Origin of the sequence: Lachnoclostridium sp. An138 (genome assembly GCF_002160765.1) — a bacterium.
Classification (GTDB): Bacteria; Bacillota; Clostridia; order Lachnospirales; family Lachnospiraceae; genus Laedolimicola; species Laedolimicola faecalis.
Genome location: NZ_NFLF01000010.1, coordinates 1 through 113,923, shown reverse-complemented (window position 1 = coordinate 113,923; position 113,923 = coordinate 1). Strand labels below are relative to the sequence as shown.

At 50.0% G+C, this 113,923-nt stretch carries 123 protein-coding genes, 2 pseudogenes and 1 other annotated feature (1 of these 126 cut by a window edge); of the genes and pseudogenes, 111 read left to right on the top strand and 14 right to left on the bottom strand.

The window, feature by feature from the left end; translation table 11 throughout:
* From B5E82_RS10215 to B5E82_RS10195, 5 genes are all read left to right on the top strand, one after another.
* Positions 1–94 carry the end of a PTS transporter subunit IIC gene (locus B5E82_RS10215; protein ID WP_087307443.1) on the top strand. 1,259 nt of this gene lie to the left of the window's left edge, so only the last 94 of its 1,353 coding nucleotides appear in the window; its start codon lies beyond the left edge, outside the window; it ends in the stop codon at positions 92–94.
* A 66-nt stretch (positions 95–160) separates the two neighbouring features.
* Positions 161–460, top strand: coding sequence for a PTS sugar transporter subunit IIB (locus tag B5E82_RS10210; protein WP_087307442.1), 300 nt, complete (start codon positions 161–163; stop codon positions 458–460).
* Positions 461–475: 15 nt separating this feature from the next.
* A complete protein-coding gene (locus B5E82_RS10205) occupies positions 476–946 on the top strand; it encodes a hypothetical protein (protein WP_087307441.1) in 471 nt (156 codons plus the stop codon).
* 94 nt (positions 947–1,040) lie between these two features.
* Positions 1,041–2,069, top strand: coding sequence for a uroporphyrinogen decarboxylase family protein (locus tag B5E82_RS10200; RefSeq protein ID WP_162610758.1), 1,029 nt, complete (start codon positions 1,041–1,043; stop codon positions 2,067–2,069).
* A gap of 10 nt (positions 2,070–2,079) precedes the next feature.
* A complete protein-coding gene (locus B5E82_RS10195; RefSeq protein ID WP_087307439.1) occupies positions 2,080–3,153 on the top strand; it encodes a dihydropteroate synthase in 1,074 nt (357 codons plus the stop codon).
* Positions 3,154–3,264: 111 nt separating this feature from the next.
* On the opposite strand, the gene B5E82_RS10190 is transcribed toward B5E82_RS10195, so the two are convergent.
* Positions 3,265–4,233 (bottom strand): type II CAAX endopeptidase family protein, encoded by a 969-nt coding sequence (locus B5E82_RS10190; protein ID WP_087307438.1) that lies wholly within the window; start codon positions 4,231–4,233, stop codon positions 3,265–3,267.
* A gap of 181 nt (positions 4,234–4,414) precedes the next feature.
* Between B5E82_RS10190 and B5E82_RS10185 the strand changes: the two genes are divergently transcribed.
* The 13 genes from B5E82_RS10185 to B5E82_RS10125 all read left to right on the top strand — a co-directional run bounded on the left by B5E82_RS10185 (position 4,415) and on the right by B5E82_RS10125 (position 14,141).
* On the top strand, positions 4,415–4,777 hold the full coding sequence (locus tag B5E82_RS10185) for an ArsR/SmtB family transcription factor (RefSeq protein WP_087307437.1): 363 nt from the start codon (positions 4,415–4,417) through the stop codon (positions 4,775–4,777).
* Positions 4,770–5,582, top strand: a complete 813-nt coding sequence (locus tag B5E82_RS10180; RefSeq protein ID WP_087307436.1) for an N-acyl homoserine lactonase family protein — start codon at positions 4,770–4,772, stop codon at positions 5,580–5,582. The genes B5E82_RS10185 and B5E82_RS10180 overlap by 8 nt, the downstream gene beginning before the upstream one ends.
* Before the next feature lie 34 nt (positions 5,583–5,616).
* Complete coding sequence (locus tag B5E82_RS10175; RefSeq protein ID WP_087307435.1) at positions 5,617–6,282, top strand: nitroreductase family protein; 666 nt, start codon at positions 5,617–5,619, stop codon at positions 6,280–6,282.
* A gap of 251 nt (positions 6,283–6,533) precedes the next feature.
* Positions 6,534–7,163 (top strand): imidazole glycerol phosphate synthase subunit HisH, encoded by a 630-nt coding sequence (gene hisH / locus B5E82_RS10170; protein WP_087307434.1) that lies wholly within the window; start codon positions 6,534–6,536, stop codon positions 7,161–7,163.
* 127 nt (positions 7,164–7,290) lie between these two features.
* The gene (gene hisF, locus B5E82_RS10165; RefSeq protein ID WP_087307433.1) at positions 7,291–8,088 is read left to right on the top strand and encodes an imidazole glycerol phosphate synthase subunit HisF; all 798 of its coding nucleotides are present in this window, start codon (positions 7,291–7,293) and stop codon (positions 8,086–8,088) included.
* Positions 8,085–8,987 carry a DUF998 domain-containing protein gene (locus B5E82_RS10160; RefSeq protein ID WP_087307432.1) on the top strand — a complete coding sequence of 301 codons (903 nt, stop codon included), beginning with the start codon at positions 8,085–8,087 and terminating at the stop codon, positions 8,985–8,987. Before hisF ends, B5E82_RS10160 begins: the two co-directional genes overlap by 4 nt.
* On the top strand, positions 8,968–9,642 hold the full coding sequence (locus B5E82_RS10155; protein ID WP_087307431.1) for a uracil-DNA glycosylase: 675 nt from the start codon (positions 8,968–8,970) through the stop codon (positions 9,640–9,642). Before B5E82_RS10160 ends, B5E82_RS10155 begins: the two co-directional genes overlap by 20 nt.
* The gene (locus B5E82_RS10150) at positions 9,635–11,326 is read left to right on the top strand and encodes a glycosyltransferase family 39 protein (protein ID WP_087307430.1); all 1,692 of its coding nucleotides are present in this window, start codon (positions 9,635–9,637) and stop codon (positions 11,324–11,326) included. Before B5E82_RS10155 ends, B5E82_RS10150 begins: the two co-directional genes overlap by 8 nt.
* A gap of 18 nt (positions 11,327–11,344) precedes the next feature.
* On the top strand, positions 11,345–12,286 hold the full coding sequence (locus B5E82_RS10145) for a 2-hydroxyacid dehydrogenase (RefSeq protein WP_087307429.1): 942 nt from the start codon (positions 11,345–11,347) through the stop codon (positions 12,284–12,286).
* 262 nt (positions 12,287–12,548) lie between these two features.
* Entirely contained in the window at positions 12,549–12,767 is a 219-nt protein-coding gene (locus tag B5E82_RS10140; RefSeq protein WP_087307428.1) for a helix-turn-helix transcriptional regulator, read from the top strand.
* Entirely contained in the window at positions 12,751–13,182 is a 432-nt protein-coding gene (locus B5E82_RS10135; protein ID WP_087307427.1) for a hypothetical protein, read from the top strand. The genes B5E82_RS10140 and B5E82_RS10135 overlap by 17 nt, the downstream gene beginning before the upstream one ends.
* 98 nt (positions 13,183–13,280) lie before the next feature.
* Positions 13,281–13,709 (top strand): hypothetical protein, encoded by a 429-nt coding sequence (locus tag B5E82_RS10130; RefSeq protein ID WP_087307426.1) that lies wholly within the window; start codon positions 13,281–13,283, stop codon positions 13,707–13,709.
* 15 nt (positions 13,710–13,724) lie between these two features.
* Positions 13,725–14,141 carry a WapI family immunity protein gene (locus B5E82_RS10125; protein WP_087307425.1) on the top strand — a complete coding sequence of 139 codons (417 nt, stop codon included), beginning with the start codon at positions 13,725–13,727 and terminating at the stop codon, positions 14,139–14,141.
* Positions 14,142–14,280: 139 nt separating this feature from the next.
* Here the strand turns inward: B5E82_RS10125 and B5E82_RS10120 are convergent, their stop codons facing one another.
* On the bottom strand, positions 14,281–18,672 hold the full coding sequence (locus B5E82_RS10120) for a 2-hydroxyacyl-CoA dehydratase (RefSeq protein ID WP_087307424.1): 4,392 nt from the start codon (positions 18,670–18,672) through the stop codon (positions 14,281–14,283).
* Positions 18,673–18,918: 246 nt separating this feature from the next.
* On the opposite strand from B5E82_RS10120, the gene B5E82_RS10115 reads away from it, so the two are divergent.
* The 9 genes and pseudogenes from B5E82_RS10115 to B5E82_RS10075 form a co-directional block, all read left to right on the top strand.
* Complete coding sequence (locus tag B5E82_RS10115; protein ID WP_087307423.1) at positions 18,919–19,116, top strand: LysM peptidoglycan-binding domain-containing protein; 198 nt, start codon at positions 18,919–18,921, stop codon at positions 19,114–19,116.
* A gap of 114 nt (positions 19,117–19,230) precedes the next feature.
* Entirely contained in the window at positions 19,231–20,112 is an 882-nt protein-coding gene (locus B5E82_RS10110) for a rhomboid family intramembrane serine protease (RefSeq protein ID WP_087307422.1), read from the top strand.
* A 432-nt stretch (positions 20,113–20,544) separates the two neighbouring features.
* Complete coding sequence (locus B5E82_RS10105; protein WP_087307421.1) at positions 20,545–21,333, top strand: formate/nitrite transporter family protein; 789 nt, start codon at positions 20,545–20,547, stop codon at positions 21,331–21,333.
* Between the two features lie 126 nt (positions 21,334–21,459).
* Positions 21,460–22,506 carry an aldose epimerase family protein gene (locus tag B5E82_RS10100; protein ID WP_087307459.1) on the top strand — a complete coding sequence of 349 codons (1,047 nt, stop codon included), beginning with the start codon at positions 21,460–21,462 and terminating at the stop codon, positions 22,504–22,506.
* A 300-nt stretch (positions 22,507–22,806) separates the two neighbouring features.
* Positions 22,807–23,247 (top strand): MarR family winged helix-turn-helix transcriptional regulator, encoded by a 441-nt coding sequence (locus B5E82_RS10095; RefSeq protein WP_087307420.1) that lies wholly within the window; start codon positions 22,807–22,809, stop codon positions 23,245–23,247.
* Positions 23,244–24,095 carry a DegV family protein gene (locus tag B5E82_RS10090; RefSeq protein WP_087307419.1) on the top strand — a complete coding sequence of 284 codons (852 nt, stop codon included), beginning with the start codon at positions 23,244–23,246 and terminating at the stop codon, positions 24,093–24,095. The genes B5E82_RS10095 and B5E82_RS10090 overlap by 4 nt, the downstream gene beginning before the upstream one ends.
* Positions 24,096–24,213: 118 nt before the next feature.
* Positions 24,214–24,411, top strand: coding sequence for a spore coat associated protein CotJA (locus B5E82_RS10085; RefSeq protein WP_242966301.1), 198 nt, complete (start codon positions 24,214–24,216; stop codon positions 24,409–24,411).
* Positions 24,408–24,893, top strand: coding sequence for a spore coat protein CotJB (locus B5E82_RS18490; protein WP_242966300.1), 486 nt, complete (start codon positions 24,408–24,410; stop codon positions 24,891–24,893). The genes B5E82_RS10085 and B5E82_RS18490 overlap by 4 nt, the downstream gene beginning before the upstream one ends.
* A 20-nt stretch (positions 24,894–24,913) precedes the next feature.
* Positions 24,914–25,108 (top strand): annotated as a pseudogene (locus B5E82_RS10075) (manganese catalase family protein); the annotation flags it as partial.
* 33 nt (positions 25,109–25,141) lie between these two features.
* Here the strand turns inward: B5E82_RS10075 and B5E82_RS10070 are convergent.
* The 4 genes from B5E82_RS10070 to B5E82_RS18485 form a co-directional block, all read right to left on the bottom strand.
* The gene (locus B5E82_RS10070; RefSeq protein ID WP_162610757.1) at positions 25,142–26,746 is read right to left on the bottom strand and encodes a recombinase family protein; all 1,605 of its coding nucleotides are present in this window, start codon (positions 26,744–26,746) and stop codon (positions 25,142–25,144) included.
* A gap of 453 nt (positions 26,747–27,199) precedes the next feature.
* Positions 27,200–28,789, bottom strand: a complete 1,590-nt coding sequence (locus B5E82_RS10065; protein WP_162610756.1) for an SIR2 family protein — start codon at positions 28,787–28,789, stop codon at positions 27,200–27,202.
* Between the two features lie 99 nt (positions 28,790–28,888).
* The gene (locus B5E82_RS10060) at positions 28,889–29,362 is read right to left on the bottom strand and encodes an ImmA/IrrE family metallo-endopeptidase (RefSeq protein ID WP_087307415.1); all 474 of its coding nucleotides are present in this window, start codon (positions 29,360–29,362) and stop codon (positions 28,889–28,891) included.
* Between the two features lie 18 nt (positions 29,363–29,380).
* Positions 29,381–29,881: a helix-turn-helix domain-containing protein gene (locus B5E82_RS18485; RefSeq protein ID WP_242966299.1), complete on the bottom strand. Its 501-nt coding sequence runs from the start codon at positions 29,879–29,881 to the stop codon at positions 29,381–29,383.
* Positions 29,882–30,017: 136 nt separating this feature from the next.
* On the opposite strand from B5E82_RS18485, the gene B5E82_RS10045 reads away from it, so the two are divergent.
* From B5E82_RS10045 to B5E82_RS09840, 43 genes are all read left to right on the top strand, one after another.
* Positions 30,018–30,218, top strand: coding sequence for a DUF739 domain-containing protein (locus B5E82_RS10045; RefSeq protein ID WP_087307414.1), 201 nt, complete (start codon positions 30,018–30,020; stop codon positions 30,216–30,218).
* Positions 30,219–30,258: 40 nt separating this feature from the next.
* A complete protein-coding gene (locus B5E82_RS10040) occupies positions 30,259–31,017 on the top strand; it encodes a phage antirepressor KilAC domain-containing protein (RefSeq protein WP_087307413.1) in 759 nt (252 codons plus the stop codon).
* Between the two features lie 40 nt (positions 31,018–31,057).
* A complete protein-coding gene (locus tag B5E82_RS10035) occupies positions 31,058–31,324 on the top strand; it encodes a hypothetical protein (protein ID WP_087307412.1) in 267 nt (88 codons plus the stop codon).
* Between the two features lie 158 nt (positions 31,325–31,482).
* Positions 31,483–31,677, top strand: a complete 195-nt coding sequence (locus B5E82_RS10025; protein ID WP_087307411.1) for a hypothetical protein — start codon at positions 31,483–31,485, stop codon at positions 31,675–31,677.
* A gap of 126 nt (positions 31,678–31,803) precedes the next feature.
* Positions 31,804–32,031, top strand: coding sequence for a hypothetical protein (locus B5E82_RS10020; RefSeq protein ID WP_087307410.1), 228 nt, complete (start codon positions 31,804–31,806; stop codon positions 32,029–32,031).
* Entirely contained in the window at positions 32,018–32,572 is a 555-nt protein-coding gene (locus B5E82_RS10015) for a sigma-70 family RNA polymerase sigma factor (protein WP_162610755.1), read from the top strand. Before B5E82_RS10020 ends, B5E82_RS10015 begins: the two co-directional genes overlap by 14 nt.
* Positions 32,563–33,051, top strand: coding sequence for a helix-turn-helix domain-containing protein (locus B5E82_RS10010; protein WP_087307408.1), 489 nt, complete (start codon positions 32,563–32,565; stop codon positions 33,049–33,051). Before B5E82_RS10015 ends, B5E82_RS10010 begins: the two co-directional genes overlap by 10 nt.
* The gene (locus tag B5E82_RS18975) at positions 33,044–33,181 is read left to right on the top strand and encodes a DUF6906 family protein (RefSeq protein ID WP_442911305.1); all 138 of its coding nucleotides are present in this window, start codon (positions 33,044–33,046) and stop codon (positions 33,179–33,181) included. The genes B5E82_RS10010 and B5E82_RS18975 overlap by 8 nt, the downstream gene beginning before the upstream one ends.
* A gap of 25 nt (positions 33,182–33,206) precedes the next feature.
* The gene (locus tag B5E82_RS10005; protein ID WP_087307407.1) at positions 33,207–33,536 is read left to right on the top strand and encodes a hypothetical protein; all 330 of its coding nucleotides are present in this window, start codon (positions 33,207–33,209) and stop codon (positions 33,534–33,536) included.
* Complete coding sequence (locus B5E82_RS10000; RefSeq protein ID WP_242966298.1) at positions 33,526–34,836, top strand: AAA family ATPase; 1,311 nt, start codon at positions 33,526–33,528, stop codon at positions 34,834–34,836. The genes B5E82_RS10005 and B5E82_RS10000 overlap by 11 nt, the downstream gene beginning before the upstream one ends.
* Positions 34,836–35,993, top strand: coding sequence for an ATP-binding protein (locus tag B5E82_RS09995; protein WP_087307406.1), 1,158 nt, complete (start codon positions 34,836–34,838; stop codon positions 35,991–35,993). Before B5E82_RS10000 ends, B5E82_RS09995 begins: the two co-directional genes overlap by 1 nt.
* Before the next feature lie 14 nt (positions 35,994–36,007).
* A complete protein-coding gene (locus tag B5E82_RS09990; RefSeq protein WP_087307405.1) occupies positions 36,008–36,460 on the top strand; it encodes a DUF669 domain-containing protein in 453 nt (150 codons plus the stop codon).
* Positions 36,460–38,037 carry a DEAD/DEAH box helicase gene (locus tag B5E82_RS09985; RefSeq protein WP_087307404.1) on the top strand — a complete coding sequence of 526 codons (1,578 nt, stop codon included), beginning with the start codon at positions 36,460–36,462 and terminating at the stop codon, positions 38,035–38,037. Before B5E82_RS09990 ends, B5E82_RS09985 begins: the two co-directional genes overlap by 1 nt.
* A gap of 4 nt (positions 38,038–38,041) precedes the next feature.
* Entirely contained in the window at positions 38,042–40,252 is a 2,211-nt protein-coding gene (locus B5E82_RS09980) for an AAA family ATPase (RefSeq protein WP_087307403.1), read from the top strand.
* Positions 40,253–40,593: 341 nt separating this feature from the next.
* Positions 40,594–40,767 (top strand): hypothetical protein, encoded by a 174-nt coding sequence (locus tag B5E82_RS18120; RefSeq protein WP_162610754.1) that lies wholly within the window; start codon positions 40,594–40,596, stop codon positions 40,765–40,767.
* Positions 40,757–41,149 carry a RusA family crossover junction endodeoxyribonuclease gene (locus B5E82_RS09970; RefSeq protein WP_087307401.1) on the top strand — a complete coding sequence of 131 codons (393 nt, stop codon included), beginning with the start codon at positions 40,757–40,759 and terminating at the stop codon, positions 41,147–41,149. Before B5E82_RS18120 ends, B5E82_RS09970 begins: the two co-directional genes overlap by 11 nt.
* A 1-nt stretch (position 41,150) precedes the next feature.
* Positions 41,151–41,399, top strand: a complete 249-nt coding sequence (locus B5E82_RS09965; RefSeq protein WP_087307400.1) for a hypothetical protein — start codon at positions 41,151–41,153, stop codon at positions 41,397–41,399.
* Positions 41,377–41,613, top strand: a complete 237-nt coding sequence (locus tag B5E82_RS17895) for a hypothetical protein (RefSeq protein WP_140393121.1) — start codon at positions 41,377–41,379, stop codon at positions 41,611–41,613. Before B5E82_RS09965 ends, B5E82_RS17895 begins: the two co-directional genes overlap by 23 nt.
* Positions 41,606–41,941 (top strand): hypothetical protein, encoded by a 336-nt coding sequence (locus B5E82_RS17890; protein ID WP_140393120.1) that lies wholly within the window; start codon positions 41,606–41,608, stop codon positions 41,939–41,941. Before B5E82_RS17895 ends, B5E82_RS17890 begins: the two co-directional genes overlap by 8 nt.
* Before the next feature lie 28 nt (positions 41,942–41,969).
* A complete protein-coding gene (locus tag B5E82_RS09955) occupies positions 41,970–42,407 on the top strand; it encodes a sigma factor-like helix-turn-helix DNA-binding protein (protein ID WP_087307398.1) in 438 nt (145 codons plus the stop codon).
* 251 nt (positions 42,408–42,658) lie between these two features.
* Positions 42,659–43,585: a hypothetical protein gene (locus B5E82_RS09950; RefSeq protein WP_087307397.1), complete on the top strand. Its 927-nt coding sequence runs from the start codon at positions 42,659–42,661 to the stop codon at positions 43,583–43,585.
* 17 nt (positions 43,586–43,602) lie between these two features.
* Positions 43,603–43,833 carry a hypothetical protein gene (locus B5E82_RS09945; protein WP_140393119.1) on the top strand — a complete coding sequence of 77 codons (231 nt, stop codon included), beginning with the start codon at positions 43,603–43,605 and terminating at the stop codon, positions 43,831–43,833.
* A 58-nt stretch (positions 43,834–43,891) separates the two neighbouring features.
* Positions 43,892–44,392: a terminase small subunit gene (locus tag B5E82_RS09940; RefSeq protein WP_087307395.1), complete on the top strand. Its 501-nt coding sequence runs from the start codon at positions 43,892–43,894 to the stop codon at positions 44,390–44,392.
* Entirely contained in the window at positions 44,392–45,759 is a 1,368-nt protein-coding gene (locus B5E82_RS09935; protein ID WP_087307394.1) for a terminase, read from the top strand. Before B5E82_RS09940 ends, B5E82_RS09935 begins: the two co-directional genes overlap by 1 nt.
* Positions 45,760–45,844: 85 nt before the next feature.
* Positions 45,845–47,434, top strand: a complete 1,590-nt coding sequence (locus tag B5E82_RS09930) for a capsid protein (RefSeq protein WP_087307393.1) — start codon at positions 45,845–45,847, stop codon at positions 47,432–47,434.
* A complete protein-coding gene (locus B5E82_RS09925; protein WP_242966297.1) occupies positions 47,391–47,585 on the top strand; it encodes a hypothetical protein in 195 nt (64 codons plus the stop codon). Before B5E82_RS09930 ends, B5E82_RS09925 begins: the two co-directional genes overlap by 44 nt.
* Positions 47,569–49,194, top strand: coding sequence for a phage minor capsid protein (locus B5E82_RS09920; protein ID WP_087307391.1), 1,626 nt, complete (start codon positions 47,569–47,571; stop codon positions 49,192–49,194). The genes B5E82_RS09925 and B5E82_RS09920 overlap by 17 nt, the downstream gene beginning before the upstream one ends.
* Positions 49,187–49,366 (top strand): hypothetical protein, encoded by a 180-nt coding sequence (locus tag B5E82_RS09915; RefSeq protein WP_087307390.1) that lies wholly within the window; start codon positions 49,187–49,189, stop codon positions 49,364–49,366. The genes B5E82_RS09920 and B5E82_RS09915 overlap by 8 nt, the downstream gene beginning before the upstream one ends.
* A gap of 148 nt (positions 49,367–49,514) precedes the next feature.
* Positions 49,515–50,162 carry a hypothetical protein gene (locus B5E82_RS09910; protein WP_087307389.1) on the top strand — a complete coding sequence of 216 codons (648 nt, stop codon included), beginning with the start codon at positions 49,515–49,517 and terminating at the stop codon, positions 50,160–50,162.
* 15 nt (positions 50,163–50,177) lie between these two features.
* Positions 50,178–51,134, top strand: a complete 957-nt coding sequence (locus B5E82_RS09905; protein ID WP_087307388.1) for a major capsid protein — start codon at positions 50,178–50,180, stop codon at positions 51,132–51,134.
* A gap of 13 nt (positions 51,135–51,147) precedes the next feature.
* A complete protein-coding gene (locus B5E82_RS09900) occupies positions 51,148–51,552 on the top strand; it encodes a hypothetical protein (RefSeq protein ID WP_087307387.1) in 405 nt (134 codons plus the stop codon).
* Between the two features lie 12 nt (positions 51,553–51,564).
* The gene (locus B5E82_RS09895; protein ID WP_087307386.1) at positions 51,565–51,951 is read left to right on the top strand and encodes a hypothetical protein; all 387 of its coding nucleotides are present in this window, start codon (positions 51,565–51,567) and stop codon (positions 51,949–51,951) included.
* Between the two features lie 4 nt (positions 51,952–51,955).
* A complete protein-coding gene (locus B5E82_RS09890; protein WP_087307385.1) occupies positions 51,956–52,294 on the top strand; it encodes a hypothetical protein in 339 nt (112 codons plus the stop codon).
* Complete coding sequence (locus B5E82_RS09885; RefSeq protein ID WP_087307384.1) at positions 52,294–52,677, top strand: hypothetical protein; 384 nt, start codon at positions 52,294–52,296, stop codon at positions 52,675–52,677. The genes B5E82_RS09890 and B5E82_RS09885 overlap by 1 nt, the downstream gene beginning before the upstream one ends.
* Positions 52,677–53,081: a minor capsid protein gene (locus tag B5E82_RS09880; protein WP_087307383.1), complete on the top strand. Its 405-nt coding sequence runs from the start codon at positions 52,677–52,679 to the stop codon at positions 53,079–53,081. Before B5E82_RS09885 ends, B5E82_RS09880 begins: the two co-directional genes overlap by 1 nt.
* Positions 53,082–53,091: 10 nt before the next feature.
* Positions 53,092–53,580 carry a phage tail tube protein gene (locus B5E82_RS09875; RefSeq protein WP_087307382.1) on the top strand — a complete coding sequence of 163 codons (489 nt, stop codon included), beginning with the start codon at positions 53,092–53,094 and terminating at the stop codon, positions 53,578–53,580.
* Positions 53,581–53,600: 20 nt separating this feature from the next.
* Entirely contained in the window at positions 53,601–53,894 is a 294-nt protein-coding gene (locus B5E82_RS09870; protein WP_087307381.1) for a hypothetical protein, read from the top strand.
* A complete protein-coding gene (locus B5E82_RS09865; protein WP_087307380.1) occupies positions 53,875–54,231 on the top strand; it encodes a Gp15 family bacteriophage protein in 357 nt (118 codons plus the stop codon). Before B5E82_RS09870 ends, B5E82_RS09865 begins: the two co-directional genes overlap by 20 nt.
* A gap of 197 nt (positions 54,232–54,428) precedes the next feature.
* On the top strand, positions 54,429–57,401 hold the full coding sequence (locus B5E82_RS09860; RefSeq protein WP_087307379.1) for a phage tail protein: 2,973 nt from the start codon (positions 54,429–54,431) through the stop codon (positions 57,399–57,401).
* 14 nt (positions 57,402–57,415) lie between these two features.
* A complete protein-coding gene (locus B5E82_RS09855; RefSeq protein ID WP_087307378.1) occupies positions 57,416–57,787 on the top strand; it encodes a hypothetical protein in 372 nt (123 codons plus the stop codon).
* 3 nt (positions 57,788–57,790) lie between these two features.
* Positions 57,791–60,052, top strand: coding sequence for a hypothetical protein (locus B5E82_RS09850; RefSeq protein WP_087307377.1), 2,262 nt, complete (start codon positions 57,791–57,793; stop codon positions 60,050–60,052).
* On the top strand, positions 60,015–60,413 hold the full coding sequence (locus B5E82_RS09845; RefSeq protein ID WP_087307376.1) for a hypothetical protein: 399 nt from the start codon (positions 60,015–60,017) through the stop codon (positions 60,411–60,413). Before B5E82_RS09850 ends, B5E82_RS09845 begins: the two co-directional genes overlap by 38 nt.
* A complete protein-coding gene (locus tag B5E82_RS09840) occupies positions 60,413–61,108 on the top strand; it encodes a phage baseplate protein (RefSeq protein ID WP_087307375.1) in 696 nt (231 codons plus the stop codon). The genes B5E82_RS09845 and B5E82_RS09840 overlap by 1 nt, the downstream gene beginning before the upstream one ends.
* Here B5E82_RS09840 and B5E82_RS09835 read toward each other — a convergent pair.
* Both B5E82_RS09835 and B5E82_RS09830 read right to left on the bottom strand, forming a co-directional pair.
* Positions 61,105–61,542 (bottom strand): phage baseplate protein, encoded by a 438-nt coding sequence (locus tag B5E82_RS09835; protein ID WP_442911304.1) that lies wholly within the window; start codon positions 61,540–61,542, stop codon positions 61,105–61,107. The two genes, B5E82_RS09840 and B5E82_RS09835, sit on opposite strands and share 4 nt — an antisense overlap.
* A 41-nt stretch (positions 61,543–61,583) precedes the next feature.
* Positions 61,584–62,582, bottom strand: coding sequence for a tyrosine-type recombinase/integrase (locus tag B5E82_RS09830; protein ID WP_162610753.1), 999 nt, complete (start codon positions 62,580–62,582; stop codon positions 61,584–61,586).
* Between the two features lie 25 nt (positions 62,583–62,607).
* Between B5E82_RS09830 and B5E82_RS09825 the strand changes: the two genes are divergently transcribed.
* Positions 62,608–63,042 carry a phage baseplate protein gene (locus B5E82_RS09825; protein ID WP_442911307.1) on the top strand — a complete coding sequence of 145 codons (435 nt, stop codon included), beginning with the start codon at positions 62,608–62,610 and terminating at the stop codon, positions 63,040–63,042.
* Here B5E82_RS09825 and B5E82_RS18970 read toward each other — a convergent pair.
* Positions 63,039–63,389: a phage baseplate protein gene (locus B5E82_RS18970; RefSeq protein ID WP_442911306.1), complete on the bottom strand. Its 351-nt coding sequence runs from the start codon at positions 63,387–63,389 to the stop codon at positions 63,039–63,041. The genes B5E82_RS09825 and B5E82_RS18970 overlap by 4 nt on opposite strands.
* Before the next feature lie 118 nt (positions 63,390–63,507).
* Here B5E82_RS18970 and B5E82_RS09820 point away from each other — a divergent pair, with 118 nt between their 5' ends.
* From B5E82_RS09820 to B5E82_RS09785, 8 genes and pseudogenes are all read left to right on the top strand, one after another.
* A complete protein-coding gene (locus B5E82_RS09820) occupies positions 63,508–64,245 on the top strand; it encodes a DUF4376 domain-containing protein (RefSeq protein WP_087307371.1) in 738 nt (245 codons plus the stop codon).
* On the top strand, positions 64,229–64,663 hold the full coding sequence (locus B5E82_RS09815; protein ID WP_087307370.1) for a putative ABC transporter permease: 435 nt from the start codon (positions 64,229–64,231) through the stop codon (positions 64,661–64,663). The genes B5E82_RS09820 and B5E82_RS09815 overlap by 17 nt, the downstream gene beginning before the upstream one ends.
* A gap of 7 nt (positions 64,664–64,670) precedes the next feature.
* Positions 64,671–64,916: a hypothetical protein gene (locus B5E82_RS09810; RefSeq protein ID WP_087307369.1), complete on the top strand. Its 246-nt coding sequence runs from the start codon at positions 64,671–64,673 to the stop codon at positions 64,914–64,916.
* On the top strand, positions 64,913–65,128 hold the full coding sequence (locus tag B5E82_RS09805; protein WP_087307368.1) for a holin: 216 nt from the start codon (positions 64,913–64,915) through the stop codon (positions 65,126–65,128). The genes B5E82_RS09810 and B5E82_RS09805 overlap by 4 nt, the downstream gene beginning before the upstream one ends.
* A 59-nt stretch (positions 65,129–65,187) precedes the next feature.
* The gene (locus B5E82_RS09800; RefSeq protein WP_087307367.1) at positions 65,188–65,682 is read left to right on the top strand and encodes a DUF2829 domain-containing protein; all 495 of its coding nucleotides are present in this window, start codon (positions 65,188–65,190) and stop codon (positions 65,680–65,682) included.
* A 21-nt stretch (positions 65,683–65,703) separates the two neighbouring features.
* Positions 65,704–66,417 (top strand): N-acetylmuramoyl-L-alanine amidase, encoded by a 714-nt coding sequence (locus B5E82_RS09795; RefSeq protein ID WP_087307366.1) that lies wholly within the window; start codon positions 65,704–65,706, stop codon positions 66,415–66,417.
* A gap of 121 nt (positions 66,418–66,538) precedes the next feature.
* Positions 66,539–67,390 carry a hypothetical protein gene (locus tag B5E82_RS09790; RefSeq protein ID WP_087307365.1) on the top strand — a complete coding sequence of 284 codons (852 nt, stop codon included), beginning with the start codon at positions 66,539–66,541 and terminating at the stop codon, positions 67,388–67,390.
* Between the two features lie 6 nt (positions 67,391–67,396).
* Positions 67,397–67,840 (top strand): annotated as a pseudogene (locus B5E82_RS09785) (manganese catalase family protein); the annotation flags it as partial.
* A 34-nt stretch (positions 67,841–67,874) separates the two neighbouring features.
* On the opposite strand, the gene B5E82_RS09780 reads toward B5E82_RS09785, so the two are convergent.
* Positions 67,875–68,714, bottom strand: a complete 840-nt coding sequence (locus tag B5E82_RS09780) for a LysR family transcriptional regulator (RefSeq protein WP_087307363.1) — start codon at positions 68,712–68,714, stop codon at positions 67,875–67,877.
* 269 nt (positions 68,715–68,983) lie between these two features.
* Between B5E82_RS09780 and B5E82_RS09775 the strand changes: the two genes are divergently transcribed.
* The 7 genes from B5E82_RS09775 to B5E82_RS09745 all read left to right on the top strand — a co-directional run bounded on the left by B5E82_RS09775 (position 68,984) and on the right by B5E82_RS09745 (position 81,752).
* On the top strand, positions 68,984–70,252 hold the full coding sequence (locus B5E82_RS09775; protein WP_087307362.1) for a diaminopimelate decarboxylase: 1,269 nt from the start codon (positions 68,984–68,986) through the stop codon (positions 70,250–70,252).
* A 126-nt stretch (positions 70,253–70,378) separates the two neighbouring features.
* Complete coding sequence (gene pyk / locus B5E82_RS09770; protein ID WP_087307361.1) at positions 70,379–72,127, top strand: pyruvate kinase; 1,749 nt, start codon at positions 70,379–70,381, stop codon at positions 72,125–72,127.
* A gap of 37 nt (positions 72,128–72,164) precedes the next feature.
* A complete protein-coding gene (gene mutS / locus B5E82_RS09765; protein ID WP_087307360.1) occupies positions 72,165–74,777 on the top strand; it encodes a DNA mismatch repair protein MutS in 2,613 nt (870 codons plus the stop codon).
* Positions 74,778–74,781: 4 nt separating this feature from the next.
* On the top strand, positions 74,782–76,893 hold the full coding sequence (gene mutL, locus B5E82_RS09760; protein WP_087307359.1) for a DNA mismatch repair endonuclease MutL: 2,112 nt from the start codon (positions 74,782–74,784) through the stop codon (positions 76,891–76,893).
* Positions 76,894–76,904: 11 nt separating this feature from the next.
* The gene (locus tag B5E82_RS09755) at positions 76,905–78,317 is read left to right on the top strand and encodes a glycosyltransferase (protein WP_087307358.1); all 1,413 of its coding nucleotides are present in this window, start codon (positions 76,905–76,907) and stop codon (positions 78,315–78,317) included.
* Positions 78,317–78,511 carry a DUF6472 family protein gene (locus B5E82_RS09750; protein WP_087307357.1) on the top strand — a complete coding sequence of 65 codons (195 nt, stop codon included), beginning with the start codon at positions 78,317–78,319 and terminating at the stop codon, positions 78,509–78,511. Before B5E82_RS09755 ends, B5E82_RS09750 begins: the two co-directional genes overlap by 1 nt.
* Before the next feature lie 601 nt (positions 78,512–79,112).
* Entirely contained in the window at positions 79,113–81,752 is a 2,640-nt protein-coding gene (locus tag B5E82_RS09745; RefSeq protein ID WP_087307356.1) for a cation-translocating P-type ATPase, read from the top strand.
* Positions 81,753–81,923: 171 nt separating this feature from the next.
* Here the strand turns inward: B5E82_RS09745 and B5E82_RS09740 are convergent, their stop codons facing one another.
* Positions 81,924–82,418 (bottom strand): HD domain-containing protein, encoded by a 495-nt coding sequence (locus B5E82_RS09740; RefSeq protein WP_242966296.1) that lies wholly within the window; start codon positions 82,416–82,418, stop codon positions 81,924–81,926.
* Positions 82,419–82,476: 58 nt separating this feature from the next.
* Entirely contained in the window at positions 82,477–83,463 is a 987-nt protein-coding gene (locus B5E82_RS09735) for a Gfo/Idh/MocA family protein (protein WP_087307355.1), read from the bottom strand.
* 353 nt (positions 83,464–83,816) lie between these two features.
* On the opposite strand from B5E82_RS09735, the gene purC reads away from it, so the two are divergent.
* From purC to glmS, 19 genes are all read left to right on the top strand, one after another.
* Positions 83,817–84,521: a phosphoribosylaminoimidazolesuccinocarboxamide synthase gene (gene purC, locus B5E82_RS09730; RefSeq protein WP_087307454.1), complete on the top strand. Its 705-nt coding sequence runs from the start codon at positions 83,817–83,819 to the stop codon at positions 84,519–84,521.
* A gap of 139 nt (positions 84,522–84,660) precedes the next feature.
* Entirely contained in the window at positions 84,661–86,097 is a 1,437-nt protein-coding gene (purF, locus tag B5E82_RS09725; protein ID WP_087307354.1) for an amidophosphoribosyltransferase, read from the top strand.
* A 102-nt stretch (positions 86,098–86,199) separates the two neighbouring features.
* A complete protein-coding gene (purB, locus tag B5E82_RS09720) occupies positions 86,200–87,633 on the top strand; it encodes an adenylosuccinate lyase (RefSeq protein WP_087307353.1) in 1,434 nt (477 codons plus the stop codon).
* 232 nt (positions 87,634–87,865) lie between these two features.
* A complete protein-coding gene (rimP, locus tag B5E82_RS09715; RefSeq protein ID WP_087307352.1) occupies positions 87,866–88,333 on the top strand; it encodes a ribosome maturation factor RimP in 468 nt (155 codons plus the stop codon).
* Positions 88,334–88,407: 74 nt separating this feature from the next.
* Entirely contained in the window at positions 88,408–89,670 is a 1,263-nt protein-coding gene (nusA, locus tag B5E82_RS09710; RefSeq protein ID WP_087307351.1) for a transcription termination factor NusA, read from the top strand.
* A 90-nt stretch (positions 89,671–89,760) separates the two neighbouring features.
* Complete coding sequence (gene rnpM, locus B5E82_RS09705) at positions 89,761–90,015, top strand: RNase P modulator RnpM (protein ID WP_191416040.1); 255 nt, start codon at positions 89,761–89,763, stop codon at positions 90,013–90,015.
* Positions 90,002–90,343 (top strand): L7Ae/L30e/S12e/Gadd45 family ribosomal protein, encoded by a 342-nt coding sequence (locus B5E82_RS09700; RefSeq protein WP_087307349.1) that lies wholly within the window; start codon positions 90,002–90,004, stop codon positions 90,341–90,343. Before rnpM ends, B5E82_RS09700 begins: the two co-directional genes overlap by 14 nt.
* Positions 90,324–93,326: a translation initiation factor IF-2 gene (gene infB / locus B5E82_RS09695; RefSeq protein WP_087307348.1), complete on the top strand. Its 3,003-nt coding sequence runs from the start codon at positions 90,324–90,326 to the stop codon at positions 93,324–93,326. Before B5E82_RS09700 ends, infB begins: the two co-directional genes overlap by 20 nt.
* A 3-nt stretch (positions 93,327–93,329) precedes the next feature.
* Complete coding sequence (gene rbfA / locus B5E82_RS09690) at positions 93,330–93,725, top strand: 30S ribosome-binding factor RbfA (protein ID WP_087307347.1); 396 nt, start codon at positions 93,330–93,332, stop codon at positions 93,723–93,725.
* Positions 93,706–94,671, top strand: a complete 966-nt coding sequence (locus B5E82_RS09685) for a DHH family phosphoesterase (protein WP_087307346.1) — start codon at positions 93,706–93,708, stop codon at positions 94,669–94,671. Before rbfA ends, B5E82_RS09685 begins: the two co-directional genes overlap by 20 nt.
* 18 nt (positions 94,672–94,689) lie before the next feature.
* Positions 94,690–95,613, top strand: coding sequence for a tRNA pseudouridine(55) synthase TruB (truB, locus tag B5E82_RS09680; RefSeq protein ID WP_087307345.1), 924 nt, complete (start codon positions 94,690–94,692; stop codon positions 95,611–95,613).
* A gap of 27 nt (positions 95,614–95,640) precedes the next feature.
* Entirely contained in the window at positions 95,641–96,579 is a 939-nt protein-coding gene (locus B5E82_RS09675) for a bifunctional riboflavin kinase/FAD synthetase (RefSeq protein WP_242966295.1), read from the top strand.
* 24 nt (positions 96,580–96,603) lie between these two features.
* On the top strand, positions 96,604–97,101 hold the full coding sequence (locus B5E82_RS09670; RefSeq protein WP_087307344.1) for a restriction endonuclease: 498 nt from the start codon (positions 96,604–96,606) through the stop codon (positions 97,099–97,101).
* A 368-nt stretch (positions 97,102–97,469) separates the two neighbouring features.
* Positions 97,470–98,450, top strand: a complete 981-nt coding sequence (locus tag B5E82_RS09665) for a C40 family peptidase (protein WP_242966294.1) — start codon at positions 97,470–97,472, stop codon at positions 98,448–98,450.
* Positions 98,451–98,767: 317 nt separating this feature from the next.
* Positions 98,768–99,823 carry an FtsH protease activity modulator HflK gene (gene hflK / locus B5E82_RS09660; RefSeq protein ID WP_087307342.1) on the top strand — a complete coding sequence of 352 codons (1,056 nt, stop codon included), beginning with the start codon at positions 98,768–98,770 and terminating at the stop codon, positions 99,821–99,823.
* Positions 99,813–100,781, top strand: a complete 969-nt coding sequence (hflC, locus tag B5E82_RS09655) for a protease modulator HflC (protein WP_087307341.1) — start codon at positions 99,813–99,815, stop codon at positions 100,779–100,781. The genes hflK and hflC overlap by 11 nt, the downstream gene beginning before the upstream one ends.
* Positions 100,782–100,949: 168 nt before the next feature.
* On the top strand, positions 100,950–101,216 hold the full coding sequence (rpsO, locus tag B5E82_RS09650; RefSeq protein WP_087307340.1) for a 30S ribosomal protein S15: 267 nt from the start codon (positions 100,950–100,952) through the stop codon (positions 101,214–101,216).
* Between the two features lie 202 nt (positions 101,217–101,418).
* Positions 101,419–103,512, top strand: coding sequence for a polyribonucleotide nucleotidyltransferase (locus B5E82_RS09645; protein WP_087307339.1), 2,094 nt, complete (start codon positions 101,419–101,421; stop codon positions 103,510–103,512).
* A 361-nt stretch (positions 103,513–103,873) separates the two neighbouring features.
* The gene (gene glmS, locus B5E82_RS09640) at positions 103,874–105,712 is read left to right on the top strand and encodes a glutamine--fructose-6-phosphate transaminase (isomerizing) (RefSeq protein ID WP_087307338.1); all 1,839 of its coding nucleotides are present in this window, start codon (positions 103,874–103,876) and stop codon (positions 105,710–105,712) included.
* A 36-nt stretch (positions 105,713–105,748) separates the two neighbouring features.
* Here the strand turns inward: glmS and B5E82_RS09635 are convergent, their stop codons facing one another.
* Positions 105,749–106,687, bottom strand: a complete 939-nt coding sequence (locus tag B5E82_RS09635) for a LysR family transcriptional regulator (RefSeq protein WP_087307337.1) — start codon at positions 106,685–106,687, stop codon at positions 105,749–105,751.
* 221 nt (positions 106,688–106,908) lie between these two features.
* Between B5E82_RS09635 and leuC the strand changes: the two genes are divergently transcribed.
* Together leuC and leuD are read left to right on the top strand one after the other, a co-directional pair.
* Positions 106,909–108,177, top strand: coding sequence for a 3-isopropylmalate dehydratase large subunit (leuC, locus tag B5E82_RS09630; protein ID WP_087307452.1), 1,269 nt, complete (start codon positions 106,909–106,911; stop codon positions 108,175–108,177).
* Between the two features lie 12 nt (positions 108,178–108,189).
* The gene (gene leuD, locus B5E82_RS09625) at positions 108,190–108,675 is read left to right on the top strand and encodes a 3-isopropylmalate dehydratase small subunit (RefSeq protein ID WP_087307336.1); all 486 of its coding nucleotides are present in this window, start codon (positions 108,190–108,192) and stop codon (positions 108,673–108,675) included.
* A gap of 150 nt (positions 108,676–108,825) precedes the next feature.
* On the opposite strand, the gene B5E82_RS18965 is transcribed toward leuD, so the two are convergent.
* The gene (locus B5E82_RS18965) at positions 108,826–109,335 is read right to left on the bottom strand and encodes a DUF6512 family protein (RefSeq protein ID WP_087307335.1); all 510 of its coding nucleotides are present in this window, start codon (positions 109,333–109,335) and stop codon (positions 108,826–108,828) included.
* Between the two features lie 312 nt (positions 109,336–109,647).
* Between B5E82_RS18965 and B5E82_RS09615 the strand changes: the two genes are divergently transcribed.
* The 4 genes from B5E82_RS09615 to B5E82_RS17880 all read left to right on the top strand — a co-directional run bounded on the left by B5E82_RS09615 (position 109,648) and on the right by B5E82_RS17880 (position 113,665).
* Positions 109,648–110,370 (top strand): cell wall hydrolase, encoded by a 723-nt coding sequence (locus B5E82_RS09615; RefSeq protein ID WP_242966293.1) that lies wholly within the window; start codon positions 109,648–109,650, stop codon positions 110,368–110,370.
* 41 nt (positions 110,371–110,411) lie between these two features.
* Positions 110,412–110,692, top strand: a binding site (T-box leader).
* Positions 110,693–110,938: 246 nt separating this feature from the next.
* Positions 110,939–112,597 carry a 2-isopropylmalate synthase gene (locus B5E82_RS09610; protein ID WP_191416230.1) on the top strand — a complete coding sequence of 553 codons (1,659 nt, stop codon included), beginning with the start codon at positions 110,939–110,941 and terminating at the stop codon, positions 112,595–112,597.
* Between the two features lie 22 nt (positions 112,598–112,619).
* Positions 112,620–113,408, top strand: coding sequence for a nitrilase-related carbon-nitrogen hydrolase (locus B5E82_RS09605; protein WP_087307334.1), 789 nt, complete (start codon positions 112,620–112,622; stop codon positions 113,406–113,408).
* A gap of 14 nt (positions 113,409–113,422) precedes the next feature.
* Positions 113,423–113,665 (top strand): hypothetical protein, encoded by a 243-nt coding sequence (locus B5E82_RS17880; RefSeq protein ID WP_140393117.1) that lies wholly within the window; start codon positions 113,423–113,425, stop codon positions 113,663–113,665.
* The last annotated feature ends 258 nt before the right edge of the window (positions 113,666–113,923 follow it).

Sequence of the window (113,923 nt, the reverse complement as noted above, 5' to 3'; positions counted from 1 at the left end):
GCAGGGCGTCAGTGATTATGCGACGATCTGGGTGGCGATTTCAGCGGTTCTCAAAGGAATCGGTTCTCTGCTGGGAATTCCGGTATCCGGTTGATCGCAGCCTGCGAAGCTGTAGAAGATATTTTGAAATTGATGCAATATAGAAAGGAGAACAAAAACTATGTTAAATATCGTATGTGTATGCCACAATGGAATGGGAACCAGCATGCTGCTGAAAATCAATGTAAATAATATCTGTATGGAGAATGGAATCAGTGCGACCGTAGAGGCGTGCGCCCACGGAGAAGCCGCCGGCTACCTGATGAGCGCAGACGTTGTTCTGACCAGTCCTGAGATTGTAGAGATGCTTCCGCCGACAGACGCCAAGATTATCCAGACTACAAGTATGCTGGATAAGGCTGTGGTTACGGAACTGCTTGTAAACTGTGTAAAAGAGAACTTCCCGGATGAGATTTCATAACAGGACGTTTTTAAGATGACAATACTGAATTATCTGATCAGCATCGCGGCGCTGGCCGTGCTGGTCTATGAGACCTATACGGTAATCCGGCGGAACCGCCGGATTACCGTAAAAGGAAAAGACGATTTTTTTACTTTTTGTTTGGTACTGCTTTTTGCGGCTTTGATTTTCCGTCCGAATCCGACAGCGGATTTCCTGGTCAGTCTGCGCAATACGCTGATTTTGATGGCGGTCTTCTTTACCCTTGCCATACGGCGCGGGATTTGCGAAGGAGGCGTGGCGAAACTGGGGTTTGTAGTTCCCTGGAAAGAAATCCGGCAGGTACAGGTAGCGGAATACCAGACGTCCAAGGTTGTGGCGGTGTTTACGACGGAGAAGAGACGTTACAAGCTGTTTTTTCCTCAGCATAAACTGAAAAATCTGGTTTATGAGCTGCAGAAGCATGTTCCGGAGGTTCTTGTAGAAGAATCCCTGAAGCTGAACTGAAAACCGGTAAACGCAGGCAGTCCGGGATAGTTCCCGGACAGGCAGGTTATCTCCGATGCTGAAAGCAGGACAGGAGAGAGAGGAAACAGAACATATGACCAGTTATGAAATTATGAAGGCAAATATCCATTTTCAGAATCCGGATCGGATCGGACTGCGGTTTGACAGGATTGCCGGAAAGGGAGACGTGTGCCGTATTTTTGTACTTCCCCCGAAGGATAAACGGGATAACAGCAAGACATACAGTGTATCTAAGAAAGTGCGCCCCAAAGACAAGGAATACGACGAATGGGGATGCCTCTGGAGAAGCGACGGACAGGAAGCCAATATGGGCGAGCCCTGCAACATCGTTCTGGAGGATCTGGAAGAGGATCTGGAAAGCTACGAGTTCCCCGATCCGAAAGCGGAGGGACGGTTTGACGGACTGGAAGAAGCGCTGAAAGCGGCTGAGGAGAAAAATCTTTACGTACAGCTCAACAGCCCCCAGTGTATTTTTGAGCGTATGCATTTTCTGCATGGCTTTGAAAATACCCTCTGCGATATTCTGATGCTGCCGGAAGAGACGGCAGAGTTCGCCAGAAAACTGGCGGATTACCAGATCGGAATCATTGAGGAGGCATATCGGCTGGGAAAAGGACGTATCCACTGCTATGATACGACCGATGACTGGGGAACCCAGCAGGCGCTGATGATCCCGCCCAATTCATTCCGGGAGATTTTCAAGCCGCAGTATAAGCGTGTGTTTGACAAAGCCCATGAGTGCGGCATGGATATCCGTTTCCATACGGACGGAAAAATCAATGACATTCTGGAAGATCTGATAGAGCTTGGCGCGGATATCATCAATATCCATCAGCCGAACCTGGTAGGAATTGATGAGATATCCAAAATCGGCCAGGGAAGGATCTGTTTTGAAGCTTCTGTAGACATCCAGGATACGCTTCCTACAGGAGACAGAGAGAAAATTGAGAGAGAAGCAAAAGAACTGATAGAGAAATGGGGAACTCCGAAGGGTGGATTTATCGGCGTAGAGTACGGTTACCTTGACGCTATCGGCATTACGAAAGAGACGATGCTTTTTGAGCTGGAATGCTTTGAAAAGTACGGAACCTATAAGAAATAAAAGGTGTGGCATGATTGTTGTTGGTGAGAAGATCAATGGAAGCATTCCGGCTGCCGCAAGAGCGATTGCACGGCGGGATGCGGACTGGATTCGTGATATGGCGCGCAGGCAGGCGGAAGCAGGAGCTGATTTCATCGATGTATGCGCTTCTGTGGAATTTGAAGAGCTGGAGACGCTTCGCTGGATGATTGATCAGGTCCAGAGCGTTACCGATACGCCCATTTCCATAGACAGTCCAAGCACGGAGACGCTGGCGCGGGCATATCAGTTCTGCAGACGGCCCGGACTCTTTAATTCTGTGTCCATGGAAAAGACGAAAGAGGTTGACCGGATATTTGGAATTATGAGAGAAAATCCGGGCTGGGAAGTGATTGCCATGCTCAGTGACGATGACGGGATTCCCCAATGCGCTGCTGACAGACTGAAGGTCCTTGACAGGATTATGAGAAAAGCAGAAGCATACGGAATCGATCCGTCCAGAATCCATATTGATCCGATCGTCGAAGCGGAGGCTTATATCGATCCGGAGCAGGAAGACGGCCCGGGAATCGCCATGGTCGCAAAGGTGGCTGACGAGATCCGGAGCAGGTATCCCGCGCTTCACATTACTTCTGCCATCAGCAATATCTCGCATGGTCTGCCGGCGCGGAAATATATGAATTACAGTTTCGCGGTATTGATGCTTGCCCACGGTCTGGACTGCGGCATTCTGGACCCGCTGGACCGCGGCCTCCTGGCTGTGGCTGACGCGGCGGAAAAGCTGCTGGCGTTTCCGGAGAACAGGCAGCAGGACCTGGCGGCTGCTGTACAGAAAAGCGGGGCAGAAAGCTGCGGCTTTCCGCTTTCGGAGAGAGGCGTTTCTGAACAGGAAGGACGGAAATACGCAGAAATGGCGGCGGTCGCCCTTGCGATGAAAAGGCTGGGAGCCGGCGTGGACGCCATGAATCTGAATGATGTGGACAGAGATGTTTTGGGTGCCGCTTATGCGGCGGCCGCATTGCTGGGCCTGGAAGAAGAAGGCAGCTGTGTCGAGTATGTGGATGCGTATAAGTCCGGCCTTTTTGGAACAAAGAAGAAAAAATAACAGAATTCAACAGATAAGAAAGGGCGGCCCCTGCGGTCTGGAGAAGCATCTCCGGATCACGGGGGCCGCCCTGGTTTTTGGAATACTTTTTTATCCGGTTTATCCTGTTTTTCAGGACATTCCTATCTGCAAGAATGATTCCGTATTCATTAATCTGCTGGCGCTGAAAAGAAGCAGCGCAAAGCCTGAGATCAGCATGATGCCGCTGAGCAGAAGAATGACAATGACTGTAGTGATAGTCTGCCCCTGAGATCTTCTGGGAAGAGAACCGGAGGCTCTGCGAATCAGATAACTTCCTGTATAAAGCAGAACCGGAGCCAGCGCTCCGAGCATCAGGTAGGAGCCAAGAGCGGGCAGAAGCCAGGAAGGCCCGGTCATCAGCGCGGCAGACTGTTCTGCGGTCTCTGCCGGGGCGCCAAGCGTGGACAGGAACGACAGAAAATTATTGGTAAAATGAAACAGGGCCGGCAATAGAAGATTGTGAGTCTTCTGCATGACATAGGATAACCCGATGCCCAGCAGGGCCGTAGGGAGAAAACGGTAAGGGTCCATGTGGAACAGACCGAAAATCAGTCCCATGCAGAGAATGATAACCCAGTCCCTGCGGATTGACTGAAAACTGTACTGGATAAAACCTCTGTGCATGGCTTCCTCACAGACGGCAGGCATCACAGCAACGATAAAGAAGCGCAAGGGCGCCGGAACTGTGGAAAAGACAGAATTTATGCTGCTGCTGACCTGCAGATATCCTTCCGGGAAAAAGCACATGAGAATCAGAGTCACCAGCATAACCGACAGAAAGCAGCCGGCCCAGAGCAGCAGGGTTCCCATCACCTGGCCGAATTTCGGAAGCCGGATGGGAAAGACGCTGCGGAAGCTCTGTCCGGTGATGCGGACAGCAAGAAGGGTGCAGGCCAGAAGCCCCAGCTCCGTCAGCGCCAGCCCCAGCATGCCGAAATAGTACTGCAGGGGCGCAAAGACAAAGAGAAACAGCAGCATAATGATGACAAAGGCTGCGATCCCGTGGAGCGGGGTCAGCCGGCGGACGGAAGGTTTCCGGATACGTTCTGTAAATTTCATAAAATCACAACTCCTCTACCCTGTTGACAAGGCGTGTATGCCCTTATCAACAGGGTATATTTTCTTTAGTTTAACACGGCGGTCAGAGAAAGGCAATCGTCTCGATTTTCTTTCCCATTGCCCAAAGGAAGAAAAACTATGGTATAATCGTTTAAGCAAATGAACCAAAGGAGGTGAATCCATGTCGGAGCATCACCAGGAGATTAACCTTCTGGCGGAGGAATTTGAAAGCTGCCGGCAGATTCTGCTTGCATTGGGGGATGAGAACCGTCAGCATCTGATTCTGGAAATGATGCGGATGGGGGAGTGCGGAGGCGTCCGCATTGGAGCGATTACAGAAAAGACGAATCTTTCCCGTCCTGCCGTATCCCATCACATTCAGATATTAAAGGCGGCTGGCCTTTTGAAAATGCGCAGGGAAGGCACAAAAAATTATTACTATTTTGACGCCGATGCGGAAGCCATGGATAGGCTGATAGCGATGCTTACGCACGCAAAAGAAATCATGGAGCAGCTGCCTGACAGGAGTGGAAACGATGATTAAGGTGCACATTTTTCATACAGGATCAGTGAGGGTTGATCAGGCAATTCCGTACAAGGAGAAAAATCCGCTGGCAGTGACCGGTCTGTTCCGCGGGGAAGAAAAGAAAGTGATTCTGCCTGTATCTTGTTATCTGATCGAACATCCCAAAGGGAAAATCCTGATTGACACAGGCTGGGACAGCAAATATGTATATGAGAAGCCGCACCGGTTCGGGGGCCTTTTAAATGGCATCAGCACGCCTGTCATAAAAGAAGGTGAAAGTGTCGATGATAAGCTTTCGGAGCACAATCTCCGGGCGCAGGATCTGGATTATATTTTTTTCAGCCATATGGATTTTGACCATACAAGCGGACTTTGTCTTGTGAGAGAAGCAAAGCGGATCATGGCTGCCAGAGAAGAATTAGAAGATTCCAGAAAATACTTTTTCCGCTATGTGAAAACGAACTGGAATTTTGCAAATGTGGAGCCGTTCGAGTATGAAAATACAGGAATCGGACCGGTGGGCAGAAGCTATGATGTGTTTGGCGACGGAAGCGTGGTGCTGGTCAATACGCCCGGGCATACGCACGGGATGTTCAGCGCGGTGGTAAGCGGCGGAGGAAAGTATGTGGTTCTGGCAGGTGACAGCGTGTATACACAGCGCTCTATCAGGGAAAAACTGATTCCTGGTTTTACGGTAAACGCAAAACTGGCGGAGAAATCCCTGGAATGGGTTTGCCAGTGCGCGGCAGACGAGAACTGTCTGCTGGCCGCCGCAAACCACGATCCGGAAGTGGAAGAACAGACCATAGAGCTTACGGACTGACACTGAAATCAAGAATAAATGGAGGAAGAAAAACATGGATTTAATGGAAGCAATGAAAGCGCGCCACAGCGTGCGCCAGTATATGGATAAGCCGCTGGAGAAGAAAGCTGTCGAAGAGCTGCAGGCAGAGATAGACGCCTGCAACCAGGAAAGCAGACTGCATATTCAACTGGTGAGAAATGAGCCGAAGGCCTTCGATGGCTTTATGGCTCACTATGGAAAATTCAGCGGCGTCACCAATTATATCGCAATGATTGGGAAAAAGGGGCCGGACCTTGAAGAAAAGTGCGGCTATTACGGGGAAAGGCTTGTGCTGAAGGCTCAGCAGATGGGACTGAATACCTGCTGGGCAGCCATGACCTACAGTAAGATAAAGACAGCTTTCCGGATAGACGACGGCGAGAAGCTCTGTATCGTGATTTCCATTGGTTATGGAAAAAATCAGGGAAGCGCCCACAAGGTAAAAACGGCTGATGAGGTAGTAAAAGGAGACGGAGCGCAGCCGGAATGGTTCCGGGCCGGGGTGGAAGCGGCGCTGTTTGCTCCCACAGCAATGAATCAGCAGAAATTTACGTTTGCCTTAAGCGGAAACCGGGTGTCAGTGAAGGCAGGAATAGGATTCTATACAAAAATCGATCTGGGAATTGTAAAATATCACTTTGAGGCGGGAGCCGGAACAGAACATTTTGTGTGGGCCTGAAATCTGAAAGCAGAGAACCGGCACATCAGCGGAAGTAAAAGATAAAGAAAACAAGAAAGCGTTGATTCCTTTTGCGGCTCAGCGCTTTTTTGCTCTTTCCGGCAGCGGGCCCGGGCAGGAGCTTTGGCCATAAAGTGTTGAAGAAAAACGAAAAATATAGTAAACTTAACTCATGTCATCCGACGCTGACCCGAATCCCACGCACAAGTCCCGCGGACGGGTCCTGATTTGACAGACGAGGAGTGAAGCTTATGATTGCGATTATCGATTATGACGCCGGAAACCTGAAAAGTGTGGAAAAGGCGCTGCTGTATCTGGGACAGGATGTGCTTGTGACCCGGGACAGGGAAAAGATTTTGAGCGCCGATAAAGTAATTCTGCCGGGTGTGGGAAATTTCGGGGATGCCATGGAAAAGCTGAAAGGCTACGGGCTGGAGGAAGTCATCCGGGAAACGGCGCGGCAGGGAAAGCCCTTTCTGGGAATCTGCCTGGGGCTTCAGCTGCTCTTTGAGCGAAGCGCTGAGGCGCCCGGTGTGGAAGGACTTGGAATTCTGAAGGGAGAAATCCTGCGGATTCCGGACAGGGAAGATTTAAAGGTTCCGCATATCGGCTGGAACTCCCTGAAACTTCAGAATCAGGGGCGGCTTTTTGCAGGACTGGAAGAGGAACCGTATGTCTATTTTGTACACTCCTATTATCTGAAGGCGGCCGATCCGCAGATTGTGAAGGCAGTGACGGAATACGGAGTCCGGATCGACGCCTCGGTGGAGAGCGGCAATGTGTTTGCCTGCCAGTTCCATCCGGAAAAAAGCAGCCGCACAGGTCTTAAGATTCTGAAGAATTTTGCGGAACTGTCCAGCACAGGCCGAATCACTTGCTGATGAGGCCGTAAGAAAGTGAATCAGGTGTGAGCAAACCTCATCAGCGAAGCTGATTTTCATGGTTTGCGAATCGTAACTGTGAAGGAAGTGAACAGTTACGAATTTTGCGGAACTGGAGGACTGGTAAATGTTTACAAAACGGATTATTCCATGCCTGGACGTGCACGCGGGCCGTGTGGTCAAGGGCGTGAATTTTGTGAATTTAAGAGACGCCGGAGATCCGGTGGAGATTGCGGCGGCCTATGACGCAGCCGGAGCGGATGAGCTGGTATTTCTGGATATTACGGCGAGCTCGGACGCCCGGGCCACTGTGGTGGATATGGTGCGCAAGGTGGCGGAAAAGGTATTTATCCCTTTTACGGTAGGCGGGGGAATCCGGAGCGTAGAGGATTTCAGGGCGCTCCTGCGGGAAGGGGCCGACAAGATTTCCGTCAATTCTGCGGCGATTATGCGGCCGGAACTGATCAGCGAGGCGGCCGATAAGTTCGGAAGCCAGTGTGTGGTAGTGGCCATCGACGCCAGGCGGAGAGAGGACGGAAGCGGCTGGAACATATTCAAAAACGGCGGCCGCGTAGATATGGGAATCGACGCGGTAGAGTGGGCTATGAAGGCAGACAGGCTTGGCGCAGGGGAGATTCTTCTGACCAGCATGGACTGTGACGGCACAAAAGAGGGATATGATCTGGAGCTGACGCGTACCATTGCGGAAAATGTGTCGATTCCGGTGATCGCTTCCGGCGGCGCCGGTACAAAGGAACATTTCTATGAAGCGCTGACAGAAGGAAAAGCGGACGCGGCGCTGGCTGCTTCGCTGTTCCATTATAAAGAGCTGGAGATTCAGGAAGTAAAGGAATACTTAAGAGAACGCGGTGTTCCGGTGCGGCTGCAGACTCTGGCTCCCAAAGAAGGAAGGGACGGAAAATGAAGACCACAGATGTACGCAGGAAACCTTCAAAATACAGAAATCTGGACGCGGCAGGCTGCATCAGGCGTTTTCAGAGAGTCAGATTTCTCCTGACAGGAATTGCGGTTGCGCTGATTATTCTGACAGCAGCCGTGTTTATCACGCATACGGAGGAACTGTCTCTGGGGCTTTATTTCATTGTGATTCTGTTGATTCTTCTGGTGTTTTTTGCGGCCCTCGCCCTGCATGTGGCAGGGATCTATCAAATTCTGTATACGGACTGTGATCCGGTTAAATTTCTGGAGGTGCTGGGAAGACAGAGCAGAAAGCTGAAAAGGCCGTCGCAGAAAAGCAGCCATCATCTGCTCTGCGCGGCAGCCCTGTCATATCTGGAAGACTGGGACGCAGTGTACCGGGAGCTGGTACAGTTTCAGGCGCCGGCTGTCCGGAACAGAAGTCTTTTGTACTCTCATCTGAATCTGCTGGGCGATTACTGTCTGGTAAAAGACCAGAAGGATGATTTTGAAGCCTGCAGGCGGCAGCTGCTTGCTCTGGAGGAGCAGGGAAAGCCCAGGGAGAAAAAACTGGCGGACCAGCTTCTTCTTGTATGGGACAGAAGGATTGCCTGCGTGACACAGGACAGGAAGAGAGAACGTGAGATTCTGAATCAGCTTTTGCTGGGACAGAAGAGATACCTGAGCCAGGAGGTGGCCTGGACGTTCCGTCTGGCCCAGCTGGATCTGCTGGACGGAAATGTGGAGCAGGCGGGGCAGCGTCTCCGGTTTGTAATGGAGTATGGAAATACCATGGCTGCCCGGACCTGGGCAGAAGAGCTGTGGAACCGGCAGGACTGGTCCCTGGAACAGAAAAATAATCAGGAAGAGACAGGAGAGAAAGAAAATGGGAATGATACAGAATGACTGGCTGGAGCCGCTGAAGCCGGAATTTGGAAAGCCTTATTACGCAGAGCTTTTCAGATTTGTGCAGAATGAGTACGCTACCAGAAAGATATTTCCGCCTGCGGATGATATTTTCAATGCCTTTCATCTGACGCCTCTGCATGAGGTGAAGGTGGTGATTCTGGGCCAGGACCCTTATCACAACGACGGCCAGGCCCATGGCTTGTGCTTTTCTGTGAAGCCGGATGTGGAGATTCCGCCGTCTCTGGTGAACATCTATCAGGAGCTCCACGATGACCTGGGCTGCTATATTCCGAACAACGGCTATCTGGTCAAATGGGCAAAGCAGGGTGTGCTGATGCTGAACACCGTGCTGACGGTCCGGGCCCATCAGGCCAATTCCCACCGGGGTATGGGATGGGAGCAGTTTACGGACGCGGCTATCCGCGTTCTGAATGAGCAGGACCGCCCGATTGTATTCATCCTGTGGGGAAGCCCCGCGCAGAAGAAGGCGCAGATGCTGAATAACCCGAAGCATCTGATTCTGAAGGCACCGCATCCGAGCCCCCTCTCGGCGTACCGGGGCTTTTTCGGAAGCCGGCCTTTCAGCAAGACCAATGAGTTTCTTGTAAAAAACGGCCTGGAGCCGATAGACTGGCAGATTGAAAATGTGTAGTCAGATCAAGGCGGCAAGAGGATGGTATAAGCAGCAGGAAAAAGGCACGCGGGTTATGCTGACTATCCTGACTGCGGCTGTGACTTTTTATCTGGTCTTCCTGCTCTGGCTTCTGCCGGAGATGATGGAGACGGTTCCCATGGATACAAAATACTGGACAGTCAAGATTCTGGCGGCGCTTCTTATGACGGTGCCGGTTTATCTTGGGCTGCAGTGGTGCGTATACCGTCTTTCCGGCGCGGAGCTGAAAGAGAGCGGCGCCGGGACGGACAGTATTCCGGACGAAAATGCGGGAGAGAACAGAGACGCTGCGGAGAAAAAAGAAAAAATGCGGCGCAGATTCTGGTTCTTTTTGGGCTTCAGTCTGGTATTTGCCTGGCTGATGGTTTATTTCTACGCGTATTTTCCGGGGTCTTTTGACTGGGACAACCTGGATCAGTGGTGGCAGATCCAGAACAGCCAGTACGATACCTGGCACCCGGTGTTTCATACGCTGATCATTGCCCTGTTTACAAAGGTTGTAAATCATTACGGCTTTGCGGTGTTTATGCAGCTGCTGCTGTACAGCCTGCTCTGCGGATATCTGCTTTACACCATGGCAAAATGGCGTTTTCCGGTGTGGGGAATGCTGCTTGCGGAGTTCTTCCTGGCGGCGAATCCGCAGACGCACCGGATTCTGCTCTTCATGTGGAAGGACAGCGCGCTGACACTTTTCATGCTGCTGTTTACGGTGTATCTGATCCATGTATGGAAGAGCGGCGGAAGATGGCTGAAGAAGAAGCGGAACCTTGCGGTGTGGATTCTGGTGTTGATTTCCATTTCTCTGGTCCGGCATAACAGTATTCTGTATACAATTCCGTTTCTGATTCTGGCTGTTTTTTTCTTTAAGGAGATTCGCCGGGAGAGCATCATTTCTCTGGTGCTGATGCTGGCAGGGATGTGGGTTATCCAGTATCCGGTTTACAATCTGGTGGGGGCCAGCCGTCCGTCCCAGACCTATGTAGAGACGGTGGGCGTGCCCATGACGATTCTCTGCAATATTCATGAGACAGCGCCGGAAAGCCTTGATCCGGAGGCGGCTGAATTTCTGGCAGAGATAGGCCCGGAGAAGCGCTGGGATATCTACGAGATGGGAAATTACAATTCCTTTAAATTTGTGACCAACGCCAATCAGGTGATTTCCAGCACCGACCCGCTGGACTTCCTGAGTTTCACGGCCAGAACGGCGGCGAACGCGCCGGGGCTTTCCCTGCAGGCTGTTTACCAGGTGACGCGTATGGTCTGGGATATCAGGGGGACTACGCCCTGGCACACCGATCTGGAATATCAGATTCAGGAAAATGAGTGGAATTTCTCCTATGTAGAGGACCGGGCCGGAATGAGGACCGTCCTGAATGATTTTGACAACTGGGTGATGGACAGCGCTCTGGACACGCTTTTTTCCTACAATGGCATTCATCTGCTGGCGCTGATCCTGTGCACACTGTTTGTATTTGCCCGGAAGGGAAAAGGATGGAAAGCCCTGGTGCTGACGCTTCCTGTTTTAGCCTATAATTACGGAACCATGCTGCTGCTCTGTGGACCGACTTACCGGTTTTTCCACTTTGACAGTGTGATTTTCGTTCCGCTGTGCCTGCTTCTGTTCAGCGGATGGAAAACCGCCGTTCCGGAAAACAACATGTGAAGGGGAGGAAATATTATTATGCGGATTGTATTACTGGAGAGTCTGGGTGTTTCTGAGAGGGTGATTGAGAAACATGCGCAGAAACTGGAGAATATGGGGCACAGCTTTACGGCGTATGAAAAAAATACGGACCCTGCTGTACAGGTGGAACGCTGCCGAAATGCAGATGCAGTCATGCTTGCGAATATGCCCCTGTCTGAAGCGGTCATTGATAAAGCGGAACATCTGAAGTTTATCGACGTAGCCTTTACCGGCGTCGATCATATTCCGATGGAAGCGGCAAGGAAGAAGGGAATTGCGGTCAGCAATGCTTCCGGTTATGCGACTCAGGCGGTGGCTGAGCTCTGTGTCAGCTTTATGATCCAGCTGCTTCGGAATGTAAATAAGACAGAAAAGCGCTGCCGGACGGGCGGTACAAAGGACGGCCTGATTGGCAATCTTCTCTGTGGAAAGACAGTAGGAATCGTGGGGGCAGGCGCTATTGGAAAAAGAACCGCAGCTCTCTGCAAGGCCTTTGGCTGCACCGTACTGGCTTACAACAGAAGCAAAATCACGGATGCGTCTGTAGACAGGCAGGTATCTCTGGAAGAGCTTCTGTCATCAGCGGATATCGTATCCCTGCACTGCCCGCTTACTGCGGAGACGAAGGGAATGATTGGAAAGGAACAGCTGGCGCTGATGAAAAAAACAGCGTTTCTGATCAACACAGCCAGAGGCGGTGTCGTAGATCAGGATGCTCTGGCTGCGGCTCTCAGTGACGGACAGATTGCAGGAGCGGCTCTGGACGTATTTGATAAAGAGCCGCCTCTTCCGGAAGACCATCCGCTTCTTCACGCGCCGAATACGATTGTGACGCCGCATATCGGCTTTGCCTCTGTGGAATCTCTGGAGCAGAGAGCAGATATCGTGTTTGAAAATCTTTATTCCTGGCTGGAAGGCAGACAGCTCAATGCGGTCTGACCGGAGGAGAAAGAAAATAAAATATCAGGGCTCTAAGGAAGCTGGCTGTATCAGTGGTTACATTCATTATATCATTGATGCGTCCAGCTCCTTTGTTTTTATGATTTAAGCGCGCTCTGAGGATATATGGCAACACATCGGATGGCGGCAGGTGAGATAAAGCTTATTAAAAATGGAAAGTAAACTTGACATAAGAATCTCTTCGTGTATAATAAAAATATGGAAAGTAAACTTTCCATCAAAAGAGGGTGACAGAATTCGGATGAAAAACAGACTGGAAGAATTGAGAAAAGAAAGAGGAATCAAGCAGGAAGAACTGGCAGACGCCCTGGAGGTGTCGCGGCAGACCATAGGTTCTCTGGAGAATGGAAGGTATAATCCGTCGATTCTTCTGGCCTTTAAGATTGCCCGGTACTTCGGGATGAGCATTGAGGACATCTTTATTTATGAGGAGGAGGGGGAACATGAAAAAGGAAGATAATATCATTTTTTTGGTTTACATTTTTATTGGGGCAGCTGTGACGGTGTTGGGAATAACAGGAAAAAACGGTTTCTTTGACTCGGGAGCCTTAGTTGTTATGGGTTTTTCGCTGATTGTGGGAAGCCTGGGCCAGTTGTTTCGCTTCTGGCATAACAGAAAGCCGGAAAACAGAGAATCATATGAAACAGAGATGAGACATCAGCGGATAGAGTGGGATGATGAGAGGAACAGGCAGATTCGTCATTATGCCGGGTATCTTACTTATGGCGTGACTATGGTGGGTTGTTTTACGGCAGCTGTTATAACGAATCTTTTGGGCGCCGGGAATCGGATAGTCTTTGTTCTGCTGGTGGCTGGAGCTGCAGAGGGTGTGATGTTTGCTGGGTTTCAATGGTATGCGCGCAGAAAAATGTAAGAGCTTCTGAACAGATGGGAACAGGGATGTTTTCTGCTTATAGATGGAAGAGTTTGTAAACACAGAAGCGTAAAAATTACTATTTATGAGGTGAGAGCATGAAAAAGAAGGACAGAATTTTTTGGGCGGTTTATATTGTGGCCGGCATGGTGATGATGGCTGTGGGACTGAAATTGGATATAGAATATTATTCCACGCTGCTTTTTGCCATAGGTTTTTCCTTTATGACGAACGGGCTTGTACGGGTCGTAGGAAACTGGTACCATATGAGGCCCGAAAACAGAGAAGAATATCAGGAGAAGCTGCGCCGGCAGCAGATTAATCTGAAGGATGAAAGAAAGATGCAGCTGCGCTGGCGGGCAGGGTATATTGCCTGGTCGGTGACTGTGATTCTGTGTTTTGTGGGAGCGTTTGTGATGAGCCTGTTTCAGAAATATACGGCACTTGTGGCGGCACTGTTTGGACTGGCTGTCCTGGAATATGTGGCTGCAACCGTAATTTACAAGCATCTGTGCAGGAAGATGTGAGGTGATATTTGAAACATGGAGCATTTACTGCGTGCAGAAGATTTTGAGATGAAACTGAATCTGAAGGTATTCCGAAGCGATCTCACGTATCCGTGCAATACAAGTATGAAAGTATCTGTACAAAGCGGCAATTTTTCCGGAAGTGCTTCGATGGATATTGATATCAGAGAATTTGCGGAATTTGCCGCAGATTTGTGCCGGCTGTATGAAAAGCTGTCCGGGAGCGCCAGAATAGAAGAACCCTACGGGGTACATATGTATCTGTCGTTTCAGGGAGACGGAAAAGGGCATATGGATGTGAGGGGAGAGTTATATCAGACAGACAGCGCTGGAATGGAGCAGGAGCTGAGATTTTCGAACCGGTTCGATCAGACTTATCTGAAATGTTTTTGCTATGATTTAAAAAGGAGCTATGAAAGATATTTGGAGTGAATAGTGTTGATGTACAAGAGAATGTATTGCCTCTTGGTACACCGGCATTAAGCCGAGAGCTTAACAGGGGGGACTGCGTGGAACATCCATCGCAGTCCCCCCTGCTGACTTTTATAGGGACAAATTGCAATATCTTGATTTAAAAGCTTTCTGCAGCAGCGATTCCGTTTCCGGAAGGAGAGCCGGAAGTGCTGCTCTTATCAGAGCGGCTGTTTTGGGAAGATGAGCCAGACTGGCCGTTTGCACCTGTGCCGCCTGTGCCGTCTGAACCTTTTCCAGCTTTTATCTCCTCATTCAAATGCTTATTCGCAGTGGACAGCATCAGCTTCAGACGGTTCAGCTGGTTTACCTCGCTGGCGCCGGGATCGTAGTCGATGGCTACCACATTGGAAGTGGGGTAGCGGCGGCGCAGTTCCTTGATAACGCCCTTGCCGACTACGTGGTTCGGCAGACAGCCGAAGGGCTGCGTGCAGACGATGTTCGGAATGCCGGTGTGGATCAGCTCCAGCATCTCGGCGGTCAGGAACCAGCCTTCGCCGGTCTGGTTGCCGACGGATACGATGTCGGTGGCCTGTTCTGCCATTTCATCGATATTGCCGGGCGTGCCGAAGTGGACGCTCTTTTTCAGAGCTTTGACAGCCGGCTTGCGAAGCCACTCCATGGCGATGATACCCAGACGGGCTGTGCGGGCGCTGGAACGCTTCTTTCCCAGGTGGTCTGCCTTGAACTCGGAGTTCTTGAAGCAGTACAGAAGGAAGTCCATCAGTTCCGGAACCACAGCCTCGGCCCCTTCCGATTCCAGAAGCTCCACCAGATGATTGTTGGCAGAAGGAGAGTATTTTACAAGAATCTCTCCGACCACGCCGACTCTGGGCTTCTTCATATCCTCATAAATCGGAAGCTTGTCAAAATCCTCGATAATTCCTTTGCAGATCTGGACGAAGCGGCGGTGGGACACATGCTTTTGGGATACAAAATCCTGACAGATCTTCAGCCATTTCTGATGCAGTCTGTCTGCGGAGCCGGGTTCTTTCTCATAGGGACGCATCCGGTAGAGCACCCGCATGAAGATGTCTCCAAATACAAGACCATACAGACCCTTGAAGGCCAGGCCCGGTGTGATCTTGAAGCCGGGGTTGCTCTCAAGTCCGGTCAGGTTCAGGGAAACTACCGGAATATTCGCGTGTCCTGCCTTTGCCAGAGCACGGCGGATAAAGGAGATATAGTTGGTAGCCCGGCAGCCGCCTCCCGTCTGGGTGATGATGACAGCCAGTTTATCCGGATCGTATTTGCCGGAAAGTACGGCGGTCATAATCTGGCCGACTACCACAAGAGAGGGGTAGCAGGCGTCATTGTTTACATATTTCAGTCCCATATCGATGGCCGCCCGGTCAGAATCCGGAAGCACGTCGATATGATAGCCGCAGGAGCGGAACGCAGGCTCGATCACGTCGAAGTGAATCGGAGACATCTGCGGGCAGAGGATGGTGTAATCCTTCCGCATTTCCTCGGTAAATACCACACGCTCGTAGGCGGTGGATTCCACGGTCCGGCATTCCTGCTTTCTCTCGCGCACCCGGAGGGCGGAGATCAGGGAACGGATACGGATTCTCGCGGCTCCCAGGTTGTTGACCTCGTCGATCTTCAGGCAGGTGTAAATCTTGCCGGAGTTTGTCAGGATATCGCTGACCTCATCGGTGGTCACGGCGTCCAGGCCGCAGCCGAAGGAATTCAGCTGGATGACGTCCAGGTCATCCCGGGTTCTTGCGTAGCTTGCGGCTGCGTACATTCTGGAATGGTACATCCACTGGTCCATGACAAACAGAGGACGCTCCACACCGTGCAGGTGGCTGATGGAATCCTCGGTCAACACGGCGATACCGTAGGAATTGATCAGCTCCGGAATACCATGGTTGATTTCCGGGTCGATATGGTAAGGACGGCCTGCCAGCACAATGCCCCGGTGTCCGGTCTCTTCCATGTATTTCAGGGTCTCTTCCCCCTTGCGCTTGATATCCTCGCGGACCTTCGCCTGCTCATCCCATGCCTTTTTGGCGGCGGCGGAAATCTCCTCCGCCGGAATGTGGCAGTGTGCTCCAAACTCCCGGATCAGAGCCTTTTCCAGGATTTCCTCGCTTTCAAAGGAGAGGAAAGGATTGAAGAAATCAATGTCTCCGCCGTGGAGCTCATCGATGTTGTTCTTGATGTTTTCCGCGTAAGAGGTCACGATGGGGCAGTTGTAATGATTGCCTGCGTCGGGGAATTCATTGCGCTCATAAGGCACGCAGGGATAGAAGATGAACTTCAGTCCCTGGCGGATGAGCCAGGTTACATGGCCGTGGGCCAGTTTCGCCGGATAGCACTCGGATTCGCTGGGGATGGATTCGATGCCCAGCTCGTAGATCTTGTGCGTGGAAGCGGGAGAGAGCACTACCTGGTATTTCAGTTCGGTAAAGAAGGTGTACCAGAACGGATAATTCTCATAGAAGTTCAGTACACGGGGAATACCGACCTGGCCGCGGGAGGCCTCGTCCGCGGGCAGAGGCTCATAACCGAAGATCCGCTTGTTCTTGTATTCATAAAGGTTCGGGATATTGTCCTTGTTGCGTTCCTTGCCGATACCGCGCTCGCAGCGGTTGCCGGTGATGAACTGGCGGCCGCCGGTAAAGCGGTTGATGGTAAGACGGCAGTTGTTGGTACAGCCCTTGCACTTGGACATGGTTGTCGTAAATTCCAGATTGTTGATCTGGTCGATAGAAAGCATGGTAGTCTCCACACCCTCTTCATAGCGTTCTCTTGCGATGAGAGCGGCGCCGAAGGCGCCCATGATGCCCGAGATGTCAGGGCGGACGGCCTCACAGCCGGCGATCTTCTCGAAACTGCGGAGAACGGCGTCATTGTAAAAGGTTCCGCCCTGGACTACGATGTTCTGCCCAAGGGAGGAGGCGTCAGAGACCTTGATTACCTTAAACAAAGCGTTCTTGATGACGGAATAGGCAAGGCCGGCTGAGATATCGGCCACTTCCGCGCCTTCCTTCTGAGCCTGCTTTACTTTGGAATTCATAAATACGGTGCAGCGGGTTCCCAGGTCGATGGGGTGCTTTGCGAACAGAGCAGCCTTTGCGAAATCCTGTACGCTGTAATTCAGAGAATGCGCAAAGGTCTCGATAAAGGAACCGCAGCCGGAGGAACAGGCCTCATTCAGCTGCACGCTGTCTACGGTATGGTTTTTGATGCGGATGCACTTCATATCCTGTCCGCCGATATCCAGGATGCAGTCTACCTTCGGATTGAAAAATTCAGCCGCATAGTAGTGGGCGACTGTCTCCACTTCGCCCTCGTCCAGCATCAGAGCGGCCTTTACCAGCGCCTCTCCGTAACCTGTGGAGCAGGAGCGGACGATATGAGCGTCTTTCGGAAGAAAACGGTAGATTTCCTGAATGGCGCGGATGGTTGTCTTTAAGGTGCTTCCGTTATTATTGCTGTAAAAGGAATAAAGAAGCTCTCCGTCCTCTCCAACGAGGGCGGCCTTTGTGGTAGTGCTTCCGGCGTCGATGCCTAAGAAGCAGTTGCCCTTGTAAGCCTGGAAATCGCCTCTGGCCACCTCGTGGCGGCTGTGGCGCTCCTGAAATTTGGCATATTCATGTTCAGACTCAAACAGAGGCTCCATGCGGGCTACTTCAAAATCCATCTTGATGTGGGATTTGAGACGTTCCTTCATGCTGCTTAAGGACACAGCTGATTCCTGCCTGGAGCTCAGGGCAGAGCCAATGGCCGCGAACAGATGGGAGTTTTCCGGAGCGATAATGTGCTCGTCGTCCAGCTTCAGGGTACGGACAAAAGCCGCCTTCAGCTCGGAAAGAAAGTGAAGGGGGCCGCCCAGGAACGCCACATGGCCGCGGATGGGTTTTCCGCAGGCAAGGCCGCTGATAGTCTGGTTTACCACTGCCTGAAAAATAGACGCAGACAAGTCTTCCTTTGTCGCGCCCTCATTGATCAGCGGTTGAATGTCAGATTTTGCAAATACACCGCAGCGGGCCGCGATGGTGTAAAGGGAATGATAGTTTTTGGCATACTCGTTCAGGCCGGAAGCGTCCGTCTGAAGAAGAGAAGCCATCTGGTCAATGAAGGAGCCTGTACCGCCGGCGCAGATGCCGTTCATACGCTGTTCCACATTGCCGCCCTCAAAATAAATGATTTTCGCGTCCTCGCCGCCCAGCTCAATAGCCACATCGGTCTGGGGCGCTGCTTTTTCAAGGGCTGTCGCTACGGCCACAACCTCCTGGATGAAGGGCACTTCCAGGTGCCTTGCCAGAGTCAGGCCGCCGGAACCGGTGATAGCCGGGTATACAGTCAGGTCGCCAAGCTCCCCTTCCGCCTTTTCCAGAAGATCGGCCAGGGTCTCCTGAATATTTGCGAAATGACGCTCGTAATCCGAAAACAAAAGCTGGTTCTCCTGGTCGAGAACCGCAACTTTTACTGTGGTGGAACCGATATCGATTCCCAATGTATATGTATTATTACCGTTCATATATGTTACGCGGATAGTCCGCAACCTCCTTTTCTATCTATATTGAAAGGTTTTCAGACATCATTTCTCATTATACGACAGTAAAAAAATGAAAGCAAATAAAAAAAGTATAAACTGACAGGCTGTTTTCCCGTTATTTTTCACATGGGGGCGGTCATTTTCCCATTCAGCTGGGCGTATATCACAAAGATTTGACAGAGCGCATATAGTACAATATATAAAATAAGGAAGGAATGGAGTTTTGTCATGCAGCATAGCCAGGGCTTTCTTCACACCGTTCAAAAGGGCGATACGCTCTACCGGCTAAGCCGGCGCTATCATGTGCCGCTCTGGGCCATTCTTTATGCGAATCCATATATCAACATCTATAATCTTCAGATTGGAGATGAGGTCTGTATTCCTGCAAGGGTCTATCCAAAGGAAGGGATGCCGGTTGACAAATAAATAGGGGTCCCCTATAATAAATCTGTTATCTTATCCGGGCCATTCCGGAGCTCTCACAGAGGCTCCGGAATTCCGTATTGCGGAAGAACCTATGGAAGAAAGGAAGAAATCATTATGAACCTGCTGGACAAGCTGGAAAGAAAATTTGGCCGTTATGCGATTCACAATCTGATGTATTATATTATTATTCTGTATGCGCTGGGATATGTTATCGTGACGTTTGTCCCTCAGTTTTATGTGCAGTATTTAAGTCTGGACCCGACAATGATTCTGCGGGGCCAGATCTGGAGAATTATTACTTTTATTATTTATCCGCCGAATACAGGACTGTTTTATTTCCTGCTCAGCATGTATCTTTATTATTCTATTGGAAAAATCCTGGAGGCACAATGGGGAGCTTTCCGGTTTAATCTCTATTTTTTCACCGGAGTACTTTTGCATGTAGCAGCAGCGTTTATTGCCTGCTATGTGTTTGGCGCGAATATCGGACCTGCCTTTGGAACCTATTACCTGAACTATTCGCTGTTTTTTGCCTTTGCAGCCACTTATCCGGACATGCAGTTTCTGCTGTTTTTCATTATTCCGATCAAGGCAAAATGGCTTGGAATTATCAACGGCATTTATTTCGGAGCGACGATTCTCGTAGGATTCTTTGCAAGTTATCTGCCTGCGAATGTACTGATTGGCCTGCTTCGGGCGGGAATTGTGGCGCATCCTGCCTACAGCGTGATGGCTCTTGTTTCCCTTGGAAACTTCCTGATTTTCTTCTTTGGAATGCGGAATATGCGCCGTTATAATCCGAAAGAGATTTACCGCAGGCGGACGTATGCGAAGAGTGTAAAGCAGGGACAGAAGAACGCGACTACTCATAAATGCGCGATCTGCGGCCGCACGGAAAAGGACGGGGATGATCTGGTGTTCCGTTTCTGCTCCAAATGCAATGGAAATTATGAATACTGCCAGGATCATCTGTTTACGCATGAGCATGTAAAATAAAGAAATTCATAAGTCGAATACCCGCTGCAAGCAGAGGGGGCTCAACCTGGCAGCGCTCCAGGGGCGGGAAATTTGCACTCACAGGGCACTTACCCTCGCGGTGTCCGGCAAATGGACGTGCAAATGCAAGGTCAAGAAGACGGCCTGGGCCGCGTCCGCCTGGCTCACTGCCGCGGGAATCACGAAGGCGGTAGAATAAAAAGATTTCACGAATGTAAAATCATGGATGTATAAAAAGGACTGGCGTTCCGCAGCAGAACTGAGGGAGTATGCCGGTTCTTTTTTACGTCTTACTTCTGCTCAGAAAATCTTCCTACAGATAGTACGATAGTCTGGACTCCACGAGAGTGTTATAATTTTAACAAATTTAAGGCGGCGGGACGTATTATCGATTCGTCGTCAGCTCTATGAGGATAAAGGAGGAAATGAATCATGAACTCACCGGCAGAAATTGCACAAAATTATGTGGGAATCGGTAAAAAGAAGGTAGAAACGCCCATCCTGAAGCTGTTTATTCTGGGCATTATGGCAGGTATCTTTATCGGTATCGGCGCCATTGCCTATCAGACGGCTACGGCGACTATCGGGGGAAGCCTCGGAAAGCTGGTTGGCGCGTGCATGTTCCCGGCTGGCCTTGCTCTGGTATTGATTGCGGGAAGCGAGCTCTTTACCGGCAACTGCCTTCTGGTGATTCCGTTCCTGGAGAAGGAAGTGAAGTTCTCAGGCGTGCTTCGCAACTGGGTATTCGTATACCTTGGAAACTTCGCGGGAAGCATTATTCTTGCCCTGCTGGTTGTATACAGCCATACGCCCTCTCAGGTAGACGGCGCGCTGCTTGACACCATGATGACGGTAGCGAGCGGAAAAGTAGCCTTAAGCTTTGGAGACGCGCTTCTGCGCGGCATCATCTGCAACATGATGGTATGTCTGGCAGTCTGGATGTCCTTTGCGGGTAAGACGGTACCGGCAAAAATCATGGGACTTTATTTCCCGATTATGATTTTCGTGCTGGGCGGTTTTGAGCATAGTGTTGCAAATATGTATTATCTTGCAGCGGGAATCTTTGCAAATTCCGTATATGGCGTTGGAAACGCGGCTGTGAACTGGGGCGCAGCTCTGGTAAATAACCTGCTGCCTGTTACCATCGGCAATATCATCGGCGGAGCCCTGATCGGCATTACATATTGGTTCCTGTACTTAAGAGGTGCAAAGAAAAATTAATCAAAGGATCTGCGATGAAAAATTAATAAGCGGTTCTGCTTGACGGAAAGCGCCTTTATGTCTATGATGGACATAGAGGCGTTTTTTTCCCATATAAAAGACGCGGAAAATGGAGGAAGAGAGCTTATGAGTATTTTGGTGAAGGACTATGGCGTGACGAAGGATGGAGAGCAGGTAAAGCAGTACATCCTGGAAAACGCAAACGGGGTGAAGGCTGTGCTGCTGAACTACGGCGCGGTGGTTTCAGAGCTTCATGTGCCTGATAAGGAAGGAAAGCTGCGGGACGTGGTCTGGGGCTACGAAAAGCTGGAGGGCTACGAGGTGAATGCTCCCAATCTGGGCGCTGTGATTGGACGGAATGCGAACCGGACCGGGGGTGCACAGGTAACAATTGCCGGAAAGACCTATGAGCTTCAGAAAAATGAAGGAAATAACAACCTTCACGGTGGAGAGCCTGCATATGGAAGACGTGTATGGAAGGCTGTGATTGTAAACGATAATCAGGTAGAGTTTTCCCTGTTTAGTCCGGATGGAGATCAGGGTTTTCCGGGCAACGCGGAGATCAAAGTATCCTACACTCTGTCGGATGATAATGAGCTTCTGCTTACCTACACAGGAAAAGCGGACCAGGATACGGTATTCAATCTGACGAATCATTCCTATTTTAATCTGGACGGGGAAGAGTCTGACAGTGTGCTGGATCAGATTGTATGGATTGACGCAGACGCCTATACGCCTGCCGACAGTGGACTGATACCGACGGGAGAGATACGGAGCGTAGAAGGAACGCCGCTGGATTTCAGGACACCGACAGCCATCGGGGCTCGTATCAATGAGGCTCATGAGTCTCTGCAGGCTGGAAAAGGTTATGATCTGAACTATGTGCTGAAGGACGAAGGAGCATATACCCTTTGCGCAAGCATGTATTCAAAGGAGAGCGGCATCCGCATGGAGGTACGCACCGACGCGCCGGGCATGCAGTTCTACACTTCCAATTTTCTGGAAGAAAAGGGAGGAAAGAACGGCAGAGAATACGGTGTAAGAAGCGCTGCCTGCTTTGAAGCGCATTACTTTCCGGATGCGACTCATCACGAGAATTTCAAGAGTACGATTGTAAAGGCAGGAGATACCTATCACCTGAAGGCCGGCTATAAGTTTTCTGTAGAAAAATAGAAGGAAGAGAAAAGGACAGTGGCACACTGGCAGGTATGTCAGTGCGCGCAGCCGTAGATGCAGCAGAGAGGCAGCCATGCCGCCGGGGACGTATACAGCGTTTTCGGACGGTATGGCTGTTTTGCATCTGACAGGCTGTAAATAAACGGTGTTTTTCGGAAGTATATCTTGACAAAAGCTCCCATATGAAATAGTATACAGTGTGAACTGTTTACACTGTGAACAAATTTGCGGGCGGGGAGTGTGCGTTCTGCCCGAAGGTGGTATGATTCTATTATTTTGGGAAAGGAGAATCCTCAGATGGATATTTCGAGTGAAGATGTACTGAATGCCTGGCTGCGGCTCACTACAACAGTCAATAACGTACGTTTGGCCGGTGAACTGCCCTATTATGAGCTTCTGATCTGCGGAATCTTATATCGGAATCAGAAGAGCGGCGCACCTGGGAGTCTTACAGCGACAGAACTGTGCGGTGAGACACGGATGCTGAAGTCTCAGATGAACAGAACGCTGAACAGCATGGAAAAAAAAGGACTGATTTTTCGCACACGCTCCGCTCAGGATCGGCGTCAGGTGTATATTACCTTCAATATGGAACAGGCAGGGGTGTATGAAAAAGAGCATGCAAGAATTCTTGGCTGTGTGGAAGAACTTATGGACAGAGTGGGAAGACAGCGCGCAGGGGAAATTATACAGTTGTTTACACTGATCTCGGATATGGCAGATGAGGTGATAACATGATAAGAATACTGGTAGATTCTTCTTCTGACTACTGCCAGGAGGAGATTCGGGAAAAGGGACTTGTATTTGTGCCAATTCAGATTGAGCTGGCAGGAAAGGAATATCTGGATGGAATCGATCTGGATAAAAACAGTTTTTTTGAAATGCTGGAAGAGAGTGGTGAGTTCCCGCTGACTTCTCAGCCGTCTCCTCAGGTGTTTCTTGATATTTTTCAGGAGGTAAAAGAGCAGGGGGACGATCTGATCTGTATCCTTCTTTCCTCTCATCTGAGCGGTACATATCAGACCGCGCAGCTTGCGCGTCAGATGGCAGATTATGAGGAGCATATCTTTCTGATAGATTCCAGAGCGGCCACCTATAACATTAAGGTGATGGCAGATTATGCGCTGGAACTGGTGCGGGAGGGCCTGTCTGCGGCAGAAATCGCAGAGAAGCTGGAAAAGTTCAAATCCCGTGTCAAGGTAGTGGCTATGATTGACACTCTGGAATATCTCCGGCGGGGCGGACGGATTGGAAAAGCGGCCGCTGCTGTAGGAGATATGGCCCGTCTGAAACCCGTTATTACGGTGACAAAAGAAGGAGAAATCGGGGTAGTTGCCAAGGCTCTGGGAAAGAATAAGGCTATTAACGCAATTCTGAAATGGGTAGGGGAGCATCCTTTGGACGAGAGCTTTCCAGCGTATTCCCTTTACAGTTATGGTACGGAAAACAGCGAGATTTTTGAGGAGCGTCTTTTCAAAGAGGGCATACGGTTTGCAGAGCGTCTGCAGATCGGAGCTACAATTGGAACGCATATCGGACCGGGAGCTTTCGGACTGGTATATGTGGAGAAAGAACAGAATTCCTGAGATTCTTTTTTGCGATGATTCTGAGTGAGTGGCATATACATGTACATGTATATGCCACTCACTCATTCGGGATTTTTACATAAGATAATCTGAAACAAAGAATTGAAAGGAGTCTCTTATGGCAGACTGTCGAAATCAGGCGATGTCCGGAAGGGGATGTTCCAGGGAAGCTCTTCAGAGTATGCCGCTGGCCATGGCGTATGTGCCCTGGCAGTTCTGGGGACAGACCTACGAGCTGGAAAAAGCCCTCCAGTGCGGAACGATATTTCCTGAATTGAATAAACCATTTCTTGGAAAGCGGGGTGTGGCAAGATGATGCAGAACCAGAACTGTTCCTGCCAGCAGCAGGGGCGTCCCGGGATGTCCTGCCAGCAGCCGCAGATGTGTGGAAATGCCGGAAATTCTCAGATGCAGATGAGAGGAAATACCACAAATACCCAGATGAACATGCGCGGCGGTTCCTGCGGACAGATGCAGAAGGCAAATGCCCAGAGGAATGCTGCCGCCCGGATGTATCAGGAAAATCAGAGGAGTTCTTCCTGTGGTACAAATGAGCTTTCCAGGCAGCAGCTGATGAAGCAGGTCATGCTTACTGGTTTCGCGTGTGTAGACGCGTCCTTGTATCTGGATACACATCCCGATGATGTAGAGGCGCTTTCCTACTTTAAGGAGCACAACCGCATTTATCAGGAAGCAGTTGAAGAATATTCCAAGACTTACGGTCCTCTTACCATAGCACATGCGCATCACTGTGACGCGTACTGGAACTGGGTAAATCAGCCGTGGCCCTGGCAGTAGGAAGGAGGGAGTGAAAACCTATGTTTAATTATGAAAAAAGGCTGGAGTATCCTATTCATATTAAGGAAACGAACCCGAAACTGGCAAAGGCCATCATAACACAATATGGCGGACCCAACGGGGAACTTGGAGCTTCCATGCGGTATCTGTCCCAGAGATACACGATGCCGTACAAGGAGTGCGCCGCTTTGTTAACTGATATCGGTACGGAAGAATCAGAGCCGGGGTGTTATACATGAAAAGAATCCTTATATTTTCAGCCTTACATCCAGCTCAAAGGGCGGCGTGTACCAGCCGCCGCGGACCTTCGGTTCCGAGCTGTCGCTGCGTTTCCGGACGGCAGCAGGGCGGTAGTAGTCTATTCTCTCAATGACGGCCTTCAGATAATTGTTCTTCAGCGGTACTGGCACCGTGTCGTCCTCCAGCGCGTTCAGCGCATCGGACAGCCGGGCGATCTTCTCCCGGATCTGCTCCGGCGTCTTCGGAGCTGCGGCGCGTGCCTGCTCCAGAGCTTTCCGGGCAGCCTTCTTGCTGGCCTGCAGGCGTTCATTCAACTGGTCGAAGATTTCCTTCGGCATTTCCCCATCGGCGTATTTTTCCCACTGACGGAGCTCTTTCTGCTCCAGCTCATGGAGACGTCCCTCCAGTGTCTTCAGGGTGGTTTCGCTGGCCCTGGCGGCGTCAAAGGTCTCCTGGTTTAGCTGCACCTGAAATTCCGCGATGGTCTGGCGCAGGATGCCGGCCACAGCCTCCTCAAGTTCGCTGTAAGAACAGGAACTGCTCCGGCACCGGATCTGGTTGCTGCAGAGCATACGGGGCGGGCAGGTGTCTTTCTGGCCCTTCCGGCGGTAGAAGCGGAAAGACATGCTGTAGCCGCAGGTGCGGCAGAATACGAGGCCTGCAAAGGGATTTACAGGCGTATAGTCGTGGCGGGTCCGGGAGGTCTGTTTCAGCAGCTCCTGGGCCTCCAGAAACAGCTCATGATCCACCACGCGGGGCTGCTTCCCATCGAATATCTCAAAGTCCTTTTTGCGCGGGCGCATCTCCAGGACTTTCCCATCCACAATCTTATGCTCCACGGACCGGCGTCCCCAGCAGACCTTCTGGTCATAGTGTATGTTCTTCAAAATCTCCTGAACGGCGGTATAAGTCCAATGCTCGCCCTTGGGCGGCTTCTCGCCGATACTGTCCAGATAAAGACCGATGGCATAGGGAGACACCCGCTCCCGGACGAATTTGTGGAAAATGAGCCGCACAACGTCGGCCTTTTCATTTTCCTTCAGAGTGGGGCATTTCCGTTTGCCTTCCTGCACCCAGCACTTATCCATGCCGTAGGGCGCCACAGAAGCGATATAATTCCCCTGGCTGACGGAGAGCTGGCGGCCGCGGTTCAGGATCTTCTTGGTGTACTCCAGGAACTCATTGCCGCGCTTCAGTTCCCGCTCGAAGAAGTCACGGTCATATTCGTCTTCCAGATCATAGATTTTGTGCGGAGTGATCACCTGGGTGTGGGTGAAACGCAGAATTTTCATCAGCCGGCCGGCGTCTTCCAGGTCGCCGCGGGAGAGACGCTGGACTTCCACCACAAGGATCGCTTTAATGTCCGGCGACTCGATGAGCCGCAGCAGCTTCAGAAATTCCGGCCGGTCTTTGATGGTCTCCCCGGATACGACTTCCCGGAAAATATTCTCTTCCGGAACCGGTCCGGGGAGATTCCGCTCGGCCCATTCCCGCAGAATCGTCTCATGCTTTGAAAGAACTTCTTCTACGGAGAGATATGGGTCGTCTGTCCGGGATTTCCGGAGATACTGGACGATTTCGTCTGGCCGGAAGGATATTTCTGTTCTGTACATGTGATCAGCTCCTTGTTCCCTGGTGTGTGCCTGCAGGCTTGGTGTATGATTTATTGTATGCCCGCAGGGAGGCGGATTTGTGTTGCGACGTCGCAACAGCATTCCGAAAAAAGGGTACAAAAAAGACAGCCAGCGGGAACGGATGTTCCGCTTGCGGTGGCTGCCCGGAGAATGTTATACTTTTATTTGCAATTGAAGAAAGTAGCCATTCTCCAGATGCCAGTCGGTTTCCTATCGCGGGCATAATAGGAGACCGGTAAAATAATATTGACAATGTAGAATAAAATCATTATAATATGCATATGTTAGCTAAGAAATCAATAATAAAATTGATAGGCTAATTATTATTAGAGAACATGGGACAGAAATGTTCTTAAAGATTTCAAATCAAGATAAGCTGATAGTGTTTTTGGTGTGTACCAGAAAATGTCTATCAGCTTTTCTTTGTCCTGATCATGCCCAAAGGTTTTCGGAAAGATCGATATACATTACACATCTTTTAAAATGTGTTGAATGCATAGCAGATTCTCTGGATGATTTAAAAAGATTGCAGCAAAAAGCCCTGATTTGTTCGATGGTATAATTTGAAATATTTTTCAACATTAACCCAGCTTGCTTGTTTATATCAGGGAGTTTTGCAGTTTCAGCCAATAAAATATCATAATCAATAATATCAGGAAGAGCATGGAGTTGCTTTTGGATATTAGAGGGCAATAATTTGTCCATTGTATTATGTGTATTAATATAGTTTTTTAATTTAGTATTAGATTCTATAGACACTGTTGCATTTTTCACATATTTAAACACAGGAAGTAGACGTGTCGAGGCAATAGATTTGAATCGCTCTAAGCACATCTCGTTTGGGCTAAAATGCTTGTTGTCAAATAAGATATCTTCAAAAATCATATCGTCGGCTAATAGACCGTAACCAAATTTATTTAAAATATTTTCTCTGTAGCCTATGGCAATTGCCAAAGGCTTTGTTGACAAATCAACGGATTCCAAATTATCAATACCTACAATTACCGATTCAGCACTATTTGTAGCCACGCTTTGGTCGACAATGGTTTTAACCAATTTTCTAGTTTCACGAATACGAGAAGGTGAGATTCCAGGAGTTATTTTATTTAAAATATCATACACCATAGAAAAATTATCTGTTTGAATTTCAGTGATAGGAATTTCAGCGCCGCTTTGAGTTGTAATAGTTCTTTTGATTTCTTTGAGACCCAACTCGTTCTTTTTATAGCTAATAAAAATAAAATGTTCATCAATATTAAACAATTCTTTGGAGGTCAAGCAGCTAAGAAAGTCGACAATTATTGTTTGAATATTTTCATCAGTAAAGGAATATCCCAAAAATATAATAGGAGATTCTGCAAATAATGTAAGCATTTTTGCTATAATAAGTTTACGAGATTCAGAGAACTTTTGGTAATCTGATTCTGTAATAATTATAGAATTTGCATCAGATACACTACCGTGAATTTTATATATTTCAGCGATATTGTAGCTATCAGCTGAAAAAAGTTCATTTTGATGAACAAAAACTTTGAAATCTGATGGGAATATTACTTTTTCTAAAAATAAATCATAATTTGTAGTAATAACGGCTGAGATTTTGTTTTTTAATTGCTTAAGTTTACTGATTTCCAAATCAGTTTTGGCAGAGCGATATACGGGTAGATTTTTAAAGTATCGTGACAGAAACATTTTGTAAGGAGATATATTTCGTTTAACCCAACTAGGGTTTTTTACACGATCTAGTTTGATTTTGCGATCAAAAAAAGCAGCATTAAAAAGGTCTTCAATGACAGAGGCCATTTTTACATTGACATCAAAAGGGGACAATCCTTGTCTAATAAAGGATTCTTTATATTTTTGATATTGAAAAGGATCAGCTCCTATTTTTTGATAAGAAAGCAGTAAGAGTTCATCCCAATTGGGATAATTATATAGATACCTTTTAGATAATCCGGAGCCTATAAAAAGTAATGGCATTTTTCTGTTTTCAACAATTTTATCTAATGCAGTGTATGTCATAAGAATTCTCCTCATATGTAAACACAAGTAATTCATTTTTTCGCAAAACACGAATTGGATTGTCTGAATAATAGCACAAGGTTTCGTTCATTCTGCAGACTATGAAAGCAGTTCCATCACAGCCAGGCACGGTTCAAAGAATATGATATAGTTATCTATTGATACGTAGGGGCTGTACTTTGAACGGTAGCACTCCAGCGCATCCTTGAGAAATTCCGGGGTCACATCCAGAAACTCAGCCATCTCTTCAGGAGAAGTCCTCCGGGCTTTGTAGGCATCTATGATTCCCTGCAGGCCAATGCGGTCATTGTAGGCAGTCAGTCTTGCCTTCAGCTCCTGCTTCTGGTTATTCATGGATGTCAGGTCTGTGATATCTCCAACAGTCGTATAATGGTGTCCCAGCTCTTCTGCCAGAACGCAGGCCCGTTCAGTCTGCGTCTCCATATCTTTATCCAGTGCGATGACTCCATCGCAATACAAACCCTTAAGACGGGTGCCTGAAAGGTCATAATTTTCATAGACCTTCACATTTTCTTGTGAAGCGATTTCCAATAATTCTTCATATTTGGTCATGTAAGAATACCTCCGGACCTATTTCCGGGTGGATTTTACGAAGGCGGCAAACTCTTTGATTTTATCCAGCTCTTCCTCTGTGTATTCGTCGCCGTCGAAGTGGGCGGCGATGGTGGTGGGCTGTTCGTTTACTGTTTGAACATTATCAAATCCTGATAGTTCATAGAGTTTGAGGGCTTCTTCTTTAGAAAGGGTATCAGCTTTGTCCTCCGCGCCGCTCATACGTAGCATTAATTGTACGGCTTTGAAAATAGCTTCTTCGGTATCAGAGGCTTCAATGTTCACATAAAGTTTATGCTTTCCTTTACCATCTTTTGAATCTGACCACCCCATTAAATAAGCCGGTGATACAGAAGCAGTTTTGGCAATGGCTTCTATTTTGTCGGAAGGAATATTGGTGATAAGGTTGTTTTCATACTTGTATAAAGTTTGTTTGGAAACATTAATTTTATTTGCGAAGTCAACTTGGCTCATGCCAGTTTCCTCTCTTAACATTTTGATTCTCTCACCAATTGTCATATAATCAGCTCCTTTTTGAAAGTAACTTTATAGTAGCACAAAAATGTTATAAAAGCAATAAAAAATATCTTGACAAGTTACAAAAATGTGGTAAGATGAGAGTAACTTAAAAAGTTACCAAGAAGGAGAGAAAACAATGATTAAAACTGATGAATTAAGAGGAATTATTGCAAAAAATGGATTTTCTCAATCGGATATTGCCGCAAAAATCGGTGTGACGCCCAAAACTTTTTATGAAAAGATGAAAATAGGGGTGTTTGGAAGCGATGAAATTCAAATTATGATTGATGAATTACATATATCTAATCCGGCAGATATTTTTTTTGCTAAGGAGTAACTTATAAAGTTACAAAGAGCAGAAAGGAAAATAAGTAATTATGAATGAGTTAATTAGAGTGAATTATGAAATGGCACAGCCGACAGTATCGGCCAGGGACTTACATGAGGGGTTGGAGATTGGCACAGAATTTGCAAAATGGTTTTCAAGAATGTGCGAATATGGTTTCTCCGATAAATTGGACTATTCAGAGGTTATCGTCAAAAATGACGAAAACTCAAAAGGTGGCAGACCGGCGGCAGATTATCTGATTTCTGTGGATATGGCAAAACAGATTTGTATGATTCAGCGTACGGAGAAGGGTAGACAGTACCGTCAGTATTTTCTGGATTTAGAAAAAGCATGGAATACACCGGAGCAGGTATATGCAAGAGCTTTAAAAATGGCGGATCAAGCCATTGAAAGCTTAAAAGAACGATGCAAGTTCTTGGGTGGACAAGTCGAAGAGCAGCAAAAGACTATCGAGGAATTACAACCCAAGGCTTCATACTATGATCTGATTCTTCAATGTCCAGATTTGGTTTCCGCGACCGAAATTGCAAAAGATTATGGCATGGGCGCACGGAAATTTAATGAATTGCTTTATGGTATGGGTGTTCAGTTCAAACAGAGCGGCATTTGGTTTCTCTATCAAAAATATGCAGGATTCGGATACACAAAGTTAAAGACTCACAATTATTCTGATAGCTCTGGAATGCAGCATTCTAAACAGCACATGTATTGGACTCAGAAAGGCAGATTATTTTTGTACGATTTTTTGAAAGACAAGGGTATTGTTCCGGTTATAGAAAAAGCATAGTACGAAATCTTGAATATCGTTGTGTGGGAGATGAGAAAAGTTGCAGAGACATGAGATTATCAATACGCTCTTTCAAAAATATGGTTCCTGTGGGGTAACAAAAAAAGGAATTGAAAAGCTTGTAGATCGTGGTATTGGCAGAGGATATAAAGAAGAGCTTGTTTATTTAGGTTTGGATCAGGTGCTGTGTAAAAACTATACCCGTAGCAGATACCGAGGGTGTGAGCCGAGAGATGAAAGGTTTTACATAGAAGATGAGGAGCTTCGAGCAATAATGGAAGGAAGGGAGCCTGTATTGTGGTCATAACAGAACAGGTTATCTCTTCGGAGTCGTAGCCCAGCGGAAGGAGCGTCCGGCTATAGAGGAAGGACCCGGGTTCGAATCCCGGCGGCTCCATTACAGATGCGCAGCTGTAAGCAACATATACAAGCATAGAGACATAGGATAATCATGGAGGTGATACTGTGGGTCAGGATGAATACAGGCTGGAGAACACCTATCATTTTCCCAACGCCATTGTCCGGGTACACAGACCGGTCCTGACGGAGGAAGAGGAGCAGCGTCGGATGGAGAAGTTTAAGGAAGCCACGGCGCGGTTTCTTACAGCAGTATACAGGGAACGTGAAAAACAGAAAAGCGAGAATGAGGCCTCTGCATAAGAGGCCGGAGAGGACAGGCATGAAGAAGATAGAGCATTTTTTCGAGGAAACGCTGCCGGGACAGCTCATCGGTACGGCATGTGCGGTGGCTCTGCCGCTTCTGCTCCTGATATTGGGGGTGGCGGTATGAACAGGCGGGAATACATACTCAGGCTGGCTTATGATGAGCTGTCGGATGAACAGATCCTGCAGGGGTTCGCGGAGCATTATCTGTGCGCTGGTATGTCTACCAGAGCGGTTTGCAGGGACGTTTGTCTGGCGGCATCGGCAACTGCGGCGAAAGAGGTTGGAGAGAGGCTGATGAAGACATTCCGAATTCTGGCCGGGAAGGAGGATGCAGATGACAGCGTATAAGAAGGCCTTGGTTTTGGAGAACCTCCGGCTTGCTTATTGGACAGCCTCAAAATATAAGAATTGTGGGTTCGAATTGGAAGAGCTGCAGGGAGTTGCGTTGGTGGGACTTGTGGAAGCGGCGGATAAGTATATCCCTACAAAAAGCAGTTTTTCGACCTTTGCAGTCCGTGTCATCTCAAATGAGATTATGGAGAGATTGAGGCGCGAGAGAAAACATCTGGGGACTGTTTCTCTGGATGAGGAGGTGATTACTTCCCAAGACGGAGATAAAGTTTCTTTGCTGGAACTGCTGCCAAGTCAAGAAAGAGGATTTGAGAGAATAGAAGCCAGTCATATTGTTCTGCCGCTGTTCCAATGCAGAAAGTTAAGGGAAATAGAACGAAAAGCAGTTTATCTGACTATTTGTAAAGAAATGAAACAGCAGGAAGCAGGAGAGCACTTGAATGTAGCGCAGTCCTATGTCAGCCGGTGTGTGAAATCTGGGCTTAGGAAAATGAGAGACTGCTATCCGGAAGAAAGAGAGGAGAAATTATGCAGATGAAGGAGATTGCGAACCGCTTGGAAGACGCTGAGATGCAGATGTGGGCATTGTCCAGCCTGCTCTTTGTAGCAAACGAAGCAGTGAAGGACAAGCCTGAGCCGGAAGGCGATTATGCTGGCGTGCTGTATCTGGCCAGCGATATGGCGAAAGAGCTGGAGAATGAGCTCAGAGCATTGAGAGAGCTGGCGTTTGATGTACTGCACCAGAACAAGGCTCTGCCGGAAGCAGTTCAGACTGAAAATCCGCCGGGGGGGGGCAAAGTGAAGCCGAAGGCCGAGAGGAAAAGAAAAACACTAGACTGGGGAAAGATACAGGCGCTGCACAGAGCAGGATGGTCCCATGCGAAGATAGCAGATGAGATGGGTTCCACGGTGAGTACAATCACCACGGGACTGTCACGATTGAGAAGGGAGGCAGAAGAAAGTGGGAAGAAGCAGAGCGGTGAAGCCGACACTGGGGCAGAAAAAGTTGATGACTGAAGCAAGGTTGATAGTGAAAAATTGGCTGGTGCTCCGGGAGGACGCCGAAGAGCTTCGGCTGGTGAGCAGAGCATCCGGAAGAAACCGGACCATTAAAAAAGCCCCCGCGCCGGCAAGCAGAAGGGGCTGAGTTAATCACTCAAGGAAATTATATCATGAAAGAGGAGGAAAAGAAAGTGAGTTATTATAAAAAATGTTGTGAAAGGCCGCATGAGGCACCTGAATTCTGTAAAGAAGGGATTCAGCATTATGCTGATTTGATTATGAAAGCCATTAATCCCATGGAAATAGGAGATACGCTCTTTGCTGTTGTAGCACTGGAGAAGTGTGCTGAATGTATAAGCAGACAAATTCCGGAAGAGTTGAAGTCTTTAAAGGAAGTCTTATCCGGCATAAAGCCCAGTATGGGTACAATTGATTTGAGCAATATGTCTCCTGAAGAGATAGAAGCTTTGATGCAGCAGCTCTACGATCATGATGAATAAGGAGGATATCAATATCATGGACAACATCAAAATCAATAAGCTGGAAATAGAAAATGTGAAGCGTGTGAAGGCCGTCAAAATCGAGCCTACAGCCAACGGCCTGACCGTCATCGGTGGCCGGAATGCTCAGGGAAAGACCTCTGTGCTGGATTCCATCGCCTGGGCCCTTGGTGGCGACCGGTTCCGGCCCTCCCAGCCGCAGCGGGAAGGCTCCGTTATCCCGCCGAACTTACATATTGTTTTAAGCAATGGCCTTGTGGTAGAGCGTAAGGGCAAGAACAGCGACCTGAAGGTTACGGATCTGGATGGGAATAAGGCGGGCCAGCAGCTCCTGAACTCTTTTGTAGAGCAGCTGGCTCTGGACCTTCCCAAGTTCATGAACAGCTCCGGGAAGGAGAAGGCTCAGACGCTGCTCCAGATTATTGGAGTGGGAGATAAGCTCACGGAGATGGAGCAGGAAGAAAAAGAGCTGTACCAGGAACGCCTGGCCATCGGCCGGATTGCGGACCAGAAGAAAAAGTTCGCCAAAGAACAGCCTTACTATCCGGATGCGCCAAAGGAACCGGTTTCTGCTTATGATCTGATCCAGAAACAGCAGGCGATTCTGGCCCAGAATGGAGAGAACCAGAGAAAGCGGGAAAATCTGCATCACTTGGAGGAGCAGGCACAGCGGATCAATGAACAGCTCTCAGAGCTCCTGGCCAAGCAGAAGCAGGTCCAGGCAGATCTTGAAATTGCCCGCACTTCTGCGCTGGACCTTCAGGACCAGTCTACAGAGGAGCTGGAGCGCAGTATCAGTGAAATTGATGAGATTAACAGGAAGGTCCGGGCCAATCTGGATAAAGACAAGGCCGAAGAAGACGCCCTGAATTATGAAAATCAGTATAGGGAGCTGACCACGAAAATTGAAGAGGTCAGGCAGAGCAAGGTGGAGCTTCTGGATCATGCGGAGCTTCCGCTTCCGGGTCTTTCCGTCGCAGAGGGAGAGCTGATCTATAATGGCCAGAAATGGGACAACATGTCCAGCGCGGAGCAGCTGAAGGTCTCCACGGCTATCGTCCGTAAACTGAATCCTCAGTGCGGATTTGTCCTGCTGGACAAGCTGGAACAGATGGATCTGGAGACTATGCGGGAATTCGGTCAGTGGCTGGAAGCAGAGGGTCTGCAGGCAATTGCCACGCGGGTCAGCACCGGCGGGGAGTGCAGCATCATCATCGAAGACGGCTATGTGGTTGGCCAGGAGCATTCGGAGGCCCCGGAGGCGCCGGCACAGCCGAAATGGAAGGCAGGTGAATTTTGATGAATATTATCAGAGGAAAGCAGCCGGGAGCGAAGAAAGTGGTCATTTACGGGCCGGAAGGCATCGGGAAGTCAACCTTTGCTTCCCGGTTCCCGTCCCCGGTATTTATCGATACCGAGGGTAGCACAAAGGACATGGATGTGGCCCGGTTTGAAAAAGCCTCCAGCTGGCAGATGCTTCTGGATCAGATTGAATATGTCCGGACGCATCCAGATGTCTGCCGGACGCTGGTCATCGACACGATTGACTGGGCGGAGCAGAAGTGCGTGGAGGCTGTCTGCGCACGGCACCACAAGTCTGGCATTGAAGATTTCGGCTATGGTAACGGATACGTCTATGTAAAGGAAGAGTTTGGACGCTTTCTGAATCGCCTTTCGGATGTGGTGGAGGCGGGGATCAACGTGGTCCTGACGGCCCATGCGCAGATCCGGAAGTTTGAGCAGCCGGACGAGCTGGGAGCATACGACCGCTGGGAGCTGAAGATCGGTAAGAAGACTGCTTCCCAGACTTCTCCCTTAGTGAAGGAATGGGCGGATATGCTGCTCTTTGCGAATTACAAGACTCTTTCCGTGGCTACGGACAAGGATGGAAAGAAGCACAAGGCCCAGGGAGGCAGCCGGGTTATGTACACCAGTCATCACCCTTGTTGGGATGCAAAGAATCGGTATGGACTTCCGGAAGAGACACCCTTCGACTATGAGGTGATTCGCTCTATCATTGAAGGCGGCGCCGGTACTGCAGCTAAAGATCCCGCTGTGCAGAAACCATCATCTGAATCTGATAGGCGTTCGGAATCTCAGGTAACCCCGCATTCTGCTTCGGCGCAGCAACATGTAGAAGATATTCCGGATGGTACGCAGTTTTCCCTGGACGATATGATGAATCATCCGGAAGAGCCTAAGCCGCCAAGACAGACTCCGGCTCCGAATCCGGTCAATGAGAAACTTCCGAAGGCACTCCGGGATCTGATGAATGTCAATCAGGTGACGACCTGGGATATTCAGGCCGTCGTGGCCAAGCGGGGATACTTTCCGGAGGATATGCCGGTGGAAGATTACCCGCAGGATTTCATTGACGGTGTTCTGGTAGGTGCATGGCCGAAGGTTTATGGAATGATCAAGGACATGAAGATGGGGCAGGAAATACCATTCAAATAAGGAGGACATGAGTTATGGAAAACACAAACATCGACAGAGAGTTAAGCTGGGATGATGAAATCGAAAAGGATAGCGGGGAGTTTATACTGCTCCCCGAAGGAGACTATGAGTTCACGGTAGAGAGCTTTGAGCGTGCCCGGTATCAGGGCGGAGCGAAACTCCCACCCTGCAATATGGCCGTCCTGAATATCCGGATAGACACCCCGGAAGGAAGCGTCGTGATTCCGCACAGGCTGTATCTGCATACCAAGACAGAAGGACTGATCTCTACGTTCTTTTCAAGCATCGGCCTGAAAGAGAAGGGGCAGAAAGTGAAAATGAACTGGAACGCAGTGCCCGGGGCTACCGGTCGCTGCAAAGTTGGCATCCATGAGTGGACTAATGATGCTGGAGAGAAGCGGCAGTCAAACGATATCAAGCGTTTCTACCCCAAAGAGCAGAGAGCATATAAGGCTGGTGATTTCTGATGGAGCTGAGACCATATCAGCAGGAAGCCAGGGAACGGATCTTCCAGGAATGGGAAAAGGTTGACAAGACACTCCTGGTCCTTCCGACCGGGTGCGGAAAAACGATTGTGTTCGCAAAAATCACAGAGGACTGCGTGCGGCGCGGTGATCGGGTCCTGATCCTGGCGCACCGTGGGGAGCTTTTGGAACAGGCGGCCGACAAGTTGGCGAAGGCCACGGGCCTGGGATGCGCCACAGAGAAGGCAGAAGAAAGCTGCCTGGGTAGCTGGTTCCGGGTGACGGTCGGATCTGTCCAGACTCTGATGCGGGAGAAGCGCCTGAACCAGTTCCCTGCGGATTATTTTGACGACATTATTATTGATGAGGCCCATCATTGCCTGTCTGACAGCTATCAGCGGGTCCTGAAGCATTTCCCGGACGCAAAGGTGCTGGGCGTCACTGCGACGCCCGACCGGGGCGATATGCGGAATCTGGGGCAGTATTTTGAATCCCTGGCATATGAATATACGCTGCCAAAGGCGATCAAAGAAGGGTACCTGTCCCCGATTAAGGCCCTGACACTGCCACTTAAGCTGGACCTGTCGGGGGTGAGTGTGCAGGCAGGAGATTTCAAGTCTGGGGAGATTGCGACAGCTCTTGATCCGTATCTGTACCAGATTGCGGATGAGATGCTGAAATACTGCGCAGACCGGAAGACAGTGGTCTTCCTCCCATTGGTGAAGACCAGCCAAAAATTCCGGGATATCCTGAATCAGAAAGGACTGCGCGCGGCAGAAGTTAATGGAGACAGCAAGGACCGGGCGGAAGTGCTGGAAGCGTTCGACCGGGGAGAATATGACGTATTATGTAACTCCATGCTGCTGACGGAAGGATGGGACTGCCCGGCGGTGGACTGCATTGTGGTGCTGCGACCGACAAAGATCCGGAGTCTGTACAGTCAGATGGTCGGCCGTGGGACCCGGCTTTATCCGGGGAAGGATCATCTTCTTCTCCTGGATTTCTTGTGGCATACAGAGCGGCATGAGCTATGTCACCCAGCCAGCCTGATCTGCACTGACGAAGAAGTGGCAAAGCAGATGACGGCGAACATCGAAGAAGCCGGATGCCCGGTAGATATTGAGGAGGCTGAGAAGCAGGCTGCTGAGGATGTAGTGGCCCAGCGGGAGGAATCTCTGGCCAATCAGCTTCGGGAGATGCGCCGGCGTAAGAAGAAGCTGGTGGACCCGCTGCAGTTTGAAATGAGTATCCAGGCTGAGGACTTATCCGGATATGTGCCGGCTTTTGGCTGGGAAATGGCGCCGCCTTCAGAAGGCCAGAAAAGGACGTTGGAAAAGCTGGGAATATTCCCAGATGAGATCGATAATGCCGGGAAGGCGTCGAAGCTGCTGGAACGTCTGGACAAACGCCGACAGGAAGGACTCACGACGCCGAAGCAGATACGCTTCCTGGAGGGACGCGGCTTCCAGCATGTGGGTACCTGGCAGTTTGAGACCGCAAAAAATTTAATTGACCGGATCGCTGCCAATGGCTGGCGTGTGCCATACGACATTAATCCCGCGGAATACATAGGAGCATAAGAGTATGGAAAGAGGCTATGACATTAAGGACGTATTAGAGAATCTGAATCCTGCAGAGCTGGACTATACGGAATGGCTGTCTGTAGGGATGGCCTTGAAACAGGAGGGGTATCCGGTATCTGTGTGGGACAGCTGGAGCCGGGCAGACCGCCGGTATCATGCCGGTGAGTGCGAACGGAAATGGGCCGGTTTCCGGGGCAATTCGGCGCCGGTGACGGCCGGAACTATTGTGCAAATGGCGAAGGACCATGGCTGGCGGCCAGAGATGTCTGGGCATGAATTGGGCTGGGATGATGAGATAGAGCGTGATGATCTAGTAATAGTGGATCAGAACTGGATCGAAGGAAAAGAGGTTGCAGAACCGTCCGATTGGCATCCTGCGGAACAGTTGATTCGATACTTGGAGACGCTGTTTGAAGCAGGAGAAAATGTTGGGTATGTAACTGCCAGTTGGGAAAAGACCGACGAGAAGGGAACTCGCTGGGCGCCGCAGAAAGGGAGCTGGGACCGGACAGCCGGACAGTTGATTGAGCAGCTTTCTAAGTGCGATGACGATATAGGGGCTGTGCTGGGTGATTACCGGCCGGAAGCCGGCGCTTGGATACGTTTTAACCCGCTGGACGGAAACGGATGCAAAAATGAGAATGTGACGGAATATCGGTACGCCCTGGTAGAATCTGATGACACGGATCTGGAAAAGCAGAATGCCATTATCCGGGAGTTGGAACTTCCGGTGGCCTGCCTGGTACACTCCGGTGGAAAAAGCCTGCACGCAATCGTCCGAGTGGATGCAGCCAATTACGATGAATACCGAAAACGGGTGGATTATCTGTATGACGTCTGCAGAAAGAACGGTCTGCAGGTGGACCAGCAGAATCGGAACCCCTCACGCCTCTCCCGGATGCCGGGAGTCATGCGGAATGGCCATAAGCAGTATTTGATTGACACGAATATCGGAAAAGCCTCTTGGAACGAATGGTACGAGTGGATCGAAGGCGTCAATGACGACCTTCCGGAGCCGGAAGGCCTGGAAGGGGTCTGGGACGACCTGCCGGAGCTCTCCCCGCCGCTTATTGACGGGGTGCTGCGCCAGGGGCATAAGATGCTGCTGGCCGGACCATCTAAGGCAGGAAAGTCTTTCGCATTGATTGAGCTGTGCATCTGCATCGCGGAGGGCCGCCCATGGCTGGGATGGAACTGTACACGGGGCAGGGTGATGTACGTCAACCTGGAACTGGACCGGGCAAGCTGCCTGCACCGTTTCAAGGATGTTTACCAGGCCCTTGGATGGGAGCCGCATAACCTGAAAAATATTGATATCTGGAACCTGAGAGGGCGCTCTATTCCCATGGATAAGCTGGCCCCGAAGTTAATACGACGGGCCGCTAAAAAAGGCTATATCGCAGTTATAATCGATCCGATTTACAAGGTGATCACCGGTGATGAGAACAGCGCTGACCAGATGGCTCATTTCTGCAACCAGTTTGACAAAGTCTGCACAGAGCTGGGGACAGCCGTTATCTACTGCCACCACCACAGCAAGGGCAGCCAGGGCGGGAAGCGCAGCATGGACCGTGCATCAGGCTCCGGCGTGTTCGCCCGGGACCCGGATGCACTGCTAGACTTGATAGAGCTGGAAACGACAGGAACGCTGATGGACCAGGAAGAAAATAAGGCAGTCTGCAATACCTGTATTCAGTATCTGGATTCACATTTTGAGTGGCAGGATGACCTGGGGCAGGACGCTCTGTGCAATTCCGGTCAGATGCTGGCCTACTGTGAAAAACACCTTACAAAGGCCCAGATGGACGCGCTGAAGGCTCAAATAGGAGCCGCAAAGCAGAAGGTGAAGCAGTTAACCGCGTGGCGGATTGAGGGCACTCTGAGGGAGTTTCCGAAGTTTGAGCCGGTCAATCTGTGGTTTGATTATCCTATTCACCGGGTAGATAAGATCGGCTCTCTGAAGGATATTCAGCCGGAAGAAGAAAAAGCGCCCTGGCAGAAAGCTATGAGCAAAAGAAAGTCTCCGGATCAGAAGAAAAAGGAGCGGAAAGAATCCGTCGAGATGGCTTTTGAAGCATGCGGAATTGGAGAAAAAGTGACCGTAAAAGACCTGGCTGAGTACATGGCGACGACTGAAAAAACTGTAAGAAATCGGTTAAAAGAGCATGGCGGCTTTGAAATAGAAGACGGGGAAGTAAGGAAAAAAACGTGATTTTTCCTTTTTCCCTCGGAAGGAAAAAAACATGCCTGCACGTTATTTTCCCCAGGGAAGGAAAAGAAAAAATACGTTACTTTCCCTCGGAAAGTAGGGAAAAATTCTGTTATTTTCCCTTTCCCTCAAGTGAGGGAAAAAACATGATTTACGTTTTTTTCACAGGGAAGGAAAAAAACTACTCTCCCTACGGGAGAGTAAAGAGATTTTTTCCCTGACAAGTCAGGTAGGGGAAAGTAGTCGTGCGACAGCTTACGCACGACGACTCCTTCCCCTGACTCCCTGACAAAAAGATTTTTCACAAGATGATGCAATTTCACGCGTTAAAGGAGTGAAGTGACATGACAGAAAAAGAATACAGGTCGATTCAGAGCAGTATGGATCACTTAATCGAAAATCTGAAATTCAAAAATTTTACAGAGCGAGAACAGCACGCATACAAGTCTGGGATCTTGGCATGTAAAAGTGCTGTGTCAAAATGCAATCCGGAAAGAAGGGATGAAAATGAAAAGTGAGTTCTTCATGGCAATGGACCCGCCGACGGTTACGCATCAAGAGAAGCAGGTCCATGTGGTCAAAGGTAAGCCAGTATTTTATGAACCGGAAGAGCTGAAGAGGGCGCGGGTGAAGCTGATGGCCTACCTGGCAAAATATGTTCCGGAAGCTCCGTACACTTCTGGGCTGGAGCTGGTGACAAAGTGGTGCTTTCCGCAGGGGCGGCATTCTGACGGCGAGTATCGGATAACCAAGCCGGATACGGATAACCTGCAAAAGCTCCTGAAGGACTGTATGACGGCGTTGAAGTTTTGGACAGATGATGCGCTGGTGGTCCGGGAGATAACAGAAAAGTTCTGGGCGGAGGTTCCGGGGATCTATATCCGGATTCGGGAGCTGTAGCATGGATGAGCTGAAGTTGATTTTCCAGTTGATAAACGATATCTGGAGGTTTTTGAAGCGGTATCAGGGAATACCGCTGGAGGAAAAGACCTGCGAGGAAATCCGGAGAGAGCAGGAGGCAATAGTGGGAAAGTATAAAGCGTCGGAAGATGTCTGCAAACTGGCCAGTGACATGCTGGCGGCTGCGCTGGGATATTTGTACCGATGCGACAGGAGGAGAGAAGACGATGAAAATCACAGTTATGCATGATGTTTCACCAGATTCTGAACGGTGTGTTTATGGCGGTGATTTCTGGGGGAAAAATGTGTGCGGATACCATACTCACAGAGACAGAACACATGGAAGAAAAGCGCCAAAGGAACATGCTGTTCCAAAGTGTGTATTGTTTGATGTATGGTTGGATGAAGAATATAAAAAATGTACCGAATGCAAAAAGGCATGTGAGGAGGAGAAAAATGGATAGGATGACGCATGAGCGTGTAAATGGAATTAGGGCAGGATACTGGTCACCGGAAAAGAAGGAAGAGCTGGTACAGCGTCTGGCAGCATACGAGAACACAGGATTGGAGCCAGAAGAAATTTCTGCAAAAATCGAGGCATGTAATATTTACAAAAGCCTGGGACTCACTCCGGATCAGATTCTGCGGCTGAAAGAGAGGATGGAGCTGGCAGAGGATATTATCGGTGACATTGATGATGAATGGACCCGAGGACATTTCGATAACTATTGGGTAGGGCAGCGTCTGGATAAGTGGTATGGACGTGAGAGCGAGCCTGAAAGATTTGTTTGAATGTAAAAGATAAAAATCGGGAGAGGAGATGGTAGTGATGGAGAGGGAGCAGTTGGAGCGGTATCTGAGCCAGAAGGAGGAGATCCGGGAGCTGCGGTATAAACTGGAGCACCTGGGAGAGGGAGACAGCCTGATAGGGAACAGCACAATATTTGATTATTCCACCGGATACCCCAAGCCGCAGGCGGTAGTGGGATATGATTACAATAAGGAATGGCGTCTTCGGGAAAGATATGAGACCCGGCTGGAGAAGCTGCAAGTGGACTGTGAAGAAACAGAACAGTGGATAGAGGCGATTCCTGACAGCCAAACGCGCCGGATCTTCCGGATGTATTACTTGGAGGGTGAGACGCAACAGAAGATTGGTAAGAAACTCCATTTAGATCAGAGCAGCGTGAGTAGAAAAATCGAAAATTTTTTAAAGTTGCATAGCATGCATAAAATACATAATTATAATAATACTTAGGGAACCCAGCGAGGGGCCCAGACGGCAGATGTCTGTGAGTTATTATAAATCTCCTCTTAAACATGATACGGCGGCCAGGTGTCACAGCTTGGCTGCTGAATCGGTCCAGGCAGTGCGCCGGCGGAAACGCGAAGACTGCCATCCCCCTAATAACATTTTTTTTGAGAAAGCACCCTGTAGAGCATACGGGGTGTTTTCTTTTGTCGATTATTGTGGTATAATTTGGAAAAATGTTTATAGGAGGAAATATCATGAGGCTATATGGTATGTATTTTATTTGTAACTCTTGTTTATCTCTTGTTGCCGATATGAAACTTTCAAATAAAGCAGGAGCGAATATAAAACATGTTGTGGGCTGGCAAGAAAAAAGACGTGTATTAAATCGGTTGGCAAGTGTTCATCCTATTCATAAGCAAGTGAGAAAACTGTATGATTCGATACCGGCGACGCAACAAGATATGGATGAGTTTGATATTCCTCAGTCAGTTGCCAATGAATTTATTAGAGCAAGAGGTGAACTTTTAGCTTCTATGGAAACGGTGATAAAAATGTATGAAAGTGTAAAGCCAATTCGAGAAAATGAAATAAAAACAGGATTTGATATATCGTTGCCTAAATTTCATGACATAGAGGAATTTTCAAAATGTTTGGATGACCTGAATTTTGTATTTAAGCAATGTCCATATTTAAATAATCAGGATGCAGAAATAAAATACGATTCGGTTGATGTCGGCTCCACTTGGGTAACATTTTTGATAGCGGGTTCTTCAGCTTTAATGATATTAAAAAATTTGGCTCAAATTGTAGATATGGCGGTCAAAATTAGGTCGCATGTTGCAACTGTGAAAGTACAAGAAGAAGCATTAAGAAGCCTTGAGATGAAAAATGATTTTCTAGGAGAATTTCATAAAACATTTAAGGAAGTAAATAATGTAATTACTGAAAAATACGTAATTCAACTAAGACAGGAGTTAGGTGAATTAAAAGACGGAGAAGAGATTGACAAAACAAAACGTAGTTTAGAAAAATTAGCTTATTGGATGGACAAAGGCTTACAGATTTATTCTGCGATCGACGCAGTTCCAGAGGCAAGAGATTTATTTCCAGTTCAAGACGATATGATTTCTTTATCTGATGATTTGCAGAAGCTGATAGAGATGAGGAAAGAAGAAAAATAATGAAGGAGGGATTACTGATGTGTGAAGAATTTATAGTTCATGATGTAATTCAGACTTTATATGAGCATAAAGTGACTGATAAAGAATTACAAGAAGATTGTATAAAGAGGAATAAAAATTCAAAATTTATTTTAGAACTGGAGAATATGCTTAAAAAATACAGTGTCGGATATGACTGTGATTTTAAAGAACTTCAAAAGAGAATAGCGGAAAATGTAAAAAAAGATATTTATCAGATCGTTGATTGAGCGGAAAGCACCCACTGGGGTGCTTTTCTTATGCCAAAAACCAAGGAGGTGAGCCTGAGTGACCAAAAAACAAAAACGTTTTATAGAAGAATACCTGATAGACCTGAACGCCACTCAGGCCGCCATCCGCGCAGGATATTCTCCTAAGACTGCTAAGGATATTGGCTGCGAAAACCTAGCAAAACCCAACATTTCGGATGCTATAGATAAAGCAATGGCTGAGAGGTCCAGGCGGACCGGAATCAATCAGGATCGTATCCTGTTGGAGCTGGCACGAATAGGTCTTGCAAAGATTACCGATGTCGTAGACCCTGACACGGGAAAGCTCCTTCCTAATGCCTCTGAAGACGACCTTGCCTGTATCCAGTCTATTAAAATAAAACCGAATGAGTTTGGAACTGAGAGGGAGGTAAAGCTGTATGATAAAAAGTCGGCCTTGGTAGACCTTGGAAAGCACCTGGGCATGTTCAAAGATAAGGTGGAGCTGTCCGGAAGCCTGGAGACAGAGAAGACGAAGCTGGATGACCTGATTCAGCAGATGCGCGGCGGTGGTGGATAGTGAGTGCGGAACGGCTTTTACTGTCAGAAAAGTACAAGGCTTTTCTGCAGTGTGACGCGCCGGTGGAGTTCCTGGAGGGCACCACGGCTGCAGGAAAGACAACCGTCGGCCTGTTCAAGTTCATGCTGAAGGTGGCTGAGAGCCCAAAGAAGCTACACATCCTGGCCGCGGATGACACCGGCGCAGCCGAGAAGAATATCATCAACAAGGACCTGGGAATCCTGGATGATTTCGGTGTCCTGGTGGAATATAAAGGCAACGGCTCCGGTGAGTACAAGATGCCACATCTGCTCTTCCATACATCCGGCGGCGACAAAATTATTTTCGTAGTAGGATACGGAAACAAGCGCAAGTGGAAGGATGCCCTGGGTGGCCAGTACGGCTGCCTGTACATTGATGAGATCAATACCGCGGACATTGACTTTGTCCGGGAGGCGGCCATGCGGTCAGATTATCTGATGGCAACGCTGAATCCCGATGATCCGGCGCTGGAGGTGTATGAGGAGTATATCAATCATTCCCGGCCGCTGCCGGAATGGGTGGATGAGACGCCCCAGGAAATTATAGATGAGCTGAAAGAAGAACCAAAACCCGGCTGGGTACATTGGTTCTTTTCTTTTACCCATAATCTGGGCCTGCCTCCGGAAAAGCTGGAGCGGATTATCCAGACCACACCGAAAGGGACGAAGATCTGGAAAAACAAGATTCAGGGCCTACGGGGTAAAGCCACAGGGCTTATCTTTCCAAATTTCGACCGGAAAAGGCATGTGGTCTCGGCCGCTTGGGTAAAGCAGCAGGTGCAGCAGGGCAAAATGAAATTCCGGAAATTCTCAGCCGGCCTGGATACTTCCTACTCGGCCAAGTCTCCGGATACGATTGCGATGCTCTTTCAGGGCATCACTGAAGACAGGAAGCTGATCACTCTGGCAGAAAGAGCCTATAACAATAAGGACCTGGACGTGCCACTGGCTCCCAGCGACACAGCTGTGAAGTTCGTGGAGTTCCTGGAGAAGTGTCGGAAGGAATGGGGCTTTGCCAAAGACACTTACATAGATTCAGCGGACCAGGCAACCATTACAGAGCTACGGAAGTATAAAAGGCTGCATGGCTGTCTGTATAATTTCTGGGACGCTTACAAGAAGCTGGAGATTCTGGACCGCATCAACCTGCAGCTCGGCTGGATTCAGCAGGACTGCTATCTGGTGGTAGATACCTGCACGGAGCATCTGTCGGAGCTGGAGCGGTACAGCTGGCAGGAAGATAAGGACCTGCCCGAGGACAGGAATGACCACACCGTGAATGCTGGTCAGTATTCCTGGATTCCTTATAAACACCTGATTGGATTTGAGGAGGAAAAGAAGAAATGATTTCAGCGGTGAAAACGGCAATCATCTGCGGAACGATTATCATCTGCCTATGGATTATGGTACGCGGTGGAAAGGATGGAAGACAGTGAGGTGGCTGACGACGTTGAATGAGAACATCAAGCGGACGGTCCGCAGCTGGCTGAATGTGGTGCCGGCCAGTCCGTACAACATACAGATCAATGAGCTTCTGGATTTTGAGGCGAATGCTATCCGGAACCGGATCTGGTATCGGGGCGACAGCAGTGAGCTGGAGCAGCTTTATATGCAGAATCCTGAGGGCGCAGACAAATTCAAGTTCTGGGCCAGCAAGTGTACGCCGGGCATGGAGATGAGAAAGATTCATACAGGTCTTCCCGCTCTCATCGTGCGGGTGCTGTCGGCTATCGTGCTGACGGATATGAATGACTTCGGATTTACGAACGCTGGGCACGAAAAGCTCTGGAAAGAGATTGCAGAGGAAAATAAGTTCCAGAAGAAGCTGGAGAAGGCCCTGAAAGAAGTGCTGTATATCGGTGACGGCGCCTTCAAGGTCACGATTGATACTGAGATAAGTGAATACCCGATTCTGGAGTGGTATCCGGGGGAGCGGATAGAGATTGTCCGCCGGCGGGACCGGGTGCATGAGATTATTTTTAAAACGCCGTACAAATCCGGCTCTGGCGTCTACGTTCTGAATGAACGGTACGGTTATGGATATATCATCAATGAACTGTACCTGAATGGAAAACAGGTGGATCTGGGAGCAATTCCGGAAACCAGGACTCTTACAGACTGGAACTTTGATAAGGAGATCATGCTGGCTGTCCCTCTGCAGGTATATGAGTCATCCAAGTATGAGGGCCGGGGCGGTTCCATCTATGATGGAAAGCTGGACTGTTATGATGCCTTTGATGAGGTGTGGAGCCAGTGGATGGATGCGCTGCGGGCAGGCCGGGCAAAGTCTTACATACCGGAATGTCTGGTGCCGCATGATCCGGAAACGGGGCAGGTGATCCGGCCGAATCCGTTTGATAACCGGTATTTTGCCTCAGATAACGATATGTCTGAGAAGGCGGAGAACAAAATCAACACGGACCAGCCGGATATTCCGCATGAGAGTTATCTGGCTTCCTACTGCACGGCGCTGGATCTGTGCCTGCAGGGGATTATCAGCCCCAGCACACTCGGCATCGATGTGAAGAAGCTGGATAACAGCGAGGCGCAGCGGGAAAAGGAGAAAACCACGCTGTATACCAGGGACGCTATCATAGGAGCTTTGCAGGAGACACTTCCGGAACTGGTGAGCGTGACCATAAACGCCTACAATATTCTTCTGAAGAAATCAGTGGAAGAGGTGGAAGTGGATGTTTCCTTCGGCGAGTATGCCAATCCATCCTTCGAAAGTCAGGTGGAGACGCTGGCGAAAGCCCGCCCCGGGGTTCCGCTCATGAGCATCGAGGCCCAGGTGGAGGAACTTTACGGGGACAGCAAGGAAGAAGACTGGAAAAAGGAAGAAGTGGCGCGCCTGAAGGCAGAGCAGGGTATCGCTGAACTGGAGGAACCGGGAGTCAATCAGGCTGCCGGCTCTTTTCAGGTGAATCTGAAGGGAGGAGACGCAGATGAGGGTCAAGGTGGCGAGGCGGCTGTACCGGATGAGCCGGAAGGAATATCAGGGAATGCTGGAGCTGGCCAGTGAGCAGGTGCCTTTTGGAGTATATGCTGTTGAGAAAGCCGATTACGCAGAAATGCGCCACGACCGCTGCAGCAGTATGACACAGCTGAAGAGCCTGATCCGGCAGTTCCGGGCCCAGGGATTTAAGGTATATGCCAATGGCAAAGATAAATGATGTGTATGATATCGGCGCAGCCTTCGAAGCGATTGAGGATGAGCTGACAGCTTCCATGATCCGGAACATGAAACGTCATAAGGCCGAGGAGACAAAAGAGGGTTTTGAATGGGCACAGTGGCAGGCAGAACAGCTCCGTTTTCTGGAGGAATATAAAAAGAAAAACCAGAAGAAGTACGGAAAGAAATTCAAAAGCATCAACAGTAAGCTGGACGCTCTGATTCGCGCCGGCCGGGATGAAGGCGGTATGCAGCAGGAGATCCAGATTCTGAACGCCATAAAAAGGGGATTCAAAGGTGCAAAGAAGGTGAGCCGTGGAGCATCGGCAGAGTTCTTCCGTATCAATGACCGGAAGCTGGATGCACTGATAAAAGCGACGCTCTCGGATATGGAGAAAGCTGAGACGGCAGTGCTGCGTATGGCCAATGACCAGTACAGGAAAATCATCTTCAACGCTCAGGTATATGCAAATACCGGCGCCGGTACATATGAAAAGGCTGTGGATATGGCCACAAAGGACTTTCTGTCTGCAGGTCTGAACTGCGTACAGTATAAGAATGGCGCCCGGCATACACTTGCGGATTATGCGGACATGGCCATCCGGACGGCCAGTAAGAGGGCATATCTTCAGGGAGAGGGTGAGAAAAGGCAGGAGTGGGGCATTTCGACGGTTATCGTGAACAAGCGCGGGAATCCCTGCCCGAAGTGCCTGCCGTTCTGCGGGAAGGTACTGATTGATGACGTGTGGAGCGGCGGAAAAGAATCTGACGGACCATATCCGCTTATGAGCAAGGCTATTGAGCATGGTCTGTATCATCCCCGGTGCAAAGACAGCCACACGACATATTTTCCCGGAATCTCCACAGCAGATGATTCCTGGACTCGGGAGGAGCTGGAGGCTGTCGGGCAGGCAAACAGCCAGGAGGTGCGGCAGCAGTATGCGGCCAGACAGGCGGCAAAGTACGAGAGGCTGGCAAAATATTCTCTTGACCCGGATAATAGGAAACAATATGCAGGAAGGGCTGCGGAATGGAAAAAGGAGCTCAAAAGTCCGGAATATCTGCCGATTCGTAATTGGGAGAAGCTGGACATAGAAACTATGGAGCGGCTGGAAAAGGAAGTTGGCCGGATTCCGGAAAGCCATCAGGAATTCCTGGAGTCAGCAGGAGTAGAGCTGGAGGTAGTTTCCGGGGCGAATTCTTTCTACGATCCGAGAAACCGAACTATCTATCTCACGAACAATTTTGAAAGCTTCGAAGGTGTCCATGAGATTGCTCATGCGCTTGAGGATTTGCTTGATATCTGGGAGGCCCCGGAATTTCGCAAATTGGTAGAACAAATTGCTTCAGAGCATCCGGAAAAAGATATTATCTGGGACAGGGATACTTTTGTGAAACCAATCCGACGGATAAATGACAGAAGATTGGTATCAGAGTACCAGGGGCGTGTGTATTCTGATTTTGGCGAGACGGCAGACGGGCATGTGAATCCTGATGCGCTATGGGATTACTTCAGTGAAGGTTACCGTTGCTTTTTTGAGAATCCGAAGCTATTATTAGAAAAAGATCCTGATTTGTTTGCCTACATAAAGGAGCGGTTTGATGGATGAGAGCTTAAGAAATATCAGTTCGGAAGAGGAGCTGGTAAAGTATCTTGCCGAACACAGTGAAAAAAATGTCCCTTACACACAGGAAGAAAAAGAGCTTTTGGAGCGGACGCTCAAAAAGTTCGGACTGAGCAGAAATGTTCTGAGAACACACTATGATATTCCAAAGAAATAGAAGAGGGCACCGGTCACAGCCAGATCGGTGTTCTTTTTATGCCCAAACGCGAGCATGGCAATAAACTGCTGCGCGGCCGGCGACACCGATGAAAATGGATAAGCAGTAAAGAGTGACACTCTCAAAATGGAAAGGAGCACGAAACAATATGAAAAGAAGATTCCCGTTAAATTTACAGTTATTCGCAGAGTCATCCGGAGGCGGAGAGGGAAATGCCGGAGACGGAAACCAGAATTCTCCCACAAATCCGCAGCCGCAGAATGCACCGGCAATCGACTATGCTAAAATTCAGCAGATGCTGGAAGGTACGCTGGCGGCCAAAGAGGATACTGCTCTGAAGGCCTATTTTAAGCAGCAGGGGCTCTCCCAGCAGGAGGTGGAGCAGGCTATCGCAGCTTTCAAGCAGCAGAAGGCAGCCAACCAGCCGGATGTGAATGCTCTTCAGGGACAGGTTACGGAAGCCCAGAAGCAGGCGGCAGCCGCTCAGGCGGCGGCCCGGCAGGCGCAGATTGAGAGCGCGGCGACAGTGATGGCGGTGACACTGGGAATCGATGCAAAAACCATTCCTTATGTCCTGAAAATGGCTGATTTGGGCCAGGTGATGGGACAGGACGGGAAAATCAATGAAGAGACGTTGAAGACATCGCTTAATAAGGTCCTGGAGGATATTCCGGCTCTGAAGCCGCAGGCCTACGGTTCTTCCGGGTTCGTTCAAGTGGGAGCCGCTAACAATCAGCAGCAGGGAAATGAACCGGTGACCTTAAAGGGCGCGGTGTCTGAGGCACTGAAAAGGTAAAGGAGTGAAGAAATTATGGCAGTAACCCTGGCACAGGCAAAACTGAAGACACAGGATAAATTATCTATGGCAGTTATCGATGAATTCCGGAAATCCAGCTTTCTTCTGGACCATATGATTTTTGATGACTGCGTTTCCCCGGTGGGAAGCGGCGCGACTATGACATATGGATACTTCCGTGTGATTACGCCTTCCACCGCTGGTTTCCGCGCGGTAAATGAAGAGTATACTGCGAGCGAAGCTAAGAAGCAGAAGTACACCACGGACCTGAAGATTTTTGGAGGTTCCTTTGAGGTTGACCGTGTTATCGCAGATATGGGCGGCGTGGATGATGAAGTGACCTTCCAGATGCAGCAGAAAATCAAGTCTGCTTCCGCGTTGTTCTCCGAGACACTGATTATCGGGGACTCCAGCAAGGATGAGAAGGCTTTTGATGGTCTGGATGTGGCTGTAAAGGGCAGTTCCACGGAGTATAAACCTTCTGCGGCAATCGACCTTTCCACCACGGCGAAGGTTACGGAAAACTATCAGCTCTTCCTGGACCAGCTGGATGAGTTTCTGATGGGCCTGGACGGAAGGCCGGATTTTATCGGAGGAAATCTGAAGCTGATTGCGAAGATCCGTGCCTGCGCCCGCAGAGCCGGCATGTATCAGACGGCAAAGAATGAGTTTGGCCAGCAGGTGGAGAGCTATGGCGACATCCTGCTGGTGGATTTTGGGGAGAAAAGTGGTTCCAATGAGCCGATTGTAGCGACGGACAAGAGTACCGGAGAGACGTCTCTGTATGCCGCGAGAATTGCTCTGGATGGTTTCCACGCAGTTTCTCCCAGTGGTGCGCTTCCGGTGAAACAGTGGCTTCCGGATTTTACAGAAGCCGGCGCTGTGAAAAAAGGAGAGGTTGAAATGATTGCGGCCGCGGCGCTGAAGGCCACAAAGGCAGCAGGAATCATGCGCAAGATTAAGGTGCAGTAAGGAGGTGCTGTAGATGCCGAATGAAATGAAATACGGAAATGTAGACTGGCCGGATGGTTCCCCGATTGAAGGGGAGCGTCTGGCGACAGCAGGTGAATATACCGGCCAGCACAAAGGAACGCCCATGCAGGATGCTCTGGAAGAGGCGGACAATGAGGCATATCTGCGGGCTAGAGAAACGGTGCGGCTCGGCACCCTGACGCCGGATGCAGCGGATGACAATTTCCCGGATCGGCTGATTACAGTGGCATATACCGCTACCGGCGCCGTGACGGAAATTTCTTTATCCGGTGTGACCTACGACGCCGCTGGCAAAGTGTTTGAGAATGTCCCGAGTAAGACAGAAAGTTTTACTTTTAAGGATGGTGAGACACCCAAAACGGCCACAAATTCTGATGGAGAGTGGTCGATATCGTAAGGAGGCGGCAGAATGGCCTATGAACCTTATGTGACTTCGGAGTATTATCTGGATACTTACGGAGGAAGCCTGATTCCGGAAGACGAGTTAAAAAGGGCGCTGGTGCAGGCCAGCAGACATATCGATTCCCTGACTTACAATCGGATTGTGGGTCAGGGATTTTCGAACCTGACGTCTTTTCAGCAGGATGTGGTCCAGGAGGTGGTCTGCCAGCAGGCAGATTTTGAATATGAGAATGCTGACGAGATCAATACGGTTTTGTCAAGTTACAGTATCAACGGTGTTTCAGCGCAGTTCGGAAGTTCCTGGAACGTATTTACGGAAAAGGGCGTGGCGATGAAAAGAGATGTATATTCCCTTCTGTCCCAGACCGGGCTGTGCTGCAGATTGGCGAGGTGAGCGTATGAATTATCCATGTCTGGTGCCGAAAAGGCTTTGCAGGACAAAGATTCAGGTCTACCTGGCGTCAGAAGAGATTACGAATCTGGGGAAGCCCAGATACACGGCGGATCTGGAACTGACCTGTAATTTTCAGGACAAGGCCAAGACAATTCTGACTGCGGAAAAGAAACTGGTACAGATAACCGGGACAGCGCTGTTCCCCGGAGACATTGCGCCGGATATGCCGTCTCTTAGCGGTGGGACAGTTACTGTGTTTGGAGAAGAACGACGGATTGTCCAGGGAACAAAGAACCGGAATCCGGACGGTACTGTAAACTATTGCACGCTGGAGGTGATGTGATGCAGGTGAAATCCACGGTGAAGCTGAACATGGCGCGCATCCGGGAACTGACGCAGGCGGCTGTAACAGCGCTGGAGAAGACTGCGGACGCCTTGTTCCATACGGAAGTAGTGCAGGCTCAGGTCTTCCCTTTTCAGACTGGAAATCTGCAGAATGAGAGTACTTTTATAGACTACAGCGATTCTGCCAATGGAAGGGTAAGAATTGTATCGTCCACGCCATATGCCCGGCGGCTGTATTTTCATCCGGAATACCATTTTGATAAGGGCGAGAATCCCAATGCCCGAGGTGAATGGTATGAGGACTGGCTGCCTGGCGGAAGCAAAGCAGACTTTGCTCCGAAAGCATTCAAAAAATTCTATAAAGAGGAGGCGGGGCTGTGATGCTATCTCTGGGAGATATCCGCGAGTATATTGCGGGGCTTGGAATTGCGGAGGATGAGAAGGTTTACATAGGAAAACTCGATAATAAAAAGGAAAAATCCATCGGTGTGTACAACCGGAAAGGAGAAGGCCCGCCGCCGCTTCCTCTGGGCGGTCTGGATTATTCCTCGTATGACACAAAGCGCGTGTCTCTTCTGGTCCATTGGAACAAGGATGTTTTGGAATCAGAAAAGTCAGCTCGGGCATTATACGATGCCCTGTTAAAAGAAACCAGCCTGACGATAGGAGAAGAAGAAATACGTTTCTTAGTTCTGCAGGTTCCGGAGCCTGTGGATGTGGGAACGGACGATAATGGTATTTACGAATATGTGATCTGGCTGGATTTTATATTTCAGAGAAAGTGAGGATTGAGATATGCCTGAAGCAGCAAAAGGAAAAGTGTATCCGGTACACAATAATAAATTCAAGTTTGGTATAGAGGGTACCAGCAGTTCGGAAGATAAAATGGCCATGCCGGCGGATCTGGAAAACTTTGCGCCTGCCATCGATGGCACAGTGGAGGAATGGTACGCCATGGATGCCGAAGGATGGGCAAAGGCGGCTATGACAGGAAAGAAGCTGTCATTCAGCTTTAAGGGAAAGCGCTCTGTAGGAGACCCTGGAAATGATTATATCGCCGGCCTTGCCTGGAAATTTGGACAGGATGTTATGACAAAGTTCGAGTGGGAAATGGTATCCGGAGCTAAGCTGGCCTGTGATGCGGTTGTGAATGTCACGACGCCGGGAGGCGGAGATACTACAAACCTCGATACCCTGGAGTTTGAAGTAGTCTGCTATGGAAAACCGACATTTACGCCGGCACCATCTGAACCGTCAGGTACAGGCCAGCAGGGAACCAGCTGATAAAAAGGAGGATATGAATTATGGGAAAAGCGGTAGATATTACGGAAAAACTGACCTTTGATGAGAATCCGAAGCTTCTGATCAAAGGAAAGGAACTGGAAGTAAAGGCGGATGCTCCCACCGTTTTGAAGGCTATGAGCCTGATGGATTCGGATTCACAGAATGTAAAAGAGGTTATAAAAGCATATGAGTTGATTTTCCCGGAGGAATCCCGCCGGGAGATTGACAATATGAAGCTCAGCTTCAGAGATTTGATGGTTGTGATCCAGGAAGCAATTAAGCTGATTATAGGGGATACTTCCGGGGGAGAGTAATGACCCGTACTACGACTTATTTGAAGACTGGGGGCTGATAGTCTCCAGTTTTCTGACGCAGTACGGGCTGAGAATCCAGACAAAGGAATTTGAGACGGTCAGCTGGGACGAATTCTATGAGCTGCTGGCCGGAATAGCTCCGGAGACGCCTCTGGGGCGCGTGGTTGCTATCCGTTCTGAGACAGATGAAAAAATTATCAAGCAGTTCTCCAGAGAGCAGAGAAAGATCTACGATGACTGGCAGGAAAGGCAAGCCGCAAGGATGACTCCGGAGACATATCTGCAGCAGATGGAAGAACTGGAACGGATGATGGCCGCAATGTGCGGAGGTGGTTGACATTGAGAAAATAAAAGGGGCAGAGAAGGTCCGGTGTCCGTTCTGCGGGCATCCGGTTAATGCCATTAAGACGGAAGACGCTGCATGCAGGGGCGTCTTTTTCAAGTGCAAGAATAAAGACTGCAGGAAAGAATTTGAGTTAAGGCTTTAAGACGCTGTGCCGATGTGCCTGTCTTATGAAAAGGCAGGTGTGACACATGGCAGCAGACAGTGTAGGTCAGATTGGTCTTGACCTGGTCGTAAATCAGGGAGATTTCAAAAAGCAGATGTCGGGGATTCAGTCCCTGGCAAAAAAGGCAGGGGCGGCTCTGGCCAGCGCCTTTGCAGTTAAAAAACTGGTAGACTTCGGAGCTCAGTGTATTGAGCTGGGCTCCGATCTGGCGGAGGTGCAGAATGTAGTAGATGTAACCTTCCCGCGGATGTCCCGCCAGGTGGATGAGTTTGCTAAAAACGCAGCTCAGTCTTTTGGCCTGTCTGAGACCATGGCCAAGCAGTTTACCGGAACGTTTGGCGCTATGGCAAAAGCTTTCGGTTTCGGGGAGCAGGCCGCTTATGAAATGTCAACAACCCTGACTGGTCTGGCCGGGGACGTGGCTTCTTTCTATAATCTTTCCCAGGATGAGGCATATACAAAACTGAAATCCGTATTCACGGGAGAAACAGAAAGCCTGAAAGACCTGGGCGTGGTTATGACTCAGGCAGCCCTTGACCAGTATGCTCTGGCCAATGGATTTGGTAAGACCACGAAGGCCATGAGTGAGGCCGAGAAGGTGGCCCTGCGGTATCAGTTTGTGCAGGACCAGCTGTCCCTGGCATCCGGAGACTTTATCCGTACGTCGGATTCCTGGGCCAATCAGGTCCGCGTTCTGAAACTGCAGTTTGACAGCCTGAAGGCGACCATCGGGCAGGGACTCATTAATGTCTTGACACCGGTAATCAAGGTCATTAATACGATTATCGGGAAGCTGATGAGCCTGGCCAATGCCTTTAAGTCGTTTACGGAGCTGATTACCGGAAAGAAAGGTTCCGGAGGTACATCGGCAGCGGCAGCAGGAATGGAGGCGGTGGCCGGAAGCGCGACCGACGCAGGGACAGCGGTTTCAGGAGCCGGCAGCGCGGCAAAGCAGGCTGCGAAGGACCTGAAGACGGTCACGACCGGAATTGATGAGCTGAATATCATTGATCCGGATGTGGATATTGGCGATTCCGGAGGTGGCGGCGGCTATGGTGCGGACAGTTTTGATATGGGAGAACTGGACACTTCTCCCGTGGATGAGCTGGATGCGCGGTATCAGGCACTGATTGACCGGATAAAAGAACTGCAGGCCCTCTTTAAAGAAGGTTTTCAAATCGGCTTTCAGAATCAGGAAGGCCTTGAGATTATTCAGGACTCTCTGAGAGGAATCAAGGAGAGTTTTATTGATATATTTACAGATCCGGCGGTGCAGGAGGCGGCCAATGGCCTTCTGGATTCTTTTGCGCTGAATCTGGGAAAGATAGCCGGAGCCTTTGCTTCTGTCGGTGTTACGATGGGGGCAAATCTGCTTGGCGGCATAGATTCATATCTGAGCAGCAATGCCGGATATATCAAGGAAAGACTGGTTAACAGCTTTAATGCGAAAGAAGATATCTTAAACGCATGGGGCAGTTTCGCAGTTGATTTTGCGGACGTGTTCAAGGTCCTTGAAGGCGAGACCGGACAGCAGATCACTGCGAATATTATTGAGATTTTCTCCAATGCGGCGCTTGGGGCTGAAGAGATTGTCAGTCGGGATTTTGCGAACATCTCACAGATGATCGCAAACGTATTTTCTGCCAATAAGGATAAGCTGAAAAACACGCTTTCCGGAATGCTTGAACCGCTGGAGACGGTGACAGGAAGTCTGGCAGATCTCGTCACCAACACATTTAGCAGGATATCTCAAACTTATGATGAGTATATCGAGCCTGCGTACGAGCGATTTACTGTCGGATGGCAGGAAGTTGTTTCAGGGTTCCTGGATGCTTACAATGGGTATCTGGCGCCTACGATAGATTGGATAGCGGAACGTTTTTCTGCGCTGGCATCTGACTATATTCAGCCTTTACTGGATGCATTTCTGCATTTGTGGGGAGCGGCCACGGAAGCGGTTGCAGCTTTCTGGGAATTTATAAGTCCCTTTGTGAGCTGGCTTTCAGAAGTGTTTTTTGCGGAGATTTCAACGCGGCTGTCGGAGTTGTGGGCGCAGTTTGAAGGAGTTTTTAGTCTGGTCTCTACATTGCTGACCGGATTCATGGAGATTGCAGCATCCTTTATTGAGTTTCTGGTGAATGTATTCACTGGAGAATGGAGCGAGGCATGGCTGAATATCCAGAACATCGTAAATATTGTCTGGAACACGATTCAGACGCTTATTAATACAGCGCTGAATACAATCCGGAATATTATCCGGAACACTCTGAACACGATAAAAAATAATGTTTCAGTTGTTCTGAACGGTATCCGAACCTTGTTTGAGCAGATTTGGAATTTGATCCGGAATCTGACCTCAGCGATATGGAACGCGATTTCAGGCGAACTGTCAGTAATCTGGTCGAATATCAAGACTGCGGCGAGTGAGAAATTTACGCAGTTAAAAGACGGAGTAATAAACACCTGGAATGAACTAAAGGATAAGACCAAGAGCATCTGGGATAGTATATGGGGGTCCATTAAGGGGGTGATTAACAGCATTATCGGCGGTGTAGAAAATATGGCCAATAGAGTTGTGGACGGAATTAACTCCATTATTAGTGGGATCAATTCTCTTGTCGAGCCTCTTGCTGAATTTGTCGGTCTGCCCTCTATTCCTACGCTGTCTCACGTGAGCCTTCCCCGTCTCGCGCAGGGCGGCTTTGTGAGGGCGAACACTCCTCAGCTGGCGGTTATCGGCGATAACCGGCGCCAAGGAGAGATTGTGGCTCCGGAGGATAAGATGCAGGCTATGGCTGACCGGGCCGCTGCATTGGCCGCACAGGCAGGTGGCTCTGGGATGAGTGAGCAGTATCTGTCAGTTATGGTTGAACTGCTGGAACGGATCATTGAGCTGATTGAGCAGATGGATCTGACGGTGAATATTGATATCCGAGAGATAAAGAAACGGCTGACAGAGCTTGACAGGCGCAGCGGATACACGCTGCGGACTACATAAAAGAGGTAGATAATATGGCTATTTATATCAACGGGCATAAATACCCGAATTATGACCGCGGCCCCGGGCTTACCATAGCCACGAACGTGAACAAGGGCAAAAATGCTCTTGGAGAGTTTGTGGGACAGCGGGTAGGACGGGATCAGGATAAAATAGACGGACTCCAGTGGTCGTATCTGGATGCGGCTACCTGGAGCAGTATTCTGAAGGAATTTGAAGAGTTTGTAGTGACGGTCACGTTTCCGGATATGAAGAATAACTGCTGGAAAACGGAGAGAATGTATCCGGGGAACCGGACAGCGAAAGTCTGGGAAGAGAATGCCGAGGGGCTTCCGACTATGTACAAGGACTGCAAGGTGAATCTGGTGGATTGCGGGGAGGTATGACGCATGCAGGCGGCAAGCAGTGCATATAAGGAGCTGATGCGGAGAAAGTGGAGAAATCCACTTTCGCATCTGCGGATTACAATCGGGATGATAAATCAGCCGGCGCAGGCATCCGCGTTTATTCCGGAGCCGGATGAGTATACATATTATTCTGATCTTGTAAAACCTATGGATAACTATCAGGTGAAGGAATTGTATGCGGCCTGCGATCAGGACTATACAACGGTGGATGGCAGTATGTATTTTCTTCCCAGAGGACAGGAAAGTGTTGTGCTGAATCAGGGAATAGTGACTGAAAATATTCTTGGAACTGTTGAAATACACTTTCCGCTGGAATATGACATTAAGGGGCTGACTGTTGAGTTTGGAAAGGCTTATCCGGTGGATTTCACCATCGTGTCTGACAATCATACAGTTACAGTGACAGGCAATTCAGACGGGCATTATGTGACAGAGGATATCTTTGAAGCGGCCACGTTTTTGAAGTTCATTCCAACCACAATGGTGAATGGCCAGAGCCGCCTGCGGATTAATCAGATTACAATGGGAATCGGTGTGTATTTTGACAGCAAGAAAATCCTGTCAGCTACGAAAAAGGAGAGTATCAGCCCTATTTCTGAGGAACTGCCATCTATTGATTTCGATGCGACGGTGGATAACCAGGACAGAGCCTATGACATCGAAAATGAAGAAAGCTCAGTGAACTTTCTGGAAATCGGGCAAAGTATAGAAGCTGTTTATGGCCAGGCCTTAGATAATGGCAGTATCGAATGGATTCCAGGAGTGACGCTGTTCCTGAAAAAATGGTCTGCGGATGACGATGAGATGAGTTTTTCTGCTTCGGACAGATTTGACAGCATGGATGGAACGTATTACAGGGGAAATTACCATAAAGACGGGATAAGCCTGTATGACTGCGCGGATGATGTTCTTCAGGATGCTGGAGTGGACAGCCGGGATTATTGGCTCGATCCGTATCTGAAGGAAGTTATGATAGTGAATCCGATTCCAGTGGTAGCCCATAAAGAAGCATTGCAGCTTATTGCAAATGCAGGCCGCTGTGTTTTATATCAGGATCGAACAGGAAAAATCTATTTGAAATCCAGCTTTCTTCCGGATATGACAGCCTCATCTGATAATGAAGCATACTTTTCGCATGCGGCAGCGGTACTTGAAAAGGAAGCAAAGGATGCCTATGCGTTGACAGGCCGCGACTATACAGTATCTGATGGCAGTGTGTATTTCCTGCCAAAGGAACAGGAAGGGGCGGCATATCTTAATACGGGGTATGTTTCAGAAGTGGTAGCGGATGAAGAAGGGGATTTTTCGGAGAATCCGACAATCACTATTTCTCTGGAAGCTGCCTATAAATGCTTCGGCCTGACACTGGTTTTCGGCGGAAACTGGCCGGAGGAAGCGCTCCTTCATGCCTATAACGGTGACAATTCTGTTGAAGACTATGCTGTTTCTGCGTTGGACCAGCAGACATTGATAAACCATGAGTTTCCGGAGTTTGACTGCCTGGTTATAGAATTTACGAAAGGGTGTCCCAATAACCGTGTGGTATTGGACAGAATCATTTTTGGAGACAGCACAGATTACCACCTGGAATATGGGACAGAATTACTTAAATCTCCGGAAGGAACCCAGCTGGCGAAGGTACGGGAGCTTCAGGTTGTGAGGACAATTTATGGACCCAGCAGCGAAGGCACTATGGAGTTGGTTCGGGAAACGGTAACGGTATCAGCATCCGGAGAAAGATACACTTTTTATTTTGGAAATGCATCCTATGGCTTGTCGGCGTCGCTGGCAGAGCCGGCCGCGGGACAGAGCGTGACAATTGTGGAGAGCAGCGCGTATTTTGCTGCATTGGAGTTTTCCGGTGTGGCCGGAGCGGTAGAAGTGGTAATATCCGGTAAAGAATATGCTGTCAGCACAGCGAAGGTCAGACGGCAGCTGAATACGACAGGAAGTCTGGAAGTATGGGAGAACCCGCTGGTTTCCGATGCAGCGCATGCTGCAGATTTGGCTGAATGGATTGGAGACTATATGCTGGCAGACCGGGAATATAATCTGAGCTATCGGGGAGAACCGCGGCTGGACGCCAATGATTTGGCATTCCTGGAAAACAAATATGTACCAGATATGCTGATTCGTGTGACTGAGCATACGTTGAAATATAACGGAGGCTTAAGCGGAACGATAAAAGCAAGGAGGGATGTGAGTTATGTGGCAGAAGCCAAAAACAGACTGGCAGGCCAGTGACTTCTTTAACATAGAGGATTATAACCGTATAAAAGGCAATTTGAATGAGATCCGGACGCAGGCGCTTGCCGTGTGGCCGGATTTCGATTTTTCTGCCATGGGAGCAGATAAGACCTACCAGGATTACAGTTTCTACGCAGATGAGATCAATTTGTTTGAAGAGAATATTGAGAATTTGTGCGAAGGTATTTTCCCATTTGTAGTGGGAGAGAAGAAGACGTTTGCAGATAATACGCCTTTTATCGACTGGCAGGAGCTGAATCGAATAGAAAGCGCCTGTCTGCTTATTTATGAGAATGTTATGGGAGCTGTAAAAGGACGAAAAACACTGGCATTTATACTGAATGGAGGGATTTTCTGATGAGCTTGAAGACAGATTACAAGGATGCGATGTTCCAAGGAAACAGAAAGTATCAGATGATACAGAATGAGGATGGAACAGTCAGTTTCGAAGACGTAACGGAATATACCCAGGAAGGAGATTCCTTTGGGGCGAAGGATATCAATGACACTAATACGGAGGTGGAAAAAAAGTTTGATTCCTCCGATGTGGTAGATCCCATGGTGACTACGCAGGCCGGCTTTGCCGCCGATGCGAAGGCGACAGGCGATGCGCTGAAATCACAAAATTCTAAGATATGGCCCGTGGGCAGCATTTATTTATCTGTTAACGCCACAAATCCTGGAACGCTCTTTGGTGGAACCTGGGAGCAGATTCAAGGCAGATTCCTTTTAACTGCAGGCAGTGGATATTCCGCGGGCGCCACTGGCGGTGCTGCATCGGTCACAAGTGGGGGAAGCAGTGCAGCCAATACAGGAGGCACTGCAATTACCGTAAATCAAATGCCGTCGCATAATCATGGCGCTATTGTCAGAGATGAAGGCTCAGGAAATTATTTTCAAATCGATGGGTCACGTCAGCGTAATGGTTCGATTTATGCCTATACCACATATACAGGCGGCGGACAGGCCCATAATCATACAATGGCGCATACGCATCAAGTTAATACTATGCCTCCTTATTTGGTTGTGTACGCATGGAAACGGACTGCTTAAGCGGTGCGGCGCCACATGTATACGACATAATAAGGCGGCATGTTATTGTGAGCTGCTCCGCCACCTGTGCTTTTAGTGTTTACAATACCTGTCCCGCTTGCAGCAACAAATCCGCCCCATGCACCCGAGCTGCCACTGTACGCTCCCATATAATCAATTCCATGAGCATGAGCGGGCATCTCTGATACAGTCAGTTTATGTGTAGCTTCACCACCAGTAGAACCGGCACTGTATCCACCGCCAGCAGCTAATAAAAATCTTCCCGTTATCTGAGTCCAGGAACCGCCAAAAAGCGTTCCAGGATTGGTAGAACTGGTGGACATATAAATGCTTCCCACGGGGTATATTTTCGACCATATACTATCAATCTTAGAATTTTGTGATTGTGATGGGATGAAGACAGGAGAACAGAACGAATAATGATGGCATAACAAGAGCTCCCGGAGAGTGCCGGGAGTGATTCATTTTCAAAAGCTTATGCAGAAAGATATTTTTTGTGCGATGCTCGGACGTTATCAGAGGAAACGGTGCAGTATATCATAGTAGTATTGATATCTTCATGGCCGGCAATAATTTGGGCCTCCTGAACAGGCATCCCTCTGTTGATGGCATTTGTTATAGTTGTGTGCCGGTAGCGATGGGGGTATATGTCTGAGACACCGGCGCGCTGTCCCAGACGCTTGAGGAGTTGCCAGACTCCGTGCTCTGTGAGCCGTTGGTGAGGCGATTTTCCAGACACGAAAAGAGCTGGATTATTATCTACGCGAGAAAGCAGATAAGTTTTTAAATGATGACAGGAGGAACCGTTAAGATATACGGTCCTTTCTTTAGCACCTTTTCCAAAAACAATACAATCCATAGATGAAAAGTTGATGTCCTGACGATTCAAGCGGACGAGCTCTCCGACGCGCATTCCCGTGGAGTACAGGGTCTCAATGAGAGCCAGGTCACGTTCTTTTTCACAAGCACAGCGTAGGACTTCACGTTCTTCATCGGATAAGGGCTGTTTGATACGCTTTTCATACTTGATACGGTCCAGGGCGGCAGCAGGATTGTAGACGATATGCTTTTTCTTTTGCATCCAGCTAAAGAAACCATTGAAAATGACACGTTTTCCATCCAGATACCTGTTTCCAACATGGCGCTGATTCTTGTAAATGGCCAGATAGGTGAACAGATCGTCAGTGGTGATGTCCTGAACAGGTTTCTGGATTGCATGAAGCATCAGGCTCAGCTGCAGGCGGTAATGCTCCAGAGTTTTCTCAGAGCGTCCTGCCATGCGCAGGGCAGCAAGATACATATACAGGTAGTCCATATAGGTTTTTTCGGGCATGACGGTCAAATCTGTGCATTTTTTGCTAATTTGGTAGTCTGCCAGCTGGTAGTAAAGCTGTAGTCGGAGTTCTGTGATATCCTCGTCCGGAAGTTTTCCAGAGAGAAATTGCAGAATACTATTGATGAGTTGCTCTTTCATACATGGGCCTCCTTCGTAGTTATGTATCAAAAGTATATCAGATAGAGTAAGACGGTCACAAAATTCTAAGATTGATAGCATCTGGTCGAAAATTTATCCTGTGGGAAGCATTTATATGTCTGCAAACTCTACAAATCCCGGAACGCTTTTCGGCGGCTCCTGGACTCAGATAACAGGAAGATTTCTTCTTGCGGCCGGGGGAGGATATTCTGCAGGAGCGACAGGTGGTGAAGCTACACATAAACTGACGTTAGCAGAAATAGCATCGCATTCACATTCTTATGTTGATTCGTATCCCACCGAAGCACAGGGCGGCGGAGCTTATGGATACGCCGGAAACAATACGTTGATTGTAACAGAATCCGCAAGATCCAGGACAACCAATGCGGCAGGAAGCTCAGCAGCTCACAATAATATGCCTCCATATCTCGTGGTCTATGTATGGAGAAGAACTACTTAAGCAGTACGATGCCACATGTATACGACATAGTAAGGTGGCATGTTATTATGAGCTGCTCCGCCACCTGAGCTGCCCGTCGTTTGTGAAGTTGTTCCACCAGCCAGAACCCCAGCTCCACCACCTGTACCACCTACCTGTGTAAAATTGTACATCCACCAACTATGTGCGTGATTTGGCATTTCATTCTGTGTCAGCACATGTGTAGCCTCTCCTCCTGTAGAGCCCGCACTGTATCCGCTACCAGCAGCAAGCAAAAATCTGCCCGTAATTTGAGACCAGGAGCCACCAAATAATGTACTCGGATTAGTAGGACTGGTGGATATATAAATACTTCCCACAGGGTATATTTTCGACCAGATGCTATCAATCTTAGAATTTTGTGATTAAAAAAGCTGTTTTTAAATGCCTTCTGGAGAGAAGACCTTTAAAAATGGCTTTTTGCCATTGGAAAGGAGAAGAAAGAAAATGAATGTGAGGTTTCAGGGGAGTGACACCACTTGCCAAATGAAGGTTACTGTTCCGGCAGAAGGACTGGTGCAGTTGCATTTCCCGATTCCAGACGGTGTAGAGGTGACAACGGGCTTCGAAGTTCTGACCGAAAAAGGTACTGTGTATGGAGATTATACTGGATATACGACTATCTACCGGGAAATGGAGGACGGAAGCATTATCCTATCAAATGATGGAAGCGTATATGTTCCGCCGGCGCCACCTGAAGCGGCCGATCCAGAGCCGGAACCGGAGCCGCCTGCGTTAGAAGAGGTAAGGGCGCAGAAGCTTCAGGAAGTAGGTGAAGCCTGCAGGCAGATTATTCATGCCGGTGTAGATGTAGTTCTTCCGGATAACACCGTTGAGCATTTCAGCCTGAAAGAAGAGGACCAGATCAATCTGTTTGGCAAGCAGGCGCAGCTGATATCCGGCGCAGAAAGGCTGGAATATCATCAGGACGGCCATCCCTGCAGATATTATACTGCGGAGGAAATGCAGGCTATTATTACGGCGGCAATGCAGCACGTTTCTTATCACACTACATACTGCAATAGCCTGAATATGTGGATTGCAGGAGCAACTACAACGGAAGAGCTGAATACAATATTCTATGGGGCTGATATTCCAGAAGAATACCAGAGTCAGGTTCTGAAGGATTATCTGAATGCAATTATGGGAAATGTCGGGGAGGTAGAGGATGAGGCAGTATCTTAAAGAATTGTTTTTGGCCGTTACTGGTGGTCTGCTGTACATTATTCTGGAGCTGGTCTGGCGGGGGCACAGCCACTGGACCATGTTCGTTCTGGGCGGCCTATGCTTCGCACTCATCGGGATTATCAATGAATTGATACCCTGGTGTATGCCGTTATGGAAGCAGGCACTCATCGGCACCGTTATCATCACAGGACTGGAATTTCTGACAGGCTGCATCGTCAATCTGTGGCTGGGGTGGAATGTCTGGGATTACAGCGACATGCCGTTGAATCTGCTGGGACAGATTTGCGTTCCGTACATATTATTATGGGTACCAGTATCTTTAATTGCGATTATATTAGATGATTGGCTGCGGTACTGGATGTTTGATGAAGATAGGCCCCGTTACTGCCTGTGGCGGCATTCAGAGGAGGGGTAGGAGCAGAGTGGTTGAATCAATTATCGTCGCACTGCTGTCTCTATGCGGAACGCTGGGAGGCAGCTTTTTTGCGCAGCGGAAGAGCTCCGCCCTTATCGCGTACCGGCTGCAGGAGCTTGAGAAAAAGGTACAGGCACATAACAATCTGGTAGAGCGGACCTATCATCTGGAAGAACGGATGGAGGTTCATGAAGAAAAAATCAAAGTAGCAAACCACAGAATAGAAGATTTGGAAAGGAAGGATGAAAAATGAGTGGAAAGACGAAGAAGTGGCTGAAGGCAGCAGGAGTTCGTGCAGTGAAGACCATGGCGCAGACGGCGGTGGCCACGATTGGAACCACAGCGGTTATGAGTCAGGTAGACTGGCCTGTAGTGTTGTCTGCATCGGTACTGTCTGGCGTTTTGTCGGTGCTGACCAGTGTGGCCGGCTTGCCGGAGGTCAAGGAAGAAACAGAAACTGAGTAGCTGGGGCGGTTTTCCGCCCCTTTTGCGCCGGCGCAAGAACCGGAGAAAGGAAGGAAAGTATGAAATTTGCACAGGCATTGAAAATGATGAAGCAGGGAATCCCGATGAAGCTCCCGTCATGGGGCGGGTATTGGTGCTGGGATAGTGATGCGGAGACCATCATTATGTACACGAAAGAGAACCAGAGGCTGGATATCCGGGAGACACAGCGCGTAGAGTATACGCTTCTGAACGTACAGTCTGATGAATGGATTCCGGCGGATGGAGAAAACTGCCCGAGCCTTGGAGGAACAGCACAGTTCGGGTTTTCTGAAGCTATTAAGTATCTGAAGCGCGGCATGAGGGTAGCGCGTCAGGGATGGAATGGTAAGCATCAGTATATCGAGATGGCATCTAATATCAGCTATGCACTTCCGGATGGTGTCATTCAGAATCCGAACCATGATGCTATTGGTAACAGGGCCATTGCTTTTGTGGGGACCTCTGGAGTGCAGCTGGGCTGGCTCGCTTCCCAGGCCGACATGCTGGCGGATGATTGGGTATTTGTAGAATAATGTAAGGAGGATAAAGGGAATATGATTATCAATGTACATGCCGGACACAATCCAGCAGGGAAAGTGGCCTGTGGGGCCGTAGGAATCATCAATGAGAGTACGGAAAACAGAAGAGTCAAAGATGAGGTGATCAGCCAGCTCCGGGAACTGGGGCATACGGTTTATGATTGCACCTGTGATAATGGTACCGGTCAGACGGATATTCTGAAAAAAATTGTGGAAAAATGCAATGCGCACAAAGCGGATTTGGACGTATCCATTCATTTCAATTCGGGTGCGAAAGACCCAAGCGGAAATGATAGATCTACGGGTGTGGAGGCATTTGTGTATTCTGCGGCCAGCGAGGCGAAAGAGTATGCGGAGAAGATCTGTCAGGCCATTGCCTCTATTGGATTCCGTGACCGTGGAGTGAAGGTCAGCACGACATTATATGTTCTTCGACATACTGTCGCACCAGCTGTTTTGGTTGAGTGCTGTTTCGTGGACGACAAGGATGATGTTGAGTTATACAATTATCGGGATATGGCCGCCGCCATCGTCCACGGAATTACAGGACAGAGTGTGCAAGAGCCGGATGAAACAGAATCCGCTGTACCGGGGGAGGAGACTCCGTCTGGGGATAAAGCTGCGTTGTCTCGTGTCCAAGTCGGCGCCTACAGTATCCGAGCCAACGCAGAGGCCATGCGAGATAAGCTACTGGCAGACGGGTATGACGCCATCATCGTGCAGGCATAACACAAGAGTGGCCCTCGGAGAATTCCGAGGGCTATTTTATTATACTTTCTGTAGAAGTAAATTGAACCTTGATTTTTAAAATAGTATAATTAATTCATAGTTTACAAAGGAGAATTGATGTATGGTCTTATATAAGGGAATCAGATATTCTGCGGGAATAAAAGATACATTGAAAATTTGGAAAGTACAGTTAATTTTAGCGATGAAAAGAGTTAAAAGACGGATGCTGATAACTATACCCGGTAATATATCATTGTATTTGTTACTAACAGGATGCTGGTTGCTTTTTAGTATAGTAGTCTATAAACTGGGACTGTTATATTATACTGCAGGAAACAGACATACTTTTGTTGATGTGATATGGGAATTGAAAAGCTCCTATTTCACATCAGTTTTGTTGGCTTTATTTATAAATTTCTATAATAATATTTCGGAATATAAGAAAAAAATAAAGAAACAGCATTGGATCTATATAGATACAATGGAAAGCTTTGAAAAAATATTTTTACCATATGTTGAGGATGAATTGCCAAGATATATGCCTTTTTATACAGAAAAATGTCTTGATGATACGTTAGAATACATAAAACTTCAAAATTGCACTATAAAGCCAGACAGGATATTACAGAATGCCATAGAGGATATAAAGGGGCATATAGATAATGTGCTCGATGAAATTAGAGAGGATGCTTTGGTAGGCATAAATAAAGAAATGCTTCTATTTGCACTAAGCGATGTAAAACGAAAATTAAGAAATTTAAATGATACAGAAATTTGTTTTGAAGATTTTCGAAGGGTAACTCGTTATATGTTTGGAATTATTGAAGAAATAAGGACTCCTTGGCGCACAGATATTAAAGAGGATACAGAGATATTAAAGATATTAGAAAGATATCCCCAAAACGCGATTGATTCCAATTTTTATTTTAGTATGTTATTACATGGCCATCAATTTGAAAGAGAAAACATATAACACCCCGGCTCTTATGAGCTGGGCCATTTTGAAATGATTGCAACCATCGTCCACCAGCTTACCCGCAGTATGACCATGGAAGAGCTGAAGGCCAGCGGCTTCGATGATTATTACGTGGATCACACGCTGGCTCTCTGGCCCCAGGCGGCCTCGGGTACGCCGTTTACAGCCGCTATGTTTCAGTCCGTGGGAGACCCCATTGCGGATTTGAATGAAGATATGGCTGCAGAGCAGAAAGCCCGGCTCACCTACGATAACATCTTGCGGCTCTGCGCAGATTCTCCTGATGTGGCGGACGCGATACGCTTCCTGCGGGCCAGGGAGATCGTGCATTTTCAGCGGTTCGGCGAAGCGCTCCGGATTGTTCAGGATAAGCTGAATTCCAACAATTTCTATGCCTTCAACCCGGCATTTGATACAAACGGCGGAGCCTGCGGCTGCAGCAAATAATACCCTGAGACAGCAAAGCAGTCAGACGGGAGCCCTACAGCAGAATTGCGGGCTCCCGTCCTTCTGGGAAACATTCGTAGCAGTTGATGCGGGGAGCCTCAAAATCAAGGAGGTCTATGGATGCCAGGGAACCATTTTCCAGATAAGGCTGTACCAGACCGTCCGGAAGAAAGCTGCAGCCAATGCCTTTCAGAAGATAGTCAATCAGTTTGGTGCTGTTGTCGATCTCAAAAGAGAACTGGTACAGGGGCGGGAAAAGTTCACGGATAAACTGTCCCACCTCCTGAAGCGCAAAATTGCAGAACAGGTAGTTGAGGGACGGAAGCTCTTCCTTGCGGACCGCAGGACGCTGGCGGACGCTTTCGGGCAGGGCTACGAGGAGCAGACGGTCTGTTCGGAAAAGATGGCAGTGGTATCCGGTTTTTTGAAGGGGCTCATAAGTGAAGACCAGATCAAAAAGCCCATCCTGCAGGGACTGAAGAAGATTGACAGAATGACTGATGACAAGGTTGATGGCATAACCGTTTTCCTTCTGCAGCATATTCTGGAGAACCGGAGCCAGATAGCATTCGTAAATGGTGCTGGTGGTGCCGACGCGCAGGGGCGTCCGGGAAAAAGCAGGCGAATTCAGTTCCTTTATGGACAGTTCTTCCAGGTCCAGGATACGCCTTGCGTAATCGAGAAAGACGACCCCTTCCCGGGTCAGGGAAATATTTTTCTTGCTTCGTACAAATAAAGGTTTTCCGACCTCCTTTTCCAGCTCCGCGATGCGGTTGGTTACCGTAGACTGGGCGATGTACATGAGACGGGCCGTCTGTGTGAAGTTTTTCACATTAGCAAGAGTCAGAAAAGTTTTCAGTGTCTGAGTATCCATATTGTGCCGGTACCTCCTGTTTCCATCTGAGAGAATTGAAAAAGCAGCCTATCCGCAGTGGTTTTCCTTTCTGAGCGGCCTGCCGCCTGTTTTTGTCTTATAATCATAAATATCGATTATTTTAATCAAAATTATTCGTTATACAAATAATAAAAAATATGGTTATAATAGTCAAGGAAAAAATTTGACGAAGACTGCGGCCTGTCTGCCCGGACTGCGGGCCACAACCTGGTCAGGCCGTAAATGTAATATACAAGGAGCGAAATAGGATGAAGAAAAAACCGTTTGTGACGCTGGAACAGCTGCAGGAGATTACGAAGACTTATCCGACGCCCTTTTATCTTTATGATGAAAAGGGAATCCGGGAAAACGCAAAGGCCCTGAAGGAAGCTTTTGCCTGGAATCCGGGTTATAAGGAGTATTTTGCGGTAAAGGCTACGCCGAATCCGTTTCTGATCAATATTTTAAGAGAGTACGGCTGCGGCTGCGACTGCTCTTCCATGACAGAGCTGATGCTTTCAGAGGCTCTTGGCATAAAGGGAGAGGATATCATGTTTTCTTCCAATGATACGCCGGCGGAGGAATTTGCCTATGCGGCGAAAATCGGAGCGATTATCAATCTGGATGATTATACGCATATCGATTTCCTGGAGAAAACCATCGGCTATATTCCGGAGACCATCAGCTGCCGTTTCAATCCAGGCGGGGTATTTCAGATCAGCAATGATATTATGGACAATCCCGGCGACGCCAAATACGGTATGACCACAGAACAGCTTTTCGACGCTTACCGGGTTCTGCAGCAGAAAGGCGCGAAGCATTTCGGTCTTCACGCGTTTCTGGCCAGCAATACCGTGACCAATGAATATTATCCGATGCTGGCGAAGGTGCTCTTTGAGCTGGCAGTCAGGCTGAAGAAGGAGACGGGAGCTGACATCCGCTTTATCAATCTTTCCGGCGGAATCGGAATTCCCTATCGCCCGGATCAGGAGCCCAATGACATCCGCGCCATCGGCGAGGGCGTGCGGAAGGTCTATGAGGAAGTGCTTGTTCCGGCCGGCATGGGAGATGTGGCGATCTATACGGAGCTGGGCCGATTTATGCTGGGACCTTATGGCTGTCTGGTGACAAAGGCAATCCATGAAAAGCATACCTATAAGGAGTATGTTGGCGTGGATGCCTGCGCGGTGAATCTGATGCGTCCGGCTATGTATGGGGCATACCATCACATTACGGTCATGGGAAAAGAAGACGCGCCCTGTGACCATACTTATGATGTGACAGGCTCCCTGTGCGAAAATAACGATAAATTTGCCATTGACCGGCAGCTTCCGAAGATTGATAAGGGTGATTTGCTGGTGATTCATGATACGGGAGCTCACGGATATGCCATGGGCTACAATTATAACGGTAAGCTGAAGTCCGCAGAGCTTCTTTTAAAAGAGGACGGAAGCGTGCAGCTTATCCGCCGGGCAGAGACGCCGAAGGATTATTTTGCGACCTTTGACTGCTTCGATATCATCAAAGGGCTTGTGTAAATTCTTTGTACATACTCCTGCTCATCCTTGACTTACGACTTTTCGCAATGCTATAATGGGCGGGTAATGAAGAAAGAAGAAATAGAAAATAGCTCAAAAAGCAAAAACGAGTGGAGTGAAAATCGTATGAAGATGAGAAAGACAAAGATTATCTGTACATTAGGGCCTGCCTCTGACAGCGAGCAGGTGATTCGGGAGCTGATGCTGGCCGGTATGAACGTGGCGAGACTGAATTTTTCCCATGGAAGCCATGAGGAGCAGAAGGGAAAAGCAGATCTGGTGAAAAAGGTGCGGGAGGAGCTGGATCTTCCGGTAGCTCTTCTGCTGGATACAAAGGGACCTGAGATCCGGACCGGAGATCTGGAAAATGGAAAGGTTGAGCTGAAGAAAGGCCAGAGTTTCGTACTGACTACGGAAGATATCACTGGAAACGAGGGCATGGTGTCCATTTCCTATAAAGACCTGGTAAAGGATGTAAAGCCGGGAGACTCGATTCTGATCGATGATGGTCTGATCGGAATGAAGGTCAGCAAGGTGACAGAAAAAGAGATTTTCTGTGTGGTTGAGAATGGCGGAGTGATTTCCAATAAGAAGGGAATTAACGTGCCGGGCGTGAGCTTAAGTATGCCGTTTATCAGCCAGAAGGATTATGACGATATTATTTTTGCCATTGAAGAGGGCTTCGATTACATTGCGGCTTCCTTTACGAGAACGGCGGACGATATTCTTGAGATCCGGAAGATACTGGAGAAGAAGAACTGCGAGCATATCAAAATCATTGCCAAGATTGAGAACCTGCAGGGTGTAGAGAATATCGATGATATTCTCAGAGTGTCTGACGGAATCATGATCGCCCGTGGAGATATGGGTGTGGAGATTCCTCTGGAGGATGTTCCGGTCATTCAGAAGAAACTGATCCAGAAGATTTTTGAGACAGGCAAACCGGTGATTACAGCGACTCAGATGCTGGATTCCATGATCAAGAATCCCCGGCCGACCCGCGCGGAGACGACTGACGTGGCAAATGCCATTTATCAGGGAACCAGCGCTATCATGCTTTCCGGCGAGACGGCCAATGGCCAGTATCCGGTAGAAGCATTAAAAACGATGGTGAAGATTGCCGTTCGTACGGAAGCCGATATTGATTACGACGCGCGCTTTAAGAGACGCACGATTATGGACCGCCCGGACATTACCAACGCGGTATCCCATGCGACCTGTACGACGGCCGTGGATCTGCACGCGGCGGCGATTATTACGGTTACCAAGTCCGGACGGACTGTGGGTATGGTGTCCAAGCATCATCCGGGCTGTCTGATTATCGGATGCTGTATGGATGATTATGTCTGCCGGCAGCTGAATCTTTACTGGGGCGTACAGCCGCTTCTCCTTGAAAAGGAAGAGGAGGCGGAGGTCCTGTTCAGCCGGGCTGTGGAGGCCGCAGAGCGCGCGGGACTCGTATCCAGAGGAGATCTGACCGTTTTGACGGCAGGCGTGCCGCTGGGCGTGACTGGTACGACGAATCTCATTAAGGTTCAGGTGGCGGGCAGGATACTTGTCACCGGAAACGGTATTACAAAGAAAAAGGTCTGCGGTTCTCTCTGTGTGGTAAAGGACGCAGAGGAGCTGAAAAAGAATTTCCACGCGGGAGATGTGATTGTGGCTCCTGAGACAAACAATGAGATGCTGGCTCAGATGAGGGCGGCTTCCGGTCTTGTGGTCGAGCAGAAGGGAGACAATTCCCATGCTGCTATTGTGGGCCTTACCCTTGATATTCCGGTGATTGTCGGCGCGGCTAACGCGACAGACATCTTGAAGAGCGGCGCGGTCGTGATGGTGGACGCAGAGACAGGAACCGTATCCAGCAACAGCTGAGGCTGATACGGCAGAGTACCGGAAGGAAGGAAAATTCATGGCGGAACTTACACCCATGATGCAGCAGTACCTGAAGACGAAGGAACAATACAAGGACTGTATCTTATTTTATCGCCTGGGCGATTTTTATGAAATGTTCTTTGAGGATGCAAAGCTTGTATCCAAGGAACTGGAACTGACATTAACAGGAAAAAGCTGTGGATTAGAGGAACGCGCACCCATGTGTGGCGTTCCTTATCATGCTGTAGAGGGGTATTTAAACCGGCTGGTTTCCAAAGGCTACAAGGTGGCTATCTGCGAGCAGATGGAGGACCCGAAGGAAGCCAAGGGACTGGTGGCCCGGGATGTGGTGCGGATTGTCACCCCCGGCACGAACCTGTCTGCGGCAGATGAGACAAAGAATAATTATCTGATGTGCATTGTCTATCTCTCGGATCGCTATGGAATTTCCACGGCAGATATTACCACAGGAGATTATCTGGTTACGGAAGTGGATTCCGAGAGAAAGCTTCTGGATGAGATCAATAAATTTGCTCCTGCGGAGATTGTCTGCAATGAGGCTTTCTCCATGAGCGGCGTGGATCTGGAGGATCTGAAATTCCGGCTTGGCATCGCGGTGTATCCGCTGGAAAGCTGGTATTTCGACGATGAGCTGTGCCGCAATACCCTGATGGAGCATTTTCGGGTGTCGAATCTGGCAGGACTGGGGCTTCATGATTTGAGCTGCGGCACCATTGCGGCGGGAGCGCTTCTGAAATACCTCTATGAGACCCAGAAGACCACCCTGTCTCATCTGACCCATCTGCAGCCCTACACCATCGGCAAATTCATGATCATTGACAGCTCCAGCCGGAGAAATCTGGAGCTTACGGAGACTCTGCGTGAGAAACAGAAGCGGGGCTCTCTGCTCTGGGTTCTGGATAAGACGAAGACGGCCATGGGAGCCCGTACCCTGCGGGGCATGGTGGAACAGCCCCTGATTGACCGGGCGGAGATCGAAAAGCGCCATGAAGCGATTGCGGAGCTGAATGACCATGTGATTACCCGGGAGGAACTCAGAGAGTATCTGAATCCCATTTACGACCTGGAGCGTCTCATCGGGCGGATCAGTTATCAGACGGCCAACCCGAGAGACCTGATTGCCTTTCGAACCTCTCTGGAGATGCTGCCTCATATCCATACGCTGCTTGGAGAATTTCATTCGCCGCTTCTGTGCGAGCTGCGGGAGGATCTGGATGTGCTTTCAGACATTCAGTCCATGATTGCCGCGGCCATTCAGGACGATCCGCCTATCTCTATCCGGGACGGTGATATCATCCGGGACGGCTATCATGAGGATGTGGACCGCTACCGGAAGGCGAAGACGGAAGGAAAGAGCTGGCTTGCGAAGCTGGAAGCCGAGGAGCGGGAAAAAACAGGCATCAAAAATCTGAAGATCAAATACAATAAAGTGTTCGGCTACTATCTGGAAGTGACCAATTCCTACAAAGATATGGTGCCGGACACCTGGATGCGCAAGCAGACCCTTACAAACGCGGAGCGTTATATCACGCCGGAGCTCAAAGAGCTGGAGGATACGATTCTCGGAGCCGAGGACAAGGTGACTTCCCTGGAGTATGGCCTGTTCTGTGAGCTGCGGGAAAAGATTGCCTCCCAGGTTCTGCGGATTCAGCGCACGGCCAAGGCCGTAGCCATGGTGGATGTATTTGCTTCTCTGGCCTATGTGGCGGAGCGGAATCATTATGTGCGTCCTGTCATGAATGAAAAAGGCATCATTGAGATCAAGGGCGGCCGTCATCCGGTGGTGGAGCAGATGATCGAAAACGATATGTTTATCCCCAACGACACCCTGCTGGATAACACCCAGAACCGGATTTCCGTCATCACAGGGCCGAACATGGCGGGAAAGTCAACCTATATGCGCCAGACAGCTCTGATTGTGCTGATGGCCCAGGTGGGAAGCTTTGTGCCGGCGGAAAAGGCAAAGATCGGCATTGTGGACCGCATCTTTACCAGAGTGGGCGCTTCCGATGATCTGGCTTCCGGACAGAGCACCTTCATGGTGGAAATGACTGAGGTGGCAAATATTCTGCGGAATGCCACGCCTGCCAGTCTTCTGATTCTCGACGAGATCGGCCGGGGGACCAGCACCTTTGATGGTCTGGCCATCGCCTGGGCCGTGATTGAATATATCAGCAATCCGAAAATTCTGGGCGCGAAGACACTGTTTGCCACCCATTATCATGAACTTACGGAGCTGGAAGGTTCGCTTCCCGGCGTGAAGAATTACTGCATCGCCGTGAAGGAAAAGGGCGACGATATCGTATTCTTAAGGAAGATCATCCGGGGAGGGGCTGACAAGAGCTACGGCATTCAGGTGGCGAAGCTGGCCGGCGTTCCCGATCCGGTGATTCAGCGGGCCAAGGAGCTGGTGGAAGAGCTGAGCGCCGCAGATATTTCGGTAAAGCCGAAGGCGGTTCCCATAGAGACAGAGCCGGATATGGACGTGGATCAGATTTCTCTTTTTGATACGGTAAAGGACGATGATATTATCACAGAAATCCGGGATATGGATCTGGGGAACATGACGCCGCTGGAAGCTCTGAATACTATCTACCGGCTGCAGAACAAGATAAAGAACAGGTGGTGATCGGATGAGCAGAATACAGGTGCTGGATCAGAAGACCATAGATCAGATCGCGGCGGGCGAGGTCATTGAGCGGCCGGCCTCCGTGGTCAAGGAGCTTGTGGAAAATTCCATAGACGCGGGCGCCACAGCCGTCACCGTAGAGATTCGGGACGGGGGTACTTCCCTGATTCGTGTTACGGACAATGGAAGCGGCATTGAACAGGATCAGGTGGCTGTAGCCTTTCTGCGTCATTCCACCAGCAAAATCCGGGCAGTGGAGGATCTGTTTCATGTGGCGTCCCTGGGGTTCCGGGGCGAGGCGCTGTCCAGTATCGCGTCTATTGCCATGGTAGAACTGATTACCAAGACAGCGGACGCCGATGTGGGCGTCCGCTATGTGATTGAAGGCGGAACGGAGAGAAAGCTGGAGGAGATGGCTGCTCCGGACGGGACGACCTTTCTGGTGCGCAGTCTTTTCTACAATACGCCTGCACGGCGGAAATTTCTGAAGTCCCCCATGACGGAAGCGGGTTATGTGAGCGAACTGGTGGAGCGTCTCGCTCTTTCCCATCCCGATATCTCTTTCCAGTTCATCAATAACGGGCAGACGAAGCTTCATACCTCCGGAAACCACAATCTGAAGGATGTGATTTACCATATTTACGGGCGCGACGTAGCCGCCAATCTGGCTGAGATTGACGCGGTCCAGGGGCCTGTGCGCATCTGCGGCTATATCGGAAAACCCGTGATTTCCAGGGGGAACAGAGGCTATGAGAATTATTTTATCAACGGCCGTTATATCCGCAGCAATGTGATTGCCCGGGGCATCGAGGAAGGCTACCGGACTTTTATGATGCAGCACAAATACCCCTTTACGGCCCTGCATTTTACCATAGACGGAAAGCTCCTGGATGTGAACGTGCATCCCACAAAGATGGAACTGCGTTTTTCCAACCAGGAGGAGCTGTACCGCTTCGTCCGGGATACGGTGCGGCAGGGGCTGATGGAGCGGGAACTGATTCCGGAAGTGAAGCTGACAGAAGAATCTGAGAAAGAAGAGACGGAAAAGAGCATACAGCCCGGCGGAACGCGGATGGCTTTAGAGCAGGATGCCTTTACAGCACGGAAATCTCCGGCGCAGAACGCTTCCGCATTTCAGGAATCTCCGGCGCAGAACGCTTCCGCATTTCAGGAATCTCCGGCGCAGGCTGCTCCTGTAGCTCAGGAATCTCCGGCACAGAGCGGTTCTGCGCCTCAGGAGCGCAATCTGGAATATTTTATGGCTCAGATGAGGAAAAGAGTCACGGAGGAATTCCGGCAGAAGAATCAGCAGGCGGAGAACTGTCCGGCAGAAGAAGAGCCAAAAGAACAGTCAAAAGAAGAGCCAAAAGAAGAGCAGGTTTCAGGAGAGCGGCCGGCGGAATGGTCCTCTGACGGCAGCGTTCTCCGGGAGAGCGGAAGCTATGGGGCAGGGATGGAGAAGCCCCTTGTGGAGGAGGTCCGGATAAAGGAATCCGAGCAGCTGGATCTGTTTGAGCAGCGCCTTCTGAATCCGGCGGCCAAATCAGACATCCGCATCATCGGCCAGCTTTTTGAGACCTACTGGCTGGTTCAGTTTGAAGATAAATTTTATATGATAGATCAACATGCGGCCCACGAAAAGGTGTTGTATGAACGCACGGTAAAAAACCTGGCAAAGAAAGAAATCACTTCTCAGATGGTGAGCCCGCCGCTGATTTTGACACTGTCCATGCAGGAGGCTGCGAAACTTGAGGAGTACCGGGAGTATTTCGCAGAGCTTGGCTTTGAGATTGAGCCCTTCGGCGGAAAAGAGTACGCGGTCAGCGCGGTTCCGGCCAACCTGTTCGGGCTGGCGGAAAAGGACCTGTTTCTGGAGCTTCTGGACAGTCTGGAATACGTCAACGGGAAAAATACAGAAATGGTTCTGGATAAGATTGCTTCCATGTCCTGCAAGGCGGCGGTCAAGGGAAACCAGCGTATGAGCACGGCGGAAGCGCAGGCCCTCATTGAAGAGCTGCTTACCCTTGAAAATCCCTACAACTGTCCTCATGGACGGCCCACGATCATTTCCATGACCAAGCAGGAGATAGAAAAGAAATTTAAGAGAATTGTATAAGGAGAAAGGCTATGAATCCGACCGTTTCCATTATTATCCCGGTTTACAATGCAGAGCCCTATCTCCGCCGCTGCGTGGAGAGTATTCTGGGGCAGGAGTATATGGATTATGAACTGCTTTTGATTGATGATGGAAGCCGGGATGGCTCTGGGGCTATCTGCGACGAATACGGCGCGAGGGATACGCGCGTCCGTGTGATTCATAAGGAAAATGAAGGCGTGTCGGCAGCCCGCAACCTGGCTATCGATAACGCGAAGGGAACTTATCTGCAGTTCGTGGACAGCGACGACTGGATTACGCCGGATGCCACAAAGCTTCTGGTCCGCGCGGCAGAGGAGAATGGCTGCGATCTGGTCATCTCGGATTTCTACCGGGTGTCTGGAGAGCGTGTGTCGCCAAAAGGAGATATCGAAGAGGACGGAGTGCTGACAAAGGAAGAATTTGCGGCTCATATGATGGAAAACCCTGCGGATTTCTATTATGGAGTTCTCTGGAACAAGCTGTACCGCAGAAGCATCGTACAGGAACACAGGCTGCGTATGAACGCGGATATCAGCTGGTGCGAGGACTTTATGTTTAATCTGGAATATATCCGCTATGGAGAGAGATTCTGCGCGCTGCGTGCTCCGGTATACTATTATGTAAAGCGGAAAGGCTCCCTGGTCAGCCAGGGGAACAGTCTGGCAAAAACCATTCAGATGAAGCTTACAGTCTTCGAGTATTATCACAGTTTTTACAGAGAAGTACTGGACGAAGAGGAATATGAGAAGAAACGTCTGCAGGTATACCGTTTTCTGATAGACGCAGCCGGTGATGGCAGTGTGGGCTTTCCACTCCTTCCGGGCACAAAGAAACTGGGAGACGAGCGCTCCGGCGTCAGCGCCGAGGCCATTGCCGGAGAAGGACTCCTGTCTGAAATCTACCGCCAGCGGAAGCTTCTGGAGCGGTATCTGGAAGCCGCGGCCCTGAAGAATGATTTGACGGTTCAGGAGGCCTCTCTTCTTTTGTGTCTGAGCCATTCCGGCGAGATCATAAACAAGCGGGAGCTGGCGGACTTTGCGGGAATTCCACGGCGTACGGTTACGATACTCCTCCAGCGTCTTGTCATGCGGGGGCTGATTAAGCAGGAGGAGCTGACTGTGCAGAAGCAGGAAGAAAAAACCGGGAAAGAGAAGAAAAAGAAAGAGAAGCAAAAAGTGAAGAAAGAGCGGGAGAAGGAAAAAGAGGAAAAAGGAAAAAAATTCCGGATTGCCTTCCTTCCAGCGGCGGAGCCGGTTCTGAAAGAGCTTTCCCTTGTGGAGCAGGACTTCGATGATGCCCGGTTCGGCGGTTTCGATGAAGAAGAGCTGATTCAGTATACGCGGCTGTCGGAGAAAATAAAGAGAAATATGCAGAGAATACTGTATCCAGGGAGGAATACCTGATGGCGGAAAAGAAAAATAAAGCATCGAACTGCGAATTGTGCGGTAATTATGTATACGATGAAGACTATGGCTATTACGTCTGCGAAATGGATCTGGACGAGGACGAGATGCGTCTTTTCATTCAGGGCAGTTTTCATGCCTGCCCCTATTTCCAGTATGGGGATGAATACCGGATTGTGAGAAAGCAGATGTAGTACCGGCAGAAGAAAAGGGGGCTGCTTCATTTACTAAATTGAAAAAATGAAACAGTTACATTCCTTTCTGACAGAAGCGGGATCGGCTGGGCTGATATGCAGAATATAAAAAAAGTATAAAGAACTTGCTTTTCCCGGAAAAGTAAGGTAAGATAATGAAAATGATAAAAACCGCATAACAGAAGGCATAAGGGAGTAGTTGGCGCCTCTGGCGTGACAGAATCAACATTCATGGCTTGAAGCCTGGTTTTGTTTGAAACAGCGAGACTTATCTGCAGGAGAATTCTTGTGGATAGGTCTTTTTTGTTTTTCCCGGTATAGAGAAACGCAGGTGCGGTTTTTGCAGAAACATACGAATATACAAGGAAGACTGAGAAAAGGAGGATTGTCAGATGGAGCGCAGAGAGAGCGGCCGGAAGCCTGTCCACCGTCCGCCGCCGGATTTGCTTACATAAGAAGGCAAAGGTTGGACAAAATGGATAATAAATGATATGATAAAACCTGTACGCGGCTGCTGCGAATAGACTGTGGGGACAGACAGCAAAAAGGCAGCAGACGACAGAAGAAAACGAGACGTAAAGACGTCCGGATAGGAGGAAACGTGAAAGAGTATCTGGAAAGCGTTGAAGAGGTATTGAAGGAGCAGAATTCTTCCGAGGAAGGCTTGAGCTCCCAGGAAGCTGAAAAAAGGCTTGCTGAATTTGGAAGAAACCGTTTGGAGGAGGGAAAGAAGGATTCTCTGCTGAAGCGGTTCTTAGACGAGCTGGCAGACCCGATGATCATTATTCTGATTGTGGCGGCTGTCATTTCAGGTATCACAGCGGTTTATGAGGGAGAGTCCTTTGCGGATGTAATCATTATCATGGCCGTGGTTATTATCAATGCGGTTCTCGGCGTGGTGCAGGAGAGCAAGGCGGAAGCAGCCATTGCGGCTCTGCAGGAAATTGCGGCGGCAACCAGCAAGGTGATGCGTGACGGAAAGGTCGTTACCTTAAAGAGCGAGGAGCTGGTTCCCGGCGATGTGGTACTGCTGGAGGCAGGAGACGCAGTTCCGGCGGACGGCCGTATCATTGAATGTGCCAGTATGAAGATTGAAGAGGCGGCTCTGACGGGAGAGTCTGTTCCGGTCAACAAGCTTGTAGGACTTCTGCAGCTTGACGGCCAGAAGGATGTTCCGCTGGGCGACCGTAAAAACATGGTGTATATGGGCTCCACTGTAGTGTATGGCCGTGGAAAGGCTGTCATTACCGGAACCGGAATGAACACAGAGATGGGTAAGATCGCTTCTGCCCTGGCCCAGGCTCAGGATGAGGAGACTCCGCTGCAGCTGAAGCTGAATCAGCTCAGTAAGATCCTGACGGTGCTGGTAGTAGGCATCTGTATTGTGATTTTCGCGGTGGGACTTTTGCGATCCGGTATCAGCGGCGACGCGATTCTGGACACCTTTATGGTAGCAGTATCCCTGGCGGTAGCGGCGATTCCGGAAGGTCTGGCTGCCGTGGTGACTATTGTGCTTTCCATCGGCGTGACGAACATGTCCAAGCGCAACGCCATCATTCGAAAGCTGACGGCGGTGGAAACCCTGGGATGTACCCAGATTATCTGTTCGGATAAGACTGGTACGCTGACCCAGAACAAGATGACCGTCGTAGAGCACGTGGCGGAGGATGAGAAAGAGCTGGAGATTGGCATGGCCCTCTGTTCTGACGCGGAATGGGATGCAGAGGCAGGCCAGGCAGTCGGAGAGCCTACCGAGTGCGCGCTGGTCAACGACGCGGCGAAGAACGGCTATGAGAAGACGCAGCTCAAGGAAGAATATCCCCGTGTGGGTGAAGCGCCCTTCGATTCCATGCGTAAGATGATGTCTACCGTTCATCAGACAAAAGACGGCCAGATCGTTCAGTATACAAAGGGAGCGCCGGACGAGGTGCTGAAGCGCTGTACTTATGCTGTGAAGGACGGACAGCGTGTGCCGATGACAGAGGAGATCAAAGCCTCTATCCTGGCTTCCAATAAAGCTATGGCTGATAAAGCGCTGCGTGTGCTCTGCTGCGCAAGAAGAGACTGGGATGCGGTTCCGGAAAACACAGAGCCGGAAGCGCTGGAGCAGGATCTGACTTATCTTGGACTTTCCGGCATGATCGATCCGGTCCGTCCGGAGGTAAAGGATGCGATTGTGGAGTGCCGAGAGGCAGGTATCCGTCCGATTATGATTACCGGAGACCACAAGGATACGGCGGTAGCCATTGGTATGGAGCTTGGAATCATCTCCAGTGCGGAACAGGCCATCACAGGCGCGCAGCTGGATGAGATGAATGATGAAGAATTCAACCGCCGGATAGAGGAGTTTTCCGTATATGCCCGTGTACAGCCTGAGCATAAGGTTCGTATCGTAAAGGGTTGGAAAGCAAAGGGCATGATTACCGCCATGACCGGTGACGGCGTCAACGACGCGCCTTCCATCAAGAGCGCGGACATCGGCGTCGGCATGGGTATCACCGGAACTGACGTTACAAAGAACGTGGCGGATATGGTTCTGGCCGACGATAACTTTGCTACAATTGTATCAGCGGTAGAGGAAGGCCGCCGGATTTACGCGAATATCCGTAAGGCGATTCAGTTCCTTCTGGCTTCCAACCTGGCTGAGGTACTGTCTATCTTCTTTGCGACCCTGATTGGCTTTACGATTCTGGAGCCGGTACACCTGCTCTGGATCAACCTGATTACGGACTGCTTCCCGGCTCTGGCTCTCGGTATGGAGAAGAGCGAGGCGGATATCATGAAACGTAAGCCCCGTGATCCGAAGGAAGGCATCTTTGCCGGCGGTATGGGCTTCGACGTCTTCTTCCAGGGACTGATTGTAACAGTGCTCGTGATGGCATCCTACCTGCTGGGCCATTATTATGAGAGCGGTGTCTGGGAGTTTGTGAACAGTCCGGATGGAACGACGATGGCATTCCTGACGCTGTCTATGGTAGAAATCTGCCATTCTCTGAATATGAGAAGCCGCCGTGGTTCTATCTTTAAGCTGACCAACCACAACAAGTTCCTCTATGGCGCAATGATTGTATCTCTGATTCTGACAACGGTGGTAATCGAGGTTCCGTTTATCGCAAACGCGTTCCAGTTCACGCCGATTGATCTGGAGGAGTATGCGATTGCCCTTGGACTTGCGATCCTGATTATTCCGATTATGGAGATTGTGAAGGCCGTGCAGAGAAAGGTCGAGAAAACAGCGTAATGGCAAAGCGTTTTTGCAGATATAAGACATATTAAAAAATGAGGGACCGCCGTAAAATAGAGTATATGCTCTGTTTTACGGCGGTCCCTCACTATATGGGTGTGGGGCTGCAGAATATCTGTAATTTGGGGGCCTTTCTAATGCCAGTAAGAGTTATTCCATATTTCTTATTTAGAAAAAACGGCTGATCTTCCGATACCTGCTGGTGCGGGTCAGGGTCTCGTCCGCGGCGCAGAGCTTATCGGCAATGCACAGAAGAATGCTTTCCGGACAGGCAGGCGGCGTCAGGTTCAGGGGGAACATGTGGCGCAGAATCATGTCGCGCTCGATTTCTCCCAGGGCGAAATCCCGGGACGCATTCTCGAAGGCCCGCCGCGCATGAAAGAAACCATGGAGACGGTGGGTTCTGTCGGGAATATGCCAGTCGTAGAGAAAATAATCATGCAGGAGAGCGCCGCGGATCAGAGCCCGTTCGTTTAGGCGGATACCCAGCCGGGCCCGCAGAATTCGGGCGATGCAGATACAGGTGCAGGCAGCGGCGATGGAATGAGTGAAGACAGAGACTCTGCCGTGCTGCAGGAAGTGTTTCTCAGACTGCATGCTGGGGGAAAAGAGTATGTCGGCTCCATGTTTTAGAAGGGCTTTGCGGTACGCGGATTCTTTCATGATGTGTTCTCCGTATTATGCTGATATGGGATACAGGGTGTCGCCTCCCGGCGGTTCCTTAGGGATTCCACTGCTTATGAATTTCATGCAGCACCCGGACGGCCCGGACGGTCATCTCTTCTGTCATAACAGGACTTTCCACAAGTCCCTGGCGGATACACTGCTCCGCGTGGATCACTTCATACATCAGCTCATATTCACAGGGCGCTTCCAGAATTTCGGTTTCCCGATCTTTATAATGAAGAATGGCCTTCTGTGCTTTCCAGTAATCCGGCAGTTCTATATAACCTTTTTCTCCATAAATATATCCGGTGTGAATTGTGTCAGTACGGATGCTGGTCTTGTTGGCGTATAAGGTGTCATTTTCCATACGCACTGCCAGGGAAAACTGATCCTCCACGCCGCTTTGGCTCCGGGTGCAGAGTCCGGTCCACTCGGCAGCGTAACAGTCCAGCAGATACTGCATGAGCTGCAGGCTGTATCCGGCGTTTCCGTAGAGCGGGCCTCCGCCCTTTGCCCCGTCGAAGAACCAGCCGTTGTATCCGGCATCAAAGGAACTGGAAAAGTCAGCCATGGTAATGCGCCCGAAGCCGCCTTTCTGAATCAAATCTTTTATTTGCCGGACGACAGGCAGAAAGACCACCTTCTGCATTTCCATCAGGAACAGGCTCTTCCGGCGCGCCAGGGCGAACAGTTCTTCGGCCTGTGAAGGCTCCAGCGTAAAGGGCTTTTCGCAGAGCACGTGTCTGCCGGCTTCCAGGGCCAGCTTCGCGTAATGATAGTGCTCGCTGTTTATCATTGCGATATAGATGACATCAGCCTCTCCCGATTCTATCAGTTCTTCGTAGCTTCCAAATGCCTTTGGAACATTCCAGAGCAGAGCTTTCTGCCTGGCGTTCTTGAGACTGCGGGAAGCTATGGAGGAGACTGTAAAGCCCTCGTATGGAGAATGACTGTCTGATAAATAGACTTCCGCGGCCCGGACCGCGCCAATCAGACGGGGGACAATGGAGGCAGTGCTTAAAATTCCAATTCGAAGCTTCATAAGCGGTTCCTTTCCGTGGATAAGATTGGTAAGTTCCCGGGAGAACCTTCCCGGGAGCCATGGCTGCCCTTGTACACCGACGCTAACAGTATCAAAGGATTAAATAATGGAATTTTCCGTATATCAAGTATAAATTTGAAAAAAAGATCTGTCAAGAACCCGGATGCCTCTGCGCCTGGCGGGTATCATATAAGCCTGGACGCAGAATATCGATTAGAATATATTATAAGATTCCGGCACGGCCTCCTTGCTTTTCAAAAAATCTTAGTATATAATTTTCACGTAACAATGCCTTTATAGAAATAAAAAGGCAGAAGGTTTTGAGTAAAAATCAGAAAAGGACGGGTATGAAGATGAAAAAATTGGATTTACTGTATGAAGGAAAAGCAAAGAAGGTTTATACAACTGACGATCCGGACGTTTTAATTGTAGATTATAAGGATGACGCGACAGCGTTCAACGGACAGAAGAAGGGAACGATTCAGGGCAAGGGCGTGATCAACAACCGCATGACGAACCGTGTGTTCCAGCTTCTGGAGAAGGAAGGAATTCCGACACACTTTATCGAGGAGCTCAGCGACCGCGAGACAGCAGTAAAGAAAGTGGAGATCGTTCCGCTTGAGGTCATTGTCCGCAATGTGGCAGCGGGAAGCTTCTCCAAGCGTCTGGGCGTTCCGGAAGGAACCGAGTTCAAGGCGCCGACTCTGGAGTTCAGCTACAAGAACGACGAGCTGGGCGATCCGCTGATCAACGATTACTTTGCAATCGCGCTGGGATTGGCTACCCGTGAGGAGATCGATACAATCACAAAGTATGCTTTCAAGATCAATGAGGTTTATAAGGCTTACTTTGCAAACGCAGGCATCAAGCTTATTGACTTCAAGATTGAATTCGGCCGTTATAAGGGACAGATTATTCTGGCAGATGAGACTTCACCGGATACCTGCCGCCTCTGGGATATCAATACCAATGAGAAGCTGGACAAGGACCGTTTCCGCCGGGATCTGGGAAATGTGGAAGAAGCCTACAACGAGGTATTCCATCGCCTGGGACTGTAAGCAGCGGCCGGCAGCATCAATTCAGACAGACAGCGGCAGTTCCGCTCTGCGGCGCTGCCGAAACCGTTCCGGAATCCGGAGGCTTCTGCCCCGGGTTGCGGGAAGGAAAAGAAAAATTTCATAAAGGAAGAACGAGCGTATGATTCATGAGCAGTATGAGGCAGAGGAGAAGCTGAAGGAGGAGTGCGGAGTTTTTGGAATGTATGACTTCGACGGCGGCGATGTGGCTTCTGCTATTTATTATGGATTGTTTGCTTTGCAGCACAGAGGACAGGAGAGCTGTGGAATCGCGGTCAGCGATACGAGAGGACCAAAGGGAATCGTGAAGAGCCATAAGGGAATGGGGCTTGTGAACGAGGTCTTCACTCCGGATGTGCTTGCGGGCTTAAAGGGAGATATAGGGCTTGGTCATACGCGTTATTCTACTGCGGGCAGCAGCACACGGGAAAATGCGCAGCCGCTCGTGCTGAATTATATCAAAGGAACCCTGGGATTGGCGCATAACGGGAATCTGATCAACGCGCCGGAACTCAGACGGGAGCTGGAATATACGGGAGCGATTTTCCAGACGACCATCGATTCCGAGGTGATCGCCTATCATATCGCCCGGGAGCGTATTCATTCGGCTGCCGTAGAGGAAGCGGTATCCAGGGCCATGAACAAGATTAAGGGAGCCTATTCCCTGATTGTTATGTCTCCGAGAAAGCTTATCGGAGCGCGGGACCCCTTTGGTTTCCGGCCTTTGTGTATCGGAAAACGGGATCACGCTTATATTCTGGCTTCAGAGACCTGTGCTCTGGAGACCATTGGAGCGGAGTTCGTCCGTGATGTGGAGCCGGGCGAAATCGTGACGATTACGCCGGAGGGCATCCGGTCGGATAAGACCCATTGCCTGCCAAAAGAGCAGGAGGCCCGTTGTGTTTTCGAGTATATCTATTTTTCCAGACCTGACAGTCATTTTGACGGGGTCAGCGTGTACCAGTCCAGGATTCTCGCGGGAAAATTTCTCGCGATGGACGCGCCGGTGGAGGCGGACCTGGTGGTAGGGGTGCCGGAATCGGGAAACGCGGCGGCCCTCGGGTATTCTCTGCAGTCAGGGATTCCCTACGGGACTGCATTTGTAAAAAACAGTTATGTGGGCCGGACCTTTATCAAGCCCGGACAGAGCAGCCGGGAATCGAGCGTGCGCGTGAAGCTGAACGTGCTGCGGGAAGCGGTAAATGGAAAGCGCGTGATTATGATCGATGATTCCATTGTCCGGGGGACTACAAGCGGGCGGATCGTGAAGATGCTCCGGGACGCGGGAGCAAAAGAGGTGCATATGCGCGTCAGCTCACCGCCGTTTCTGTATCCCTGCTATTTCGGGACGGATGTGCCGGCCAGGGAACAGCTGATCGCCTATAACCGCACGGAGGAAGAGATCCGCCAGGTGATAGGAGCCGATTCTCTCGCATATCTGCGCGTGGAGCGGCTGGGCGAAATGATAGGAGGCCTGCCCCACTGTACCGGCTGCTTTACAGGGAAGTATCCTCTCGAGCCGCCGACGGAGGATATCCGGGGAAATTTTGAAAAGTAACAGGATTGGAAAAGCAACAGGAGTTCAAGAAAAAGGAAGCTGCGTGCCGGAAGTCAAATGGAGATACCGGCGCGCGGATTCCTGAAAATATAAGGAGAGAGTATGAGTACAGACAGATATGTAAGTCCCTTATCAGAACGATATGCCAGCAAAGAGATGCAGTATATCTTTTCGCCGGATAAGAAGTTCCGGACCTGGAGAAAGCTGTGGATTGCTCTGGCTGAGACGGAAAAAGAGCTGGGCCTGCCTATTACCCAGGAGCAGATCGATGAGCTGAAAAGCCATCAGGATGATATCAATTATGATGTGGCAAAGGCCCGGGAGAAGGAAGTGCGCCATGATGTTATGGCCCATGTCTATGCCTATGGCTGTCAGTGTCCGAAGGCGAAGGGCATTATCCATCTGGGAGCTACCTCCTGTTACGTAGGAGATAATACGGATATTATCGTGATGACGGAGGCTCTGAAGCTGGTGCGCAGAAAACTGGTGAACGTGCTGAGCGAGCTTGCGTCCTTCGCGGATAAATATAAGAACCAGCCGACTCTTGCCTTTACGCATTTTCAGCCGGCCCAGCCCACCACTGTGGGAAAGAGGGCGACGCTGTGGATGCAGGAGTTCTGCCTGGATCTGGAAGATCTGAATCATGTGATTTCTTCCATGAAGCTTCTGGGCTCTAAGGGAACCACAGGAACTCAGGCAAGTTTTCTGGAGCTTTTTGACGGAGATCGGGAAAAGATCGACAGAATCGATCCCATGATCGCGGAAAAGATGGGCTTTTCTCAGTGCTATCCTGTATCCGGCCAGACCTATTCCCGGAAAGTGGACACCCGTGTGCTGAATGTGCTGGCAGGAATCGCGGCCAGCGCCCACAAGATGTCCAATGATATCCGCCTGCTTCAGCACCTGAAGGAAGTGGAAGAGCCCTTTGAGAAATCTCAGATTGGATCTTCCGCTATGGCTTACAAGCGTAACCCCATGCGCAGCGAGCGCATCGCTTCTTTGTCCCGGTATGTGATTGTGGACGCGCTGAATCCGGCCATTACCTCGGCCACCCAGTGGTTTGAGCGTACCCTGGATGATTCGGCGAACAAGCGCCTTTCCATTCCGGAAGGCTTCCTTGCCATTGATGGCATTCTGGATCTGTGCCTGAACGTGGTGGACGGCCTTGTGGTATACCCGAAGGTAATCGAAAAGCACCTGATGGCAGAGCTGCCCTTTATGGCTACGGAAAATATTATGATGGACGCGGTCAAGGCAGGCGGAGACCGCCAGGAACTCCACGAGCGTATCCGTGAGCTTTCCATGGAAGCGGGCCGGAATGTAAAAGAGAACGGAAGAGAGAACAACCTTCTGGAGCTGATTGCTGCAGATCCGGCTTTCGGACTTTCTCTGGAGGATCTGAAGAAGACCATGGAGCCCTCCCGCTATGTGGGACGGGCGCCGGAGCAGGTGGAGGCTTTCCTGAGCCAGGTGGCGGGTCCGATTTTGGAAGAGTACCGGGATTTACTGGGAGAAAAAGCGGAAATTAACGTGTAAATAACGTATTTCTAACAGAAAACCCCTTGCATTTTCAAAAATAACGTGCTATAGTGTAGAAGATGTAATAGTTGTGGCTGCGAAGAGTGAACGAAAGTTCACTCTTTGTTTTTGGAATGATTTGCAGACTTCGGCAGAGAACAGAAAGCTGCTGGCTGCAAGGGGAAAGAAAGTCAAATACCCCGCAGGGCGCATGCTGTCCGCGGAAATGAAATGAAGTGAAGGGAAGACGATGACGAAGAGAGAAGAGTATGAACAGAAAACGGAAAAGCTGCTGGAACCGATTCTGGAAGCCAATCACTTTGAACTGGTAGATGTGGAATACGTGAAAGAGGGAGGCTCCTGGTATTTGAGGGCTTATATCGATAAGCCCGGAGGAATCACAGTGGATGACTGCGAGATTGTGAACCGGGCTCTGGGAGATCTCCTGGATGAACATGATTTTATAGAGGAATCCTATATTCTGGAGGTCAGTTCGCCGGGACTGGGACGACCGCTAAAGAAAGAACGTGACTTTGCGCGCAGCCTGGGAGAAGAGGTGGAGATCCGGACTTACCGCATGGTGAATAAGCAGAAGGAATTCCGGGGAATTCTGAAAGCATACGATAAGGATACGGTAACCATCGAGACGGAAGAGGAAGAAGAGCAGATTTTTGAGCGGGAGAATATCGCGTTGATTCGTCTCGCGTTCGACTTTTAGGTTCAATACCGCCTGGCTTACTGCCTGCGGGAATAAACAGAAAACCGTGTGAAAAACGAGGAGGAAAGAAAAAGATGAACACAGAACTGCTGGAAGCGCTGGAGCAGATTGAGAAGGAAAAGGATATCAGCAAGGAGACGCTGCTGGAAGCGATAGAGAATTCTCTTCTGACGGCCTGTAAGAACCATTTTGGAAAGGCAGATAACATAAAGGTCAATATTGACCCGGTAACCTGCCAGTTTTCCGTGTATGCGGAGAAGACCGTGGTGGAGAAGGTCGAGGACGATGTGACGGAGATCAGCCTGGAGAAGGCCAGAGAGATTGACTCCAAGTACGAGCTGGGCGATATCGTGAATGTGGAGATTAAGTCCAAGGAATTCGGCCGCATTGCCACCCAGAACGCGAAGAACGTTATTCTGCAGAAGATCCGTGAGGAGGAGAGAAAGGTTCTCTTCAACCAGTATTATGGAAAAGAGAAGGATGTGGTGACTGGTGTGGTACAGAGATACCTGGGCCGCAACGTGAGCATCAATCTGGGCAAGGTGGACGCTATCCTCAATGAGAATGAGATGGTAAAAGGCGAGGTATTCAAGCCCACCGAGCGTATCAAGGTTTATATTCTTGAGGTAAAGGATACCACAAAGGGACCGCGGATTCTGGTATCCAGAACCCATCCGGAACTTGTGAAGCGCCTCTTTGAGTCCGAGGTGACAGAGGTCCGCGACGGCATTGTGGAGATTAAGTGCATTGCCCGTGAGGCCGGTTCCAGAACGAAGATTGCAGTCTGGTCCAACGATCCGGACGTAGATCCGGTGGGCGCCTGTGTGGGTATGAACGGAGCCAGAGTGAACGCCATTGTGAACGAGCTCCGGGGAGAGAAGATTGATGTAATCAACTGGAATGAAAACCCGGCAATCCTGATCGAGAATGCGTTAAGTCCGGCAAAGGTAGTGGCGGTTCTGGCAGACCCGGAGGAGAAGACCGCAAAAGTGGTGGTTCCGGATTACCAGCTGTCCCTGGCCATCGGAAAGGAAGGCCAGAACGCGAGACTGGCAGCCAGACTGACAGGCTTTAAGATCGACATTAAGAGCGAGACTCAGGCCAGAGAGATCGAGGGCTGGCTGGACGTGGATGACGACGAAGAATACTACGAGGATTACGAGGAGTATAAAGAGTCCCAGGTCCAGGATGAAGAAGCTTACGCGGAAGACGCGGAGTATGAAGATTACGATGGAGACTATAGCGGAGATTATGACGTGGAGGCAGAGGACGGAGACCGTGCAGAGAGCGCGGAGGAGCCGGATCTGCAGGCCGCGGAGGAAACTCCGGAAGAGTAAGGCAGACAGTCTGTCCTTGTGTCCGAACATATAAATTAAAAAATAGTAGAATCAGGAAGTGAGAGATTGAGTACAAATAGAAGAGTACCGATGCGCCAGTGTGTGGGATGCCAGGAAATGAAGAGCAAGAAAGAGATGCTGCGGGTCATTAAGACTGCAGAGGATGAAATCATACTGGATACCACAGGCCGCAAGAACGGACGCGGCGCTTATCTCTGCTTCTCAAAGGAATGTCTTCTCAAGGCGAGAAAGAACCGGGGACTGGAACGGTCCCTGAAGACAGCGATTCCGCCGGAGGTGTACGACAGTCTGGAAAAGGAGTTGGATGAGCTTGGCACAAAATAAGGTATATTCGATGATCGGGCTTGCCATGAAAGCCGGAAAGCTCACGAGCGGAGAATTCTCCGTAGAGCATGCAGTGAAGGCGGGAAAGGCGGCGCTGGTTATCGTATCGGAAACCGCGTCAGAGAACACGAAGAAAAAATTCCAGAACATGTGTACTTACTATGAAGTGCCCTTGTACTTCTTTGGTGAGAAAGAGACGTTGGGTCACGCCATGGGAAAGGAGTTTCGAGCATCCCTGGCAGTGCTGGACGAGGGATTTGCAAAGGCCATCGAAAAAAGCCTGATAACAGATAAGGGAGGTAGTAAGTATGTCGAAAAGAGTACATGAACTGGCAAAAGAACTGAACAGATCAAATAAAGAAGTGTTAGCGGCTCTGGCAGAGAAAAATGTGGAGGTGAAAAGCCATATGAGCGTACTTTCAGAGGAACAGGAGGCTATGGTGAAAAAAGCCCTCGCCCCGAAAAAGGAACAGACAGAGGCGAAGGCAGAGGCTGCCAGACCGGAAGAGACGGCAGGAAAGCAGGAAGGAGCCCACGCGGCTCCGCCGAAAAAGAAAAAAATCATAGCGGTATATAATGCCCATAACAGTCAGACGGGAATCAAAGCTCCCCGGGGAGAGAAGAAGCAGCAGGGAGCCCGCTCTCAGCAGGCGCGTCCGGCTCAGGGAGGAGCACGGCCGGCGGCAGGAACAGGAGCAGCGCGCCCGGCAGCAGGAGGGGCAGCCGCCCGTCCGGCAGCGGGAACAGGAACAGGGCGTCCGGCTGCGGCAGCAAAGGCAGCAGGAGCGGGAACCGTTCAGCCTGCGGCGCAGACGGCAGAGACACAGGCTCAGGCCCAGAATGCGGCAGCACAGAGCGTAAAGCCTGTTCAGCCTCAGCAGCAGGCGAAGCCGGCTCAGGATGAGAGCGCGAATGCGAAGCCAGCGGCTGCAGGAGCAGCGCGTCCGGCGGCTCAGAGTCCGTCCGGAACACGTCCGGCGCAGGGAAGAGACGGCCAGGGCCAGAGAAGAGATGGTCAGGGTCAGAGAGACGGCCAGGGCGGAAGAGACAGCCGGGGAGGCTATCAGAGCCGTGACGGAAGAGGCGGCCAGGGAAGAGACAGCCAGGGCCAGAGAAGAGATAGCCAGGGCCAGAGAGACGGCCAGGGCAGCAGAGACAGCCGGGGAGGCTATCAGAACCGTGACGGAAGAGGCGGCCAGGGACGTGACGGAGCAAGAAGAGACGGTCAGGGAGGAAGAGACGGCCGGGGCGGTTACCAGAACCGCGATGGAAGAGGCGGCCAGGGACGTGACGGCGGAAGACGCGCTATGGATATCCCGGCAGCGCCTGTAGAGCTTCGTAAGTCAGAAAACCGCAGAGCAGAGAATAAGAACCGCAATGATGACAGCAAAAAAGAAAGAAACACCAAATTCAACGATAACTGGAACGGTAAGCCGGGTCAGGGCGGCCGTCGTCCGAATCAGGGCGGTAATCGTCCGAACCAGAAGGGCGGCAAGGGAGCTAAGGGCGCTTCTGCGGCACCTAAGGCGGCACCTGCGCCGAAGAAGGAAGACAATACGCCGAAGGTAATCGAGATTCCTGAGATGATCAGCATTCATGATCTGGCAGAGAAGATGAAGATCCAGCCTTCTGTGATTATTAAAAAGCTTTTCCTGGAAGGCAAGATGATGACTGTAAATTCCGAGCTGGATTTTGAGGCGGCTGGAGAGCTGGCTATGGAGATGAATTTCGATCCGGTGCCGGAGGAGAAAGAGGATGTCATCGGCAAGATGCTTGAGGATTCGGAAGATCCGGAGGACAGTCTTGTACCGAGACCGCCGGTAGTCTGCGTTATGGGTCATGTAGACCACGGCAAGACCTCTCTTCTGGATGCCATCCGGCATACCCATGTGATTGACCGGGAGGCCGGAGGAATCACCCAGCATATCGGTGCTTATGTGGTTTCCATCAATGATCAGAAGATCACCTTTCTGGATACGCCGGGTCACGAGGCGTTCACAGCCATGCGTATGCGCGGCGCGAACTCCACGGATATCGCCATTCTGGTGGTAGCTGCCGATGACGGCGTGATGCCTCAGACCATCGAGGCTATCAACCATGCGAAGGCAGCCGGAATCGAGATCATTGTGGCGATCAACAAGATTGATAAGCCCAGCGCAAACATTGAGCGCGTAAAGCAGGAACTGGTGGAATACGAGCTGATTCCTGAGGACTGGGGCGGAAGCACCATCTTTGTTCCGGTGTCCGCTCATACCCACGAGGGTATCGATCAGCTTCTTGAGATGATTCTTCTGACCGCTGAGGTGCTGGAGCTGAAAGCCAATCCGAACCGCCGCGCAAGAGGTCTTGTCATTGAGGCAGAGCTTGACAAGGGTAAAGGTCCTGTAGCGACCGTTCTGGTGCAGAAGGGTACGCTCCATGTGGGCGATCCGATTGCGGTAGGCGCCTGCCACGGAAAGGTCCGCGCCATGATGGATGACAACGGACGCCGGGTAAAGGAAGCAGGTCCTTCCAAGCCGGTAGAGATTCTGGGACTGAACGATGTGCCGAATGCGGGCGAGATCTTTGTTTCTCCGGAGACCGACAAGGAAGCAAGAACCTTTGCGGAGACCTATGTAAAGGAAAGCCGCGAGAAGCTGATTGAGGATACAAAGATGAAGATGTCTCTGGACGATCTGTATTCCCAGATCCAGTCCGGAAACCTGAAGGAACTGAATATTATCGTAAAGGCCGATGTACAGGGCTCCGTGGAGGCAGTAAAGCAGAGCCTTCTGAAGCTCTCCAACGAAGAGGTCGTGGTAAAGATCATTCATGGCGGCGTAGGCGCCATCAACGAGTCCGACGTAAGTCTGGCTGCCGCTTCCAACGCAATCATTATCGGCTTCAATGTACGGCCTGACGCGACTGCAAAAGAGACTGCGGAGCGTGAAAAGGTAGACCTGCGTCTGTACCGCGTCATCTACGATGCGATCAACGATGTGGAATCTGCCATGAAGGGTATGCTGGACCCGGTATACGAGGAGAAGGTCCTTGGCCATGCGGAGATCCGCCAGATCTTCAAGGCCTCCGGCGTGGGCAATATCGCCGGCTCTTATGTACTGGACGGTGTGTTCCAGAGAGGCTGCAAGTGCCGTATCACGAGAGAAGGCGCCCAGATCTTCGATGGAAATCTGGCATCCCTGAAGCGTTTCAAGGACGATGTGAAAGAAGTAAAGGCAGGCTACGAATGCGGCCTTGTGTTCGAGAAGTTCAACGACATTCAGGAGCTGGATATCGTAGAGGCCTATACCATGGTGGAGGTGCCCAGATAGAGCATGAGAAAAAACAGCATTAAAAATACGAGGATCAACGGAGAAGTCCGCCGGGAACTCAGCGCTATTATCCAGAATGAGATTAAGGACCCGCGGATTCATCCGATGACCTCTGTGGTGGAAGTGGAGGTTGCGCCGGATCTGAAAAGCGCGAAGGCCTATATCAGCGTGCTTGGCGACGAGCAGGCTCAGCGGGATACGCTGGAGGGTCTCAGGAGCGCGGAAGGATATATCCGCCGTGCTCTGGCGCGCACTGTGAATCTGCGCAATACGCCGGAGATCCGTTTTATCATGGATCAATCCATAGAATATGGCGTGCACATGTCCAAACTGATAGATGATGTCAACAGAGACAGCTTGGAAAAAGAAGGTGATAAGGATGATCAGGCTGACGAATGAACTGCAGAATGTAAAAACGGTTGCCATTGCGGGCCACATCCGGCCTGACGGAGACTGTACGGGCTCCTGTCTGGCGGCAGCCGGCTATATCCGGGAGAATTTTCCCGGAATCAGCGTAGATGTGTATCTGGAAAGCATGAATCCCAATTTCCTTTTCTTAAAGGGAGCGAAAGAGGTAAAGACCGACTGGACAGAAGATAAGACCTATGATCTGTTTATCGCGCTGGATGCCAGCGACAGGGAGCGTCTGGGAGAAGCGGTGAAGTACCTGGAGACGGCCGGCCGGTCGCTCTGCATCGATCATCATATTACCAATACCGGATTTGCGGATGAAAACTGGATCGACGCTCAGGCCAGCTCCACTGCCGAGCTTGTATGGCAGGCCATGGATGAGGAACGCATCTCGAAAGAGACTGCTGAGTCCATCTATGTGGGAATCATCAATGATACCGGGGTTTTTCAGTATACCAATACGACGGAAAAAACCATGCAGATTGCCGGAAAGCTGATGGCGAAGGGGATCGACTTTTCACATATTATAGAAGAAACCTTTTACCGGAAGACCTACGTGCAGAATCAGGTCCTCGGCCGCGCGCTGATGGAGAGTATCCTGCTTCTGGACGGAAAGATCATCGTAGGCCGGATTCGTCAGAAGGATATGGAGTTTTATGGCGTAGGCCCTTCCGATCTGGACGGAATCGTGAGCCAGCTCCGCGTCACAGCAGGTGTGGAGGTAGCCATTTTCCTCTATGAGACGGGAACCCAGGAGTACAAAGCCAGTCTCCGATCCAACGGTCCGGTGGATGTAAGCGCCGTATGTTCCTATTTCGGGGGCGGCGGACACGTGAAGGCAGCGGGCTGCACCATGCACGGCAGTATCTATGATGTAGTCAACAATCTGACTTTACATATTGAAAAGCAGCTTCAGGATCATGAGGAAGGCTGACGAAAGACAGGAAGAAGAATGAACGGCATACTAAATATTTATAAGGAAGCGGGCTTCACTTCCCACGATGTGGTGGCGAAGCTCCGTGGAATCGTAAAACAGAAAAAGATAGGCCATACAGGAACTCTCGATCCGGATGCGGAGGGAGTTCTTCCTGTATGTCTGGGAAATGCCACAAAGCTCTGCGGCCTGCTGAGCGAGAAAGAAAAGACCTACGAGGCGGTGCTGCTTCTGGGACAGACTACGGATACCCAGGATCTATCAGGAAAGATATTAAGCACCGCGCCTGTGGCTGTGGAGGAAGAAGTTGTGCGGGAAACTGTGCTGAGTTTTCTGGGAGACTATGATCAGGTGCCTCCCATGTATTCCGCCCTTAAGGTAAATGGCAGGAAACTGTACGAGCTGGCAAGGGAAGGAAAGGAAGTGGAAAGAAAAGCCCGCCGGGTGAGGATTCTGGATGTGAAAATTCACTGGGTCCGCCTTCCGGAGGTATCTTTTTCTGTGACTTGCAGCAGCGGCACTTATATCCGCACCCTCTGTCAGGACATCGGGGAAAAATTAGGCTGCGGAGGCTGCATGAAGCATTTGCTGCGTACCCGTGTGGACCGGTTTGGCCTGCCGGACAGCCTGCGTCTTTCACAGGTGGAGGAGCTGATGAGGGAAGGAAGAATTGGGGAGGCTCTGATCCCGGTGGATCAGGTTTTTGCGGCATATCCCGGAATTCGGATGAAAGAAAAAAGCAGCCGGCTGGTTCACAATGGCAATCCTTTTTCCGAGCAGGACATCGAAACCTCCGATCAGCTTCATGATTCGGAGCATGAGACGGAGAAAGACTGGGTGCGGGTTTATGATTTTTCCGGCAGTTTCGTCGGAGTCTACAGACGGCAGGAAGAGCGCGGCGGAACCTTCAGCTACCGGCCGGTAAAAATGTTTTTATCGTAAAAGGCATAAAAAGGATATTATAGGTACATGATGCGGATAATCAGAGGAACGACAGAATTTCAGACAGAAGAAGAGACAGCCATATCACTGGGGAAATTTGACGGTCTTCACCAGGGGCACCAGCTTTTGGTAGAGCGGATTCTAAAAAAGAAACAGGAGGGCTTGAAGCCCCTTATTTTTACATTTGATTTCGGGGACAGGCCTGTGCTCCTGCTTCCGGAGGAACGCAGAGAGATGCTGCAGGGATGGGGAGTGGATTATCTGCTGGAATGCCCGTTTGTGGAAGAGATTTCTCATATGGAAGCAGATAAATTTATCCGGGAAATTCTGGTGAAGAGGCTTCATGTGCGTTATCTGGCAGTGGGGACAGATTTCCGTTTCGGCTATCAGAGGCGGGGCGATTACCGGCTTCTGAAACGTCTGAGCGCGGAATGCGGCTACGAGGTGGAGGTCGTGGAAAAGGCATGCTACGGCGGCGAAGAAATCAGCAGCAGCCGGATACGCCGGGAGCTGGAGCAGGGCCATATGGAGCTGGTGAACCAGCTGCTGGGTTACGCCTATTCCGTCACGGGAGAGGTCCTGCACGGCCGCCGGATAGGACGGACTTTAGGCATGCCTACCATCAATATTCTTCCGGAGGAGCGGAAGCTTCTGCCGCCGAACGGCGTTTACGCCACACGGACATGGATTGCGGGCGAGCGGTTTGAAGGCATCACGAACGTGGGTTACAAGCCCACAGTAGGCGGGGAGACGAGAAAGGGAGTGGAGACCTATCTCTTCGATCTGGACCGGAATCTGTACGGAGAAGTCTTGACTGTGCGGTTTTACGGCTATGAGAGGCCGGAGAAAAAGTTTGCTTCGCTGGAAGAACTGAAAAAGCGGATAGAGAGGGATGTGGAGTGGGGAAGAACGTACTTCAGCCAGTCCGCGTTTCCGGAAATGGAGGATAAGAATTATTCAGAATAAGATAAGAAGAAATCAGGTGGCGGCATGCTGACAAAGCTTTTTTATTATATTGTGGCGGCTCCGGTTCTTTTTCTGCTGCGCCTGATTTTCTGGCCCTTTAAAATGCTGTTCCGGTTTTTCCGCTGGCTGTGCCGCTGGAGACGTGAAAAAAGAAGAATGCGCCGGGCGGATTTTGACGATATGGACGGCTGGGAATTCGAGGAATATATTGCAGAGCTTTTAAGCAGAGACGGTTATGACCATGTGGAGGTCACAAGAGGAAGCAGGGACCAGGGCGTGGATGTGCTGGCCCAGCGGGACGGCGTTTCCTATGCGGTGCAGTGCAAGCATTATACCGCGAAAATTCCGAACAAGGCTGTACAGGAAGCCTACGCGGGCGCGGAGTTCTACGGCTGCGACGTGCCGGTGGTGCTGACGAACAGCTATTTTTCTCCTTCCGCGCTGGAGCTGGGAGACGAGATCGGCGTGGAGCTCTGGGACAGGGAGGAGCTTCTGAAGCTGGTGCGCAGAACCCGAAGATGACCTCCAGCCAAGCCATGCCAAGGGTCAGCCCCTTTTAAGCAGGGCCTGCCCCTTGAGGGCTGCGCCCTATGACCCTCCAGCCATAACCAGCCCCTTGTGAGCAAGCTCCCATGGTCTGTTTCTGGCTGGAGGGTCGCATGGCTTGGCTGAATGCAACATTGTACTGGTTTTTGTACTTGACAATTCCTGCAATTTGTTTTAGAGTGTAATAGAATCTTAACAAAATTGTAATAAATAAACCAAAGGGAAGATTACAGAACTTCAGATACAGGATAAGCCCGGGAAACCGGCCCCCTTTGATTCGGCATATGGAGGTTTGCATGTATAAACGGTACAAAGCGGCGGGGGTTGTTTTAGGAGCGATTTTTATGGCGATGGTAGGAATGAACGCGCAGGCGGCGCAGCTCAGCGAAGACCTGAATGTGGGAATCGCGTCTACCTTCGACCAGACGACCAACACAGAGGAAGAGACGCAGGCGACAGCAGAAGTGGTATGGACAGGCACTCCGCTGGAAGGCTACGTGAATATAGGAATTGCAAATGTGGAAGACAACCTGAATATCCGCGAGTCCGCAGACGAGGGAAGCGACCTGGTAGGAAAGCTTCGTAAAAACGCAGCCTGTGAGGTCCTTGGATATGAAGGAGAGTGGGCGCATATTCAGTCCGGAGAGGTAGAGGGGTATGTGAAGGCCCCGTACCTGTATACCGGGCAGGAAGCCATTGACCTGGCATTCCAGCTGGGACAGACGGTGGCAAAGGTGACCACGGACGCCCTGTATGTACGCATGGAGCCCAGCACGGAAGCTGATTACTGGACTATGGTGCCAAACGGCGAGGAGCTGACGGTCATCGAGGATATGGGCGACTGGGTGAAAGTAGATATCGATGGAGAAGAAGGCTATGTGGCAGCTGAATATGTAGAGGTAACGGATGAGCTGGATACCGCGCTGACCATTACGGAAGCTCTTTATGGAGAGGGCGTTACAGATATCAGGGTGGAAATCTGCGAATTCGCAAAACAGTATGTGGGCAACCGTTATGTGTGGGGCGGCACAAGCCTGACAAACGGCGCAGACTGCTCCGGCTTTACGCTGGCTGTTTACCGCAATTATGGAATCTCTCTTCCCCATTCTTCCAGAGCCCAGGCGAACTGCGGCACGAAGATCAGCGTCAGCGAGGTGCAGCCGGGCGACCTGATTTTCTACGGAAGCGGAAAGAGCATCAATCATGTAGCGATGTACATTGGCAATGGCCAGGTAGTACATGCAAGCAACTCCCGGACCGGAATCATCATTTCCAACATGTATTACAGAAGTCCGGTGAGCGCGGCGAGAATTATCAACGATTAAGACGTATTAACGATTAAAAAATCAAGAATTAAGGATTAAGAATCAAGAATATTTCCATCTTTCTGTGTACAGACGAGTGCCTTTGGCACCAGTCTTTAACAGGCCGTTTCGGGCTGCCCTGCATCGACAGGGCAGCCTTTTTAGCTGTATTGATACTGCGGACGACACCCTCCATGGATAAGAGCGCATATGGGCCTGGCCAATGGAGAGTATTGTTTCTGCGCAGATATTTTTTCCAATAGTCTGTCTTTCTTTTTTTATTTCCCGCAAAGCGTATCTGTGGTACAATAACTATACTATACTTAAGGGAGGGGACTATGTTTCAGTTTAATTTTGGAAACAGATTCGGGAAAAACTACAGAGAGGTTCCGCCGGAAGGAGGAGAAGAACAGCCCCGGCAGAAGAAATGGGGCAGAGGCTCGGGAGCGAAGCATGTAAAGAAGGCGGCAGCAGGAATTGTCATCGCGCTGATTGCCGTGTTTTTTGCCAGCTCCTGCTGGTATACGATCCAGGAAGAGGAACAGGCTGTGGTCTGTACCTTTGGAACGCCCAAAGCGGTGACGGAGCCGGGCCTTCATTTTAAAATTCCTCTGGTGCAGACAGTGACGAAGGTAAACACGACGATTCAGGGACTGTCGGTAGGTTATGACGACGAACTGCAGTATACAGAAGACGCAATGATGATCACCTCCGATTATAATTTCATCCGGGTGGATTTCTATGCGGAATACCGGATTTCTGATCCGGTCAAGGCGCTGTATGCCTCGGAAGACCCGGTCAAGGTACTGGACAATATTGCGCAGAACTGTATTCGGACAACGATAGGCTCTTACACCGTGGACGCGGTGCTGACTACAGGAAAAAATGAGATCCAGGCAAATATCCGGGATATGATTATGGAGAAACTGGATATTTATGATATCGGTATTCAGCTTGTAAGCATTACCATCCAGGACGCCCAGCCGCCTACAGCGGAGGTCATAGAAGCTTTCAAGGCGGTGGAGACAGCCAAGCAGGGCAAGGATACGGCTCTGAACAACGCGAATAAATACCGGAATGAGCAGATTCCTCAGGCGGAAGCGGAAGCGGACAAAATTCTGCAGGACGCGGAGGCGGAAAAGGAAAGCCGTATCAACGAGGCGGAAGGGCAGGTGGCCCGTTTTAATTCCATGTATGAAGAATATGTAAAATATCCGGCCATCACAAGGCAGCGGATGTTTTATGAGGCTATGGAGGATGTGCTGCCTGATATGAAGGTCATCATCGAGGGCGGAAACGGCAGCCAGGTACAGCAGCTTCTTCCGCTGGAGCCGTTTAGCAGCATGGAAAGTACGAATTCAGGAGAAACGGAGGCGGTAGAAAATGGACAGTAAGAAAAAAGGACTGGGATTTGTAAAATATATCATTTTGTTATTGGCGCTGTTCCTTTTGGGAAACAGTATTGTAATCTGCCGCGCAAACGAGTATAAGCTGATCCGTCAGTTCGGAAGGGTGCAGAGGGTGGTAAGTACCTCGGGCCTGACTTTCAAGCTTCCGTTTATTCAGACCACAGACACAGTGCCGAAGGAGATTCTGCTTTATGATCTGCCGGCTTCTGATGTGATCACCTCGGATAAAAAATCGATGATTGTGGACAGCTACGTGCTCTGGAAAGTGACAGATCCGCTGACATTTACGCAGACGCTGGCCAACTCCATCTACAATGCGGAAAACCGCATCAACGCCCTGGTCTACAACGCCACAAAAAATACAGTGTCCAGTATGACTCAGGATGAGATTATCAAGAGCCGGGACGGCAAGATGACAGTCACAGCCGGGGAGGCCGAATCAGACGTACAGTCCAATGATTTGATTTTGGAGGAAACCACGGAAGAGGTGCAGATTAAGTCACTGACGGAAGAAATTATGGATCAGCTGGGCGATTATGAGCAGTACGGCATCGATATCCTGGCAGTGGAGGTGAAAAAGCTGGATCTGCCGGATGACAATAAGCAGGCGGTCTATACCCGTATGATTTCCGAACGTGAGAATATCGCGGCTCAGTATACGGCAGAAGGGGAGTCTCAGGCACAGATTATCCGGAATACCACAGATAAGGAAGTCTCCATTATGCTGTCCGAGGCAAACGCTCAGGCGGAGCAGCTGGTGGCGGAAGGAGAAGCAGAGTACATGCGGATTCTTTCAGACGCCTATTCTGATGAGAGCCGCAGCGAGTTCTATTCCTTTGTGCGCAGTCTTGACGCGGCGAGAGAAAGCCTTCAGGGAAGCGATGACAAGACGCTGATTCTGCCGGCAGATTCTCCGATTGCTCAGATTTTTACCGGGCAGTAGGTGAATAGCAGCGCCGGCAGGCGGAAAGATAAGAAAAAATTGCAAGAATATTGACAGGGCTTTGCGCATGTGGTAAAGTGTAACGGTATGAGATTTGCCGGTATTCAGTAATCGGACACTCCGGCCATTGCTTAATATACGGCGTATAAAGAAAAAGGAGGAATTATCATGATCGCAAAGGAAAAGAAGCAGGCAATTATTGCAGAGTATGGTCTTAAGCCGGGTGACACAGGTTCACCGGAGGTACAGGTAGCAATCCTGACCGCCCGTATCCAGGAGCTCACAGAGCATCTGAAGAACAACCCGAAGGATCATCATTCCAGACGTGGTCTGCTGAAGATGGTAGGACAGAGACGTAATATGCTTGCGTACCTGAAGAAGATGGATATCGAAAGATACCGCAGCCTGATCGAGAGACTTGGACTGAGAAAATAAGCTTCATAAGGGCGGAGGAATTCGAAAGGATTCTTTCCGCCCTGTTTTTGGTCCGAAAGGCAGGCTGTTTTTTTGCAACCCGTTAACCCTGTAGGAGAAAGGCTCCGAGACCACTGATCTGCGCGCGCGGGCGCGCGCTCAGATCAGTAGTTTCGGTTTCTCCTACGCCAGCAGTGACATTATATGATATAAGGAGAAAAAGATGTACAAGAGTTTTTCGATGGAACTGGCCGGAAGAACTCTGACCGTAGATATCGGCAGAGTGGCAAAGCAGGCCAATGGCGCAGCCTTTATGCATTATGGAGATACTACCGTGCTTTCTACGGCTACTGCCTCTGACAAACCCAGAGATGGAATTGATTTCTTCCCTCTGAGTGTGGAATATGAGGAAAAAATGTACGCGGTGGGAAAGATTCCGGGCGGTTTCAATAAGAGAGAGGGAAAGGCTTCTGAGAACGCGGTTCTGACAGCACGTGTTATCGATCGTCCCATGCGTCCTCTGTTCCCGAAGGATTACCGTAATGATGTGACACTGAACAACCTGGTGCTGTCTGTAGATCCGGAGTGCAGCCCGGAGCTGACTGCCATGCTGGGCTCCGCTATTGCGACAGCCGTTTCCGATATTCCCTTTGCAGGTCCCTGCGCTATGACGCAGATCGGCATGATCGATGGAGAATTCATCGTAAACCCCGGACAGGCTCAGTATAAGGTATCTGATCTGAAGCTGACCGTAGCTTCTACCAGAGAAAAAGTAATCATGATCGAGGCCGGAGCCAATGAGATTCCGGAAGCGAAGATGATCGAGGCGATCTATCTGGCGCATGATGTAAACCAGCAGGTTATCGCTTTCATTGATAAGATTGTAGCTGAGTGCGGAAAAGAAAAGCACAGCTACACCAGCTGCGCAGTTCCGGAGGAGCTGTTCGAGGCTATCAAAGAGATCGTTCCGCCTGAAGAGATGGAGAAGGCAGTATTCACAGACGAGAAACAGGTGCGTGAGGAGAATATCCGCCAGATCACAGAGCGTCTGGAGGAGGCTTTCGCAGAGAAAGAAGAGTGGCTTGAGGTTCTGGGCGAAGCGGTATACCAGTATCAGAAGAAGACAGTCCGCAAGATGATTCTGAAGGATCATAAGCGTCCGGACGGCCGTGAGATGACACAGATCCGTCCGCTGTCCGCGGAGGTGGATATCATTCCGCGCGTTCATGGCTCCGCCATGTTCACCAGAGGCCAGACCCAGATCTGCAATATCTGTACGCTGGCTCCTCTGTCTGACGCTCAGCGTCTGGACGGCCTGGATGAGAATGAGACAAGCAAGCGCTATATGCACCATTATAACTTCCCGAGCTATTCGGTAGGAGAGACAAAACCCAGCCGCGGGCCGGGACGCCGTGAAATCGGCCATGGAGCTCTGGCAGAGCGCGCCCTGCTTCCGGTGCTGCCCTCTGAGGAAGAGTTCCCCTACGCAATCCGTACCGTATCCGAGACCTTTGAGTCCAACGGTTCCACATCCATGGCTTCCACCTGTGCATCCTGTATGTCTCTGATGGCAGCAGGCGTGCCCATCAAGAAGATGGTGGCCGGTATCTCCTGCGGTCTGGTAACAGGCGAGACAGATGATGATTTTGTACTTCTGACAGATATCCAGGGCCTGGAGGACTTCTTCGGCGACATGGACTTCAAGGTAACAGGAACCACAGAGGGAATCACAGCCATTCAGATGGATATCAAGATTCACGGACTGACCCGTCCGATTGTGGAGGGCGCTATCGCCCGCTGCCGTGAGGCCCGCCTGTTTATCATGGATACCTGTATGAAACCCTGCATCTCCGAGCCGAGACCGGAAGTGGGCCCCTACGCTCCGAAAATTGTACAGATTCAGATCGATCCCCAGAAGATCGGCGATGTGGTCGGCCAGAGAGGGAAGACCATTAATGCCATCATTGAGCAGACCGGCGTGAAGATCGATATCGATGACGACGGAGCAGTATCTATCTGCGGCACTGACAAGGCTGCGATGGATAAGGCGGTGGAGCTGATCCAGATCATCGTAACCGATTTCGAGGAAGGCATGGTTCTGACCGGAAAGGTGGTCAGCATCAAAGAGTTTGGCGCGTTCCTGGAATTTGCTCCCGGCAAGGAAGGCATGGTACACATTTCCAAGATTGCAAAGCATCGTATCAACCGCGTGGAAGACGTACTGACTCTTGGCGACGTGGTGAAGGTAGTCTGCCTGGGCAAGGACAAGATGGGCCGTTACAGCTTCAGCATCAAGGACCTGAAAGAAAACCAGTAATTAAAAACGCAGATTTTGTAAACAATATATGTGATTATTCATTAAATCAGAAAGAAGATCCGATTTGTTCGGGTCTTCTTTTTACCTGCCAAGTATGTATGATAGTGCTTCATGCAAGGCGCACAGAGGATGAAGAAAGCCCTTTGGCAGGAATTGAACAGACAGAACTGTTTTTCTTCTCCAATGATGGCGGTGAAAATACTAAAAAAGCAATGGAACTCCTGAAAGTATATCTGTCAGAATAAGAGGCGGTGGGAAGAACTTGTACTTTTCGACATCAAATCTGCATTTGCACTTTTCAACAGGGATACTTTCTGTTAATATAGAGCTATCTGAATGAAAACAGGAGGAAAAATTATCTATGTGTGGAATTGTTGGCTTTGTGGGAAACAGGCAGGCGGCGCCTGTGCTGCTGGACAGTCTTTCCAAGCTGGAATACAGAGGCTATGACTCGGCAGGCCTGGCGGTCCGTGACGGCGACGGCCCCATTGAGGTGGTAAAGGCAAAGGGGCGTCTGAAGGTGCTGGATGAGAAGACGAACGGCGGTCAGGCCCTTGTGGGAGACTGCGGTATCGGGCATACCCGCTGGGCGACTCATGGAGAGCCTTCGGAGAACAATGCGCATCCCCACTGCAATGACGAGGGAACCATTGTCGGCGTTCACAATGGAATTATTGAAAATTATCAGGAGCTGAAGCAGAAGCTTTTGAAGCACGGATACCGTTTCTATTCGGAAACGGATACAGAGGTGGCCATTAAGCTGGTGGATTATTATTATAAAAAGTATCTGGGGACGCCGGTGGACGCACTGAACCATGCCATGGTGCGTATCCGCGGTTCCTATGCGCTTGCTGTCATGTTCCGGGATTATCCGGAAGAGATCTATGTGGCGAGAAAAGACAGCCCCATGATTTTGGGAGTGGCTGACGGAGAATCCTATATTGCGTCTGATGTGCCGGCGATTCTGAAGCATACGAGAAATGTATATTATATCGGCAATATGGAGCTGGGCCGGGTACAGAAGGGAAAGATTACCTTCTACAATCTGGACGGTGACGAGATTGAAAAGGAGCTTGTAGAGATTAAATGGGATGCGGAGGCCGCAGAGAAGGCCGGCTATGAGCATTTCATGATTAAGGAGATTCATGAGCAGCCCAAGGCGGTTCAGGATACGCTGAATTCAGTGATTCATGACGGCCGGATTGACTTGGAGGAGATCGGGTTAAGCGATGAGGATATCCGGAACATCAGCCAGATTTATATGGTGGCCTGTGGTTCGGCCTATCATGTGGCGGTATCGGCCCAGTATGTCTTTGAGGATCTGGCTGGGATTCCGGTGCGGGTGGACCTGGCTTCCGAGTTCCGGTACCGGGATTTCCCGATGGATAAAGAAGGGCTTGTGATCGTCATCAGCCAGTCTGGAGAGACGGCTGACAGCCTTGCGGCGCTCCGTAAGGCGAAGAGCAGAGGTATCCGTACGCTTTCCATTGTAAATGTGGTAGGCTCTTCGATTGCCCGGGAGTCTGACAATGTATTTTATACGCTGGCAGGGCCGGAGATTGCGGTGGCGACCACAAAGGCGTACAGTACGCAGCTGGCTGCCTGCGATGTGCTGGCGGTTCATTTTGGCCTGGCCCGCGGACAGCTGGAAGAAGAAAGATATGGAGCGCTCATCGAAGAGCTTCTGGCTCTTCCGGACAAAATCGAACGGGTCCTGCAGGATAAGGAGAGAATTCAGTGGTTTGCGGCGAAGCAGTCTGCGGCGAAGGATGTGTTCTTTATCGGCCGCGGAATCGATTACGCGATCTCCATGGAAGGCAGCCTGAAGATGAAAGAAATCAGCTATATTCATTCGGAGGCTTATGCGGCCGGAGAACTGAAGCATGGAACCATCAGCCTGATTGAGGATGGCACGCTGGTGGTGGGTATCCTGACTCAGAGTGAGCTGTATGAGAAGACAATCAGCAATCTGGTGGAATGCAAGAGCCGCGGAGCGTATCTGATGGGACTTACTACCTACGGCCATTACAATATTGAGGATACGGCAGATTTCGTGACCTATATTCCGAAGACGGATGAGCATTTTGCGGCTTCTCTGGCGGTGGTTCCGCTGCAGCTTCTGGGCTATTACGTATCTCTGGCGAGAGGCCTGGATGTAGATAAACCGAGAAATCTGGCAAAGAGTGTGACAGTAGAATAATAGAGTCTGAAGATATGGCAGTAGAATAAAATAAGGTCAGAGAGCAGGAACGGATAAAGAGGCTGAGATACTGTGGATCAGGGCGCCCTCCAGCTGGGGGCGGATCTGGTTTTCCCGGTAGACAAAGCCAATTTCACGAGGCGGAACGGGAAATGGAAGAGGCATCTCCAGGAACGTTCCGTCTTTTAGTTCCTGAAGGACAAATTCCCGTATGACTCCGGCGATGCCCAGGCCGATGCGCGCAAAATCGATCAGAAGGTCCATGGAAGTGGTCTCCAGAATATTTTCCGGGAAAAGCGTATGCTCTTTCAAATAGCGGTCCAGGTACTGACGGGTCAGATTTTCGCGGTCCAGAAGCATCAGTACGCCGTTTTTCAGGAAAGAAAGGGTGTCGTCTGCAGAAAAAGAATCCTTTTCTTTCTGTCCTGTGAATAGAGAAAGGTTTTCCAGGTAATCCCGGGTGGCTATGAAGATGTCCTGAACCTGCATCACCGGGGCAAACGTCAGGGAACCCAGCTTTTCCGGCTTCCCGGTCAGGCCCAAATCCAGCTCTCCCTCTTCCAGCATCCGCATGGTGTGGTTGGTGGACTGGCAGGAGATGGTGACCCGAAGGTGGGGATGGAGCTTTACAAAATCCTTCAGGCAGGGCAGAAGGATGTACTTGCACAGGGTAGAGCTGACGCCGATACGCAGCTGTCCCATGCCGAATTCACGGCGGATGCGCAGCTGGTTTTCAGCGCTTTCCAGGGTCTGAAAAGCGGAGCGGACATGGGAGTACAGAAGCTCGCCTTCTTCAGTGAGCTGTACGCCCCTGGAGGAGCGGGTAAAGAGCTCTGTGCCCAGGGACTGCTCCAGTCTGCTGATGGATTTGCTGACGGCCGGCTGGCTGATAAACAGCTCTTCGGCGGCCCGTGAGATATTGCCTGTCCGGGCTGTGGTATAAAAAATGCGGTACAGGGAAAGGTTCTGGTTCAATGTGATTCCTCCTGACAGAAAATACTAGGATTTCCGGCTGTCTGTGGGACAGTGGGACAGTTGTGATTCGGACATAACTTTAAGTTATATAAAATATTCATAATATGTATTTTAATTATAACAGCAGATATGATAGAATACAAACAGAATTTATAGAAATGGTCCGGGTCTGCTGGCTTGGTCCGTCCTGGAATTTTGAAAAGAAAAAGGAGATAATGAGCATGGGAATGACAATGACACAGAAGATCCTGGCGGCGCATGCGGGACTTCCGGAAGTGAAGGCCGGACAGCTGATTGAAGCCAGGCTGGATCTGGTTCTGGGAAATGATATTACCACACCGGTGGCCATCCGTGAGATGGAGAAACTGAAAAAGCAGGAGGTCTTTGACAAGGATAAGATTGCCCTTGTCATGGATCATTTTATTCCCAATAAGGATATTAAGTCTGCGGAAAACTGCAAGTGCGTGCGTGAATTTGCCTGTCATCAGGATATCACCAACTACTTTGATGTGGGTGAGATGGGCATTGAGCATGCGCTGCTTCCGGAAAAGGGACTGACAGTAGCCGGGGACTGTATCATCGGAGCAGACTCCCATACCTGTACTTATGGAGCGCTTGGCGCTTTTTCCACGGGCGTGGGAAGCACAGATATGGCGGCAGGCATGGCGACCGGAAAAGCATGGTTTAAGGTTCCTTCCGCGATTAAGTTCCATCTGGTGGGCAAGCCCTCCAGATGGGTCAGCGGAAAAGATGTGATCCTGCATATCATTGGCATGATCGGTGTGGACGGCGCTCTGTATAAGTCTATGGAGTTTACAGGAGAGGGAGTGGCGAATCTGTCCATGGATGACCGTTTTACGATTGCGAACATGGCCATTGAAGCTGGCGGAAAGAACGGAATCTTCCCGGTGGATGAGAAAGCGGAAGCGTATATGAAAGAGCATTCCAGCCGTCCCTATCAGATTTATGAGGCAGATCCGGACGCAGAGTACGACGCGGAGTATACGATTGATCTGAGTACGCTGAAGTCTACCGTGGCTTTCCCCCATCTGCCCGAGAACACGAAGACTGTAGATGAGATTACAGAGGATATTGCGATCGACCAGGTAGTGATCGGTTCCTGTACCAATGGCAGAATGGACGATCTGCGGGCGGCCGCTGAGATTCTGAAGGGCAGAAAGGTGAAGAAGGGACTTCGCTGCATTGTAATTCCCGGAACCCAGAAGATTTATATGGATGCCATGGATGAAGGACTTCTGAAGATTTTCCTGGAAGCGGGAGCAGTGGTCAGCACGCCCACCTGCGGCCCCTGTCTGGGAGGCTATATGGGAATCCTGGCAGCAGGAGAACGGTGTGTATCCACGACAAATCGGAACTTTGTGGGCCGTATGGGCCATGTGGATTCGGAAGTATACCTGGCAAGCCCGGCAGTGGCTGCGGCCAGTGCGGTGACTGGAAAGATTTCCGCGCCCGCGGAGCTTGGATTATAGGAGGAAAGACAGATGCAGGCAAAAGGAAGAGTATTTAAATACGGAGACAATGTAGATACAGACGTGATTATCCCGGCCAGATATCTGGCTATCTCAGATCCGAGGGAACTGGCGGAGCACTGCATGGAGGACATAGACAAAGAATTTGTTCATAAAGTAAAGCCGGGAGACATCATGGTAGCAAACAAGAATTTCGGCTGCGGTTCCTCCAGAGAGCATGCGCCTCTGGTTATCAAGGTATCAGGAATTTCCTGCGTGATTGCGGAGACCTTCGCGCGTATCTTTTACCGCAACGCCATCAATATCGGTCTTCCGATCATTGAGTGCCCGGAGGCGGCAAAGGATATTCAGGACAAAGATGAGGTGGAAGTGGATTTTGACAGCGGAATCATTTACAACCGGACGACCGGAAAGCAGTATCAGGGACAGGCGTTTCCGGAATTCATGCAGAAGATTATCAAGGCGGAAGGCCTGATTAATTACATTAACGAGCAGTGACAGTTTCTTTTGTGTCCGGGACTGCAGCCGCAGCTCCGGATAGGGAGAAGAAAATTTGAAACGGATACGGAAGACACAGCGTCTGTACGCGGGCAGCATAAGGGCCGGGCAGACCCTGTGTCTTTTTTGCTGCGCCGCGGCATTTCTTTTTCAACTGGGACTCTGAAACAGGGGCAGGCCGGGCGGGCTGAAAGTGAAGGAAAAGAAACAGATAATGATGAGAAGGAGCAGGGCATAATTGGCCAGCAGGGGCAGGTGCAGGGACGGACAGCGCACCTCAAAGTAACGGGAAGAGCAGAAGGTGATGAGGACGCTGAAAATGAAAATCAGGATGTCCACAGGCAGAAAATCTCTTCCCGTAATACCCGTGTAGGTAAAAAAAGAGGCGGCTATGAAAAACATGCCGATGCACACGGCTGTGATCCGCGCGGTCAGAAAACGTCCGGAGACTTTAAAAAGTACGATAATTTCAAACAGGGTATAGACAAACACCGGGAAAAACAGGAGCTTCAGGTGTTCCCAGACAGATTCGTCCACCGGGGCGAACAGAGCTACAAAAGGATTTTCACCGCTCCATTCATAGCAGAAATGCAGCAGAACACCGGCGGCCAGCGTAAACAGAATACCGGCGGCCAGATTGGTCTTTTCACGGATTCTCATAATGCGATTCCTCCTCTGGAAGATCCGGAAATAATTCCAGTTTCCCACACGAAATATTACAAAAGTATGACATATACTATATTATATGTAACAAAAGTGAAAAGAATGGCAGGAAAAAGAACAGAAAAAGGTAATAAAAATGCCTGTCCTACAAAAGGTATTTTTGGTGATTTTACCAGACATTATTCAGAAATAGGGTAAAAAAGGAATTAATATACAAAAATAGTAATGAAATTAAGGAGGGATGGTTGACGGGCAGGCGGCGGATTTTTATAATATAGGCATATGAACAGGTTAAGAGATTGTGCAATAGTGCTGGGATTGGCAGGCATGCTTCTTATGGCGTCTGCCGATACAAAGGATGTAGAAGCAACAGGTAAAATCTCTTACGAAAGCGAAAACGTTCAGGAAGATACGGTTAGGACTGCCGGGCTGGAAGCGGCCGCCTGTTCCCTGGCAGTGGAGGAAAAAGCGGTTTGGGAAGAAGCAGAAGGAGCCGCGGCGGAGATGCCGGCAGAGACTGCGGCGGAGATCCCGGCAGAGACTGTGGCGGAGATGCCGGCAGAGATTCCGGCAGAGGCGGAAGCGCGTCTTGAAGAAGAAATGGAGGAGACGGAGCCCACGGAGGCTGACTCCGGCCGGGTCTATGAGCTGTCTGAAGAAGATTATGACGCACTGCTGCGTCTGGTGGAAGCAGAAGCGTCAGGTGAAGATATAAAAGGAAAGATGCTGGTGGCAAATGTGGTGCTGAACCGGGTAGAAAGCAGTTCTTTTCCGGATACGGTGAAGGAGGTTATCTATCAGCGGCACAATGGCAGAGCCCAGTTTTCGCCTGTAGCTACCGGAAAGATAGACCGGGTGGCGGTATCTGAGGAGACTGTGGAGGCCGTGGAACGGGCCCTCTGCGGCGAGGACGAGTCTTGCGGCGCCCTGTATTTTGTGGCTCCGGCCTATGCTGACGCGGCGAACCACAGATGGTTTCAGAAGAATCTGACGTGGCTGTTTTCCTATAACGGCCATGAATTTTATACTTGACAGTCTGCGGCATTTTTGCTATTCTTTAAAACAGATATTAGATAAATGCGAAGACGGGGAGTAGTACGATTCCTTTGGCGTTCAGAGAGCTGCCGGATGGTGCGAGGCAGCGGAAGAGGGAATGGGAACTGACCCCAGAGCGGCTGTCCGAAATCTCACGATGAGAGAGTAGATACAGACGGAGCCCGACCGTTACAGCGGGGAGGATATAAGGTCTTGCGGCAGGGAGGCTGCAGAGATCCGTATCTGATGAGAGTACGAACGATGTTCGTAAAACTGGAGTGGTACCGCGTAAGATGCAGCAAAGTCTTTCGTCTCCGGCAGTGGAAACTGCCGGAGGCGTTTTTTATTTCTGTGGCAGAGAGCCAAGCGGACGTGTCTGCATCGCTTCCGGTTTCATGCCTCGTATGCCTGCATCGAGGTCTTTGACTTGGCAGGAAGCTGTATTGCCTGTAAAATAGAAGAAGCAGCCTGCGGGATAGCCCATCACATAGCCGCATATCTACTATCAAGAGCGACAAGCGTGTGCGCAGTAAAAATGGAAAAGCAAAAAGGAGAGAACGAGACCATGATGAATCACAACAAGTATCGGAGACAGTACTATTTACCGCCTTATCCCTGCATGAAATGGGCAGAAAAGGATTACGTGGACAAAGCGCCCGTATGGTGCAGCGTGGATTTGAGAGACGGCAATCAGGCGCTTGTGGTGCCGATGACGCTGGAGCAGAAGATCGGCTTCTTTCAGCTTCTCTGCAAGGTGGGCTTCAAGGAGATCGAGGTAGGCTTCCCGGCGGCTTCTGAGACAGAGTATACCTTTTTGAGAGAGCTGATTGAGCGGGATCTGATTCCGGACGATGTGACGATTCAGGTGCTGACCCAGGCCAGAGAGCATATCATCCGCAAGACCTTTGAAGCGCTGGAGGGCGCGAAGCAGGCCATCGTACATGTATACAATTCCACTTCCGTAGCCCAGCGGGAGCAGGTCTTCCATAAATCAAAGGATGAGATCAAAAAGATTGCTGTGGACGGGGCAGAGCTTCTGAAGCGGCTGACAGAAGAGACCGGCGGCAATTACCGTTTTGAGTACAGCCCGGAGAGCTTTACCGGTACAGAGCCGGAATACGCTCTGGAGGTCTGCAACGCGGTTCTGGATGTATGGAAACCCACGGCAGATAAGAAGGCCATCATCAACCTCCCTGTGACTGTGGAACATTCCATGCCCCACGTCTACGCCAGCCAGATCGAGTATATATGCCAGAACCTGAAATACCGTGACAATGTGGTAGTATCCCTTCATCCCCATAATGACCGGGGCTGCGGCGTGGCGGATACGGAGATGGGCCTCCTGGCGGGAGCGGACCGGGTAGAGGGAACCCTCTTTGGAAACGGAGAACGGACCGGAAACGTGGATGTGGTTACGCTGGCGATGAATATGTACTCTCAGGGCGTGGACCCGGAGCTTGACTTCAGCAACATGCCGGAGATATGTGAGGCTTATGAGAAATTCACAGGCATGAAGGTGAATGAGAGAAGCCCCTATGCGGGAGCTCTTGTGTTCGCGGCTTTCTCCGGTTCTCATCAGGACGCTATCGCAAAGGGAATGCATTACCGGGAGGAGCACGACCCGGAGCATTGGACCGTTCCTTATCTGCCTATCGATCCGACCGATGTAAACCGCAATTACGACGCGGACGTGATCCGTATCAACAGCCAGTCTGGAAAAGGCGGCGTAGGCTACATCCTGGAGCACAACTTCGGATTGAATCTTCCGGCCAAGATGCGTGAAGCCATGGGCTATGCGGCCAAGGATGAATCGGATCACAAGAACAAGGAGCTGATGCCCGAGGAGATTTTCGAGCTTTTCAAAAAGAAATTCGAGGGCCTCACAACGCCTTACAACATTACAGAGGTACATTTCAAACAGGTGGACGGCATTACCGCCGAGGTGCACACGGAATATCAGGGAAAGAAAGAGGTTACTTACGCAGCTGGAAACGGCCGTCTGAATGCAGTCAGCAACGCGCTGAAGAAATGTTACGGTCTCCAGTACAATCTGGTAACCTATCAGGAGCACGCGCTGGAAGCAAGCTCCAGTTCCCGTGCTATCGCTTATGTGGGAATTCAGAGGCCTGACGGAAAGCTCTGCTGGGGCGCCGGCGTGGATTCCGATATTATCCGCGCTTCCATTGACGCTCTTCTGACAGCTATCAACAATTCTGTGGAGTAAGGAAGAGAAAAAGGAGAGACTTATGAGACTTGCGCTGGCGCAGACAGAACCTCTCTGGGAGGACAAAGAAGGAAATTTCCGGGCTGCTCTCAAATTTCTGGAGCAGGCCCGGGAGAAAGGCGCAGACCTGATCCTGTTCCCGGAGATGAGTATGACGGGCTTTTCCATGCACCCGGAGAAGATCGGAGAGACAAAAGAAAATCCTGTGACCCTTGACTTTTTCCGGGAGAAGGCAGGAGAATACGGCCTGTATATTGGGATTGGCTATGTGGAGTACTGCGAGCCGAAATCATACAACTGCTATGCCATCATAAGCCCTGAAGGGGAGATTCTGGCGGATTACCGGAAGATTCATCCGTTTACCTTCGGCACAGAGGCGGTGCATTACGCGGGAGGAGAGAAACTGGCCTTCTGCCGGGTGAGGGAATTTACCGTGTCGCCGCTGATCTGCTATGATCTGCGGTTCCCGGAGCTTTTTGAAATCGCGTCGGAAAGGGCGGAACTGATTCTGGTGCCTGCAAACTGGCCTTCTGACAGAAGAGAGCATTTTATGACTCTTCTGCGCGCCAGGGCCATTGAAGATCAATGCTATATCGCCGGGGTAAACCGTGTGGGACACGCAAGAACCCTAGGCTATACCGGAGATTCCATGATTGTGGACCCCTTCGGCCGGGTGCTGGCCCGGGCCGGAGAGGGAGAAGAGCTGATTGTGGCGGAGCTGGAACTGGAACCTCTGAAAAAATACCGGAAGGAATTTCCGGCCAGAACAGACCGGAAACCGGAACTTTATGAAAAACTGCGTCACAGCTGATAGACATTTCCCGTATGATTCGGAATAAACTGACCGGGGAAGGCGTCCCGGAGCAGAGCCTCTCCTTTGAGACCCGTGCAGTGGGAGACGGCGATCTGGCGGATCTGCAGTTCCCGGAAGGCATCGATAGATGCCCGAATCCGTTCATCGGAGGCGTCCACAAGATGAGTTCCTCCGATGACGGCATATACCGGGAGCCCGGTTTCAGAGGCTGCCCTGCGCAGCATGTTTACAATGCCGGGGTGGGCGCAGCCTGAGAGAAAGACCAGACCTCTTCCGGTCAGAAGGCCCAGGGCTGTCTCGTCCGGAAAGAGGTCGGGATGGAAGCCGGAGGCGTCCCCTGTATAGAAGCGGGGATTGGGCTTTTCGAAGGGAAAGCTCCAGTCAAAATTTTTGAAAGTAAGCGCTTAATAATACAACGGCTATCTTTTTAAACCACGTTCTACTATTATTGAAGTAAAACGCTCCAACTTCAACTTTTTGATTCAATCCTGCATCTTTGCTGTATCATGTCA

Bases quoted from the DNA above. Each gene is read 5' to 3' on its own strand.
- B5E82_RS10210 (WP_087307442.1), top strand. From the start codon at position 161: ATGTTAAATATCGTATGTGTATGCCACAATGGAATGGGAACCAGCATG.
- B5E82_RS10205 (WP_087307441.1), top strand. From the start codon at position 476: ATGACAATACTGAATTATCTGATCAGCATCGCGGCGCTGGCCGTGCTG.
- B5E82_RS10200 (WP_162610758.1), top strand. From the start codon at position 1,041: ATGACCAGTTATGAAATTATGAAGGCAAATATCCATTTTCAGAATCCG.
- B5E82_RS10195 (WP_087307439.1), top strand. From the start codon at position 2,080: ATGATTGTTGTTGGTGAGAAGATCAATGGAAGCATTCCGGCTGCCGCA.
- B5E82_RS10190 (WP_087307438.1), bottom strand. From the start codon at position 4,233: ATGAAATTTACAGAACGTATCCGGAAACCTTCCGTCCGCCGGCTGACC.
- B5E82_RS10185 (WP_087307437.1), top strand. From the start codon at position 4,415: ATGTCGGAGCATCACCAGGAGATTAACCTTCTGGCGGAGGAATTTGAA.
- B5E82_RS10180 (WP_087307436.1), top strand. From the start codon at position 4,770: ATGATTAAGGTGCACATTTTTCATACAGGATCAGTGAGGGTTGATCAG.
- B5E82_RS10175 (WP_087307435.1), top strand. From the start codon at position 5,617: ATGGATTTAATGGAAGCAATGAAAGCGCGCCACAGCGTGCGCCAGTAT.
- hisH (WP_087307434.1), top strand. From the start codon at position 6,534: ATGATTGCGATTATCGATTATGACGCCGGAAACCTGAAAAGTGTGGAA.
- hisF (WP_087307433.1), top strand. From the start codon at position 7,291: ATGTTTACAAAACGGATTATTCCATGCCTGGACGTGCACGCGGGCCGT.
- B5E82_RS10160 (WP_087307432.1), top strand. From the start codon at position 8,085: ATGAAGACCACAGATGTACGCAGGAAACCTTCAAAATACAGAAATCTG.
- B5E82_RS10155 (WP_087307431.1), top strand. From the start codon at position 8,968: ATGGGAATGATACAGAATGACTGGCTGGAGCCGCTGAAGCCGGAATTT.
- B5E82_RS10150 (WP_087307430.1), top strand. From the start codon at position 9,635: ATGTGTAGTCAGATCAAGGCGGCAAGAGGATGGTATAAGCAGCAGGAA.
- B5E82_RS10145 (WP_087307429.1), top strand. From the start codon at position 11,345: ATGCGGATTGTATTACTGGAGAGTCTGGGTGTTTCTGAGAGGGTGATT.
- B5E82_RS10140 (WP_087307428.1), top strand. From the start codon at position 12,549: ATGAAAAACAGACTGGAAGAATTGAGAAAAGAAAGAGGAATCAAGCAG.
- B5E82_RS10135 (WP_087307427.1), top strand. From the start codon at position 12,751: ATGAAAAAGGAAGATAATATCATTTTTTTGGTTTACATTTTTATTGGG.
- B5E82_RS10130 (WP_087307426.1), top strand. From the start codon at position 13,281: ATGAAAAAGAAGGACAGAATTTTTTGGGCGGTTTATATTGTGGCCGGC.
- B5E82_RS10125 (WP_087307425.1), top strand. From the start codon at position 13,725: ATGGAGCATTTACTGCGTGCAGAAGATTTTGAGATGAAACTGAATCTG.
- B5E82_RS10120 (WP_087307424.1), bottom strand. From the start codon at position 18,672: ATGAACGGTAATAATACATATACATTGGGAATCGATATCGGTTCCACC.
- B5E82_RS10115 (WP_087307423.1), top strand. From the start codon at position 18,919: ATGCAGCATAGCCAGGGCTTTCTTCACACCGTTCAAAAGGGCGATACG.
- B5E82_RS10110 (WP_087307422.1), top strand. From the start codon at position 19,231: ATGAACCTGCTGGACAAGCTGGAAAGAAAATTTGGCCGTTATGCGATT.
- B5E82_RS10105 (WP_087307421.1), top strand. From the start codon at position 20,545: ATGAACTCACCGGCAGAAATTGCACAAAATTATGTGGGAATCGGTAAA.
- B5E82_RS10100 (WP_087307459.1), top strand. From the start codon at position 21,460: ATGAGTATTTTGGTGAAGGACTATGGCGTGACGAAGGATGGAGAGCAG.
- B5E82_RS10095 (WP_087307420.1), top strand. From the start codon at position 22,807: ATGGATATTTCGAGTGAAGATGTACTGAATGCCTGGCTGCGGCTCACT.
- B5E82_RS10090 (WP_087307419.1), top strand. From the start codon at position 23,244: ATGATAAGAATACTGGTAGATTCTTCTTCTGACTACTGCCAGGAGGAG.
- B5E82_RS10085 (WP_242966301.1), top strand. From the start codon at position 24,214: ATGGCAGACTGTCGAAATCAGGCGATGTCCGGAAGGGGATGTTCCAGG.
- B5E82_RS18490 (WP_242966300.1), top strand. From the start codon at position 24,408: ATGATGCAGAACCAGAACTGTTCCTGCCAGCAGCAGGGGCGTCCCGGG.
- B5E82_RS10070 (WP_162610757.1), bottom strand. From the start codon at position 26,746: ATGTACAGAACAGAAATATCCTTCCGGCCAGACGAAATCGTCCAGTAT.
- B5E82_RS10065 (WP_162610756.1), bottom strand. From the start codon at position 28,789: ATGACATACACTGCATTAGATAAAATTGTTGAAAACAGAAAAATGCCA.
- B5E82_RS10060 (WP_087307415.1), bottom strand. From the start codon at position 29,362: ATGACCAAATATGAAGAATTATTGGAAATCGCTTCACAAGAAAATGTG.
- B5E82_RS18485 (WP_242966299.1), bottom strand. From the start codon at position 29,881: ATGACAATTGGTGAGAGAATCAAAATGTTAAGAGAGGAAACTGGCATG.
- B5E82_RS10045 (WP_087307414.1), top strand. From the start codon at position 30,018: ATGATTAAAACTGATGAATTAAGAGGAATTATTGCAAAAAATGGATTT.
- B5E82_RS10040 (WP_087307413.1), top strand. From the start codon at position 30,259: ATGAATGAGTTAATTAGAGTGAATTATGAAATGGCACAGCCGACAGTA.
- B5E82_RS10020 (WP_087307410.1), top strand. From the start codon at position 31,804: ATGAACAGGCGGGAATACATACTCAGGCTGGCTTATGATGAGCTGTCG.
- B5E82_RS10015 (WP_162610755.1), top strand. From the start codon at position 32,018: ATGACAGCGTATAAGAAGGCCTTGGTTTTGGAGAACCTCCGGCTTGCT.
- B5E82_RS10010 (WP_087307408.1), top strand. From the start codon at position 32,563: ATGCAGATGAAGGAGATTGCGAACCGCTTGGAAGACGCTGAGATGCAG.
- B5E82_RS18975 (WP_442911305.1), top strand. From the start codon at position 33,044: ATGACTGAAGCAAGGTTGATAGTGAAAAATTGGCTGGTGCTCCGGGAG.
- B5E82_RS10005 (WP_087307407.1), top strand. From the start codon at position 33,207: ATGAAAGAGGAGGAAAAGAAAGTGAGTTATTATAAAAAATGTTGTGAA.
- B5E82_RS10000 (WP_242966298.1), top strand. From the start codon at position 33,526: ATGATGAATAAGGAGGATATCAATATCATGGACAACATCAAAATCAAT.
- B5E82_RS09995 (WP_087307406.1), top strand. From the start codon at position 34,836: ATGAATATTATCAGAGGAAAGCAGCCGGGAGCGAAGAAAGTGGTCATT.
- B5E82_RS09990 (WP_087307405.1), top strand. From the start codon at position 36,008: ATGGAAAACACAAACATCGACAGAGAGTTAAGCTGGGATGATGAAATC.
- B5E82_RS09985 (WP_087307404.1), top strand. From the start codon at position 36,460: ATGGAGCTGAGACCATATCAGCAGGAAGCCAGGGAACGGATCTTCCAG.
- B5E82_RS09980 (WP_087307403.1), top strand. From the start codon at position 38,042: ATGGAAAGAGGCTATGACATTAAGGACGTATTAGAGAATCTGAATCCT.
- B5E82_RS18120 (WP_162610754.1), top strand. From the start codon at position 40,594: ATGACAGAAAAAGAATACAGGTCGATTCAGAGCAGTATGGATCACTTA.
- B5E82_RS09970 (WP_087307401.1), top strand. From the start codon at position 40,757: ATGAAAAGTGAGTTCTTCATGGCAATGGACCCGCCGACGGTTACGCAT.
- B5E82_RS09965 (WP_087307400.1), top strand. From the start codon at position 41,151: ATGGATGAGCTGAAGTTGATTTTCCAGTTGATAAACGATATCTGGAGG.
- B5E82_RS17895 (WP_140393121.1), top strand. From the start codon at position 41,377: ATGAAAATCACAGTTATGCATGATGTTTCACCAGATTCTGAACGGTGT.
- B5E82_RS17890 (WP_140393120.1), top strand. From the start codon at position 41,606: ATGGATAGGATGACGCATGAGCGTGTAAATGGAATTAGGGCAGGATAC.
- B5E82_RS09955 (WP_087307398.1), top strand. From the start codon at position 41,970: ATGGTAGTGATGGAGAGGGAGCAGTTGGAGCGGTATCTGAGCCAGAAG.
- B5E82_RS09950 (WP_087307397.1), top strand. From the start codon at position 42,659: ATGAGGCTATATGGTATGTATTTTATTTGTAACTCTTGTTTATCTCTT.
- B5E82_RS09945 (WP_140393119.1), top strand. From the start codon at position 43,603: ATGTGTGAAGAATTTATAGTTCATGATGTAATTCAGACTTTATATGAG.
- B5E82_RS09925 (WP_242966297.1), top strand. From the start codon at position 47,391: ATGAGCCGGAAGGAATATCAGGGAATGCTGGAGCTGGCCAGTGAGCAG.
- B5E82_RS09920 (WP_087307391.1), top strand. From the start codon at position 47,569: ATGGCAAAGATAAATGATGTGTATGATATCGGCGCAGCCTTCGAAGCG.
- B5E82_RS09915 (WP_087307390.1), top strand. From the start codon at position 49,187: ATGGATGAGAGCTTAAGAAATATCAGTTCGGAAGAGGAGCTGGTAAAG.
- B5E82_RS09910 (WP_087307389.1), top strand. From the start codon at position 49,515: ATGAAAAGAAGATTCCCGTTAAATTTACAGTTATTCGCAGAGTCATCC.
- B5E82_RS09905 (WP_087307388.1), top strand. From the start codon at position 50,178: ATGGCAGTAACCCTGGCACAGGCAAAACTGAAGACACAGGATAAATTA.
- B5E82_RS09900 (WP_087307387.1), top strand. From the start codon at position 51,148: ATGCCGAATGAAATGAAATACGGAAATGTAGACTGGCCGGATGGTTCC.
- B5E82_RS09895 (WP_087307386.1), top strand. From the start codon at position 51,565: ATGGCCTATGAACCTTATGTGACTTCGGAGTATTATCTGGATACTTAC.
- B5E82_RS09890 (WP_087307385.1), top strand. From the start codon at position 51,956: ATGAATTATCCATGTCTGGTGCCGAAAAGGCTTTGCAGGACAAAGATT.
- B5E82_RS09885 (WP_087307384.1), top strand. From the start codon at position 52,294: ATGCAGGTGAAATCCACGGTGAAGCTGAACATGGCGCGCATCCGGGAA.
- B5E82_RS09880 (WP_087307383.1), top strand. From the start codon at position 52,677: ATGCTATCTCTGGGAGATATCCGCGAGTATATTGCGGGGCTTGGAATT.
- B5E82_RS09875 (WP_087307382.1), top strand. From the start codon at position 53,092: ATGCCTGAAGCAGCAAAAGGAAAAGTGTATCCGGTACACAATAATAAA.
- B5E82_RS09870 (WP_087307381.1), top strand. From the start codon at position 53,601: ATGGGAAAAGCGGTAGATATTACGGAAAAACTGACCTTTGATGAGAAT.
- B5E82_RS09860 (WP_087307379.1), top strand. From the start codon at position 54,429: ATGGCAGCAGACAGTGTAGGTCAGATTGGTCTTGACCTGGTCGTAAAT.
- B5E82_RS09855 (WP_087307378.1), top strand. From the start codon at position 57,416: ATGGCTATTTATATCAACGGGCATAAATACCCGAATTATGACCGCGGC.
- B5E82_RS09850 (WP_087307377.1), top strand. From the start codon at position 57,791: ATGCAGGCGGCAAGCAGTGCATATAAGGAGCTGATGCGGAGAAAGTGG.
- B5E82_RS09845 (WP_087307376.1), top strand. From the start codon at position 60,015: ATGTGGCAGAAGCCAAAAACAGACTGGCAGGCCAGTGACTTCTTTAAC.
- B5E82_RS09840 (WP_087307375.1), top strand. From the start codon at position 60,413: ATGAGCTTGAAGACAGATTACAAGGATGCGATGTTCCAAGGAAACAGA.
- B5E82_RS09830 (WP_162610753.1), bottom strand. From the start codon at position 62,582: ATGAAAGAGCAACTCATCAATAGTATTCTGCAATTTCTCTCTGGAAAA.
- B5E82_RS09820 (WP_087307371.1), top strand. From the start codon at position 63,508: ATGAATGTGAGGTTTCAGGGGAGTGACACCACTTGCCAAATGAAGGTT.
- B5E82_RS09815 (WP_087307370.1), top strand. From the start codon at position 64,229: ATGAGGCAGTATCTTAAAGAATTGTTTTTGGCCGTTACTGGTGGTCTG.
- B5E82_RS09805 (WP_087307368.1), top strand. From the start codon at position 64,913: ATGAGTGGAAAGACGAAGAAGTGGCTGAAGGCAGCAGGAGTTCGTGCA.
- B5E82_RS09800 (WP_087307367.1), top strand. From the start codon at position 65,188: ATGAAATTTGCACAGGCATTGAAAATGATGAAGCAGGGAATCCCGATG.
- B5E82_RS09795 (WP_087307366.1), top strand. From the start codon at position 65,704: ATGATTATCAATGTACATGCCGGACACAATCCAGCAGGGAAAGTGGCC.
- B5E82_RS09790 (WP_087307365.1), top strand. From the start codon at position 66,539: ATGGTCTTATATAAGGGAATCAGATATTCTGCGGGAATAAAAGATACA.
- B5E82_RS09780 (WP_087307363.1), bottom strand. From the start codon at position 68,714: ATGGATACTCAGACACTGAAAACTTTTCTGACTCTTGCTAATGTGAAA.
- B5E82_RS09775 (WP_087307362.1), top strand. From the start codon at position 68,984: ATGAAGAAAAAACCGTTTGTGACGCTGGAACAGCTGCAGGAGATTACG.
- pyk (WP_087307361.1), top strand. From the start codon at position 70,379: ATGAAGATGAGAAAGACAAAGATTATCTGTACATTAGGGCCTGCCTCT.
- mutS (WP_087307360.1), top strand. From the start codon at position 72,165: ATGGCGGAACTTACACCCATGATGCAGCAGTACCTGAAGACGAAGGAA.
- mutL (WP_087307359.1), top strand. From the start codon at position 74,782: ATGAGCAGAATACAGGTGCTGGATCAGAAGACCATAGATCAGATCGCG.
- B5E82_RS09755 (WP_087307358.1), top strand. From the start codon at position 76,905: ATGAATCCGACCGTTTCCATTATTATCCCGGTTTACAATGCAGAGCCC.
- B5E82_RS09750 (WP_087307357.1), top strand. From the start codon at position 78,317: ATGGCGGAAAAGAAAAATAAAGCATCGAACTGCGAATTGTGCGGTAAT.
- B5E82_RS09740 (WP_242966296.1), bottom strand. From the start codon at position 82,418: ATGAAAGAATCCGCGTACCGCAAAGCCCTTCTAAAACATGGAGCCGAC.
- B5E82_RS09735 (WP_087307355.1), bottom strand. From the start codon at position 83,463: ATGAAGCTTCGAATTGGAATTTTAAGCACTGCCTCCATTGTCCCCCGT.
- purC (WP_087307454.1), top strand. From the start codon at position 83,817: ATGAAAAAATTGGATTTACTGTATGAAGGAAAAGCAAAGAAGGTTTAT.
- purF (WP_087307354.1), top strand. From the start codon at position 84,661: ATGATTCATGAGCAGTATGAGGCAGAGGAGAAGCTGAAGGAGGAGTGC.
- purB (WP_087307353.1), top strand. From the start codon at position 86,200: ATGAGTACAGACAGATATGTAAGTCCCTTATCAGAACGATATGCCAGC.
- rimP (WP_087307352.1), top strand. From the start codon at position 87,866: ATGACGAAGAGAGAAGAGTATGAACAGAAAACGGAAAAGCTGCTGGAA.
- nusA (WP_087307351.1), top strand. From the start codon at position 88,408: ATGAACACAGAACTGCTGGAAGCGCTGGAGCAGATTGAGAAGGAAAAG.
- rnpM (WP_191416040.1), top strand. From the start codon at position 89,761: ATGCGCCAGTGTGTGGGATGCCAGGAAATGAAGAGCAAGAAAGAGATG.
- infB (WP_087307348.1), top strand. From the start codon at position 90,324: ATGTCGAAAAGAGTACATGAACTGGCAAAAGAACTGAACAGATCAAAT.
- rbfA (WP_087307347.1), top strand. From the start codon at position 93,330: ATGAGAAAAAACAGCATTAAAAATACGAGGATCAACGGAGAAGTCCGC.
- B5E82_RS09685 (WP_087307346.1), top strand. From the start codon at position 93,706: ATGATCAGGCTGACGAATGAACTGCAGAATGTAAAAACGGTTGCCATT.
- truB (WP_087307345.1), top strand. From the start codon at position 94,690: ATGAACGGCATACTAAATATTTATAAGGAAGCGGGCTTCACTTCCCAC.
- B5E82_RS09675 (WP_242966295.1), top strand. From the start codon at position 95,641: ATGATGCGGATAATCAGAGGAACGACAGAATTTCAGACAGAAGAAGAG.
- B5E82_RS09670 (WP_087307344.1), top strand. From the start codon at position 96,604: ATGCTGACAAAGCTTTTTTATTATATTGTGGCGGCTCCGGTTCTTTTT.
- B5E82_RS09665 (WP_242966294.1), top strand. From the start codon at position 97,470: ATGGCGATGGTAGGAATGAACGCGCAGGCGGCGCAGCTCAGCGAAGAC.
- hflK (WP_087307342.1), top strand. From the start codon at position 98,768: ATGTTTCAGTTTAATTTTGGAAACAGATTCGGGAAAAACTACAGAGAG.
- hflC (WP_087307341.1), top strand. From the start codon at position 99,813: ATGGACAGTAAGAAAAAAGGACTGGGATTTGTAAAATATATCATTTTG.
- rpsO (WP_087307340.1), top strand. From the start codon at position 100,950: ATGATCGCAAAGGAAAAGAAGCAGGCAATTATTGCAGAGTATGGTCTT.
- B5E82_RS09645 (WP_087307339.1), top strand. From the start codon at position 101,419: ATGTACAAGAGTTTTTCGATGGAACTGGCCGGAAGAACTCTGACCGTA.
- glmS (WP_087307338.1), top strand. From the start codon at position 103,874: ATGTGTGGAATTGTTGGCTTTGTGGGAAACAGGCAGGCGGCGCCTGTG.
- leuC (WP_087307452.1), top strand. From the start codon at position 106,909: ATGGGAATGACAATGACACAGAAGATCCTGGCGGCGCATGCGGGACTT.
- leuD (WP_087307336.1), top strand. From the start codon at position 108,190: ATGCAGGCAAAAGGAAGAGTATTTAAATACGGAGACAATGTAGATACA.
- B5E82_RS18965 (WP_087307335.1), bottom strand. From the start codon at position 109,335: ATGAGAATCCGTGAAAAGACCAATCTGGCCGCCGGTATTCTGTTTACG.
- B5E82_RS09610 (WP_191416230.1), top strand. From the start codon at position 110,939: ATGATGAATCACAACAAGTATCGGAGACAGTACTATTTACCGCCTTAT.
- B5E82_RS09605 (WP_087307334.1), top strand. From the start codon at position 112,620: ATGAGACTTGCGCTGGCGCAGACAGAACCTCTCTGGGAGGACAAAGAA.
- B5E82_RS17880 (WP_140393117.1), top strand. From the start codon at position 113,423: ATGATTCGGAATAAACTGACCGGGGAAGGCGTCCCGGAGCAGAGCCTC.